This window comes from Pelotomaculum sp. FP, assembly GCF_004369245.1.
In the GTDB taxonomy this organism is placed as follows: Bacteria; Bacillota; Desulfotomaculia; order Desulfotomaculales; family Pelotomaculaceae; genus Pelotomaculum_C; species Pelotomaculum_C schinkii.
Genome location: NZ_QFGB01000008.1, coordinates 1 through 101765 on the forward strand (window position 1 = coordinate 1; position 101765 = coordinate 101765).

Below are 101765 nucleotides of genomic sequence, written 5' to 3' on the forward strand. Positions count from 1 at the left end.
CAGTCATCAGGGCGACCTCCTGGAAATTATTTATACTTGAATATTCCCTGATTCTGTCGACTTGAGGGTTTTCCCTTCTTTATTATTATCTATGAGTTACCTAATTCTGGTTAACCGAACACCTATGGATATTGCATTTCCTCATTTTTTGAATAAATCGGAATGTGTCCCTGTGCGGGTTGCCGTAAGTATGAGTAAACTTTCATTTATTTCATAAATCAGCAGCCAGTCCGGCAGAATATGGCATTCCCGGAAACCAATATAGTTTCCTGTTAGTGCATGGTCGAGATGTTTTTTGTCAAGTGGCTTTTCTTCCAAAAGCATTTGCAAGATTTCTTCCAGCAAATCCATCTTGTATCCACGCTTTTTCGCTAATTTATAGTCCTTGCGAAATTGTGCGGTTGTTTTTAATGTCAACATTCGCTGTCAAGATCTTCGAACAGTTCACGCGCTGAAGCATAGCTTTTCGCCGAGACTTTTCCGCTGGCAATGTCCCTTGCTTCCTGCATGGCTGTCTCTGTTACAGCATTAAAACGGGGCTGCTTCATTTCAAAAGGTAAGCCGCCCACCATTAAGGACTGACGCAGAAAAATATTTATTGCATCGGTAATGGTAATACCAAAGCTGGCAAAAAGCTGTTCTGCCCACGCCTTTGTTTCCGGGTCAATACGAATGTTGATGTTTGCTGTTTTTGCCATTAGCTCACCTCCTTGCATTTATTATTATATCCCATTGTACGCACATTATCAATACAATGTGAAACTTTTTTAATAAAATATGTGCAATTGTGGTCAGTTGGGGGCTGCCTTGACATTGGACAGTGGTATATAATACCCGCCTAACTTCCGGCTGTCCAATGTCAAGGGGACCCCCTTTATTCCTGTGCGGTCGAGCGGTCGAATCTGACCGGTATAGAAAGGGACGGTTCTTATGTGCTTCTTTAGTCCGACTTTTAAATACAAAATAACCGTATGCAATAACACTATTCTTTTAATATCATACCTTTCTTGCCTCTCCCCTATCACTGCTAGAAAAATAATAAATAGCTGGAACTTCTATCGCAGAAATTAAAGCACAAGAGAACCGTCCCTTTGCTAAGAGATTATCCCTGACGCTGGTACCTTACCTACCGCTAGAAGGCCGCCGACATTGGAGCGTGGCCGGAGGACATGATCACAAAGCACAGTCCGTTATTAAAAAGATGTAAACAGAGAAATTTTTGCAGGAATATTTGGCGTAAAAGGTAAAGTATACAAAAGGAGGGCTGGAAAATGGTGAGAATCATTTGGATAATGCTAAAAGAAATTGAGAAGTGGGAAGTTGAATGGCTAAAACAGGAATCTATTGGTGCTTTATTCATAGCTAGGCTAGGATCGCTAGCTTGTGTTACATTAGTGGCTTATTTTTTGACAACATTACTAGTGGCGTTAGCTATCTCAATAGGTAGTCATTCTAATTCTTTCATAGTCAGCCTTAATTACAACTATATGTGGGCACCGCCCTTATTGATTCTTTGTCCTTTAATAATCCCACTATTAACAAATTGGTTTAACAAAGGTTTTCGATATTCTACGATCATTGCTAATTTTTTTGATATGGTTATTCTGGTTAAATTTGATGTAACAAGTTTGAGTTTTATGTTCGAGCTTATGGGGGTTCATATCTTACATCGTGGGGAATATTTATTTAACTCTGTACGCTGCTGGAGCTTTTATTGATAAAGAAACTTTAGTGAAGTTTGTTGAAGAGAATAAAATCTCTTTATTATCGATTATTGGACTAGTTCATATAGTAATTTACTTAACAATAAGAGTATTAATTCTACCGGAAGAAGAGGTGATGCAACAGTTAGTTAAATATAGAAGAGAATTTTGGATTTGGATGGGCACATTAGTATTCACACTGAGCTACATAACTATTAAGCTATTTTCTCCTTTCAATCCTATTGAATTTATTTATCTAACATTTGTTCTATTGATAGCTCTCGTTAGAATCATTGATGTTTATAAGAAGTTAAGCTGTGTAGTTGAGAAGATTAAAGTATCGGAAAACCCCGGTCTATAACAACCGAAGGCTCCACTTTAACCGATAACTTCTAGCAATTCTTTTTATGGAAGGATACAAGCCCTACCCTTCCACAAAGGTCCGGTCTTTTAATGAAACATCGTTTCTGCCTCAGCCATCAACGATTTAACTTCCTCAACAGCCCGTAAGGCTTCATCTATCTTTATAAGAGATTTTGCTACGAGGATAAAAATCGAACCTCCCGACCAATATTTGAATAAGGAGCAAGAAAATGAAAATAAAGCACCCGGAAATTGGTGTATGCGGACTTTCCTGCAGACTCTGCCCAAGATATCATACCGATACCAAGAGCAAGTGCCATGGGTGCAAAAGTCAAGCCAGAATAGCTGTAGGCTGTCCTTTTATTACCTGTGCAGTTAAGAAAAAAGTAGGGTCTTAATAACGTTACTCAACGTGAGCAATGATACCGTCATGGATTCCTGGGCTTCCCAAGTGCCAGGATGGTCAACTTAGAACCATTATCCCTGACTTTGTAAACATAGCCACGTTCCAATAGGTAACGCATGGCATTCTGCACTGTGGTATGACTGCTGATTGCACACCAATCTGCTGCAAATCTCCAGGAAAAAGGCGCCCCAACCTGCTCCGGGTTATAAAACGTTCTCAAAGCTAAGAGCAGAATAAACCCCTTGTAGAGCTTCTTAACCGATTCCGGGGCATCTTCCGGTAATTTGTGGGCAAACATGGACGGTGTTTTTACCGGCGGCAGCATTAATTATTTTCTGTACTTTGTCGGAAGCGGGAGCCTGATGACTCACAATATAATTTCCCGGCATTTTGACCTCATCTGCATAAGATAAACGAATACCTTTTTCGGTAAGAATATCCTCCAGCATACCTAATGGGTTCGCTCTGGTTCCTCCGGAATTTGTTATTGCAAAGCAATAGGTTTCTGGAAATATAGCAAGTTTTTCAATAAATCGTTTTACTAATCTGGGCAACCCATTATAGAAAACAGGAAATACGAAACCAATAGATTCACCAGGCCCACCTACAGGTTCACTCGGCATCTGTGCAGCCATTGACTTGATTGTGCAATATCCCAATTCTTTTGCAATTTTAGTAGTAATTTCCAGCGAATTGCCTGTTGCAGAAAAATAAAAAATTGTAAAACCCATATATACCCCTCTCATTAATTTTTTATTTATAGAAGAGCTTTCTGAGTTCATTAAAGTAACCATCAAGTTTTGCAATAATCTTGTCATAATCCAATTCATTGATTTCTAAGTTTCGAATATCCTCCAGCATCTGATTCGTAAAACCAATATTCACCCAAAAAATAAGCTGTTTGCACCTTTCAATGTCAAGATCTTCTCTGAATTTAGATTCATCAATTGAACCAAACATTGTCTCGTAGCATAATGATTGTTTCCCTTTATGTCTTTCTTCCAGTTCCTTATTGATTTCATCAGACTTGGTGGCGGTAATCTTATTGAATTCAAAAATCCAGGGATGCTGTTGCAGCAACTCAAGCTGGAGAAGATATGACTGCCGCAGCCTTTCAAAAATATCTTTTTCATTAAAATTCATTAAATCAAAATATTCTTTATTAATCATGTCCGAGCAGTAATCATAAAGGAATAGAAAAAGGTCTTTTTTGCTATTTACATAATGGAACATTAACCCCTTTGAAATCCCAGACTCTTTTGCAATTACATTTGTTGACGCTTCATCAAATCCCTTCGTGGCAAATTCCTTTAACGCTGCGTTTAAAATAGCATTTCGTCTTTTGGATTCCAGATTTAATATTTTTGAAAGCATGATATCACCTTCATATTAATATACTCAATTTTTATCTATCAGGTTAATTATATTATAGACTTATTTATCTAAAAGGTCAAAGGCATCGGAATTTTTCATCCCGATGCCTTTGGATTTTCCTCTCCCCAATACCAGAACTATACTCTCAACGTGTTTTGTTTGCCGGAACATGTCCACGGACTTGATTCCCTTAAACATAAAGCCAGTATCAATGAAATGATTCAAATGATACTGGTTTTATTCAAATGCATCTATGGAAAACGGGCTTCCTGAAATTGCTTTCAAAAAGCCCGTAAACCCTTCTAATAACGTTCATAGGGACATTTTGTGAACAATGCCTATGAACAAAGCCTATGTATGAGGCGGACGGCGAAAGTCGTCCGCCTTATGCGTTTTATGCAATGTTTTCCTCTGTGTTTTCTATGACCGGCTCCACGCTGTCCATCACGCCCACATCGCGATAGACAATACGGATGCTCTGCTCTGCGGTGCGGGAGTATTTTTCACCGCGTTCCCCAACCTCGATGCGGCTAATGAACAGCCTTAAAATTTCCGGCGTCAGCTCGCGGATTTCCGTATACCGCTTGGCCTTTTCAATGAAGGCTTCCACATTGGAGCACTAAAGTCTTTCCACAGTCGGCGCAGTACACCAGTCCCGAGAACATATTCGGCTCGTCCATTTGCTTCGGCATCCGCTTTTTGTGCTTGCGGACGTCCTGCACAATGTCCCACAGCTCCTGCGAAATGAGCGGCTCATGAGTATTCTCCACCAGAATCTGCTCCAACTCCGGGTGCCGGATGAGCTTTTTGTTCTTGAATGGTCTTTTCGACATTCTTGAAACCGCTTTTCGGAATAATTCAAAAAATACTCAGAATATGGTTGACAACTGTAACCTATTGGAATACAATAGGGTTACAATAGTAACCTATATTGAGGTGAGTATGATGGCGGAAAAGAATGAAATAAACTTATCGAGCAGTGAATGGGTGATCATGGAGTGCCTTTGGGATAAGGCTCCCCTGACGGTAACACAAATTGCAAAGGCCATGGAACGCGAAACCGGCTGGGCTAAGAGTACAACCAAAACTCTTATCAGCCGCATGGAGACAAAGGGATATCTGCACTATGAAGAAGGCGGCAAGGCTCGGCGGTATTACCCTACCGTTGAGCGCTCGGAAGTAATCCTGGCGGAAACCGAGAGCTTTCTCAGTCGGCTTTATAACGGCAGTTTGGGTATGATGGTGAACACGCTCGCTCACCAAAATAATCTTTCTCAGAGAGAAATCAAAGAGCTACGGGCAATTCTTGATAAGATGGAAGGGGTGTAATAAAATGCTTGAAACCATTATTACTTCTTCCGTATTAATAGCGATTCTTATCCTGTTGCGCTATTTCTTCAAAGGGAAAATCAATTTACGGCTGCAATATGCCCTATGGTTGTTGGTTGCTGTCAGGCTGCTTATACCTTTTTCCGTATTTAATAGCCCGTTTAGTGTATTGAATATCGCCCCAATAAGCAGCCAGACGGAACGAATTGAAAGCCCTGCCGTGTTGACGCTGCCCGAATCCGCCAGCCTGACTGACGGTAACATGAATGAGGGAATAACGGGTACTGCGAATGATTCAGTACCACCCCGTTATTTCGTGCAAAATGATTCGACTAGCGCTAATATTATCTCGCACCAAAAAGCTTCGTTGAAAGATATCTTACATAATGTATGGCTCATTGGAGCTATTGCCGTGGGGCTTTGGTTTATACTGCAAAACATATGGTTCTATACGAGGTTGAGAAAAACACGGGAAACTGCGGAAATACCGAACAGTCGGCTTCCGGTATACCTGTCCCGCTATGTTAAATCACCTTGTCTGTTCGGTTTCCGTCCGGCAATATATATTCATCCCGATAGTCTGACTGACGACGAAGTTCTGAAATACATTTTGGCGCATGAAGAAACGCACTACCGGCATGGCGACCATCTTTGGTCTTACCTGCGCTGCGTTTGCCTTGCGCTTCATTGGTTCAATCCTCTCATATGGTGGGCGGCCGTGCTCTCCCGAAGGGACTGTGAAATCGCCTGCGACGAAGGTACTTTAAAGCGTATCGGTGATGAGCATCGCAAGGCCTACGGCAATACGCTGATCAATATGATTGAACACCGGGCAAAACCATCCGATCTGCTCTGCAGCGCCACTACGATGACATCGGGTAAATCGGGAATCAAAGAACGGATAACGATGATTGCAAAAAAACCGAAAATGCTGTTGCCGACGCTACTTGTCATGATTCTCATTTTGGCCGCTGCCGTGGGATGCACATTTACGGGAGCCAACGGGAACTCCGCGAAAGATGTGGCCCTGTATGAACGTGCCGGAATGACCATCGCCATACCGAATGAGTATGAAGACCAATTGCTCATTGATCCGGTTGAATACAATGATGAAACCACACTTATACGCGTATATCAGAAATCGACTTATGAAAAATATGAAGGGATGGGATTCCTTTTCAGCATTGTCCGTTACACCGAAGCTCAGCATGAGCAGTTTTTGAGCTCTGATGGCAGCGGACAGATCTTCTTCGCGAAGGATGAAACGTCATATTATGGGTTTTTCTTTGCGACCGATGTGCAGGCTCCGGACGACTATGAGGCGTTTTCCAAGCTTTTCTCAGCCGTCGGCGATTACGTCAAGAGCGATATGATAACTCGAAACGGACTGACCCCTTACAGCGACGACGAATTCTTCAACAGAAACTATACCTACGACAGCGGGCATATTTTCCTCAGTTACTACCCTTACTACGCATATAACGGCAGTAAGGAAGAAGTATGGACGCTAATCCTCTCCCAGCCTGTGAAACAGGGGGATACCGGCATATGGTGCGTGGAGCGCTGGAAGGATCAAAACGGCAATATCTATACATATTTCCCTGATGAGAACGGAACGCCTTCCACAAAATACTATGCCGAACGGCAGGCTGAATGCGATTCAGGCAGCGATATGTCCTGGCTTGATCCGAAGCAGGTGGCGCTTGCGTTTGTTAAGAGAGTATTTGACCATGCCCCGGCGACTTTGGACAGTCTTTTGATATCCGACAATCCTGCTTCGCCAGCCGATTTATTTGCCGCGTCCACAGGAAATATACGCGACTATATGCCTGATCTGCTGGCAGGCAACGACGTCAGCGGCTACGACCTGTTGCCTTGTCTGGAGAGCTTTACGCATAGCACATGGTTAGAGCTGGATGAAGCTTACGGGCGAGATTGGTGGAATCCGCTGTGGGTTGCTCTGCGCGACGCAGCGATCAGCGATAGGCCGGCCGACAGCGACGATCAATCTCTGCGTGACTATTATATAGGCAAAGCTTATCTTGTATCCGACGGCGCCTATGCCGAGGGCTTAGCCGATATCGTGCTGCTGCAGTGGGACAATAACAGCGTCTTGTATAGCGCCTGTCTGAACGGACGTTTTTCCGCGGAGGAGGCGACCTCTCTGCGACGCTCTCTGACTTATTCAATCAGCTACGACGAGAGCACGTTCGGCCTGTTTATACCCGGCAGCGAGCGCAGCATATATCTTAACGCATATCCGGTCGATTTCCCGTTCGGCTGCGACCTTACTGAGAAAAGCCGGGAGACTCACCGGGCCGAGAGCTTCGGACAGGTCACGGTAGTGAAGAGCGACGGCCTGCAGGTAACGTACCTGAACCCCGCCGAGGGCGTGTATACTGTGATCACCCTTCGCGCAGACAAGGAATACTATACCGCGGCAGGCGTCACGATTGGCGATAATGAAGAATTCCTTTTGGCACACTGGCCCGATAAACTCAAAAAGCTGGACGGGATCAGCTACGACGACGAGGCTTGGTTTGGCAGCGGATATGATCATGCCTATGCCTATACGCCGCAAGAAAGCACCATAAGTGTGGTATACCTCATAAAGGACGGCATGGTTTCCGGTATAGAAATCATAAACGGCTTGGACGGAGCTATGTATTAACATAAATTGTTATTTGCATTAGAATTTGTGAATATTCGTGACGTTCACTGAGGTGACAATACCTTTAGAAACAATAACTTAAAGAAATCAGACATCTACCCACATAATTGTGAATGGATGTCTGATTTTCTTGTTGCCCCGTACCGGTTACCCCCTCGGTTCAGTAGTTGACCTGTGGGTGATAACTCTTCTATTTACTGGTCAAAATGGACTTGCATCTATTTCAACCTAAAATTCTGGTGCGCCCGGAGAGACTCGAACTCCCGACACGCGGTTTAGGAAACCGCTGCTCTATCCACCTGAGCTACGGGCGCATGCGTAGCAATAAGTATTCTACAACCCCCAAGTTCGTTTGTCAAGGTTTAAAAGGTTTACAATTCTAAACAAACTTCTCCTCTCCCCATACCTAACAGCTTCTGTACACCTTCAAAAAAGGATCTTTTCTTTGTGAGTAGGCTATATCTGTCAAACATTAGCATATGCATCGATATCCTACCTGTTTGTGTCGAAGCAAGTTGAAATTTATGGAAAATTTATAAATTACAATTAAAGGAATTGCATTGATTTTATTGAAATATTTTGTATAAGCAATTGATATTTTAAGACATAAAAGATCTGGGGTTAATAATGTTTAATTTTGTATTGTTTCTTATGCAAGGCATTCCCGAGAGCATAGGATTAGCCGCGCTGAGCCTGGCGTTGACCGGTATCCCGTTGCGCTGGGGGCGTGTCCTGGCAATAGGAATTGTTATGACTCTAATAATCTATCTGATCAGATTACTTCCCGTTACTTTTGGTTTGCACACAGTCGCTGCAATACTGCTGTATATATCGTTCATCATCAAGATTACCAACGTACCGGCAACAAGGGTTTTTATCGCTGTCTTTACCAGCTTCGCTATCCTGATTGCACTTGAAGTGGCAATCTTTGAAGCATTTCTGTTCTTTAGCAACATGGAGCCGGAGGAGGTCATTTCAAATAAACTACTATGGTTAGGACTGGGGATGCCTCAAGCTTTCATATTGATATTTCTTGCCATTGTTGCTGCAAGATTAAAACGGCCTGCAGGCGCCGTATTCAAGCAGTGAACAGCCTTATACCGGTTTGGCCGGAAATAAAGACAGCGACCAAAAAGCGTCCCAGCCTTCAGTCTAATCTAATCATTTGCCGTTGGAAATTAATTCATAAATATTCAACAAAGCCATCCGCTGGGATATGGGAAATCAATTAAAACATCGTATCTTGTAGAAATGATCGAAATTACAAAATAAAGATATGAGGGCAAAAATGATAGAATTCGGACTATTTCTTCTGCAGGGCATCCCTGAAATGGTAGGGTTAATAGGGCTAAGCCTTGCACTGGCCGGTGTTACACAGCGCTGGGGCCGCATCCTGTTAGCGGGAACACTGCTGGCAATATTAATTTTCTTAATCAGATTACTTCCCATCCCCTTCGGTTTACATTCAGTGGCAGGACTGTTGCTGCTGACGGTGTTAATCATCAAAACCACCAGCGTCCCCCCTTCACGGGTTTTTGTAGCGGTTTTTGCCAGCTTCGCCATCATAATTCTGCTTGAACTAGCAGTCCACGAAATGTTCTTCTTCATAACGAAGCTAAATCCGTATGAGGTTATCGCCAACTACCCTCTTTGGATAAAACTGGGGATGCCTCAGGCTATCCTGTTGGTTGTATTCGCTTTACTTGTTGCAAGGTTTAAACAGCCTCAAAAGGGGGCCTGGAAGGTTTGAGCCGCCTTGTTTTCAGCCGAAGCTGGGCCAGGTATCTGGCCGCCAATTCCAACCTGTCCCAGGATAAGGAACTTATCATTACTTACGCTATTGAGGTGCTGGTGATTAACCTGATTAATGTGCTCCTCACCCTGCTCCTGGGCCTGTTGCTGGGCGTCCTGCCCGTCACCGCCGCATGTCTGGCCTCGGTGTTCCTGTTCAGGCATACAGCCGGAGGAGCCCATTCAAAATCACCCTGGCGCTGCGCAATGATAACGGTTATAATATTCCCCACCCTAGCGTTTATAGCCACTTTTTTATCACAGTTTAACCGTATTTCTGGCGATGTTATATCAGCCCTGGCTGTTTTAACCGGATTTACGGCAGTCCTAGTTCTGGCCCCGGTGGACAACCCGGCAGCGCCAATTATCTCACCGGTCAGAAAAAAACGGTTAAAGATCCTGTCCCTTATGGCGGTCATTCTTATCGCTACAGCCATAATAATCCTCGGGCAGGTCGGCTGGGAACAGGCTCTCGCGTTTCGTAACGGCCTCTCTTTAAGCCTCCTGTGGATAAGCTTCGTCCTCAGTAAAACTGGACACCGTGCCATTAATTTTATAGATGGAATTAACTTAACACAAAGGAGGTGAAAAAGTTGAAAAAGTATAAGACCCTTTTCTTTCTAGCCGCTGTTTCGCTATTAACCTTTCTGGCAAGTATAGCTTCAGCATCTGCTTGCATAGGATCCCATTACCAGCCTGAAGTACCAAAATCACTAAGAAAATAGTGTTCCGGGAGGTGAAATTCTCACCTCCCTTCCTCATCAAATGCTGCTCTGTGGGAGGGACCTGTCTTGAAAGCTGATAACGAAATACTGGACAGACAAAAAGAACTATATGAGCATACGACAGTTACCCACATGTTGTGTATCATCATATTGGCTTCAGCACTGACATTATGCAAAAAATTTTATATACCCGGTGATATTTACCCTATAATCAACATACGTTCTTTTGCGCTTGTCTCCTTTTTAGGGCTTGGGATTATTTTTTTATTAAGGTCGAAAGACACCATACCATTTGAGACCAATAAGTCCTTATCACCTATAGAATTAGGCTACGTAAGTTTCCCGTTGCTAATCTCATCCATAACCCTTATTATGGCCGGCGACAGCCTTGACTCGATAGAAATCATTCTCCTCTTACCGGTACTGATCACGGCCTCGATTATGGGCAAAAGGGCCGGGCTGGTTATGGCTACGGTTTGCGCCTTGTTGCTTTTTGTGTATGAGCTCAGCATGAAAAAACCTTTACAGGTGATCTTCGAGTCCAACCTCATAGTAATCAGTATGATGTACGTGGTAGGCTGGTTTGTCGGCGGTATCATCAACATCGAATCCGAACACCGGGCCCATTTAAAAACCAGTTTGAATTCTGTTAAAGAAGAGATAGCCAGGCGGGAAAAGGTTGAAGAACAACTCCGCAAATTAACCGGCGCCGTTGAACAAGGTCCCAGTATCGTGGTGATAACCGACACCTTCGGGAATATTGAATATGTGAACAAGAAATTCACTCAGGTAACGGGATACCTGCTCGAAGAAACAATTGGAAGAAATATCAGCGAAATCGCAGGGACTCCATCAGAGCCGTCCCAGCAAAACTGGGGCAATGTTGATTCATGCCGGGAATGGCATGAAGAGCTGGAAAACAGAAAGAAAAACGGGGATTATTATTGGGAGTCGGTCTCGATATGCCCTTTTCGCAACCATGAAGGCATCATCACTCACTTCCTTCGAATTTCCGAGGACATAACCGAGTCCAAGCGCATGGAGAAGGAAATGGCGCGCTTAGACCGCCTCAACCTGGTAGGTGAAATGGCGGCGGGGCTGGGCCATGAAATCCGCAACCCGATGACCTCGGTGCGAGGCTTTCTGCAGTTGCTCTCAGGCAAGAAAGACTGTTTACTCTACAAGGGTTATTTCGATTTGATGATTGACGAGCTGGACCGGGCCAACTCAATCATCACTGAATATCTCACCATGGCCAAGGACAAGGCCATTGTCTTAGAATTAAAAAGCCTGAACTCAATAATAGCAGCTATGCAGCCACTATTATCCTCTGACGCGACTAAATCTGAAAAAACAGTTTACTTTGATCTGCAGGAGATGCCGGCCCTGCTGCTGGACGAAAAAGAGATTAGGCAGCTCATATTGAATCTCGTCCGCAACGGTCTTGAAGCGATGCGCCCCGGCGGAGCCCTGACCATTAAAACATACCTTGAGGACACAGAGGCCGTGCTTTCCGTGCAGGACCAGGGAAGCGGCATCAGCCCGGAAGTATTGGAGAAAATAGGAACGCCCTTTTTCACCACCAAGGACACCGGGACAGGTTTGGGGCTGGCGGTATGTTACAGCATTGCAGCCCGGCACAACGCCTGCTTAAAAGTTGCAACCAGCCCTGGTGGAACAACTTTTTATGTCAGGTTTAAGCTTATATAATATTTCTATAAAAATCGCTTGCCTTCACTTTTATGGCGCGCCCGTAAAGATTCTCCCTCTACTTCTGCCTTAGTCAAATACAACCCCAGACCCCACGCCTGGATACACCAGCAAGCACTAAAACAAGCAGCTTAACCTTAAAAGAACTATTATGAATTATTTTATTTCTAAATGATATAGACTTTTAATGTATTCCACAACTTCATCCTCATCTTTCAAATATTGATCTATACACGATGAAAGGTGAAATGAACTATTAATATTTTCATTAATGCCAAGCCCGATTACAGGCTTCTGTTTTAAATAACAATATGTCAGTTCAAAAATAGTTCCTGGTGATTCCAATATGTGATCTGTATTAACTATGATTATATCTGATTCGCTTAAGTAGAATACGTTTTGTTTAAGATTAGACAAATTAGTATACAACATGTTTTGTTTAAGATTTGTGCAAGCATTAAAACATTTAACATCCAGCATATTCAACTTCTCGGTTAAGCTTATTCTCCACTTTAAACACTCATTAAATTTATTATTTCTTATATACCAACTAATTGCACCCGCAAGATATACTAACATTTAATATCTCCTTATCCCTGATATACTGCAGCCACCGACACAGCTCCGTCTCATTTATCATCTACATATTCAGCACAAATACTACAATTTTTATCTTAGTTAACCATCCCCCTTTATTATATATCTATGTTCTTTATTTGAGGAATAGCTAACCGCGAAATAGCAGTTTATTTTTTCGGCGATTATTCCCACATGGAATTATTTAGACAAAGCCCCGCTTTTCAGCGAGCAAAAAAAACACCTGCCCGCTTCCCCTTTCCCCATAATCCGTAAGCGTAGTCAACCATCAACTCAACCTCTTTACCGGTTTCGTCTAATAAGAAAAGCACCCTCTGGAGGGTGCTAAATACTATATGGGTAATTTATAGCCGTACTTAAAATAAAGCCAGAAGCAGCCAACCACAATCAAAGCCATAAAGAGAAATTTGATTATTCCTTTAAATATCCTGACAACAATAAATAATATGAATAACGGTACGATCACGTATAAAAGTGATGTTAAGTCCAATAAGAACCCCTCCTATTCTTTTCAGTTAGAGATTTCGACAGGGGGGCAGTATTCCCTTTATATAAAAATCAAGAAAAATTAAACATGGAGAAAAGGCTATCCCCGCAAATTTCCCGTGTTCAATCTCCGCCAGAGCATCCTGGTGACTGGGAGGACGTTGCCGCGTACTTTTTTTATTTAATTTACAGAAAGGTTTTTCAAAAGCATCTATTGAACAGTTTTATCAAGGCATTTAAAAAGGAGTCTCAAATCTTGCCGGATCAAAAACACCAGGAAGCCAATAAATCATTACTAAAAAAAATAGGCATTGCCCTTGTTATTCTCTCATGTGTCCTATACGGAGGACTTTTTATTGTTCCATTTATTCCTTGTTCTGTGGCAACAAAAGCAATCATCTCAACCTCGCTGGTGATTTCCGGCGAAGCATCATTTTGGATAGGTGGAATTATTCTTGGCAAAGAGTTGGTTTCCAAATTTAGATACTATTTTAATCCTATGAACTGGTTTAAGAAAAAGGGCAGCTAATCTTTATTGTTCTCAACTCTTACAGCCTTTTGACCGGTAAACTGCTCCCACCTGTTTATGATGCCATCATAACCGCTCAGCGCAACATCAAAGTCGCCGTCATCCAGCTCAACCAGGAGCTCCTTCAGCAGTTCATCATTATCTCAGCCAGCTCAGCGATACGGTATTTGCAACTAGGTCCGCTCACTCTTCGGCCTCTAGCTTTGCAACCAATATCGACAATATTAGACAAAGGAATACCTCCTTTTCTGTGGAAGAATGTTATTGAGGATAATTATACCAGGAAAGGAGGTTTAGTAGTTTATGGGAAAAGGAAGTAATCCAAAACGCTCGGCTGATTCACAAATAAACCATAACAACATGGTTAGATATATTGCTAATGATTTAGTTTCCAAAGGATATGGCGTACTCGCCGACCATATTAATTGGCCAAAAGGTTCCCCCGGTAAAATTAACGGTTATATACCAGATTTAACTGTTACAAATACTGATAGCTTTATTATATTTGAGATCGAGACATGCTCAACTTATAGTGATGATCATACCAGGGAACAACTTACTGCCTTTGATAAAAAGGGGGGTACATATATCATCATTCCATCTGCGTGTTCTATGGGTAATATAAACTATGATCCTGTGGAAGAGGTAAAACAAAATCTTAAAAACTGGGGATTATTTTCAGTAAGGGTAGGAACTTGCGATCCTTTTACGGGAAAAATAAATTACAATGTTTAGTTTAATTGATGTAATGATAAGGCCGACCATTGGGACGGCTCTTGTTTTCTAACTGACCCCTTCACTTATTGTTTGCTTTCGTACAACCAGCGCGATCTTTTTTTCAGCCCTTTGGACAAAATGTTGCACGGCCTCCTGCTTATGTGGTCAGCCTTCCGTACCGTACCGTTTTTATTTCACCTCACACAGATTTCCGGGGCTGGAACTTTAGCACAGCCTCTCCATGTTGTAGTTGCTCAATTTCCTCTGCCCGCCTCAGGATTCCGTCAATCAACCGCTCCAACAGTTTCATCCAACACCTGCCTTTCCGCGTCACTACCCCCTCAAACGAACTACTTGCAGCTTTCATCGCCGCTCCCATACGAAAATCTCCGTCTGCGGCCGCTCCATGTCAACCTCGGGCGCCAATAACAAAACCCCGCAATCACTTGCGGGGCTTTACTTTTCTATGGCGCGCCTGGGAAGATTCGAACCCCCGACCTTCTGATCCGTAGTCAGAAACATGGCCTTTTGCAGGTTAGGACAATGTTGGTCAAGTGCTTGTCCTATAAGGGTTTGTCCACTTTTACGTTGGTCATCTTTGGTTGCTTTTTGGGGATAATTTGCATTGACTATCCCCAAATTATCCCCAGCACAAGTACCGCAAATCAAGGTAAAACAATACGTCCTGCTTTATTATTTAAAGTGCCCGACTTTGATCTTCCCGTAGCCAAAACTTGATATACATTGATATCCTAGTTAAATAATCTAATAAGGTTTGCCTTACACGTTGTATCAACTAATGCTCGTTCATTCCTAGTTAAACCGTTATCATATATTTCTTTTAACTTGGCAAGGTTTTGCCCCGAGCTTTTTATAAAAGGTAATAACTCCTCAATAGACATTAAATCCTTTTTCTGTTTCATCCCCTGCAGGCGTTTATTATTAATCACTAATTTATGTAAAACATATGCCTCTGGCAGAGGTACCAGCAGCTGATACAATCGAATAAATAAAGTAGTAGTCCATTGAATCAAAATATCTAGATGCCGAAGCCCAGCAGCTTTTATTCCAAGCCCTTCTACGGTATAAGGCTCAATCTGGCCCTGGCCCATATCTCGAACTAAAAACTCGACCTCAAGAGGACCTTCAAAATTTGAAAATTTAATAAGCCCATCATTGCGCTGCTGAGTCATAAAACCATGACGTTCCATTACATCGCATAATGGTACTTTCTTGGCTGGGCGCCTTATGTTTGGGATTAGAAAATCAAGGTCAATTGTACGGATGTTTGGCTGGAAGCCGCTAAAATAATTAGATTCAGCATAAATATACTCAACCCAGCTCCCAATCAAAATTAGATCCGGTAAAACCCCTTGTGAATCCAGTATCCTAATGGTTTCCCAAAAAACCGCTTCTTGTTTTTCGTTCATTTGTGTTTAAGCGCTTTCTCTAAAATCCTACAATCTCTTTTTACTTCGCGTAGATTTTTCATAAGTTTTTTATGCTGCTCTAACTTAAACTGTAACTCATTTAATTCTTCCTCAGATAATTTGTTTAAATATTTGGAGACCATTTTCCCGTCTTTCCGATAATCCAGATAGGGATACATACGACCACGAATATTTTTAAAGCGGATGTTTCCTTTGGGCATGCTCGCTAATTTCTCTTTATAGGATTGCTCCATAGACTTGAGCCGCTCATAATGGTCTTCCAAAACCCCGCGAATCATTATAATCCCTCCTGTCGTTAACCTGCAACTTGGCAATATTTTAACCATTGCAGGTTAATAATATTCTACTCTGTGGTGCTTTTTTTTGCAAGAAAAAAATTAACCTGCAAGTAGTTATTATTTAAAATATTGTAGGTTAATTATACTAAAATGGTACATATAAAGCTACCCTATTAATACATCGACGTCATTCCCAGGGCTTGTACAAACAAAAAGAGCACATCCCTGGTCCTAATGCAATCCCCCCTAGCGCTGGTTAAAGATTATTTTGAGCTTTTCTCTCTTCCTCCAGGTCTACTGTCATGCTTGCTGGGTTTTCGAATGATTTACTACCGACCGGCTACCTTAAATACTCCCTGAACTGCTCCGGGTTAATGTAGTAGCTCCATTTCTTCCGCTTCACAGCTACCCCAAATGGGAACTTGCCTTGTTGCAGTGCTATCCGTAAAAACTGTGGGTTTACACCCATAATAGCGGCGGCCTTCGGTAGCGGCATGCGCTTACCTCCCGGTATTTCCTGACTCACAGGGTCAGTCTCCCACTTTAGCCGGTTGCTGAGGTCTCTCCCCCGGTTATCTGTTTTTCATACCACTCATAAAACTGTTTTTTTGGCACCCGTATCCTTTTCCCTAACTTGAATACTGGGAATAGTCCATCCTTTGCATATTGGTAAGCCCTACTTACTCCAATTCCTAATATTTCTGCTACTTCAGGTACCGACATATGGAGGTTGCTTTTAGGTGTTTTAAACATTTACTTCACCTGCCTTTGTTGATGAGGTTACTACTGTCACCATTGCGGAACTTTTGAAATTTTTTGTAGTTTTGTCACCACCTTTTTGTTTTAAGAATGTGCCACATCGGAAAGCTTTGTTGAGGAGGCGACATTTTGTCGTGCCCTCTGGTTGTTTCCGTGCTTAATCCCCCAGTATTCTTTTAAAAACTTTGCCCTCTCGCCTTTTTAATTGGGTCGCCATCGCCCTGGCGGCGTTCTTTATGGAGCCAGCCCCACCGCAGCGGGACCAGCTCCAACCCCTGGCCTTAATTTATATTTGCTACCGCTACAGGCTCAGGAAACCAGTGCTTACTTTTAAAGGATGCTAGAGTCATGGCGCCCTCCTCTGTGATTGTGATTACTAAGACTCTCCCACATCTTGGGCATTTAATTGACATTTCCATCCTGCCTATTAAGGAGTAATAAAATATCATCCTATTGCATTTGGGGCAGCGGTATTTTTTTTCTTTTAAATTCTCTGCCATAAAATCAGCCTCCCCTATCCAACGAGCTTTTCAACCGGCACACCTAATTCCTTCGCAAGCCGAGCCAGAAGACGAATAGCTTTATACTCACCACTTTCAACACGTCCAAGGTGGCGAGGAGTAATAAGCACTCTGTTAGCAAGTTCTTGCCGGCTTATACCTTTCTCAATTCGTAACTGCTTAACTGGCGACATCGAGCATACCCTCCCCGGTGAAAAATTGCTTCAGGCTTGTCCCATCCTGCAGGCCGGCCAGGTAAAATTCCTGCTCTACGATACTAATAAGCGTCGAGTGAAGGCCCTCCAGGTGTTCGATAAGTTCTGGGCTAGTGCCATACCTCAAAATATCATACAGGTGGCAGCACTCATCAAAAACGGAACTGAACTCCGGTTTATTTGCGACAGCCTGTCCAATCTCATCACAGCGGTTATCAATAATCTGTTTGCATATGGGATTTAACATATGAATTGGCCTCCTCGAATTTTAATTATAAAGAGGTGTGTCTATTTCCACCAACACGGGCAACTCTTTAATGTCCTTTGATATTGTTTGCATACCGTACATAAACCCCATTTTAAAGACTTCTGCAAATGAAAGTCTTTCCACCTCTTCAGCTGCTTCAATGGCTTCTCTAGCGAATTCGATAATAGTCATCCTTTCGGTTTCTTCCATTTTTATTTCATCGAGAAAATCAGCTATTCTATTGAATTTTTTAGCATAGTCATCCCAGAAGTGTTTAAAAGATGGGTGCTCAGCAATAGGGAACTTAAGACCCATGGTTTTAATAACTGCCAACGTATCAAGCTTGTGTTTAGGCATAAAAATACCTCCTTAGGTTTTTTCCATAATTCTCTCAACAGGGGACAATAATATACCCTGTTTTTGGAAAATGGCTTGATTTCCACCATGAGGAGGTTATAATAAAAAAGATAGCCTCTCATGGGGCACTCATTAGGAAGTCCGGATCTCTTGGCGGGGAGCGGGCTTCCTTTAATTTTTAACTTCCTTTGACTTTAACCACTCAACTACTACTTGTTTATCAAACCTGACTAAACGTCCCTGTTTGATAAAAGGCAAGCCTTCTTTTCGCCATCGCTCTGTTGTGCGTCTACTAATTTTTAACCATTCACAAAGCTCGCCTATGGTAATAAAATCCCCTTCCATATATCACCACCCTTTGCTATTTAATGATATTTTATATACCACTATACGACATGTCAATATGTATTACCATAATTATCTATAATTTTAGGCAAAAAAAACGAGCCCGGAGGCCCTTAAAATTATTTTAGCATCTCACTTAGTACTTTTGCTGCTAGGTCTTTCAACTGTTCCCATCCCCATTTAGTGGCATTTTGGCTTATTACTTTAACTTTTTCTACTCCCGTTAGCGTTCTATCTATTTGGAGTTTTTGTTCAACAAAATCAATACCCTGCCTTGTCATTTTTATATCTCCAACATTTACATGTAATGGAATATGACTATTGCCACCTCGAATTATCGTAGCACCGTTTATCATCTGTTCATTTTGTAATTTATCAATAGCAATTCTAAAAATCTTATTATCCAAATCAAGGTTTTTAAAACTTATTTCCCTTTCCATATCTGGTAAATCTTTTTGATATTCAGTATATATAGCAAGTAAAACCTTTTGTTTTGCATCTAGTTCCATTATGCAACCTCCTAACTTCTTGATAGACTTCGACAAGAAGGGAAACTTATCCTTGACAAATATTCCGACAGGATATGACAGAGAGGGGTAGACAGCCTGGTAACCCACTGCCCATGCTCATAACGATCACCAATCAGCGCAAAATTGCGCTAACCGGTTTTGTCCTCAGGTTTGAGGGATAAAGGTCGGATACCGCAACCGACCTTTCCATGCGGATTTTAATTCCGGACATCTCAGGATAAGGGTTGTGTTTAATACAAACCCCTAGTGGAATCAAATTGATTCGCCCATCAGTTTGTCAACTCGGCCGACAAGTGGGCTTAGTGAAGAATTTAGACAGCGCAATTTTACGCCGCCAAATTTTGATTTAACAGGATTGCTGCCGGTATACTCGGATGTCACATCCAACTTTCCTAACCTTGACCTTTGGCAAAGGCCTGTTCTCAAAACCGACCTGCCCTGATTCTGGAGCCCGGAGTTATGAGCTGGTTTTACTTACTCCATTTTTGGATCAATCTAATCTCCGACAGTCCAATAGAGTTTTCCGAGTTTAAATCGGTACCCCCCCAACCCGTTACTGCTTTTATCTCCCCAAAATTGAGGGGACCGCCACTCTAATTTATCGAAGAAGGATGTCTTTTATGTTTTACGAGTAATTTTTTCAGGTGAAACACAATTCGACATTATTCCCGAAGGTAAAATATTGGCGATTCCAGAAGTCCCTCATTAATAGGGAGGTGGTAGCTTTGAAGAAATATTGGATTATCCCTTTTGTAATTCTAATTGCATTGGTTGGGGCCTGGTTTTTTCGGTGGGAAAAGGGGCCTACTCAAACCAAAGACGGGTTAACGGTTATTTATTTACGTGACCGCTGGACATGTCAGTCATGGGTTAAGTTTTATGGTGTAAGCGGAGGGCGATTATACAGCGGCGAAATGAGGCCTGTTGTTTCACCAAATGATATAGCAAATAGAAAACTTAAAATTTTAAACAGTTCAGAGACAACCCAAAGGAAATTAGATTTAAATAAGCAAATAGATGATTATAATAAAGAAAAATCGCAACATCACTTTGCGCACTTGACATATTTTGAACTAGTCAAGAAGAATAAGGAATTAGCTGATATGAAAAATGGCAATAGGTTCTCTTTTTTGCTCCCAATCGACGAAATTTCGCGACATCAAGAATATGAGCAGGGAATTTCAGAAAACATTATTTACGAACAAGACTTATGGATAGATGCCAATGAGAAATATAACAAAGCAAAATCCGAACTAGCTAATCAACCCAAAAATGCAGAGGAAAGAGCTGAATCCGAACTAAGAACCTGGGCCTGGCAGGTACGTAAAATTGCTACAGGGATATGGGCAGGTCTATTATTGCTAACCATACTCATAACCGTCATATTGCTAAAGCAGGACAAAAAAACCACCTAAACAAAACACCAGGAGCGGACGGCAGGTAAGTTATAGTGGCTATGTATTGGTTTGCCTGTAACTCGGGAAATAGCTCATCTATTTTGTCATGAGCGGCCTGACGTAATTTAGAATTAGTCTCGAGCTCTCTTATGAAGTGGTGGGTCATAGCATGGAAGAAAGGCAAATCCCAAGAAATCACAAAGTCTTCCTTCTCCCGTTCTATTGGTTGTTCTGCATGGTAGATGAATATCGCATCCACAAAAAACGAACGGCCCTGGTTATCCTCTTGCTCATCGAAGTCCCGCCGGATTCTCTCCATCCTTTTAATATTGCAGTTAATCAACTGTGCAAAATCGTGGTCAGAGGCACCGCTTGCTTCATATATCGGCAAAATATCTAACAGAAATTCTCCAGACGTAACAAGTTGGTTCTCATAATCACTACAAAGAGAATCCAGGTCTTCAATTATTTCTTCTAGCTCCGCTATCAGGTACTGGTTTTTAAACACTTTTGCCTTCTCAGCAGCCAGGTCATCCTTCATGCTACGACGCAAAGCCGATATTGAATTTTGCTTACTCAAAGTAAACCGTATTAGACGTCTCAGCCTTACGAGATGGTTAGCCATTTTCTTTTTAATTTCTGTACCAGTAAATGCCGCGGTTTGTCCGCCCATTGTAGCTCCTCCTTTGGTGCATGATTACTATATCGATCAGCGCGCCTCTTTGCTGGTATGCTTGCAGTTCCGTTCCATAGCCTGACGAGCCCGGAGAATACCCTTGCCACGCTTAATACCCTTTGCAAAAAGATCGGGATCCTGCTGTAATAGACGGTTTAACTCGTCCGGCAGTAGAAATAATGTACATTTAGGCAGCTTGATTTCAATGAATTTCATATCCCGTCTCCACTTGTTTTTTTGCAAACCAATTCATGTTGTTTATCAACACTCATTATTGTAGTCCTCTTGATATGTAGTAATTATTTGAGATAAAACCCCCTCAAAAAGAGCCGCTGCCTCTCGCACCTCGTTGATATCTCTTTTGTGGAACACTTCAGTATATCTATCGCCTATAGCGTTTAGTTTCTCAATTAAATCTGGCCTTTGTCTGTTACACCATGGGAGCGCGCCGGCAGGGTATACCACCCTCATCCTATCCAGCATTTCCTGCCAAATGTTTAAAGCTTGTCCACCATCCCAGGTATCCGCTTGAGAGAGTTTCAACTGCCGTAATAGCGGAATAGCTTGGGGGTTAATTTTCCCGGGGAAACATACCTTAGCGCCATTAACCGTAATGCCATAATCCGCTAACTGCTTAATTAGTTCAGAGCGGGAAGTCATTTAGATCCACCTCCTGGCCGGCAAATTCATTCAAAATACTTTCTAGATTATCTCTGCTCACACCGTTCACACTGTTCACACTTGCCAGTTTTCCGCGCCGTTGCTGGATTTCTGCGTTCACACTTCCGTTCACACTTGCATCACACTCGTTCACACTTCCTTCATTTTCGTTAGTGTGAACACTGTTACCAGTGTGATGGCTGTGAAGAGTGTGAACACTGTGAAGAGAAAACTCATTATTTTCTTTATTACTAAATCCTTGTTGAGATATGTAATACTTACCGTAACCAACTTTATTAATTAAACCTTCATCTAATAGAGCTTCAATAGTTTTTCTAACGTTAGGGCCTTTGCGCCCAACTACTTCAGCGATTTCTTTTGGCGACATGGCTTCCTTAGCTTTTCTTAAAACCTCTAATATATCTCTGCGCTCTTGGCTCAAACGGTATTCTGCCGCATCACCTAAAATGGCCCATGTACCTATTGTCTGGTCAAAATTCAAAGCTAACTCCTGTTCCTCAACATCACGACCCGTGATATAAAGGCTCGCCCCTGATGCTCCTCGTTCCCGCTTTAATATGAGGATGCCGTCAGCAGCGCCGCTTATGCCGGTACTGCCGCTAATAGTCTCAAGAGGATCATCGCTTCCCATCTTGCGAAGGTGGTGAACAAGTAACACACTAACCCCGTAACTATCTGCAAGACGCTTCAGGCCATCCAATGCACCATAGTCCTCCTGGTATATAGACCCGCTTGAACTAATTTTCCCTCGTATCTTGCCAAAGGTATCAATCACCACCAGCTTACAGTTAGGGTGTACTGTCAGCCATTTATCCAGCAGTTCCAGACCACCCTGATCAAGTTTCTTCCACTCGGTGAAAATATGGAATCCTACCGGTGCTTGTCCATTCTGCAGGATCTTCTCCAATCGCCCTTTAAGTCGCCTTGGTGTATCCTCCAAAGCAAGATATAATACCTCAGAACGTTCAACCTTTTTACAACCCAGTGCCCACCCTCCAGCTGCAACAGCGGAGGCAATGGCTAAGCATAACCATGATTTGCCCATTTTTGGCCGGCCGCATAGAAGGCTTAATCCTTCACAGAGTAGCCCAGGTATCAACCATCGTGGCTCTGGAAACTCCGTCTCCATGATCCCTTGAGCAGTATAGCCAATAGGAAGGTTGTCCTTCTCCTGCCCGGACTCTTGCAGTCTAAATTCCTGTGTCCGTTCTACCAATACCAGCAATTCTTCCTTAGTACCCCCGGAACCTAACCAATCTGAGACATCGCCTTTTTCCGGTAAATCGGGTAATTCAACGAGCTTCACATGGCAACCCCTGCCAACTAATTGAATAGCAACCTTATGGGCATGTTCCCGGCCCGGTTCATCGTTGTCCGGAAGGATCACCACTTCAGAGCCAGAGGGAAAATACTCACTATGAGCTTCATTCCACTTACCTGCGCCCCCATGGTTCGTGGTTGCGACCAATCCCTTGACTAACAGATTATCAACGTCTTTCTCGCCTTCAACGATAAAAACCGTTTCTCCCCGCTCCAAGGCCGCCAGTAGTTCCGGTAATCGATAAGGGAGCGGTTTCACACCTTGCATATTCCATAACCACCCGCCCCGACCTTTAGGCCGCCGTTGCCGGAAGCTTTTCGGGCTCAGCCGAACAACCTGGTAAGCCAAATTACCTTTAGTGTCTTTGTAGTTGTACTCTTCTACAATATCCATCGTTGATTTCCTCGCCGGCTCATCTAAAAACAGATCGCTAACTTTAAGCCCCAGAGCAGTAACAATATCTTCGACACTGCATCCAGCATGACAATGTAAAAGAATTTTTCCGTCTTTAACGCTATGCGAAAGACTACGCTGCTTATCATCATGAGCCGGGCAAAGTGCTGTTTTGCCGCGGACGCCTTGAAGTTTAGATAGAAAATCTTCGTAGGTCATTATTGCTACCTCGTTACTGAGAGAAAAAATTCCTGCAGCCCTTCATGTACACCCCTGTATAACGCCCGACCCTCCGTCCAACGAAATACAGCGGCCAATGCTGTGAAAGGGTCAGCTCCGCTTTCGAGCGTAACGGCAATTAGACGGATCGAGTCATCAAGGGATTCCTGGGGGATAAATGTAAGTGCTTCAAAAATAATGTCAATCACTATCGTAACTTCCTCAACGTACCATATCCCGCTTTATCATCATCATTACTAATACTTGCGGTTTCCTGCGAGGCCATCCATGCGTCAAGTGTCTCTCTTCTGCAAAGGATTCGATTTCCAACTTTCAGGTGTGGAATCCGTTTTGCCTTAACTCCCTCTAGAAATTTCCAGTAGGAGCAGCCAATATAGGCGGCGCTGTCCCTTGCATTCATCGTTGCACGCGGCAGAACTGGCCTAATAGCGTTTAGGGCATCTTCTTTAAGCTGTTCCCCTATTCTGGTCATCTTTACTGAGCCTCCTTGATCGGGTAATCCTGAGCTAGTTGGTCCAGGGGAGTATTTAACACTTTCGATAGCTTTTGTAGGACCATCAATGATGGTCTTGCCTTCCTATTTTCTAAACGGCTAAGTGTCGTTATAGCAATCCCTGTAGCGCTGGATACCTCATTCTGCCGTAATCCCGCTTTTATCCGTGCGAGTTTTAAAGCTGTTGGACGCATTTTCTAAACCTCCCATTGCAATTTCTTACTTATCATGGTAAACTTTTTATGTACCACTGATAAGTACATAAAAAAGGTCACATTAGGTTTGGAGGCTATATTATGCGGCCAGATTCGCCAAAAGAAGAAGAGTTCTTACCCCTTCAAACAACATCATGGTATCATTCAAAATACACGTTAAAAGAAAATAATGGCATTGTGTATTTGGTTGCTGAAGGAGGAACTAAACCGGAGCCCTATCAGCCCCTTGAAGCACAACCACCTAAAAAAAACAACCGAAATAGTCAGCCGTACTACCCTGAGGAATGGAATTGCTTACCGCACATCAACCTAGCAAGACTCGATTTAAACAACCAGAATGATATTCTTGATTTTGTTAATCGTTGGGGATTACTTGGGTTATGGGAGGTTAAAGATTACAGGTATTGGTCATTTTGGCCTTATGAGAGGTTTATAATGATTCACAAAGACAACCCAGTAGTAAAAACATTTTCTTACCATTATATAAACCCTGATTTTATGGATGGACGGAGTAGGTCCCATCACCAGCGCTACAGGGAACCGTTGGACGCTTTCATCAAGGCTGCCCAAGAGTACCAAAATTGTATAACTCTTCTCGAAGGGGATGCAGATGATAAAAGCGATGCTCAGGACCTACTTAACAAATATATTTCGGATTGTCATCCAACTGCATGGTATATAACAGAGCCAAAAGAACAGTGGACTAGCCACTGGCAAAGCCCTTCTTTGCTTCACACCTGCTACCTAATCCGTTGGATGGACCTAATATCCCTAAGGGATTATAAACGCTGTAAACATAAAACTTGCCGGAAAATCTTCATAGCAGAAAGACCAAACGAAAGATATTGTTCTTTTAGATGTAAAGAGAATTCAAAGAGATTAAGAAATTATCATAAATAAAGGAGGTATAACTCATGGCCGGCAAAGGCTCAATTGAAAAACGGGGAGCCAACACCTGGCGGCTTATTGCCAGCTGCGGAATGAAGGGCGATCAACAAATTAAGAAAACGAAAACCGTTACTGTAAAGGTTTCCTGTGAACAAAAATCATGTAAGAATTGCACCCGAATAGCACGCTGCCAGGCGCGGCGGGAAGCAGAAAAGTTGTTGGCTGAATTCGTGCTTGAGATCGAAAAAGGCCTGTTTCTTGAATCCAGCAAGCTTACCTTTTCTAATTTCGTGGATCGCTGGATAAAAGATTATGCTGAATCTAACTTAGCACCAAAAACATTATCAAGCTACCAAGATATGCTCAGGAAATTTATCCTCCCTGCTTTTGGCCATCTAAAACTTGAACAGATTAAGCCTGCACATTTAATAGAATTTTACGCAAACCTACAAGAGGATGGCATAAGGCTTGACGGCAAGCAAGGTGGTCTTTCTGAAAAAACCATATCTTACACACACCGGATTATTTCAAGTGTCCTTCAAGACGCCGTTCAATGGCAAGTTATCGCCTCAAATCCCGCCAGCAGGGTAAAGCCGCCAAAGGTCACAAAGAAACAGACCGCCTGCTATGATGAAGAACAAACAGCTGCTTTGATGGAAGCGATTGAAAATGAAGGATTAAAGTACAAGGTAATAATACTCCTGGCAGTATTTACCGGCCTGCGGCGTGGTGAATTAATGGGCTTGGAATGGCAAGATATAGATTTCAACAAGGGCACGCTACTAGTAAGGCAAGCCAGTCAATACCTTCCCGACAAGGGTACATTCACAAAAGCCCCTAAAAACGAAAGCTCAGTACGGTTAATGGCACTCCCTGCATCGATTATGACTCTACTAAAACAGTACAAGGTAAATCAGGCTGAAGAACGATTAAAGGTGGGAGATTTATGGCGTGGGACAGGAGTACTAAGTAATTTTACTGAATTGCTTGATTCTGTCACGTCTAAAGATGTGTCTGCAGCACAACTTCTCAAAATCCTACGTAGCCAGGACGGAATCATTGAAAAATGGGAAGATAATCTCCAGGCTATAGCTGTCCGGATAAATAACGAAGAGATTATTCAGGAGCTTTGCAAGTTTGGAGAGAAAGCTGCTCCTGAGATAGCCGCCCTAAACACCTTATCCGATATGCAGTTAAAAGAGTTCATATCTTTGTGGAAAAGCAAAAAATCAAGCGGGGGCAGGTTATTTGTAACCTGGGACGGACAACCCATGCACCCGGATACTATCAGTAAATGGTTCCCGAAATTTCTAAAAAGACACGAGCTCCCCCCGCTCCCTTTCCACGGCCTTCGTCATACGGCGGCCACAATGTTGATTAACCAGGGACTGCCAGCCAAAAGTATAAGCGGACGCATGGGTCACGCCGATATAGGAACAACCTATAATATTTATGGCCACTACTTAAAGAGCGCCGATAAGGAAGCAGCAGACCGGCTGGAGAAGGTCTACCAAAACATGAAGGGCAACGTAAATTAAGAAACAAAACAGGACAGGTTTTAGCGCCTGTCCTTAGTGTTTTATTGGTTACTTTTTGGTTACTTAGGATACCGTTTTTATAAGACTATCCCCAAATTATCCCCAAGAGTATAAAAAAGCTTCCGGAGGAAACCCCGGAAGCCTTGTTTTTACTGGCGCGCCTGGGAAGATTCGAACCCCCGACCTTCTGATCCGTAGTCAGACGCTCTATCCAGCTGAGCTACAGGCGCATAATTGACCACCTCGTTTGCGGTGGCAAGTTATATTGTAACAAAATCGGGATTGCTCGTCAAGTCGCTGTTGCCTGGCATGTTATTCCCGGCATGTTGGTTATAACCCCAGCGCTGCCAGGCGTCTGTAGGCAAAACTTAACAATTTAAAAATAATCCGGTTCAGCTCTTTTTTCAAGCCTTTTTAATAAACTGTTAAAAACTCTCCCGGCAGGTGTGCAAATGCAAACCCTGGCTCACTGTTTTAAGCCCGATGCCTCAATCATTATACCCTGTAAAAATGAAGGCGACAACGTCAAAATGACCGTGGATTCGTTAATGGCTGCCCTGCCTTCCAGCGAAACCGAAATTATAGTTGTTGACGACTTGTCCCAGGACGATTGCTGCCGTTTTCTGCAAGCAGACTCCCGTTACGCCAAAATCCAATATATCTCCTTGCCCGGCCTTGGCGCGGCGCAGGCCAGGAATTATGGCGCTGCTGCAGCAAAAGGGGAATACCTTGTCTTTTGCGACGCCCATATCACCGTTCAGGAAGGATGGCTGGCAAGCCTTCTTAACACCTTTAACCGCCCGGGCGTAGACGCCGTTTCCCCGGCTATAGGCTCTATAGCCAACCCTGACGCAGTGGGATATGGCCAGACCTGGAATGCCCGTCTGGAAACAGCCTGGCTTCCAGTCCCTGCCCGGATGGAGACAACCAGGGCGCCCCTCCTGCCCGGCGGGTGTCTGGCCGTGCATTCCAGTGTATTTCAACAAGTGGGCGGTTTTGACCGCGGCTTTATCGTTTGGGGTCACGAGGACGTCGAGCTGTCACTGAAACTGTGGCTCTTTGGTTACGGGCTTTACATCAACCCCGCAGTCAAAATCCTTCACCTCTTCCGCCAAAAACATCCTTACCGGGTAACTTTTGATTACGTGCACTACAACCTTTTACGCATGGCCTATTCCCACTTCAATAACAACCGTGTTGATAAGGTCATAGCATTGGTAAAACCGTACGGAAAATCCGAAAGAATCATCAGAAATGTTTTAAAAAGCGGTGTTTTAGATCAGCGCCAGGATTATTATAAACGCCGCCAACGTGACGACGACTGGTTTATGTCCGAGTTTCAAATACCTTTTTGAAAAGAGAGCATCATAGTGCATTCTCCCCAACTTGGGCATCATTGGACAGAAAAGCCCTCTCCCAAATATCCACATAAGACCCTGTTGCCCACTCAGCCATAATAACGGTTTCGCCTTCCCTCATTTCAATTTCCCCCATGGGTAAGCTGTCTAACTTTTCGTCTCTTATTCCGTAGATATACAGTTTGTTTTTCGTTTCAATAATAGCTATATCCTTATTCGGCGAAGTAAAGGCATCCAAAGCGTTCGGAACCCTATCTTTAATATTCTGCCAGCTGAGATATAACGTATCGTAAAGAATCAAATTGGCGGGCGGAATGATGTTGATAGGAAATTCCCTCGTTTCGGCCATGCCGTTACTTTGATAATTTATCCTTCCCTGAAGATACCAGTGTCCGTTTTTTCGTGTCAGCCCAAAATTCTCCTCGTCCGCAACTTCATTGAGCAAAGTAACACCTTCATCACGCAATGACCGAAGCGCTTGTTCCCTGGCGCTGCGATAAGCTGTTAAGCCCCTGGCTCCCAACAGATCTGAAACCTTGACACCGATCTGAGACGACAATTTGTCAACCGGCAATACCTGCAGAATACTTATGCCGGTGGTAATATTTTCTATGGCAATATAATCATTTCCTATATAATCAATGGCTATTGCGGTATTCCTTTTTTGCGCTTGTTTTAAAGAGGTTCCCCTTGACACTCTTTGCGTTGCCGAATCCTTCACCGCTGTATCGCGCGCGAATAATTCCGCTGTCCCATTCTTCAGATCGCTGCGTACCTGAAGCTCCCAGAAACCGCTATTACGCGGGAAAAAAATATTGTTCCTGGTCAGAACCGGACGGAGCTTTTTATCGTCCGAAGCAACCCAAAGGGTTTCATAGGTATAACCATTATCCGATGGTATTTTCAGTCCTATAAAAATACCGGAGGTCCCTATATTGCTTTCATTGTTTGTATCACGAATATTCGTGTCCGCAACCGGCAGGGGGCTGTCCGCCTGATCAGATATTTTCCGAAGCAGCAGTGCTTTATTTTGTACAAAAGCTATAACCGTTGCATCATCGATTTTCATAAATTCGCCCAGGAAATTTAAATTTGCATATAGCGTAACGACGTCGACTTCCTTATTCATAGACACAAGATAGTTGTTAAGTGCAATATATCTGGTCATCAAATAATCGGTTGAATTCACCTTCTTTATTTTATAGGAGGGTTTGTTCCAGACATAACCGCCTAATACCGCAAGTTCCCTGGTAAACTGGGCAGTACCACCCTCTGCCGGAAGGTTTGCCTCGCCGGCGTATCCTTCGGGAGCCAAATTTTGAGTCACCGTCCATTTCCCTTCCAATGGACAAACCTTATAGACCGGCGGAACAATCTTTCCTGCTGCCGTCCACGAAGGATTTGCGCAGCCGCCCAGCAAGAGAAGGGAAAACAATGCCAGTAAAAGTTTATACGTATTAAGCATCCGGACGCTCCCCTTTGGGCAAGGTTATCACCACATCCGTTCCTTTATTAAGCTCGCTGCTGATTTCCAGCTTTCCGCCCATCAGGTTAACAATCTCCTCGCAAATCGAAAGCCCGATCCCGTTTTTGGAATGTGAGCTTTTTCCTTTATAAAACTTTTCTTTGACCATGGGCAGTTCATCTGCAGCTATCCCGCAGCCGTTATCGGATATGGTAAATTTAAAACCTTCTTCTTGGACTTCCGCTTTAAAATGGACATAACCTCCCGGATGATTAAAATTAAAGGCATTATCCAGAATATTAATAAACAACTGTTTAAGACGATTTGCATCCGAATAAATATTCGGCATGTTTTCAGGATAATCAACGGTAAAATCAATATTTTCCCGCACTGCCCGCGGGGTCAATTGTTTACGCAAATGTTCAAATAGATTCACCAGGTTCACGTCTTCAGCGTTGAGTTTGATGCGGCCGGAAACAAACTTGGAAAAATCCAGAAGTTCTTCGACCATCTGCGTAAGCCGTTCACTCTCTTTGGAAATAATATTAAGGCCATCGTTGAGCATCTCTTTCTGCTGAAAGCTTTCACTTTGTAAAGTAATCGCCCAGCCCTTAATGGATGTCAATGGCGTACGCAGTTCATGAGACACGGATGATATAAAGTCATTTTTGAGCTGTTCCTTTTTCACAATTTCATCAGCCAAGTAATTCAATGTATCAGAAAGCTTGCCGATTTCATCATCGCGCGTTTTCCTGCTCTTTATTTGAAAGTTGCCTGCCGCCATTCTTTGCGCCACGGTGGTAACTTCCTGTAAGGGTACTGTGATGGTATTGGCTAAAAAAACGCTGATCGAACCCACGATGAGGATTACAAACAGACCGATTAAGATAAAGATTTCCTCCGTTTTGACAATATCCTGGTCAACGGCACTCAAAGAGGCGATGAACCGTAAAGCGCCTACGATTTGATTGTCTGATTTGAGCGGATTGGCGACTGCCATGACTTTTTGCCCGTTTAAATAGCCGACCCATACACCCGTTTTGCCGGTTAAAGCTTCCTCAATATCGTTACCCTTCATTTCCTGTGCAATGCTGCCCTGGGAATCCATTACAATATTGCCGTTCTTGTCAACAATCTGCACTTCGGCATTACTCTGGTTCCAAAATGCATCCACATTATAAAGCACATTGTCTTGAAGGGATGTATCCGAAAAATACTTTGTATACATCTCCGTGCAAATTTTTATCTGATTGCTGAGACTGCCTTCAAGACTGCTGTAATAGTTCTGGCGAACGATGTAAATAAGCAGCATTTCCAGAATCGCAACCGTGAAAATAATAACTATCATAAAATTGGCAGTTAACCTTACTCTGATTCCTTTCATTAAGTGCTCCTGTCAGGTTCCGCCTGCAATCGATACCCGGAGCCCCAAACCGTTTTTATATAGTCAGGCGCAGACGGATTATTTTCAAGCTTTTCCCTCAGCCTTCTGATATGTACATCCAAAGTTTTCGTATCCCCAAAATAGTCTTCTCCCCAGACGGCATTCAATATTTCATTTCGTTTAAGCGCCTTCCCCTGGTTTTCCATAAACATCTTCAGTAATGCAAATTCTGTCGGCGTTAATTCAATTTTCACACCCTTTTTTAAAAATTTATTGGCAATAACATCTAAACATAAATCCCCACATTGAAGAACATTTTTACTAACCTTAAAGTATGTCCTGCGCCTTAGCATGGCCTTGATTCGCGCTATCAGCTCAAAGGGGTTAAACGGTTTGACCAAATAATCGTCCGCACCCAATTCAAGACCAAGGATTTTATCTGTGTCCTGCCCCTTTGCCGTCAGCATGATCACCAATGTTTCGGGCATCATTTCTCGAATCTGCTGACAGACTTCGAAACCGCTGATCCCCGGAAGCATCAGATCCAGTACGGTAACGTCGGGCATAAAGCTTCTCAGCATCGTGAGGGCTTTCTCCCCAGTCTCCGCTTCTCCCACTTCATATCCGACCGCGCTCAGGTTAAGGGTGATAAAACGCCTGATCGATTCCTCATCTTCAACAACTAGAATTTTTATTTTTGGATCATGCATCGGATTTCTCCATTCTATTTAACTGGGCAATTAAATATTTAAAATACTGCTGGAAAACATATAATTATTCTATGGGAAAAGTAGCTGCCATTAACTCTAGAAACTCAATATGGGATTCGTAAGCAGGTTGTCCGGCTTCGTAAATCTTATAAATCGCTTATGGAGCGAAAGCGCCCGAAACAAGCGCCGCATAAGCTTGAATTCCTGCCTGTTTAAGGTGAACCCCATCCGGGTAAAAATAGTCGTTATGGCCGCTGCTTGCCGAATGCCAATCCACCAGTTTTATTTCTGGATGGGCGGCCGCAGCCTGGGCTAAGATCTGATTGACCACACTTTCCCACGGTTTCGGAACACGGGTATTCACTATCACGATCCGCCTCTCCTGTCCAAGCAAATTCAGTATATCCATAAACTGGTCCTGTGTAAATGCTCCATTTGCCCCCAGCTCGATAACAACCGTCTTCCCCAAAAGACCCTGTTCTTTCAGGTTTCCTATTACCTTCGGCGCCTGATACATCTGTCGGCCGATTTCCGCATCCACGATAATGTCCGGGAAAAGCTTCTTAAGTTCGAGTTCGATATCAATCATGACCGAATCTCCAATAATAGTGACGCCTTTACCTGTAAACACATCTTTTTTATCTGCTCCCAAAGTCTCTTCCCCGGCGACGGATTTCTTCCCGGCTCCATTTTCCCCACTTTCTCGTGGTTCTGTTTCTTCGGGCTTTGTTTGTTCCGGTTCACTAATAATCTCCGATTTTATATCCGTTTGTTTCGCCTGGCTTATCATCGCACATCCGCTTACCGCAAGAATAAATATACTAAAAAATAATACGATGCCTGCTGAAGTAACCTTTCTAGGAACTCCCAATGACTTTTGCCACCACTTTAAATGGTATAACAACCCCTGCAAAAACTCTTTCCATTTGCCGCGGCGAATCGGGTCCTCTATGAAGAACCAGGAGAACGCCGCCAGGGAAATGCTCAAGGCCGTCTGTCCAAGCGCAAGCTGAATATTCACTCCCCCCGTATTGACGGTCGGGCTTGTCAACACGATGACAGGGTAGTGCCACAGATAGATTCCATATGAACAGACACCCAGCGACCGCAAGGGTTTCATGCCAAAAATCCTGCCGAGCCGGCTGGCCGGATGGGCCAATACTGCCACTATAACGGCCGAGGCGACAGAAAAAAGCAAGAGTCCGCCGTAATATAAGAATGTTTGATATTGATTGCTTTTCCAAATCATCCACAACACAGCCAAAAGCGCTGCTCCTCCGACGACATCGAGCGCAATACGACCTCTGGGAGACAGATCGTCAGACAGCTTTCGGCTAGGCCATATGATTGCAAGTACAGCGCCAATAAGCAAAGAAAAAGCACGGGTATCGGTTCCATAGTAGACCCGGCTGGGATCCAAACCGGGCGTATAAACAATTGCCATCGCGGCAGCTGAAGTTATAACCAGAGCTAGCATTAGCCCAGCTAAGCGGCCTCGCTGTGGAATATAGTGTAACCCCAGCCCCAAGAGCAAAGGCCAAACCAGATAAAACTGTTCTTCCACAGCTAAAGACCACAGGTGTCCTAAAGGCGAAGGCAATCCAAAGCTGGCAAAGTAAGAAACCTTTTGAAAGGTTAGCAGCCAGTTGCTTGAATAGAACATTGCAGCCAGAACATCATCCCATAGGGATGACAGTCGGATCGGATCGAATAAAGAAATCCAGACAATAACCCCTGCCAGCGTTACAAACAGGGCGGGTAACAAGCGCCGTGCCCGGCCCAACCAGAAATCTTTCAGGTTTACGCCTGCTGAAGGCTTCCATTTGGCAACTAAAATGTCGGTGATAAGATAACCGGACAGCACAAAGAAGATGCATACGCCCAGGAACCCTCCCTGAGCCCAAGTCAGGTTTTGATGGTAAGCAATCACCGCCATTACGGACAAGGCCCGCAGCCCATCCAGTCCTGGCATATAACGTCTTGAGTGAAGTGGAGCCTGTTCATAATGCTCCGCAAACCCAAGCTTTCCATTCCATTCCATCTGTTGATTTCACGCTCCGTACCACAGTAATTCAAAATCCTTCGACGCCTTTTGGATAGTCCAGGTATGCCCTTTTTCTTCACAATACCAATTTTTTCGAGTAATTACTTTACAAAATGCTTAAAAATTCTTACGAAAAAGTTATATTTGGTAAATATATTTCAAATGATTGTTCATTGCTTCATCATTAACTGTATTAAAATATGAAATATAATTAGGCTGGAGTACGGCGTTAAGAGAGTATCCTCTTTATTTTGCCAGAAAAAAACGCCTGCCGACTGGACTTTGTCGACAGGCTGAAGCCCAGTATTACTGGCCTTTCTATGTAATTCAACCGTATCAAAATATGAGTACAAATTTCGGTGAATATAGACGCTAGTGTCCGGTTTTAAGTTTTGCTAAGTGCTTGAATACAATTTGCATAGAAATTCCTATTTTCATTCAAGTCCCTTCTGATTACTCCACCAACAAAAAACACACCTTGCGGTGTGTTTTTTTCTTGGCGGAGAGTGAGGGATTCGAACCCTCGATACAGGTTATGCCCGTATACTCGCTTAGCAGGCGAGCGCCTTCAACCTACTCGGCCAACTCTCCATAAAAATACTATTCAACTCCGGCCGTTTTAAACCGGCAGGACTTAAGCGTCTGGCGGAGGGGGTGGGATTCGAACCCACGGGACCCGTGAAGATCCAACGGTTTTCAAGACCGCCTCCTTCAACCGCTCGGACACCCCTCCCCGGCAGCCCAACGGACTCCGTTTTACGTATGATTTTAGGGCAAGATTAAGTTTAACATAGAACAAATGCTGTGTCAATAAACCCTGCCGGTCTCTAGTGCCGGTGAAATCTTCAAAGTCAGCCAATCCGGGCCATACCGCCCATATAGGGCCGTAGCGCCTCAGGAATGATAACCGTCCCGTCTGCCTCCTGGTAATTTTCCAAAATGGCTGCAACCGTACGGCCGACTGCCAGTCCGGAGCCGTTTAAAGTATGCGCCAGTTCAACCTTGCCTTTGGCATTCCGGAAACGGATGCCGGCACGACGGGCCTGGAAGTCCTCAAAATTACTGCAGGAGGAAATTTCCTTGTACGCCTGGTAGCTGGGCAGCCAGACCTCGATATCGTAGGTTTTCGCAGATGAGAAGCCCATATCTCCGGTGCATAACAATATAACCCGGTAAGGAAGGCCCAGGAGCTGTAAAACTTTCTCGGCGTTTTGAGTAAGTTTTTCCAGTTCGTTGTAGGAGTCTTCCGGCCTGCAGAACTTCACCAATTCAACCTTGTTGAACTGGTGCAGGCGGATCAACCCGCGGGTATCACGGCCGGCGGCCCCTGCCTCCGCCCGGAAACAAGCGCTGTAAGCGCAGTGCAAGATGGGCAGCTTCTCCCCGTCCAGGATCTCATTGCGGTACAGGTTGGTAACCGGCACCTCAGCGGTTGGTATGAGGTAGTAGTCGGAGCCTTCGATTTTGAACATATCCTCGGCAAACTTGGGCAGTTGTCCCGTTCCCACCATACTGTCACGGTTGACTATAAATGGCGGAAATATTTCTTCGTAATGGTGTTCGGTGGTATGCAGGTCCAGCATAAAGTTGAACACTGCCCGCTCCAGCCTGGCTCCCAATCCCTTATAAAAGACAAACCGGGCGCCTGCGACCTTGCTTCCCCGCTCGAAATCGATGATATCCAGAGCTTCGCCTAAATCCCAGTGCGGCTTGGGTTGAAATGTATAACTGCGGGGCTCTCCCCAGGTACGCATAACCGGGTTGTCGGCCTCGCTGGTCCCGGTGGGAACCGACTCATGAGGCATATTGGGAATATCCAAAAGGATGTTTTGCAGCCTTTCTTCCAAGGCTTTAACCTCTTCATCCTTCTCTTTAATCTCTCTGGAAAGCTCCCGCATTTCCAGGACCATATCCGGCGCGTTTTGGCCCGTTTTTTTTAGCTTCCCGATTTCCTCTGAGACGGTGTTGCGCCGGTTTTTCATTTGCTCAACCATAAAAAGCTTCTCGCGGCGTTGCTCATCAAGTTTTAAAAACTCATCAAGGGTCACCGCGGAGCCACGCCTGACCAGTGCTTCCTGCACAATTTGCGGGTTATTGCGGACAAATCTCATGTCAAGCATTAGGATTACCCCCATTGAAGATTAACAAAATATGCCTATTCAATATCACAATATTATACTATAACGGTTGTCTTTTGTAAAACGAACGGGTCTTGGCTTTGAGGGAGGCATCGGTATCGTAATCCTGGCAATCATCCTCGACCGTCTCACCCGTGCCCTTGTCAAGGGCAGGGATCAAATCAACAGCGGTTCCCTCTCTTAACTTAATAATTGAGGCGCCCTCTTGGGGGCGCCTCAATTATTACTGCTGGAATTTTAGATACTTACGTTTCTAACACTCAGCACTCCGTCGATTTTGGCGATTTCAGGCATTGTTTCATCAGGAACCGGCGCGTCAACATTTAGAAGCATCACTGCTTTACCGCCGATTATTTTCCGGCCAACCTGCATTCCGGAAATATTTATATTGTGAGCGCCAATCAAGTTGCACACCGGACCGATAATCCTCGGCTTATCGATGTGGGGAACATAGAGCATGTGGCCTTCCGGTATGGCATCAACATGATAACCGTCAACTGAGACAATACGGGGGTCAACCTTGCCAAAATTGGTCCCGGCCACTGAAATTTCTTCCCTGTCAGAGACAGCTTTAACGGTAATCAGGTTGGCATAGTCGCCTTCCCCCGTGGCTTGCTGCTGGACAACGTTAATGCCACGGTTTCTGGCCAGGATAGGAGCATTGACAAAGTTCACCTTCACCTGGAGGATCGTGTCCAGGAAGCCCTTTATTAAAGTAGTTGTTATGGGGGCAACTTCCTGGTTGGCCAGGTCACCGCTGTAGGTTACCTCAACCTTGCTTACGCGCCCGTCAATCAACTGGGCGCAAAACTTCCCCATTTTCTCGGCCAGGTTGAGGTAGGGCTTGACTGTGGCCATCACCTTGGGGCTCATGGACGGGATATTTACAGCATTTTTAACAAACTCCCCATGCAACGCTGCAATTAGCTCTTGAGATACATCACAGGCCACGCATAGTTGGGCCTCCGAAGTGGAAGCGCCCAGGTGCGGCGTAGCAATGAAGTTGTTGAACGCAAAAAGCGGGCTATCGGTATTTGGTTCCTTCTCAAACACATCAAGCGCGGCGCCAGCCACTTTCCCTGTTTGCATGGCTTCATAAAGCGCCTCCTCATCAACTACGCCGCCCCTGGCACAGTTGATAACACGCACACCCGGCTTCATCAGGCTAAAGGCCTTTTCCCCTAAAATGTATTTAGAATCTTTGGTTAAGGGAATGTGGCAGGTTATGAAATCTGCCATCTTTAGGATTTCGTCCAGTGGCAGCAGCTGGGCGCCGAGCATTTGAGCCTTTTCTTCAGTAAGATATGGATCATAGGCTACAACTTTCATTTCCAGACCCTGGGCCCGCTTGGCCACAGCTGCCCCGATCCGGCCCAGGCCGATTATGCCCAGCACCTTATCCCGCAGTTCAACTCCCATGAAAGATTTTTTATCCCACTTGCCGGAACGAAGGGTATTGCTGGCCTGGGGAATGTTGCGCGCCAGAGACATCATCATCGCTATGGTATGCTCCGCCGCGGCAATGGTGTTGCCGTCAGGGGCGTTGACCACCAATACACCCTTGTCGGTGGCTGCCGCCACATCAATATTGTCCACTCCTACACCGGCCCGGCCGACCACCTTAAGTTTAGAAGCTTGCTCCAAAACCCGGGCAGTCACCTTGGTGGCGCTCCTGACAATCATCCCGTCATAATCTGCGATGATATCGACCAGTTCGTCCTCGGTGAGCTTGTTGCGGACATCCACTTCAATATCGGATTCCGCTCTCAGCGCGGCTAAACCTTCTTCTTCAACCCCGTCAAGCACCAGTACCTTCATTGCTATACCCTCCCTAAAAATACTTCTTGCGCAGCCGCTATCCCCGCTCCAAGCTGTACGGGATAACCAGCCTCGGCCAGCGCCATTTCCAGTGCGCTTACGGCAATTATCACGTCCATTTTATCTGCAAAGCCCATGTGGGCGATGCGTATGATTTTCCCTTTTACCTCGCCCTGTCCGCCGGCAAAAATTACCCCATATTTATTTTTAATAATTTTTCTGAGGTCGTCGGCGGCAATTCCCTCCGGCCCCCATACCGCGGTCAAGGCATTGGAGGCGTAGCGTTCTTCCGCCAGGAGCCGTAAGCCCAGGGCCTTGACGGCGGCGCGAGTGGCACGGGCCAGCAGGGCATGGCGCGTATAGACATTGTCCAGCCCTTCCGCTTCCATCATTTCAAGTGCCGCTTCCAGCCCATAGAACAGGGTCACATTGGGGGTGTAAGCGGTATTCCACTTATCCAGGACTTTTTTGAAGGCCGGGATACTGAAGTAAAACCTGGGAGCTTTATTGTTGTTAACCACACCCCAGGCCTTGTCGCTGACGCTGACCATGGCCAGTCCCGGCGGCAGCATGAATGCCTTTTGAGATGCCGTGCAAAGCATGTCAATGCCCCACTCGTCCACCTTGATCTCGATTGCTCCAACCCCGCTGACTCCGTCCACCAGGAGTAATGCAGGTGTCCTGGCTACCAGGGCGCCGATGCCGGCGATATCGTTGCATACACCAGTGGAGGTCTCGTTCTGGGTCGCCAGCACCACTTTAACATCAGGATTCTGACGCAGCTTTTCTTCGACCACCGAGAGGTCCACATCTTTGCCGTAACCAAAATTAACCTCTATAAGCTCGGCGCCATAAGCCCTGGCAATATTGGCAAAGCGTTCCCCGAAATTACCGGTGATCAAGGCCAGGACCTTGTCTCTGGCGCTTACTGTATTGGCGATGGCTGTTTCCAGCGCGCCTGTCCCGGAATTGGTTATTACAAAGATATCATTTTGGGTCTGAAAAACCCTTTTCAGCTTTTCAACAATCCGCTTGTGCATCCGGGCAAATTCATCGGTACGGTGCCCGCCTACCGGCCTGGACATGGCGGCATACACGGACGGGGGAACAGGCGTAGGACCCGGCATCATCAGGTATTGTTTGTCTTGCACTTGTAAAAAACTCTCCCTTCTTAACCAAAACAAAATTTTACAGTATGCATTGCGCTCATAAAATAATGAACCTCTCGTCCCCTTAAATTAATAGGGACGAGAGGTTTCTCCCGCGGTGCCACCCTTTTTGACCGGAATCCTCCGGTCCTCTTGAGCATGTTCTAACGGGAACTACCGTGCCTGCCTACTTCTGCTTTCAGCAAGCCCCCTCCAGGGAGCCAATTTCATCTGCGCCGCTCCTGCCGGTTTACAGCCACCACCGGCTCTCTGAGAGGATTTACGACGGATTACTCTACCCTTTCACCGGGTTTATAGTGGGAACAATCCCCTATAATTAAATAAACTTGTTTAAAATATTACTACACATGACAGCAATATGCAATAGGGATACAAAATAACAATATATTCTCAATATTTACATACATGATAATACCTTATGCTAAATGCAATTTTCCAGAAAATAACGGTGCACCCGCAAGTCGCCGGTCAATTCCGGGTGAAAACGGCTTTACAGGAATCACCGGGGCACTGCCCAGCAAGCCGCCGTATTCGACGTAATCGCCCACTTTTTTACCCACCGCGGGAATCATCCGTACAGCGGTGGTTTTTTTGTTAATCATGCCTATGGCTGCTTCATCTGCAATAATCGCGGCGATTGTCTCTGCCGGTGTATCACCTGGTACGGCGATCATATCCAACCCGACCGAGCATACACAAGTCATAGCCTCAAGCTTTTCCAGAGTAAGAGCGCCAGCCTCGGCGGCACGGATCATGCCGGCGTCTTCGCTAAGAGGAATGAAAGCCCCTGAAAGGCCTCCAACGTAGGATGAGGCCATGGCGCCGCCTTTTTTAACAGCGTCATTCAAGAGGGCCAGCGCGGCCGTGGTCCCGTGCGTACCGCATATTTCAATGCCCATTGCTTCCAGGATCTCGGCAACGCTGTCCCCGATCGCCGGGGTGGGAGCCAGCGATATGTCGACAATGCCAAAGGGAACCCCAAGTCTTTCTGCGGCGGTTCGCCCTACCAACTCACCCATCCTGGTAATCTTGAAAGCGGTTTTCTTGATAGTTTCGGCCAGCACTCCAAAGTCTGCTCCCTTAACAGTTTCAACCGCCTTTTTTACTACACCGGGACCGCTTACACCGACGTTGATGACGCACTCCGGCTCGCCGATACCGTGAAAGGCCCCCGCCATAAAAGGGTTGTCCTCCGGCACATTGGCAAAAACAACCAGCTTGGCGCATCCCAGCCCGTCCCGGTCAGCCGTAAGCTCTGCGGTTTTTTTTATAACCTGGCCCATGCGGTATACCGCGTCCATATTTATTCCGGCATGAGTTGTCGCCACATTTACGGAGGAGCAAACCCTGGTTGTGACGTCCAGCGCTTCAGGGATACTGTCGATCAGGCGGTGGTCGGCTCCGGTAAACCCTTTATGCACCAGCGCGGAATAGCCGCCGATAAAATTGACCCCGACAGCGGCGGCAGCATCGTCCATGGTCCTGGCGAAGTCAACCATATCACCCTTTACGCTGCTTTCGGCGACCAGGGCCATGGGTGTCACCGAGATCCTCTTGTTGACAATGGGCAGGCCGTATTCGCGCTCTATCTGCTCCCCGGTTTTGACCAGTTGGCCGGCCAGTCTCGTGATTTTGTCATAAATTTTGGTCCTCGTCTGGCGGGAGTCCGGTCCGGCACAGTCCCGCAGACTGATACCCATGGTAATCGTGCGGATATCAAGGTTTTCCTCCTGCACCATCTTGATAGTTTCCATTATCTCCTGTAAGGTGAGCATCTTATTCCCCCCCGGCTAAATCCTGTGCATGAATTTGAAGACATCTTCGTGCTGAGCATCGATCCTCACACCCAGTTCAAGTCCCTTTGCGGCCAATCTTTCCTTTAAGGTGCTCAAGTCCACAGGGCTGCCGGACATATCCGCAACCATGACCATCACCAGAAATTCCTGCAAAATGGTCTGGCTGATGTCCAGAATATTAATGCCGTTTGACGCGAGTACCTGGGCCACTCCGGCGATAATGCCCACGCAGTCCGGCCCCACGACGGTAACTATGACCCGGTTCCCCTTTGATTCAGTCTTCTTAAGCTCCGCAAGCATCATAGTTCTCCCCTTTAACAAAAAAATTAAAGCTGGCGGCCAGCTTTGCTTACGCATATAGAGTATGCGATATTCCCACGAAATATGGGGAAATATAAAATAATCTTAACCTTGGCTGATCTAAAAGTCAAACCTTTTTACGGGCGCCTGACGCAGGCTTATTATGCAAAAGCTGCAAGTTGGGTAGTGTGTGAAGACGTGGATAATTGCAACACTGGAGTTTGAAAGCTTCAAAGTTCCAGCCCTCGAAGAAACCTACCGCCGCTTGTACTCCGGCCTCGAATAACGCATCCTTTTCCTTGTTGATGGTGTCAAAATCAGTAGTCTTAATCCCAAGCGAGGGTATTGAAATGGTGCGGAGGCTGCTTTTGAGGTTCGACTCATGGATTTTGTCATGAGCTTCCAGCATAGTTGAAAGTATGGCTTTGAAAAGGTCGAAGGGGTTGTTGATGCGCGAGGGTTCGGTTTGATCTTCCTCCACAATTTTAAAGCCAAAAGTCGGCCAGGCGGGGACATCATCGTCGTCGAATACCCAGACTGGAAAATTGCTGAGTACTCCACCATCAATTAAATAGTTTAGTTTCTGTCTATTTTTCAAACTGCTGGAAACAATGCGGCAGGGTTCAAAAAAGAAGGGAAGTGAGGAACTCATCCTTACTGCCTTGCATACTTCCATGCTGTCAGGATCAATACCGTAGTCTATGAAATCGTAGGGCAGCCTTAACAGCTTGCGCCTGGTGACATCTGTGGCGGTAACAACAAGTTTGTAGTGGCGGATAGGATCGCTGTCATACTCTTTCTGGACAAGGTCTTTAAATGTGACAATCCCTTTTGCGGCCAATAATCCCCGGATCAGGCTTTCCAGGTGATTTCCCACGTAAAGACCGTGCTTGAACCACAGGTTAAGCGCATGACCGATAATGGGTATTCGTCCCACCCAGTCAACATCCTTTAAGTATCTGAAATCAAGTTTCCAGATCTGCTCTTTAATTTCAAGCGCCGAATACCCCGCCGCAACCAGGGCTGCGATGATTGCGCCGGCAGAAGAGCCAGCCACGTTTACCCACTGGTAACCCCGCCTCTCGGCTTCAAAAAGAGCGCCTAGCATACCGAAGGCTTTAACGCCGCCACCTTCAAAAATTGCATCAGCCTTTTTCTTCAAAATTATCACCCCCTCCGAAAAATATTATTGAGCCGTGTTGAAAAAGGTGACAATTATATTTAACTTACTTTAATCGGGCTAATGCTTGTGTTTTATTGTTGACAGAACACGTGTTCTGATGTAGTATGATAACAAACATATGTACGACAAGGGGGCGTCTTGATGGATAGAGTTATGAGAATTAAAGAAGAGTATGCGTGTTATACGGACTTCGTGTTGATCGACCGGTTATTGGATTGGTTGGAGAGGGAGGACGGGGAGCTGGAGATATTGGCGGGTTTCTGGCTTTGCCTGGCTGCTGTGACCTACTTTGCCGCACATCTGGTCCGGGCTTTCATGAGGTGATAGTTGCCGCAACAATAAAATAAAAAGCCCCCCGAACCCGGAAGCCTTGATTTTAATTGGTGCGGCAGAAAGGACTTGAACCTTCACATCCTTACGGACACAAGAACCTGAATCTTGCGCGTCTGCCAATTCCGCCACTGCCGCATGTAGAGCTGTGAATTTTTGAAGTAAGTATTTCTGAATATTTACTTGGGGAGGTTTATAATTTATTTAAAAGTTTCTTGAATTTCTTCAATCCAGACTTTGCCTTCCAACCCGTCAGTTGATTTGTTAATTTTTTCCAACACAATCTTATATCCATCGACTTCACAAATTTCTGTGCACTCAAAATTATCTTTAACCCAGGAAAATTCCTTGTTAATCTCTTCACTTTTTTTTTGAAATAAATCATCGGTATCTTTAGCTACTTTAAATTCACCTTTTTGAGCATATTCGCAAAGCCAATAGAGTTTCATCGTTCACTCTCCTTTTTTAAGGTAATTGTACCATAATTTTGATTGGGCGTAAATTTTAAATATCGGCAATATTAGAGGGTGACAACAAAAAGGCTAGAACCCTGTGTAAGTGTTCTAACCCTGAAAAAAATATTGGTGCGGCAGAAAGGACTTGAACCTTCACACCCTTACGGGCACAAGAACCTGAATCTTGCGCGTCTGCCAATTCCGCCACTGCCGCATACAATTAAATTTATTCCGGCGAAAACCGCATAGATACTATAGCATAATTATTAATGACCTGTCAACAGCCATGAAGTCTGTAAATTAAGGGATTTGACTTTAACCTGTGTCATTAATTCACTTTAAAACGGCGCATTTCATTTGCCGTTCAGGGGCAACCTTTAACTTAAAGAAAGGGAGGCGCTTATGGGCAAAAGGGTGAAAGGTGTTTTAAAGGGATGTAAAGTCCCGTCGACTGCAACAATGGGCTATAAGGAAACATGGGATATGGGCAAGGCGGCCAACTCCAAGAAAAGGTGGAAGTTGACCCCCCCTGACAGGCCCAGCGTATAAAAATTTAGCATATCAAAACGGGGTTTGGCTATCCGGTCGAGCCCTGTTTGATTTTATGCTATTAATATTTGTTAACATATCGACAGCAACTGGACTATTTGACGTTTTCCGGATATGATAACCTTGGCCTCCCAAATTTGCTCCCGGAGCGTGTGTACCATGGACAGGGAAGAAGATTACTATGGGCTTGAAGATGGCTATGCAGAGGAAAATACTGACGGTGAAGAAAATACTGCCGGCCGGCCGGCTCTTTTTAGGTTTGCTGCACTAATAACGCTTTTGGCTTTTATCGGTCTTGTTGCTGCCACATCCCTCCAGTCATTCGGGAACGCTCCGTTAGCTGAGCTAATTACCGAATCGCTTCACCTGAAAAAAGATATAGATAATGAAATGATGCAGGCTGTGGTGCAGGTCCAGGTGGTGGCACGTAAAAATGGTTCCTCTATCACAGTGGAGCAGAAGCGCGGTACTGGGTTTAATATCAACCCGCAGGGGGTAATTGTCACCAATCACCACGTGGTTGAGGACGCGCTAAACGTGGTGGTGGAATTCCCTGACGGCAGAGTTTTCAAAGCCGTTAACTGGTCCGGCAGGTCGGAATATGACCTGGCGGTAATAAACCTCGACGGCGCCGAGTTGCCGGTGGTTGCCCTGGATGCACGGTGCGCGCCCCAGCCAGGTGACAGGATCAGGGTAGTTGGCAACCCGCTTTCACTCAACAATATTGTTGTTGAAGGCACGGTGCAAGAGTACCTGATTGTTAGGGGCAAAGCAGAGCAGGTATTCACCATTGACGCCCCTATTTATGCGGGAAACAGCGGAAGCCCGGTCTACAACCGGAACGGTCAAGTGGTCGGGGTGGTCTTTGGCACTATGCATCGTACCGAGAACGGTAAGGAGAAGGTTATAGGCCTGGCTATTCCAATTATTGAGGTGTTGAGCTTAACCGGTTAGTTACCAGGTGAAACCTCTACCTTTTACCTCTACCGTTTCGGTGATATAGATGAAAGCCTTTTTATCAATTGAATGCACGATTTCTTTGACCCTGGGGATTTCATAATGACTGACGACACAGCTAATCACTAGCTTTGGTTGTCCTGAATATGCTCCCTGACCCTCCAGGTAGGTTACCCCCCGGCGCATTTCATGCATGATGCGGTCAGCAATTTCAGAGCTTTTATCTGAGATGATCATGACTGACTTGTTGTGGTTAAACCCTTCTATAACCGTGTCGATAACTTTCCCCCCAACCCACATGCTGATGGCGGTATACATGGCAATCTTCAGGTCGAAAAAATACAGTGAGGGGAGCAACACCGCGATGTTGCAATAGAAGGAAGTAGCCCCAACGGAAATGTTCTTCTTTTTTTTCGCGATCATAGATATGATATCGGTTCCTCCGGTGGAGGCTCCATATTTTAATACGATGCCGCTGCCCAGACCTGTGACAATGCCGGAGAAAAGGGAGGCCAGGAACAGGTCAAGCCCGTATACAGGTATGTATGGTCTGGATAGAGGCAGGACGAGAATGAGCACGATTGTTCCTGCGGCGCTGTAAATGATAAACTTGTGGTCAAGTTCCTTCAGACCCCAGATAAAAATAGGTAGATTTATGAGAAAAATACCAAGGTAGACAGGAAAGCCGGTAAGATAATTGATCATCAGGGACAGGCCCGACACTCCCCCCGACAGCAGCCCGTAGGGGATAATAAAGGCGTTGATCGAAATTGCAATTAAGGCGGCGCCGGTGGCAATGCCCGCCAGCCTTATTGAGACTTTTTTCCCGGCTCTGCTGAGCCTGGCCAGTTTTACCCTTGTTTTTCTCTTCATGGGTGAAATTATAGCACCATCCTCTAACTCAATCAATTAATTATAAAATATTATGGCCATCTCCTTTAACCCCGATCGGGCAGCCACGAGCCCTTTTTAAGGTCCTACATAACTTGGGCCTTTTGTACTATTTACTTGCACTATTAAAAAATATATAAATAAGGTTGCAAAATCTTTCGTATAAAGGAATGATTAATCCAGAGTTTATCGAATATCTATCGAAAAGGTAAAGAGGTCCGACTAATGTTAGACATTAATGCACTCGACCGGATTCTCAATCAAATATTTAAGGATACGCTGGATGCGCTTGATCGCAGGAAAATTCAGGTATACAATGTCTTGGAAAACTCACGCCTGGAGTTTGCCAGGCTGACAGAAGAGTTAACCAGGGTTAAAAAGGAACTTTTGGAAGTTCGGGCGCAGGTGGATGATTTATCCTATAAAGGGAAAAAAGCCACTCTGCGTTTGATGGAAATTAAGAAAAATTTTAACAAGTATACCGACGAGGTTATTAAAAACGTTTATGACCATACTTATAACCTCCAATTGGAAATATTCAAGCTGGGTGAGAAAGAAAAGGCTTTAGAGCAGCAATGCGCTCAAATTGAAAAGAGCTTGCAACAGTTTCGGGAGACTGTAGCGCGGGCTGAAAAAATAATCGCTCAGGTCGGTGTTGTTTACAGTTTTCTGGGTAGTGGGCTGAATGACCTCAGTTCGAAAATTGGCGAGTACCGGCAAGCGCAGCACCTTGCCCTGAGCATCATCAAAGCCCAGGAAGAAGAACGTAAGCGGCTGGCGCGGGAAATTCACGACAGCCCGGCTCAATCCATGGCCAATATTGTAATGAGGGCGGAGTATTGCCTGAAACTTCTGGACCTGGACCCGGCTAAAGTCAGGGAAGAGCTGGTCGCTTTACAGGAACTGGTCCGCATGAGCCTCATGGACGTCAGAAAAATCATTTTTGACTTAAGGCCCATGGTCTTGGACGACCTGGGGTTGGTTCCCGCTATAAAAAGATACCTCAGCGACTGCAGGCTGCAGAACGAACACCCAATAGAATTTCTTTTCTTTGGGCAGCCGAGACGACTGGACACTTCTGTCGAGGTAGCTTTGTTCAGAATTGTGCAGGAAGCGGTAACCAACATTAGAAAGCATGCCCAGGCTAACAATGCTCTGGTTAAGGTAGAAGTGCTTGAGAACAAGATAAATATACATATCAAGGATGACGGTCTCGGCTTTGAGCAGGATAAGGTGATGGTAGAGCGGTCCGCTGAGGGATACGGTCTGGTTGGCATAAGGGAGAGAGTGCAGCTTTTAAAAGGAGAGATGAGTATCACCTCTTCTCCCGGTAATGGTACGGCATTATGTGTTTCGGTCCCTACAGACTATTAATGCTTGTCATAACTTCGTTATTTGGGGGGAAACCGGTTCTATGGAGAAAGTAAAGGTGTTGATCGTCGACGATCATGCTCTGGTTAGAGAAGGGTTAACCAAAATTTTATCGACCGAAGAGGTCATCAAAGTTGTGGGTGAGGCCGAAAATGGCGCTCAGGCCGTTGAACAGGCTTTCCGAATGCAGCCGGACGTGATTCTGATGGATATCAATATGCCGGTTACCAACGGAATTGAAGCTACCCGGGCGATTAAAAATGAGAAACCTGAGATCGGTATAATTGCCTTGACTATCCATGACCAGGAGGAATACCTTTTTGAATTGATCAAGGCGGGAGTGTCCGGCTATATTTTAAAAGATATCAGCCCCAGCGTTTTAATCCAAACCATTCTGGGGGTGGCCAGAGGAGAGTCATTTATCACTCCGTCCATGACGGCCAAAATGTTTAATGAATATGCCCGGCTGTCATCTCAAAACCAACTTGGGACCTCGTCAGAGAGACTGACCAGGCGTGAATTCGACGTGTTGAGACTGGTTGCGCACGGGGAAAACAACCGTGCCATTGCCAAGAAATTATTTATCAGCGAGAAAACAGTAAAGAACCACTTGACCAACATATTTCAAAAACTGGGGGTAGAGGACCGGACCCAGGCAGCCATCCATGCAGTCAAAAACAGACTGGTCAAAATCTGATTCCAATCAAAACCACATTGCCAGGAATCCAGCCCGTGAAAAAACGCGGGTTTTTTTGTGTTGGTGAAATTATAGGACCTATATCCCATAAAAAGCCGGTTAATGTCGTTAATAAAATGAGACTGGAGAATCATGTCATAAAGACAAGCAGGTAGTAAAATTATTTCAACAAGCCAGCAGGGAAAGGGTGGATATAAATGAAGAGCCTGGTCAGAAAATTTTCTAAGGAAGAGGCCGGCCAGGGGTTGGCGGAATACGCATTTATCTTGATGCTGGTGGCGATGGTGGCCATAGCGGCTCTAAAAACGATGTCTAGTGGAATCATCAATGCTTTTAGCGACACTACTGAGAATTTCAATTAGTTGGGCATAAGAGCTATAAAAAAAACCAAAAAAGAAAGGTGGTGTAAATAATGACCAATATCTTAAAAACACTGATTGTTGAGGAAAAAGGTCAGGGGATGGCGGAATATGGTTTGATACTTGCACTTATTGCGGTTGTTGTTATTGGCGCCCTGCAGCTTATGGGTACTACCATTAGCGACAAATTTGGAGAAGTCAATGGCGGTCTAACCGGCACTGAAACCAGCACTGACTAATCAGAAGTTACAAAAATGCTTATTGAAATTACAGTAAATGGCCCTACTTGAGCTTCCTTGAGTAGGGCCGCACTCTAAAAACCAAGGACAACAAACATGTTGAGTGATGTTATTTTGTTTAGTGTATTGGCAATCTGCCTTTATACAGATGTTTCCTATAGAAAGATTTATAATTTTGTTCTTCTGCCCGCCTTCATTGCAGCCGTCATATACCATCTCCTGACCGGCGGGTTGGGCCAGAGCTGGTGGGCGGTACAGGGTTTTATACTGGGAATTGCCCTGCTGGTTATACCTTTCACGATGGGCGGCATAGGTGCGGGAGACGTTAAGCTTCTTGGTATTATCGGAGTTTTAAAGGGACCTGATTTTGTGGTTGTGGCTTTTCTCGCAAGCGCCATTGTGGGTGGGATTATGTCGGCAGTTTATTTGATAAAGCAGAAAAAAATACGGACTACCCTGGAGAAAATAGGATATAACGCATATTTACTGGCTATGGGAGCACCACGAATAAGGGGGAAGGTTTCTATCGACGACAGTCAGACAGCGGTTACCATCCCTTATGGAGCGGCTATTGCCGCATACTTCACGAGGTGATCTTGATGCATTTTATTAGGAAGCTGATTAAAAACAAACAAGGGCAGGCACTGGTGGAGCTGGCGCTGGTACTTCCCATTTTACTCATGTTGGTCATGGGCACAGTTGAATTTGGAAGGATATTTCATTCCTATCTGCTCATAACAAACGCTACCAGGGAGGGCGCCCGTGCCGGTATAGTGGGTTTGGACGATACTGCCATTAAGACAAAGGTCAAGGAGGTTTCTGTTTCACTGGGCCTAACGGACTCTCAAATTTCAATTGAGCCTGGCCAAAGCTCCAGGGTAAGGGGTGTTCCACTGACGGTCCGGGTCAATTATTCCATAGGCCTGATAACGCCAATCGTGGACGCAGTCGTTCCCAACCCATTCCCTCTAACAGCCTCAACAACGATGAGGATAGAGTGAAGACGGAGGTGAATATGAAAAGTTTAATAAAATTTTTCAGGCATTTTACCAGTGACCAACGGGGAATGGCCCTGATTTTGGTAGCTGCCGGCATGGCGGCTTTTACCGGCTTCATGGCTCTGGTAACTGATATCGGACTGCTTGCGCTTAACAAGCAAAGACTGGTCAACGCTGTGGATGCTGCTGTCTTGGCCGGAGTCCATGAACTGCCGGTCAACCCGGAACAGGCCAGGGTGGTAGCTGTAAACTATGCTTTGCAAAATGGCGTCAGTCCGGTGGATACATTGGTGGGGACCTACCTGGGCCGCTCTAACACAAAACTAACAGTAGCCGCCACAAGACAGGTGGATTTTATCTTTGCTCGGCTCCTGGGTTTCAATTCAGGCGCCGTAAGCGCCTCGGCAACAGCCGGCCTTTCAGGTGTCAGCGCCTTGAACGGGGCGGCTCCACTGGCAATATCCGAAAGACCTTTTGAATTCGGTGTCTCCTATACTTTGAAGGTAGGAGCGAACAGTGATGACCCACCGCTGGGCCCGGGGACTTTCGGAGCTCTTTCCCTGGGGGGAAGCGGAGCGTCAAATTACGAAGATAATCTGAAGTATGGTTATAAAGGTACACTCCACGTGGGCGATGTGGTTAACACGGAAACGGGAAATATGTCTAACCCAACCATGCGTGCTGTTGACTACCGGCTGGGACTCTGCACTCATTACCCGGCCTGCACTCCTACCCATTTTGACCCGGGGTGTCCTAGGATACTTCTTATACCTGTCTATAGAGAAAACTATGAAGCTAACGGGCAGATAAAGAATATTACCATATCAGGATTTGCTGCTTTTCTGGTAGACCACGTGGCCGGGCAGGGAACAGAGAGCAATATTTATGGCTCTTTTATCAGGTTGGTGGCTGATGGAGAGACCTCTTCCGGGCAAGCTGACTACGGTTTGCTGGGCGCCAAACTAATTGAATAAACAAGGCGGTAGATAACAGTGAAAAACAAGATCATTTTAATCCTGGCCGTCGCCGTCGGTCTGGCCGCAGCCGGCGGCATCTATACATTTTTGGATGGACTTAAAAAGACTTACGTGGTAAACGGAGATTTTGTAAAAGTAGTAACTGCCCGCCAGCGTATTCCAGCGAGGACACAGGTTACGGCTCAGATGCTTGAATTGACAGAAATCCCCGCCAGGTATATTAACGAGCGGGCAGCGGTTGACACCAATGAGGTCATCGGTAAAATCGTGAAGTCGGACATCTTGTCCGGGGAGCAGGTCTTAAGGGATAAACTGGCCAAGGACAAGGAATACTCCGACGGACTTTCCTTTGTGATCCAACCCGGCAAACGGGCCGTTACTGTGGCGGTGAACCAGGTCTCCGGTATTGCAGGACTAATTAAACAGGGCGACCGGGTGGATGTATTTGGGACCTTCGACGTGCAGGGGCAGAATCAGGAAAAAGCCAGTTTCACCAGCCTCTTGATCCAGAACGTGGATGTACTCAGTGTCGACCAGTCAGCCATCCAGGACGCAGCCGGCGGTCAGGACGCAAAAAAGGCTAGCGCGAGCGAGCATACTATAACCCTGCAGGTGACGCCGGAACAGGCCCAACCCCTGATCCTTTGTTCGGAAAAAGGCACGATCAGGTTAAGCCTTCGCCAGGCTACCGACCAGAATATCATTACACTGCCGTCAATCAGGACGAACCAACTGGTGCACTAAAGGAGGTCAATCGCGTGAGCCAGACCAGCGTACTCGTTGTTGACGATATCGCCAATGTCCGTGAAGATATCAAGCGGTTGCTTTACTTTGAGGAGGACATCACGGTTGTCGGAGAAGCGGGCGACGGGGAAGAAGCCCTCAGAATGGCTGAAAATCTCAAACCTGACGTAGTTCTGATGGATATTAACATGCCGGGCATGGACGGGATCATGGCTTCTGAGAAAATATCCAACCAGATACCCGAGACTGCTATTGTCATTATTTCCATTCAGGGGGAACCGGAGTACCTGAGAAAGGCCATGGCTGCGGGAGCCAGAGACTACCTGGTTAAACCTTTCAGCTGTAACGAACTGGCTGAGACCATACGTCGCGCCAACAACAGCTATAAAATCAGACCCAGGCGTTCTTTATCGCCGCCCGTTGCAACAGCGCCGCCGGAAGCGGAACCACCGGATAAGAGGATAATTGCTGTTTTCTCGAGTAAAGGTGGTGTAGGAAAGAGCACGGTTTCCTGCAATATGGCGGTTAGCCTGGCCCAGGAGACCCAAAAGAGGGTGGCGCTGGTGGATTTAGATCTTCAGGGCGGTGATGACGCAGTGATGTTGAACCTTTCCCCCAAGGGTACTATTGCTGAAATGGTGCAGGAAGAGGAGCAGTTGGAATACTCCCTGCTTAACAGTTATTTGGCGCCGCATATGTCCGGAGTCAAGGTGCTCCCGGCTCCCTTCCGGCCGGAGCAGGCTGAATTGATTACAGCTGCCCACGTGGCTGAGATCCTCACCCTGTTAAAGGCCAATCACGATTACATCGTTATTGATACGTCACCGCTCTTTAACGATTTGAATTTAAACGCCCTGGAAATGGCCGATGACATACTATTAATCTTCACCCGTGACCTTCCGGCCATTAAGCACGTTAAAACTGACCTCGAGGTTCTGGAAACGCTGAACCAGTCACACAAAGTCAAGCTGGTTCTGAACAAGTCCACCCAGGACTATGGAATCAAGATTGCAGATTTGCAAAAACACATGAATGCTTCACCTGCAGCCATATTGCCTTTTGATGAGAAAACCGTCCTATCTTCAATAAATAAGGGACACCCGTTTGTCCTGACCAGCGCTAACAGCAGGATTGCCCAGAGTATCAAGGAACTGGCCGCAGAATTTGAAACAGCCACGGCAATTGCTCAAGATAAAGCAGTTAAAAAATCTCTTTTTAATAAAATTTTTAGTATCTAAACCATTCATCTTAAGAAAGGGAAGAGCAAATGTCACTTTTGGCCAGAATCGAAAAACAAAAAGTTGCTCAAACAGAAATAAAAGGGAACTCATTAAAGAAATTACCTTTGGTAAAGAAAGACCCTTATGAGAGCCTGAAGACATCCATTCATAAGAGGATTATCGAAGATTTAAAGGACTTAGCGGCTCCCGACAGTGAAAAAACGCAGGAGGATTTGGCCAGGAGAATTGAGGGAATGGTCTTAGCACAGCTGGAAGCTGAAGAAAACAGTATACCCCGCCTGGATCGTTTGCGCATCGCCAAGGAAATCTCTGACGATGCTATCGCTTTTGGCCCGATTACTTCACTTTTAAATGACCCGGAAGTAACAGAGATTATGGTCAACGGCCCGGACAAAATATATGTGGAGAAAGAAGGAAAGATAGAATTAACCGACCTGTTTTTCCGCAATAGCGGACATGTCATGCATATTATTGAAAAAATCGTAAGCCCTTTGGGCAGGCGGATTGACGAAAGTATGCCGATGGTCGATGCCCGCTTGCCGGACGGTTCCAGGGTCAACGCCATCATCCCCCCGCTTAGTTTAAAAGGGCCTGCCATCACCATTCGTAAATTCTTCAAGGATCCTTTGACTATCGATAACCTGATCGATTTTGGTACGATTACCTCACAAATTGCAGGTTTCCTTGAGGCTTGTGTTAAATCCAGGCTAAATATACTTGTTTCGGGGGGGACAGGCAGTGGTAAAACCACCACGCTCAATGTATTATCTTCATTTATTCCCAATGATGAGAGAATTGTAACGATCGAGGACGCGGCGGAACTTCAATTAAGGCAGGAACATGTGATTACGCTGGAAAGCCGCCCGCCCAATATTGAAGGCAAGGGAGCTATAACCATCCGTGATCTGGTGCGCAATGCTCTCCGCATGCGCCCGGACCGTATTGTTGTCGGGGAAGTCCGCAGCGGTGAAGCGCTGGATATGCTTCAAGCCATGAACACCGGTCACGACGGTTCGTTAACCACCGGCCACGCCAATACGCCGCGGGACATGCTCTCAAGACTTGAGACAATGGTTTTGATGGCCGGTATGGAGCTGCCGGTTAAGGCCATCAGAGAACAAATTTCCTCTGCTGTTGATTTGATTATCCAGCAGAGCCGGATGAAGGACGGGTCGCGTAAAATCACTCACCTTACTGAAGTGCAGGGAATGGAAGGAGATATTATTGTATTGCAGGATATTTATCTCTATAAGCAGGAAGGCATCGATCCTGAAGGCAAAATTCAGGGACGGTTCATTGCCACAGGAATCAGGCCAAAGTTCATCAATAAGCTGGAAGCACACGGGATTAACATACCCTTTGAGGCCTTTGATCCATCTATACTGTAATAAATGACGGGAGGTCATTAAAGTGTCTCTTACGACCATCTTTGGCCTGGTTTTTCTTTCTATGCTGCTTTTTTTTCTGGGTTTTAAACAACTGAAGGCAGGGGAGCAGGAACAAATAGCCCTGCGGATGCACAGGGTCATCGGTGACCGGATGAAAGTGATGGTGGAAAAGGTTAAAGCAAAGAGGAGCGCCGGGGGGGGCCACAGGTTACTGGAACTGACAGGCAGGTTGTTTATTGCCAGCAAGCTTAGTAATAAGTTTGAGGGAGAATTGAACAAAGCGGATATTCCGTTAAAGGGAGAAGAATTTATGGGGCTGATGCTGATCCTTGTTGTTGCCGGTGGACTGTTGGCCACTCTTGCCACCAAGAACCCGGTGTTTGGGATTTTTGCAGCTGTCCTTGGCGGTTACCTGCCCTTATTCGGACTCCGCAGAGCCAAGTTGAAGAGGCTTACCAAGTTCAACGGGCAGATTGGGGATGCCCTGGTGATTATGGCCAATGCGATGCGCTCGGGGTTCAGTTTTCTGCAAGCTATGGATATGGTGCGCAAAGAACTGCCCAGTCCGATATCCAAGGACTTTGGCGCTGCCCTCCAGGAAATGAATTGGGGCACTCCGACTGAGGAGGCGTTGCTCAATATGGCAGCCAAGACCAACAGCGAAGACCTTGAACTGGTGATCACAGCCGTCATGATTCAGCGTCAGGTAGGGGGGAACCTGGCCGAAGTGCTTGACAGTATTGCTTCTACGATCAGGGAGAGAGTACGGATTCAAGGTGAAATAAAGACATTGACCGCTCAGGGACGTGTCTCCGGCTTGATTATTGGTCTTCTTCCCATTTTTTTAACGGCGGCAATATATTTTATCAGTCCTGAATACATAAAGGTCCTGTTTGTCAATAAAGTAGGTTTACTATTGGTTTTTCTTGCTGTACTGTCACAGGTTTTAGGGCTGACTATTATCAGCAAGATCGTCAATATTCCGGCTTAAGGAGGGAATTCTTTTTTGCTGGTATTAATCATCGCAGCTGTCTTTTGTGAAACCATACTACTTACCCTATTGTTACATAGCTTTACATGTAAGGGCCGCCGGGAGATTGAACAGAGGGTTGTTGAAGTGGTCAGCCGCAAGGCGCCAACAGTAAGAGACCTGGAGTTAAAGGCGCCCTTTTATCGACGGGCTGTCAAACCCATACTGGTTAAGATGTCTTTATGGATGACAAAAGCCTTGCCGGCTGAAAAAGAGGTTCAACTTGCCCATAAGTTAGTCAAGGCCAACCTAAATGAAGCCATCGCGCCCAGAGAGCTCCTGGTGGTCAAATATCTGGCTGCTATCGGCGTCGCCGCTCTGTTGTGGATGTTCTCCGGTATGCTGGGTAAAAGCTTTATACAGACAGTGATTATGGGTGCTGCCGGCCTGGGACTGGGCTGGTATATGCCGGATTTTTATATTAATAATAAGGGCTCAACACGCGTGCGGGAAATTGAAAAATCCTTGCCGGATGTTCTGGACCTGCTTACTGTAAGCGTGGAAGCCGGTCTGGGATTCGACGGGGCATTGATGAAGGTTGTGGAGAAAACTAAAAACGCCCTGTCTCATGAGTTTACGTTGATGTTGAAGGAAATAAAGATGGGTAAACCAAGGATTGAAGCTATGAGAGATATGTCCACCCGGGTTGGTGTAGATGATTTGTCGACTTTCACCGGATCGATTATTATGGCCGACCAGTTGGGGGTGAGTATAGGGAATATTCTACGCCTGCAGTCCGACCAGATCCGGCAGAAACGCCGTCAGCGGGTTGAAGAAATGGCCATGAAGGCTCCCGTAAAAATGTTGATCCCCATGGTGCTGTTTATTTTTCCGGCTATTTTTGTAGTTTTGTTGGGGCCTGCGGCCATTAAGATCGCCAATACCTTTTAAAGAAACGTATCAAGAGGTAAAAATAATGCAGTTAATGAATATAACTAACGGGGCAGTATTGGCTGAGGTTATTCGGGTAGCCGGTGATTTTAAAACAAGGCTGAAGGGCCTGATCGGCAGGACCGGCTTAAAAGATGATGAGGCTTTAATCATACAACCATGCAGCTCAGTCCACACATGTTTTATGAGTTTCACTATTGATGTAGTTTTTTTGAGTAGCGAGTTATATATTCTACGCACGATGGAGCACATGCGGCCCTACAGGTTCAGTCCCATCATAGCCGGTTCCCGCATGGTTGTTGAGCTGCCGGCCGGGAGACTTGCCGCTACCTCGACAGGAGTGGGGCACCAGTTGAAACTATTAGTCAAGGAGGCGTTATAATGAAAAAGCCTAAAATCGGCAAAAGCAACGCTCGTATGACCCGCTTATCGATAACTACCAAGATAGCCGTAGCCTTCAGCTTGCTCATAATGTTTCTTGTGTCGGTGGTGGCCGCATCAATAGTCCTAAAAAATCAGGCGCTCTTTAAAGCTGAGTTTCAAGAGAAAGGGTGGAGCATCGTCTATACCGCCCTTCCCTACTTCTCCAGCTACATGCAAAGCAACAACCTGGATTATATGAATAACATTGTTAAAGCTATCGGCAAGTACCAGGATATAAGTTATGTTGCGGTCCTGGACGAGTGGGGAAAAGTGCTCGTTCATACTGATGACAAGCAGGTCGGAACATGGTTTGGTGATGAAGATACTAAAAGCGTCATGGCTGAAAAATCCGATATCTTGAAGCTGCATTCAGACGATTCCGGCAAACCTTACCTGATGGACTTTTATGCTCCAATTAAGACTGCCGGAGGCGGCACTATAGGTTATTTCCGTTTGGGTGTAAGCCTCGCCGGCCTTACTATGCAGACCAGGCAAACGACCATAAATATTATTCTGATCTGCCTGGCTGCAATTATTGCCGGCATTTTTCTGTCCCAGCTTATAACCAAGAGAACTCTCAAAAAGCCCTTGCTGGATTTGACCGCTGCCACCGAAAAGCTGGCTATTGGAGACTTTTCCTATAAGGTCAATATTTACAGCCAGGATGAGTTGGGTGATTTGGCCAGGTCTTTCAACACCATGACCGTTCACCTGTCCAACCTGGTCCATTCGGTGAAATCCAGCGTGATAGACATCAATAAATCCGCTGAGCAAATTATCGGCCAGCTCCAAACTTCCGGCCGGACCAACAACAAGTTATCTCAGACCTTCGATTTATTAAAACAGGGAACAGAGGAGCAGGTGGCCATTTTAAAGCAATCTTCTTCCCTGGCGGAGCAGTTGTCTGAGCAGTCCAAAAACGCCATGGACGGGATCCTGCAAATATTAAGTGAAGTAAAAAAGACAGTTCAAGTGAGCGAAAAAGGGGTCAATGACATCTCCAGGGTCGGTGACAACATTCAGCAATCAGGCCGGTCTCTTGCCGGCACCCGGAACTTAATCAGGCAGGTGGATGAGAAAGCCCGGCAGTTTTCTCAAACCATCGCCGATTTTTCTGAGCTGCTCAAAAAAACCAACTCCTGCACTGTTCAGGTGGCGCTGGAGGCGGCCCGTTCGGGAAATGAGGAACTTGCTCGCGCTGCGGAGACCCTGCATGCCATCTCCGAGGAATCTGCGCAGCGGGTTAGCCAAATGTCCAGTGAGCTGGCTGATGTTGATAATACCTGGTCGGCTGCGGAAAAAGCCATGGATTCAAACATAAAAAGCCTCTCGGAAGGACAGGAGGCGGTCACTGAAGCTGGGGATTCTCTGGGAAAAGTAATGAGGTCTCTTCTGCAGAGCAAGGACTTTATCGAGGCTGTGGCTTCCTCAGCCCAACAGCAATCGGCCAACATTGAAGACATCATCCGGAGCCAGAGCGGTATCATTAACGGCTTGCTGAAATCAATCAAAAAAAGCTCCGGCGCCGGGAGCGATACCAAAGTTCAGATGGAGAACCTGCACGACATAGATTCCCTGACTAAAAAGTTGATCCGCATGGTTGACCGGCTCAATGTGCTGTCGCTGCAGTTTAAAACTCAATAATAAGGGTGATATTTACATAATATAACATGGATGAGAAAAAGGGAGATATTTTTTATCATAGGTCTTAATGGTTATAAAAATCAATTTTTCATAGAAGGAATTATGAAGTTAATGTCTAAATATTAAGCCGACATTTTAAGCCTTTTTTAAACAAATAATATTGAATGGGAAATGTTTTAGAAGTGAAAGTTATCGAACCAAAGGAAATGAAAGGAGGTCGCCCAACATGAGTGACAGCTTTTTCCAAAATTTAATTGATAATATCCCGTTATTAGTCAAAGTGTTAAACCACAACGGAACAGGCGCATTTTTTAATAAAGGTTGGTTGGAATTCACCGGCTGCACGTTAGAGCAGGAAATTGGAAGCGGGTGGTCGGATGGCCTGCATCCTGAAGACATTAAGGGTTATCTGAAAGCTGTTGAAGAAGCTTGTGGCAACCGCCAAAGCAACCGCTATGAATATCGCCTGCGGCGGGCGGACGGTGTGTACCGCTGGATTTTGGAAGAGGGTAAGCCGGTTACTTCACCCGGGGGAGGATTTGAGAGTTATATTTGTTCGGGCCTGGACATTACTGAACAAAAGCAGGCGCAGGAAAAAATTAGTAATAACTACTTTGATCAATTTACCGGGCTCCCCAACCGCCGCTTTTTTGACGATTACCTGAGGCGGGAATGGGGACGGGCAGCCCGCACCGTAAGATCACTTACCCTGGTGATGTGCGGCGCCGGCCACAACAGTCAGAAAGACAACAAATACCTTAAGCTGCTGGGAAGCGCAATTAACAAAGAGCTGAACCGCCCAGGAGACTTCCTGGCCCTTTACAGCGACGAAAAGTTTGTGGCTATTTTACCGGAAACAGACGCCCAAGGAGCGGCTGTGGTAGTGGATAGAATTCGGACAAGAGTTAAGACCCTGGAGCCCGGACACAGCCTTCCGGACATCGGGTTGATCAGCGCAGTCCCCACCATAGACGTTTCTACTGCTGCTGAACTGGTTGAACTGGCGGAGCAGGCTATGCAGCAGGAGAAGAAACAAAAGAAATAAAGTATATTGTTCATATGATTAACAAAATTTTAAAAGTATCACTTCCTTAGATCTGGTTAAAATAATTAAAACCGGATTAAAGGAGGTGCGCTGATGCCGGAAGGTATTAACTGTAAAATTGAAGAGTGCCATCACAACGATACCGGTAAGTGTCTTGCAGATAATATTGAGGTCAGGTCAAGTGTCGATAATAAGATTTGCAACATGTCTGAGAATACCTGTTGCGAAACTTTCAAACCCAAAATGTCTTAACTCAAAAAATTAACCCATCTGTTAAAAAGATGGGTTAATTGCTCTTTGCCCACAAGAAAAGCACAACGGCAAGCGCTCCTTCTTCCGGAAGCCTTGCCGTTTCTCCTTTTTCTGGTGGGCCATGAAGGACTCGAACCTTCAACCTGACGATTAAGAGTCGCCTGCTCTACCAATTGAGCTAATGGCCCATAAGTTTATTTTTGTGTTATTTTGGCTGGGGCGGCTGGATTCGAACCAACGAAATGCCGGAGTCAGAGTCCGGTGCCTTACCGCTTGGCGACGCCCCAATCATAATTTGGATGGTCGGGATGGAGGGATTTGAACCCCCGGCCTCTTGCTCCCAAGGCAAGCGCGCTAGCCAAACTGCGCTACATCCCGTAAAACTGATACAAAAATTATTATAACCAAAAATAATGTGTGCGTCAAGATATATAAAAAAATGTCCAGCTTACGCTGGACGGGGAGAGATAGAACTCACCAAAGCGGAGTAATAATAGTATTCTCAGGCTCATTTGAAAATATACTATAGTACTGTGAAAAATAGTTTAACCGATTTCAATACAATTTCAATGCTCTGTTTATCCGTTAAGACCAATTTCATAGCCATCTTAGGAATGAAATACTATAAAAGAATAATGTTTTGCCGGCGTTTTTGGACATGAAGTGATGAGCAGTTTTATTATGTTTTTGTGGTGGCTAAAGAGATTCTAATTGATTATTGGTGAGGAACCATGATACCATTATGCACGAGTATGTCTTCTTCAATTGGTATTGATTTGGTTGGCGTCCCTGATTTTTGTTAATATTTTACTTCATAATAGTCTAAATCTGCATGATAAAGGGTCTTGCTTACCAGATTTAAGTCTCCCGCCTGCAGTAGAAGGAATATTATATTTCTGTGTAGAAAAAAGTTTTTAATAACCAAAACACCAGGGTTGATCGAAAAGCTATAAAAAAAGCACATTAAAAATGCCAACCAGTAACCGGAGACATTCTCATACTTGCAGTATGGTCAAGCGTAATTAGCCTTTTCCTTTTTCCCTTATAAAAAATTTCTCTGCCGGAATTATTAGCCGAAAGCGTGAAAGGGGAAGTGAAATGACAGAACAGGTAAATTTCGAGCAGATCTACGACGGTTGCATTGAGCCCGGCAGAGAGCCCAAGAAATTATTCCAGTCCGTTTATGACGGCGCTATTACTGCATTAAGCTATGCGGAAAACCTGCTCGGCAAAGCCATCAGCCAGTATGGCGCCGAACATCCGGTTGGGTACCCGGATACGGCTTATTACCTCCCGGTCATTGCCTGCATGAGCGGTGAGCGGGTTACCACTTTAGGTGAACTGCCCCCGATTCTGAACCGGATGAGAGCGAGGGTAAAGGAAGAAAGAACCTTTCAAAACATGCTCCTATGGGGTGAGTCAACCTGGTACGCCGCCGAGATAATCGAAGCGCTGCGCTACCTTGAGCACACTCCTGAAAAACCGCTGCATGTACCGCCGTGGACCGGGTTTGTTGGGGATCCGGTCGTCCGCCAGTACGGCCTTAAGATGGTTGACTGGACGATCCCGGGTGAGGCAGTTATTATCGGCCGGGCCAGAACCTCCAAGGACGCCAAAATGATTGTGGACAGCCTGATGGCCAAAGGCATGATGCTGTTTTTGTGTGACGAGATCATTGAACAGTTACTCGAAGAAAACGTGAAGATGGGGGCGGAGTTTATCTCCTATCCCGTCGGTAAATTTACGCAGGTAGTCCACGCCGCCAACTATGCCCTGCGCGCCGGTATGATGTTCGGCGGTGTCCCGCTAGGGCAGAGGGAAGCGCAGCGGGACTACCAGCGCCGTCGCATCATGGCTTTTGTCCTCTACCTGGGTGAGCGGGACGTGGTCAAGGATGCCGCCTGTGCCGGAGCAATATTTGCTGGTTACCCCGTCATTACCGATCAGCCACTGGCTGATGACGAGCAGATAAAGGACTGGTTTATCTCAGAGCCCGACTACAAGAAAATAGTCCAGGTTGCACTGGAAACCAGGGGTATTCAGATCACCTCCATTGATATCGACGCTCCCATAACGATCGGACCGGCTTTTGAGGGCGAGAGCATCCGCAGGAAAGATATGCACTGTGAGTTTGGCGGGCAGCGGACCTCGGGTTTTGAGCTGGTGAAGATGGCAGGTGCGGATAAGATTGAGGACGGCAAGGTAAACATAATCGGTCCGGATATCGACACAGTAGAGACAGGCGCAAGCCTGCCCATCGGCATCTTGGTAGAAGTATGCGGCCGTAAGATGCAGGAGGACTTTGAGCCCGTGCTGGAACGGCGCATCCATTATTACGTCAACTACGGCGAAGGTATCTGGCACGTGGCCCAGCGGGATATCACCTGGGTACGGATTAGCAAAGAAGCTTACAATAAGGGCTTTCGTCTCAAGCACCTGGGGAATATCCTTTATGCCAAGTTTAAATCCGAGTTCCCTTCCATTGTTGACCGGGTTCAGGTTACGATTATTACGGATGAGGCTGCGGTGCTTAAAATGCGGGAGGAAGCGAGAGGGTACTACCAGAAAAGGGACGACCGCTTGCGGCAACTGCGGGATGAGACGGTAGACACTTTTTACTCCTGCACCCTCTGCCAGTCCTTCGCGCCGACCCACGTCTGCATGGTATCTCCCCAGCGTGTAGGACTGTGCGGCGCGGTAAGTTGGCTGGATGCCAAGGCCTCTTATGAGATAAACCCGCACGGTCCAAACCAACCTGTTCCCAAGGAGGGGATTATTGACGAAGTCAAAGGGCAGTGGCAGTCATTCAACGAATTTATCTTTCAAAACTCTCAGCAAACAGTGACGGCAGTCAACTTTTACACCGTCATGGAATACCCGATGACCTCCTGCGGCTGCTTTGAGTGTATTCTGGCCTTGGTCCCTGAATGCAATGGTTTTATGGTGGTCAGCCGGGAGTACGTCGGCATGACCCCAAGCGGCATGACCTTCTCAAATCTGGCCGGAGCCATTGGCGGAGGCGCCCAGATGCCTGGCTTCATGGGTATCGGCAGGTCGTATCTGTCCTCACCTAAGTTTATCCAGGCTGACGGTGGACTGGCAAAGTTGATTTGGATGCCCAAAGACCTCAAGGAAGACTTAAGAGAAAGGCTGGCGGAGGCAGCTGAGGCGGCAGGCCTGGGCCGTGACTTCGTTGACAGTATCGCAGATGAGACGATTGGAGCCGGCGGAGAAGAAATACTGCCCTTCCTGGAGGAAAAAGGCCACCCGGCACTGACCATGGAACCGCTCTTTTAGTTGATTTTTAAACCTTTATGCTTTATGCGGCGCTGGCAGAAAGATGAAAACATAGCGATGTTGGTGCGATTCCGATCGCACTTGCGCTGCAAGAAGTTTAAATAATTTGTACTAGCCTTATTTTATACTGTAAGTTCATGTGTGATGAATGATTCATCCCCATTTGTTTGTGTTCGGGATGTTTTTTGGGGGTAGGTTTTAATGATAGAAAGGGGATCAGGGTGAATGGCATTAACAGGTTTAGAAATATTTAAGCAATTGCCCAAGACCAACTGCAAGGACTGCGGCCAGGCCACCTGTCTGGCTTTTGCCATGGCGCTTGCCACAGGGAAGACAAGCCTTGATCAATGTCCTCACGTGAGTGATGCCGCCAGGGAAGTCCTTGATTCAGCTTCGGCCCCGCCGGTTGCTTTAGTTAAGATCGGCGTGGGTGAAAAACAGGTGGCGCTGGGCAACGAAACCGTTCTTTTCCGGCATGACAAGCGCTTTGAAAATCCTTGCGCTATTGCCGTTTCTGTAAGTGACATGCTTAGCGAGATTGAGGTTTATGACAGAGTGGCCGCGATAAACGGGCTGGTTTTTGACCGGGTCGGGCAGTTGCATGGTGTCAACATGGTGGCCGTGGTCAACAGCTCCGAAGATGCCGATAGATTTGCGCTTGTTGTACAGACAGTTGCCGCCGCCAGTGAATTACCACTGGCTCTGCTTAGCGATGATCCTAACGCTATTGAAAAGGCATTAGCCATAGTGTCAGCTAAAAAGCCATTAGTCGGTCCGGCCAACCTGGCCAATTACGAAGCGATGACCGCACTGGCCAAAATGTATGAAGCACCCTTGCTAGTAAGGGGAAGCGACCTCAATGAACTGGCTTCCTTGGTGGAAAAGGTAGCCGCTCTGGGCTGGAAACAACTTATTCTGGATTCCGGCGCTCGTTCTGTGAGCAGGGTGCTGGCCGACCAGACACAGATCAGGCGTCAGGCCCTGAAGAGATTCAGGCCTTTCGGCTATCCCACTATTGCCTTTGCCGCCAATGCTGATTCCATGCAGGCCGTGCTCGACGCCGGTGTCTATATTTCCAAGTATGCCGGTATTGTTGTGGTTGACAGCATCGATCGCGCTGATATCCTGTCACTGGTCACACTACGCCTGAATATTTATACCGACCCGCAAAAGCCAATTGCAGTGGAATCAAAAGTTTACGAGATTTTAACCCCGGGTCCTGACTCGCCGGTATATATCACGACAAACTTTTCTCTGACCTATTTTTGCGTGGCGGGTGATATAGAAGCGTCGAGAATGCCGGGTTACCTCCTGCCGGTGGATACGGACGGTGTTTCGGTCCTCACCGGGTGGGCCGCCGGGAAGTTTACGGCTGAAAAAATCACCGAAATGCTGAATAGCTGCGGTATAGCCGACCGGGTATCGCACCGCAAACTGGTGTTGCCCGGGGGAGTGGCGGTAATCAGCGGCAGGCTGGAGGAATTATCAGGCTGGGAAGTCATGGTGGGCCCCAGTGAATCAGCCGGCATACCGGCTTTCATAAAGCAGCGCTGGGGGGCATAATCTACTTATCAAAGGTTTTTCATGAAAGGGATTAATCTTATTTATGGCTGATTACCATGTACGCATCCTGCCGGATAACAAGCTGATCACATTAAGCGACGAGCAAAACTTACTAAAGGCCATGACTGCCGCAGGTATACCACTTCAAGCATCCTGTGGCGGCAGGGGGACCTGTGGTCAGTGCAGGGTGATTATAAAAGAAGGACAGGTGTGTTCAACAGACGCCGGAACAATAAGCCAAGAGGAACAACGCCAGGGATATGTCCTGGCCTGCCAGTCCCGGCCGGCTAGTGACCTGGTTGTAGAAGTTCCGGCCGGTACAAAACTCGGTGAACACCGGGTGCTCCTTGGGGAGGAGCAGGAAGCCCGGGATGCACGGCACGGTGAAGATGCAGAAGCTTTTGTCCTGTACGGTGATAACAGTTTTCCTGCTGTTGAACTGCCTGTCTACAGAAAAATAAGGCTTAAAATACCTCAACCAACCCTGGACGACCCTGCGGACGATTGGGGCAGGCTGACCAGGGCTACCCGGGGAGAGACCGGTATCGAACGGCTTAGCGTTTCCCTGAATGTGTTGCGCGACTTACCTGGTGTTTTAAGAGACGCCGGTTGGGATGTGTCGGTTGCCCTTGCGGAAAAGGATACCTGGCAGGGTGTGGAAATCGCCGGGGTTGAACCTTTTTCCAGCGGGCGGAAATACTATGGTCTTGCCGTTGATATTGGGACCACGACCGTTGCCGCTGAATTGGTTGATTTGGAAACCGGTCGCACCGGGGGCGCCAGGGGTACCTTTAACCGCCAGTCCGTTTACGGTGACGACGTCATTTCCCGGATTATCCATGCCGAAGAGAACCCGGGCGGATTGGAAGAATTGCAGAAGGCCATTTTAGAGACGGTAAATGATTTAATCAAAGATCTGGCCGGGGGGCTTGGGATCGGACAAGCCGATATACGCGCGGCGGTGTGCGCCGGCAACACGACGATGACCCACCTTTTTCTCGGGATCGACCCTGCCTATATCCGGTTGGAGCCCTATACCCCGGCAGTTAATAATATCCCGGCCGTACAGGCCGGCCAGGCGGGACTGCACATCCATCCCCAGGCCAGGATACGCTTTATTCCCGGCACGGCCAGTTACGTCGGCGGTGATATCACGGCCGGAGTGCTTGCGACCGGTATGTCGGAGACGGATATCTTGACTCTTTTTATTGATATCGGCACCAACGGTGAGATGGTGCTGGGCAACAACGAATGGCTGATCTCCTGCGCCTGTTCGGCCGGCCCGGCTTTTGAGGGCGGGGGGCTAAGGTACGGGATGCGGGCGATGGATGGCGCAATTGAAAATGTACGAATCGCGGCAGACGGCTCAACAGTCCAGTACAGCACTATTGGTGGTGGTGCTCCCCTGGGTATCTGTGGCACCGGTCTGATTGATTGTGTAGCCTGGCTTTACCGGTCAGGAGTGATCGATCGTGGCGGTTCCTTTGCTCCACATACTTCCAGTCCCCGCGTTCGTGATGCCTGCGGGGGAAAGGAGTTTGTCCTGGCCTGGTCCGGAGAAGCCGGAGGGGGGGCCGACATCAGCATATCCGAAGCTGAAATAAAATATATCCTTCGCTCCAAAGCTGCTGTCTATGCGGGAATACGCAGCATGCTGCAGATGGTAGGTTTGCCGTTTGAAGCAATCGAACGGGTGTTTATCGCGGGGGGATTCGGCCGCTATATTAATATCAGGGAAGCAATCAACATCGGGCTGCTGCCTGATATCCCCGTCCAAAAATACGCCTACATCGGCAATAGTTCACTAAAAGGGGCCAGGCTGTCCCTGCTCTCAAAATCAGCCCGGGATGCCGCTGAAAAGATAGCGGGGAAGATTACCTACCTTGAGCTCAGCGCCGGCAACACTTTTATGGAGGAATTTGTCTCGGCTCTTTTTATACCGCACACGGATTTGGAGCTGTTTCCCACGGCAGCGCGACGATAATCACTATCCTAAAAATGTAGGTGCGAATTCATTCGCACAAAAGTTAATTGAGATACCCAAGTTCGGCGCTGACGCCCCGTGTGCGATTAAAATCGCACCTGGTATTTTCATGATACGTGGCGCCGCGATAGCGGTGTGTGGAACTACTTTGAAATGAGGTGGGCGGAGATGGCCCTGCAGATAGCTGTCGCCGGGAAAGGCGGGACCGGAAAGACAACTTTTGCCTCACTGGCCGTAAGGCAATTGACTCTGAACGGGATGAAGCCGGTACTGGCGGTGGATGCAGATGCCAACGCCAACCTGAACGAGGCGCTCGGTATTGAAATAGAAGAAACCATATCCGACATACTGGCGGGCTTAAAAAACGGGACGGAACCCATGCCTGCCGGGATGACCAAGGACCAGTATGTGGAATACAAAATCTACCGGTCCCTGGCCGAAGGCGAGGACGTGGACCTGCTTTCCATGGGCGGACCGGAAGGTCCGGGCTGTTACTGCTACGCCAATAATATTCTACGCAAATGTATGGAGAGCCTGTCCCGGAATTATGCAGCTGTGGTAGCCGACAACGAGGCAGGGTTGGAACACCTGAGCCGTCGCACCACCCAGGATGTCGATTTTCTTTTTGTGATCAGCGACGCCAGCGTCAGGGGGATACGTTCCGCCAAGAGGGTCAAACATCTGGTTGACTCTATAAGTCTTAAAATGAAAGAAATATTCCTGGTGGTTACCAAAGTCCAGGAAGGTTCGCTGGAAGCCCTGCGCGGAGAAATTGAGGATACAGGCATGGCGCTAATCGGTACAATTCCGCTTGATCCGCTGATTGTTGAATATGATCTGCATGGTAAGCCCCTGGTTGACCTGCCGGATGACACGCCTGCAGTGAAAGCCGTCCAACAGATATTAAGCAAGGCTGGCATAACATAACTGTTGCACAGCTCCTGATTCATAAATGTCTGCTATGAAAATACACCCAGAAGCGCCGCTCGCGGCATTAAAATATCCTGCTATTCAAAAAGCATCTAACCTATTGGGTTAATACCCCATTTGCTGAGGTTGAAAGGAGCATTAAATTATGGCGGTTGCGATTGTGAAGGAACGCTGGACCGGGCAGGTTGCCGAAATGAACATGGGTCTGGAGCCAAACGCTCTCAAGGTTGGAGGGGAAAGCACACTACCCTTTCTCCCCTTTGAGGGAGGTTGTCCAAATAAGCCGGTTGTTGGTTTGGAAGTATTGGATATGGAGCCGGAAGAATGGCCGGAGACGCTGAAGATTCAATACGGCGATGCGCTCACTGATCCGGCAGCTTGGGCCCGCAAGTGTGTTGACTTTGGGGCCGACCTGATTTGTCTGAGACTTATCAGCGCTCACCCGGACCAAAAAGATACCTCTCCGGAAGCGGCCGCCGCAACTGCGCGGGCTGTGGCTGAGGCTGTGAACGTTCCTCTTGTGGTATTAGGCTGCGGCATGGAAGAAAAGGACGCTGGTTTGCTGGCGGCTGTTGCTGAAGCGCTGGCCGGGAGAAATGTGTTAATCGGTTGCGCCACGCCCAATAACTATAAAACCATTACCGCCTCCTGCATGGTACATGGCCATAACATCATCGCCTCTTCACCGCTGGATATAAACCTGGCCAAGCAGTTGAACATCTTGATTAATGAAATGAACCTGCCCCTAAATCGCATCGCTATCGACCCTCTGGTGGGTCCCCTCGGCTATGGTCTTGAGTATGCCTATTCGATCATGGAGCGGGCGCGGATCGGCGCCCTGACCGGGGATAAAATGCTGTCCATGCCGGTGATCTGCTTTATCGGGTCTGAAACCTGGAAGACTAAAGAAGCCAAAACGGAAGATAATCAGGAATGGGGTGAGCAGGCGCGCCGTGCAGTCCTTTGGGAATCGCTTACAGCGGTCAGTTTTGTCCAGGCCGGTGGCTCCGTATTAATCCTTCGTCACCCGGAATCGCTTAAACAGTGTAAGACTCACATTGCCGCCATGACCGGGGCAACAAAATGATAATCGTATCAAACGTGGTTGCGGATTCATTCGCACAAGGGGGGTTGTAAATATTATGGAATTAATCGGTGAACGCATTAACGGAATGTTTAAGGACATCAAAGAAGCAATATTAAATAAAGACGCAGCTGTCATTCAATACTGGGCAAAGCGGCAGGAAGAAAAAGGAGCCCATTGGCTGGATATTAACACCGGCCCCACCGTTTCCCCGGAAGAGCAGCCTGCAGTAATGACATGGCTGGTCCAGACTGCCCAAGCGGCAAGTACACTGCCTTGCTGCTTGGACTCAACCAGTCCCGCAGCCATTGAAGCCGGGTTAAAAGTACACCGCGGCCAGGCCTTAATCAACTCAACCAGCGCTGAACAGAGCAAGATGGACATTTATTTCCCGATGGCGGTTCAGTATGGAGCCAGGCTGATCGGGCTGGCTATGAACGAGGCGGGTGTACCGAAGGACGCGGCGGCACGCGCCGCCCTGGCTATGGAGCTTGTGGTAAATGCCGATATGCACGGGTTGGCGATGGAAGATCTCTATATTGACCCGCTGGTTCTGCCGGCTAACGTTGCTCAGGATCACGGCCCGGAAGTAATTGAGGCCATCCGCCAAATTAAGATGCTGGCCAGCCCGTCGCCCAAGACAGTTATTGGTCTATCCAATGTATCCCAACGGTGCAACGAGCGCCGCCTCTTGAACCGGACTTATATGGTGATGTGCATAACCGCAGGCCTTGATTCGGCAATAGTGGATATGGAAGACGACCTTCTGGTTGACGCGGCGGCCGCCACCGAAATATTGCTCAACAGAAGCATTTATTGCGACGCGTTTTTAAAAACATTCAGGCAGCGCTAGAGATCCTGCAGCAAAGCAACAACCGTTGTTAGTCATTTTAAAGTTGGGCCAGGTGGATTCTGCCTGTAACAAAACATTGAGACGGCCTGTATCTTGTGGCAATAATGCCGGAAGCAGGCCGTCTTTTATTTATCGTAATGGAAAAGGTCATGTTAACTGGTTCTCGAAAAGCCTCATGCGTAGTGGGCTTAATGCATTAGCTTATACCATGTTTGCCGATGTAAGCGACCAGGTCGACTACACGGCATGAGTAACCCCACTCATTATCATACCAGGCAATCACCTTGGCCAGTTTGCCGTCGATGACCATAGTAGATAGACCGTCTACAATCGAGGAGTAAGGATTGCCGTTATAGTCCTTGGAGACCAGAGGCAGGTTGCTGTAGGACAGGATGCCTTTTAGTTCCCCTTCAGCGGCTGCCTTCAGGGCGCTGTTGATAGCTTCCACTGAAGCCTCCCGCTCCAACTCGGCTACCAGGTCTACCACTGAGACGTTGGGTGTGGGTACTCGCATCGATAGGCCGTTTAGCCTGCCTTTAAGCTCCGGTATAACCAGGGCCACCGCTTTCGCGGCGCCGGTGGTGGTAGGGATTATCGACATGGCCGCCGCCCTTGCCCTGCGCAGGTCTTTATGAGGCAAATCGAGGATTTGCTGGTCGTTGGTATAAGAGTGAATGGTTGTCATCAGGCCTCGCACGATGCCAAACTCCCGGTGCAAAATTTTAGCGACCGGCGCCAGGCCATTGGTGGTGCAGGAGGCGTTGGAGATCACCTGGTGCTTGGAGGGGTCATACATATTCTCGTTGACACCCATTACGATGGTGATATCCTCATTTTTTGCCGGGGCGCTGATTACTACCTTCCTGGCCTTGCCGTTCAGGTGTTTGGATGCAGTTTCCCGGTTGGTAAAACGCCCGCTTGATTCTACAACAACCTCCACCCCGTAGTCCCCCCAGGGGATGGTACCCGGGTCCGGGAGAGCGAAGGCCTTGATCTCCTTTCCGTTGACCCTGAATTCCCTTTCCTCATTAGCATAGATATCAGCGTCAAGAATGCCGTGCACGGAATCAAACTGCAGCAAGTGCGCCAGTGTGCAAGCATTAGTCAGGTCGTTAACCGCTACAATATCAATATCATCCCTTTGCATAGCGGCGCGGAATACATTTCTGCCAATTCGCCCGAAGCCGTTAATACCAACTTTAACTGCCATTTTATGGTCCCCCTTATGGTTTCTATTTCGTGACATAGTGTTGTTTTCACCCTTAGATTACCCACAGGTATTTCGTAATACTCATATAAGGCAGCCCAGCCACACTGAAAAAAATTATGCAGAATATGGAGCAATTCCCCTGTAAAAATGTAGGTGTGACTTCGTTCGCACAAATGTGTGATTAGCACACAATTTTAGCGCTGGCGCGCCGGGTGTGATTGAAATCACACCCACATAGATCAAGCCTTATTTTATGCCTGCGCCGCGATAGCGGCAGGGGGGACATTCTTTGAGAATAAAGAACCACCTACAAATGAAGTCCCATAACAAACAAAAAACCGCTTCTTCAGCAGAAGCGGTCGATGGCTTACGCCCCGAGGCTTACGACCCGAAAGGAATGCAGGATATACTCACGACTCACGCCCCACGACTCATTTCACAGTCCAATAAGCAGCGGCACCAGCAACGGGACCATGGCTGACAGGGTGGTGCCGTTAACCAGGGCGATTACAGCTGTATCAGCGTCGGTTGTCCTGGCAATCAAGGGCAGGGTTGTATCCATGGTAGTAGCGCCGCCGGGGGCTACAGCCGCCAGGTTGCCGATTCTGGCAGCCACGATAGGGATAATTACAAAAGATATCAATTCCCGCATGATGTTGGTCATAAAAGCCAGCGCACCGGTTTCGACGCTGTATATTTTTGATAGAATAACGCCGGACAGGCTGTACCAGCCAAAACCGGCCCCCACAGCGGAGGCTTCTTTGATTGGCATACCAAGAAAAAAACCAGCAGCAACGGCTCCGCCCAGGCTGCCAACTGCCACCAGGACGGGCACCAGCATAATTCGCCACCCCATGCAACGGAGGCGCAGCCAGGCTTCCTTCTGGCTGCCCAATTCAATGCCGATGCCTACCAGCATGAAGCAGAGCGCGCCAGTGGTAAGGGCTTCCAGGTGTGTAGTCAGGTTGGGGGGGAGCGCCGCACCCAATAGGCCACCTAAAACTATACATATAAGGACTAGTATGGTCAACGTTTTCCACCTGTCCCCGCAGCGCCTTCTTGGGGTGCTCTACGCAGGTTTTTTTGAATAAACTTGCTGGCCAGATGGACCAGCAGGACGCTCCCAATAATGCTGAAGGCTGCAATAATAAGGGCTTCCTTACCCATTTCACCTATCCCGGACAGTACCTCTTTATTGGAGCCCAACTGAGCTCCCATCACCATAAGTAAAAAAAATAGACCAATCAGGGTTATGAAATTAGCTCTTTTAATTTTTTCCGGGGAATTTCGCCAAGCAAAGCCGATTATAATTCCAAAGGTCAGAGACAGCAGGATTGTGGTCATCAGCCAGGCTCCTTTGTAAATACTATAAGTGGGTAAGTATACAAAAGCAACGAGGCAAGAGAAGCGGAAAGCAGCTTAATTGCCTGAAAAAATAAGGTGGTAGCAACCCCATAACCGAGCAAACTCAGTATCGCAAGCTGTTTTAAATCAGCAGGACTTACAGCAGCCGGCTTCTTTAACAAAACAATAATCAACCAGATCACGGCACTGGCCAGAATAAAGCGTATAGACAGCATAGCGGGGGTTGAGACTCCGCCGTTGTATGCAAGCTTGGCAAGAATAGCTGTTGTGCTGAAGCATAGTGCTGATAGGGCTACCAGCAACGAGCCAAGCTTAATTCTTTATCAAACGTGTCTTTCTACAGTATTTTACTCAAGAAGGCCCTGGTCCGTTCATTACGGGGGTTGCCAAATATTTGTTCGGGTGTGCCTTCCTCAACAATCTTTCCCTCATCCATGAAGAGTACGCGATCACCGACTTCACGGGCAAAACCCATTTCGTGCGTTACCACGACCATGGTCATACCTTCACGGGCGAGGTTCTTCATTACAGCCAGGACCTCGCCGACCATTTCGGGATCCAGCGCGGAAGTGGGCTCGTCAAATAACATCACCTTGGGCTTCATGGCCAGCGCTCTGGCGATGGCCACCCGCTGGAGCTGTCCCCCGGATAGTTGATCGGGGTAAACGTCAGCCTTGTCTCTCAAACCAACCTTGGCAAGCAAGCTGTGCCCGATCTCATTGGCTTCACTCCTGGACATCCGCCGGACCTGGACAGGCGCGAGGGTTATATTTTCCAGAGCTGTTTTATGTGGAAACAGATTGAAGCGCTGGAAAACCATGCCCATTTCCTGTCTGAGAATATTAATATTGGTTTCCTTGGCCGTAATTGATATTCCTTCAATAAAAATTTCTCCTGAGGTCGGTTCCTCCAGTAAATTCAGGCAGCGCAGGAAGGTGCTTTTGCCTGAGCCGCTCGGTCCTATGACCACAACGACTTCCTGTTCCGCCACATGACAATCTATGCCTCTTAAAACCTCAAGCTTATCAAAATACTTGTGCAGATTGTTAACGACGATCATCGCCAGCCTTGAGCCTCCTTTCCATGTAGTCAACCAGGCGCGAGATGGCGAAAGTCATGATCAGGTATATAAACGCCACTGTAAGCCAGATATGAAAGGGCTTATAGGTCTGGGCAATAATTAACTGGCCGCGGCGCGCCATTTCTTCAAAGCCTATAACAGAAAGGAGAGAAGTGTCTTTTAACATGGCGATAAACTCATTGCCCAGCGGCGGGATAATCCTTTTGAAAGCCTGAGGCAGAATGACAAAACGCATGGCCTGTATGTGGGTCATACCCAGAGAGCGGGCCGCCTCCATCTGGCCGCGCTCGATGGACTGGACCCCGGCCCGGAAGATTTCGGCAATGTAGGCGCCGCTGTTTAAGCTGGTAGATATAATCGCGGCGGGAAAAGGGTTGATATGAGTGCTCTCCCAGATCTGAGCGATATGAAATGTGTCCATCATAAAGTTCTGGAATGACCCGAGAAGCTGGGGAAGTCCGAAATAAACCATGAAAATTTGCACCAGGAGCGGGGTCCCGCGAAAAAAATCGACATAACAAGTGGCCAGCAGGCGGACGACGCGCTTTTTGGAAAGGCGCGCCAGGCCGGCAAAAAGGCCGAGAATGAAGCCTAAAGATATAGCGATTAAGGTTATTTCCAGGGTATGTAGGGCGCCTTCCAGAATGATTGGGAGGGAATTCCAGATTAATTCCAAGGGTAGTTCCACCTTTCAAACCGCCTGACAGGAAATATGCGTAACACTATCGATGCTACGCACATTTCCTTGACGAACAGAATTTGATTTTGAAGCTACTGGAGTAATTCCTGGGGCGGCTCCTCACCGAACCACTTCATGTAGAGTTCCTTGTATTTGCCGTTATTCTTGAGCTCTTTCAGACCGTGGTTAATCTTGTTGAGGAGGTCTGTTTTCCCCTTGGGCAAGGCAATGCCGTAGTCTTCGGAGGTAAGGCGTTCGCCCACAATTTTAACATCAGCGTTACCCTGTTTGATGAAGTACTGCGTGACCGGGTAATCGTTGATTACCGCAGTAACCCCACCGTTTTTAAGCTCCATAAAGGTCTGGTCGGAGTTGGTAAAGGAGCGTACCGTGGCCCCGGCAACTTTCTTTGCTTCCTTTTCGCCGGTGGTACCGCTTTGCACTGCGATAGTCTTACCTTTTAAGTCGTCTAAGCTTTTAACAGTATCGTTTTTAGACTGTACTGCTATACTGAGTCCTGATTTGTAATAGGGATCGGAAAAATCGATGGATTTCTTACGCTCTTCATCTATGGACATGGAAGAGATGGCGACATCGATCTGGTTGGCAACAAGGCCGGCAATCAGACCGTCAAAGGGCATGCTGCGGAAGTCTACTTCAAGATTTTCAACTGCGGCGATTTCGTTAATAAGGTCGACATCAAAACCGACATAGTTACCTTTCTCGTCTGCAAATTCGAGAGGAGCAAAGGTAGTGTCCGAACCGACAATGATCTTTTGCTTAGCAGCCGGTTGTTGAGTTGAGGCGTCCTTTTTTTCGTTGTCCTGCGAGCCGCCGCAACCGGTTGCCAGCGCGGCGAGCATGAGCACGGTAACCGTCAGGACCAGCCATTTTAATGATTTCAAAAACCATACCTCCTTCTTTTTACACAAAAATATTACGGGAACCTTTTATACGGCACCTCCTTCGGCAATATCCAAAAAATTTCACTTTTATTTTTTCGCCTTTCAACATAAAACTCCTTCTATGCACACAATCTAACACGCCAAATTTACATACAAAAAAGAATGACCAAAATGAACATATTGAAATCAGACACCAGCTTTTATTGACACAGTGTAATTGCGGTGTTATGAATTTAGAGCAGGATGTATAAAAAAGGAACAATATATAATGATTAAGAAGCAGTTTAAGGCAGACTTGGCGCTACTATTCGTGGCCCTGGTCTGGGGCGTCAGTTTCACAGTTATTAAAGACGCGCTGGCTGGTATTGGTCCGTACTATTTTAATGTATTACGCTTTTCTGCAGCCTTTATTTTCCTGGCGGCGAGCTTCTGGAAGCGCTTCAGGAAAGTCGATCGTAAGACCCTGTCGGCAGGCCTTTTGATTGGATTATTTCTTTTTGCCGGTTACGCCTTTCAGACGGTGGGGCTTAAATATACCAGCGCTTCCAAGGCTGGTTTTATCACCGGGATGGCAGTAGTGCTGGTACCGTTGGTGTCCGCCGGTTTAACACGCCGCCTGCCCGGTGTGATTCCCCTAGCGGGCGTTGCCAGCGCCGCAATTGGGCTGGCCGGGCTGTCTCTGGATAATAGTTTGAATATAGACTATGGCGACGGGCTGGTTTTTTTATGCGCTGTATCCTACGCCCTGCATATTATCCTGGTGGGACACTACGCTCCAAGGCATGACCCGGTTGTCCTGACCATCATCCAGGTGGGTGTGGTGGCGGCAGCCAGCTTGGGGTGCGCGGCTTTCCTGGAGGAAATGCCGGCTTCATTTTCCGGGGAGGTATGGGTAGCCTTGCTTGTTACAGCCTTGCCTGCTACTGCGTTTGCTTTCCTGATCCAGAACAGTGTGCAGCGTTTTACCTCTCCCACCCATACGGCCATTATCTTTACCATGGAGCCGGTTTTTGCGGCAGCCTGCGCCTGGCTTCTGGGCGGTGAGATCCTTACTCTCCGGCAGTGGGCGGGAAGCTTGTTAATCCTGGTTGGTATGCTGGTAACAGAGCTTAAAAGCGCTCCTGGGGAGCCCGGCCGGCTTCCCCGGACCGCAGAGGGTGAGGCCGGTCAATAAGCCTCTGAAGCTTAACAAGCAGGAATATCTACTGGTTGTACGTCAGGAATGACAGAGTGGTTCCACATGCCGCTATGGTGGCGCCAGCATCGGGTCAAAATTTGGCCATGTGGGCATATGCAAGAAGTTTAATTGTGTTTGTCGATCGGGAGCAGCTTGCCGCCAAATTGTTGCCAATTTTAAACTCATAATTACCAAACCATTGCTCTAAATGAAGGGATTTTAGCTTTATTAGTATATCCTCTTGCGTAAAATAGCGTAACACAATTTCCGGATAAGAGAGATAATCGCGAATTTTCAGTTTAATATTACATACATTATATAAAATATGAACTAAATAAGGATAACTATTGAAATATTTTTCTGACATTGTATACTTTATTCAATATCCAAAAAGCGCTAGAGGTGATTGATCAAATGCACTACCCCCTTAAAAAGCAGTTCGAGGAGAATAGGATGATGACAAGCTCGTACCCGAGAAGCTTGAGAGATTCTTTTACAGTGCACGCGCCCTTTAACCAGCAGGTCCAGGCAGCTCGGATGATCGTAGACCCGTTGTTGTGGGAACTAAGAGAGATGGCCAGCCGGGATGAGAAAACAACCTGTTACGGCAGCGCCAGTTTTATCTCCAAGGTTAGGAACCGTAGCGCCAAAAACACATTTATTTTGGATGGCAAATACCTGGGTGTCGACCAGCACGGGATCCCGCTTGCCAGGGAAAAAGAGCTGGCTTCCAAGGTTTTGGAATACTTAAAAACACAAGAGGTTATTAGCCTGGAGCGACAGATGGGCCGTCATCCCCACTTCAATCTCAATTGCCGTCTTTACATTACCAAAAGGTATGCCCGTATCCCTTATATGTGGCGCAATATGCTGTTCGAGCCCAATCCAGTCAAGTCGGAGCCTGATCTCACAACAATTTTTGTTCCGGAGTGGCCGGAACGGGTTGTTTTTGTACACCCGGAAGCAGGTGTAACCTTTATCCTCGGTACTGACTACATGGGAGAGGTTAAAAAATCCTTTTTAAGAATGGCGTTGTACATTTGGAAAAAAAAGGGAGGAATCGGTTTTCACGCCGGCAGCAAGGTGCTTAGGGTTAAAAAGCCAAATGGCAAACTTGAGGATGTCGGCTTTATTATGTTCGGCCTGAGCGGAACCGGCAAGACCACCCTGACCATCCACGACCATGGTCTTACAGGTGAGGAAAAGGTTATCATTCGCCAGGATGACATGGTGATGATGGACGAAACAGGCTACTGCTACGGAACTGAGAATGGTTTCTATATTAAAACCGAAGGACTGGATCCCTCTCAAAAGGTTCTATACGATGCGGCTACTTCCTCCAATGCCATATTGGAGAATGTCAAAGTTTTGGATGACGGGACTGTTCTTTTTGACAATGCGGACCTGACATCAAACGGCAGGGGCGTAATCCTGCGCGAGGAGGTTGCCGGCACTGACGATAGAATTGACCTGGATAAAGCAAACAGGATAGTTTTTATCACCAGGCGTGACGATATAATCCCCCCGGTGGCCAAATTAACTGCTGAACAGGCCGCCGCCTATTTCATGCTGGGCGAGTCGATCGAAACTTCGGCCGGTGATCCCACCCGCGCCGGCGAGTCAAAGCGTGAGGTGGGAACAAACCCCTTTATGATTGGCAAAGAGTCGGAAGAGGGGAACAGGCTCTTGGATATCCTGAGGAAGAATCCGGATATCGAGTGCTACCTGCTAAACACCGGAAGTGTTGGGGTTGGTGGAAATAAAAATGGAAAAAAAATTACAATCAAGGTGTCGACAACGATCATGACGGAGTTGGCCAGGGGCAATATCAAATGGGGTTACGACCCCGACTGGAAGTACCTGATCCCGCTTGAAGTTCCGGGGATAGAGATCAGTGAATACAATCCAGCTGCCTATTTCAGCCCTGCGGAACTAAAGGACCGGGTTGCCAAACTGCGCAGCGAGCGTACTGAGTGGCTCAATAAGTACCCCGGCCTGCGGGACGAAATCATCAAAACCATTCTGTAGGATTTTTAGCTCGGAAATAATTATGATTTATCGCCCTGTTTAGGGAAAACAGGGCTTTTTTGTTTTTGAGGACAGAGATATTATATATTATAAAAACCTTTGGTCTTTCATGTAGGAGTTGATATTTATGGCTTTATGGGGGGCTCAAAAAGAGGTAGCGCAATTCCGCCTGGGTTTAATGCAGGGCCTCTCAATATTTCTCGGTTATCTCCCGGCCGCGGTAGCTTTTGGAGTACTTGGCGCATCTACCGGACTTTCGTATTTTCAGGTTGCTGCGATGTCGGCCTGGGTGTACGCCGGGGCCAGCCAGTTTATGGGCTTGAATCTGCTCCAAAGCGGGGTGAGCGTACCTGAGATAATCCTGGCGACATTCGTCCTGAATTTGCGCCACGTTTTAATGAGCACTGTCCTATCGAAAAGAATACAGGGAAACAGGGCGCTAAAGGGTCTTCTCTCCTTTGGGATAACCGATGAGACCTTTGTGCTTACCACCATTGGCAGTTCTGTCGGAACAGGGTCGGAAGAAACCGTGAGAGAAATTACAGCTGCACGCTTTGCGGGGGTGGCTGTGATCGCATACAGCGGCTGGGTTACCGGTACTGTTTTCGGGACAGTATTTGCCGACATCCTGCCGCAGATAGCAATGAAAAGCATGGGTATATCAATATATGCAATGTTTATTGCCTTGCTGGTCCCGTCCATGAAAAAATCGGGCAGGGTTGCTATGATATCCTTGCTGGGAGGCGCCCTTAACTGGATATTATTAAGTGAGCTCAAATTATCCACCGGCTGGAGTGTCGTTGCGGCGACCATGCTGGCATCCGCCTGCGGCGCGTTGTGTTACAAGGAGGGAAAATAGTGAAAATTTACCTGTTGATAGCCGGTATGGCCCTGGTCACATATATACCAAGGCTGCTTCCGATGGTACTTCCCGAGAGGCTGCAGTTTCCTATTTGGCTGGACCGTTGGCTGCAATATGTGCCTTATGCGGCACTGGGGGCTTTAATCTTTCCTGGCGTATTGGCATCTGTTGACGGCCGGCAACCCTGGCTGGGGTTGTTGGGAGGATTTACAGCAGGGCTCCTGGCGCTGGCTGGATTAAACATATTGATTGTACTGGCCGGCGCCATAGCTGTAGTAGCTGTTGCGTTATCAATTATCTAAGCCAAAAGGGGCTCGGTTTATCTGCAGGAATAGAATTTTTTTTGCTGAATATTAGGGGTAGTTGAAAGGAGTTGTTTTATGAATGCAATTGCGTTTATCCCTATAGCAGCTTTGTATGTGTTCTTGTCGGTAGCAGTGTGGCGGTTTATGAGGGCACATGAGTCAATTGCCGAATCAATCAGGATGATAGCTGAAAATATAAAGAAGGAGCCGTAAGGCTTTTCTATATTGTCTATTGTATGTTTTATTATGCCGGAACTGATTTGGAGCCCTCCACGAAAATAAAAAACACAGGGAGTATGGATTGTTTTATAATATAGACATCCCTTTAAAGAGGAGTGGCAAGGGTTATGAAGCGTGGTATTTTAATGGACTTTGATGATACCCTGGTGGAAACCACGGTCTATTTCAACCAGGCAAAAAGTTGGTTTGCCACGCTAATGGCTGGAATGGGTTTTCCCGCTGAGAAGGCTTTGTCCACCTTAAACGAGTATGATATTAAAAACGTGCAGTTGAGCGGGGGATTTTTTAAGGACTGCTTTCCACGTGCGTTGGTGAGACTTATGAGTATTGCTGTCGCGTTTATGGCACAAATTACTGCAGCAAAACGCGGCAGGAAATTGAAGACCTGGGCTGGTGGGTGTACCGGCAGCCAGTCCGGCCAATCCAGGGCGCTGAAGACGTTTTGACGCAGCTGTCCGGGAGGTACCCGCTTCTTCTCGCCACCAAAGGGGAACCTGCAGTGCAAAACCTGAGAGTTGAGCAGAGCGGGCTGGCTCGCTGGTTTGACAAGGTCTATGTCCTGAACGAGAAAAACGCTGCAGCTTATACCTCAATTGCCCTCGAGCAGAAAATCAAGCCGCCGCTGTCCTGGGTGGTGGGCAACAGCATGAAGTCAGACATAAACCCGGCGCTGCAGGCAGGCTTTAACTGTATCTTCATTCACCATCCCCACACCTGGGACTTTGAGGATGAGGAACCTCTGGGCGGTCACATCAGTGTCGACAGCCTGACCAGTATACTTGAGTTCATAACTTAAAGATGCGTTAAATTTCTATGAGGCATGCTCGAATAATTTTAAACCCGCAATTTTAGTCGTAAGCTGTAGGTAGTAGGGCGCAGGTGGATCCTGCATTCCCAAATTTAAGCCTGCATTTCAGCTTGGGGGTAAATAGATGCGCGACTATCATGTTCACCCCGGTTATTCAATTGACGCGGAACCTTCCGGTATTGATGAATACTGCAGGAAGGCTATCGATATTGGGCTTAGTGAAATCTGTTTCACCACTCACCTGGAAGTTGACCCGCAGCGCAAGCAGCTGGACTGGTTTGTCCGCATCGCCCAAGGCATAGTACCAATGGACGACCTGATATGGCTTGACGTGTATTTCCAAGATATCGAGGACGCGAGGCGGAAGTGGTCGGCACACGGCCTGAAGGTTAGGGCAGGAATCGAAGTGGGGTACGACCTGGGGCAGGAAAAAGCTATTGAGCGGGTAGTCAGGGGCTACCCTTTTGATTTTGTGATGGGCTCTGTCCACTGCCTGGAACATCTGGCCATATCTTCAAAGAAGGAAAGCCGCCTGTATTTCCCTGGCAGGCAAATGCTAACGGGGGTAGGGGAGTACTTTAGGCTCCTGTCAGAGGCGGTAAGCTCCGGCCTGTTTGACTGTATCGGGCACCTGGATCTTTATCGCCGTCATGGCCGGCATTATTGGGGGCCGGAGATTTCGCGCGCCCACGAGGAGTTTGCGGAACCGGTCCTCAAAACTATAGCAGCAAGGGGCATGAGCCTGGAGGTTAATACCTCCGGTTTGCGCCGTGGACTCAACGATTTCCATCCTTCCATGGATATCCTTGAACTGGCTGTGGATTCAGGTGTCAGGCTATTTACGTTGGGCTCCGACGCCCATCGCCTGGCGGAACTCGGGATGGGTTTGGATAGCGCACTGGAATTACTGGCCGGCTATGGTATCGAACCCGTTTCCTACCTCTTGCGGCAGCCGGTTTAAGGGGCGGAAAAAGGTGGACAAAACCACCCCCTTACCATAAAATAAAATTAGGAAAACCAGGAGGCAAACCCCATGACTCAGAGAAGCGGGAAAATAGTAAAATGTGACCAGGAAGGCAATATCACCGCTACTTTTGGAGCTGACCTCCTGCTTGAGGGCTCAACGTCAATTCCCAACATCCTTCTAAAAATTTACTCAAGTATTGGTATCTCCGATTACCAGATGATGCTCTTAATCCAGCTGATCAGACTGCACGTGGAGGAAAAGGAGCTTTTTCCGTCCCCCGAAAAGCTGGCTGAATGCATGGAATCTGATCCAGCCAGGATTAGGAGGGAACTGGCTGGTTTGCTCGAAAAAGATATCATCTCGGTCAGCCGGTTCTATGACGGCACCCGCAACCTTATTGTGGAGGGGTATGATTTTGAACCCCTATTCTTAAGGGTCTCGGATATCTGGGCAGGCTTGCGCGCCCAGGAGATTGAGGAATCTGAAAAGCTGATTAAAAGTTCGGCCGGTTTAGGTGACAGCCGGTTTGATGTCCATACCGTCGACCTTATTTCCTTATTTGAGAATGAATTTGGACGGCTTCTCTCCCCCATAGAAGTTGAGCAAATCGACCAGTGGGCAAGTGAAATGGAGCCATTGCTTGTTGTTGAGGCGCTGAAAAGGGCGGTTCTGGGGGGTAAACACAACTTCAAATATATTAACACCATCTTGATAGAATGGAAAAAGAACAATGTCAGGACGCTGGAGGAAATATCCCGCTACGAGCAGGATTTTCAAAAACGGCGCTCCAGGCAAAAAAGCACAAATACCGGGACAAGCCCGGGTGGCGCGGACAATAATAACGATGCCAGGAAAAAGGCTTTCATCCGGACTCTTTATATCTAAAACATGACTTTTCTTAACAATATTTAAGGGATGCAGGTGATTGGGTGGGCTGCCAGCTGTGCGGTGACCGTGGCGTAATTATAATGGAGGAAGGGGCTATACCCTGCCGGTGCATGAAAGAAAAGGCAGCAGCAAAACTGTTAAAGGACTCCAGACTGCCTGTTAATCTTCAAAAATGCACATTCGAAAACTTCAAATTCAAATATTACGCTAAAAACTGTCTCGATCTGGTCAATGGGATATCTTACTATGAACTGGCTAAACATGCTTTTGAAGCGGCTCAAGGTTTTGTCAAAAGATTTTCGGCTGATCCCGGAGCCGACGGACTGCTATTTACAGGGCAGGTGGGAAGCGGTAAAACATTTCTGGCCTGTTGTATCGCCAATACCCTGCTGAAAGAAGGAAACTCAATTCTTTTTGCTGTGGTGCCTGACCTGCTGGATCAAATACGTTCGACCTATGACACGGGAAGAAATACTGAGGACCTTACCGAGTTTGACCTGTTGGATACGGCCAGGCAGGTGCCGCTCCTGATTTTGGACGACCTGGGGGCTCATAATTACACGGAGTGGACCAGAAATAAAATCTATTCAATTATCAATTACCGCCTCAACCACCGTCTTCCGGTCATCGTAACCACCAATATCAGCCCCGAGGACCTGGAAGGCTATCTGGGAGAAAGGACTACTTCACGCTTGCTGGAGATGTGCAAGCCCTACCGGTTTTTGGTGGATATGGACATACGCGCTATACAGCGCAAAGAAAAAGGTTATTAAAACCTGTAAAATATGAAAAAGAACAACGCGGACAGGTGCCCCGCCGAGGGGAGAATAGGGAAGACCGGGGAAATGGAAACTGGTTCCAAAAAGGTCCAGATCTAAGGAGCCGGCGCGGTCCCGCAACTGTAACCGGGAGAGTACGCCGCACTTTTGTCACTGGGTTAACCGGGAAGACGCGGCAACAAAGACCGGAAGCCAGGAGACCTGCCTGTCTGCTGCTCACCGCAGGCTTCGCTGGAAAGCCAGGGGTTTTTTTGACGCATATGAAAAGCCCCGTCTAGTTGACCGGGCTTTTATCATTTCTCCGGCTTGGTGCGGCCAACGGAGCTTTTGTCGCAAGGAATTTTAGTTCTTCGGCCGCATGGAGGAAGCTGTTATGAATGAACTGTTATGAATGAATTGGAAATATCCATGCTGAAGACCGGAATTACCACCGGCGCGTCAGCTGCAGCGGCGGCGCGTGCGGCGGCATTGCTGCTGTTGCGGGGTGAAACCAACAAAAATATTACCATTGTGAACCCTGAAGGAAACCTGCTTGAGGTTCCTGTTGAGAGTTTGGAACTGGACGGCTCCTGTGCCAGGGCTGTTGTAATCAAGCAGGGGGGGGATGATCCCGATGTAACCAGCGGCCTGCCTGTGGTAGCTGAAGTCGCTGTCTGTGCTGGCGGCGTTCATATCATGGGGGGACGAGGTGTCGGGGTTGTTACCAGGCCAGGCTTGCAGGCGCCGGTAGGCAGTCCCGCCATAAATCCCGTTCCGCGTAAAATGATTGTGGATGCCCTGGACGACCTTATTAGGCCAGGCTCGGGCGTAGAGGTTACTATTTCAGTCCCCGGGGGCGAGGAGGTGGCTCTCAAGACCCTTAACCCGCGTTTGGGGATTGTTGGAGGTATTTCCATCCTGGGCACCACCGGCATTGTCAGGCCGATGTCTGAAGAAGCTTTTAAAAAATCACTCGCTCCACAGGTTGACCTGGCTGTGGCCGCCGGCTACCGGAAGGTCGTCCTCACCCCGGGCCGGATTGGCTTCCGGACGGCGGTCGAACGGTATGGATTGCCTCGCGAAGCTGTGGTTGAAATGAGTAATTTTGTGGGCTACATGCTGGATGTCTGTGTCGACCGGGGCATTGAAGCAGTTTTATTATGGGGTCACCATGGGAAATTAGTAAAAGTCGCAGCCGGCATCTTTCATACCCACAACAGGTTGGCCGACGGGAGGATGGAGACCCTTGCCGCCTTCGCAGGTCTTTACGGGGCGCCGGCCGGTCTAATCAGCAAAATTATGGCAGCGGGTTCTGCTGAAGAAGCGTTGGGTTTGCTTAAAGAGAGCGGCTTCGCCGGAATATTCAATGCTATTGCGGCCAGGGCCAGTACCAGGGCCGAGGCTTATACCCGCACCCGGTTGAAAGCTGGTACGGTACTGCTGGGGTTGGATGGAACGATACTGGGTATGGACGAGTCAACTCGTTTAATTGGAAGGGAAATGGGATGGCAAAAATTGCTGTAGTAGGGGTTGGACCCGGTGGCAAGGAACATCTGACTCCGGCAGCCATACGGGCGGTCGCTGAGGCGGATGTCCTGGTGGGCGGGGAGCGCAGCCTGGCCCTTTTCAGCGGTCAACCGGGCGAAATTTTCACTATTAAAAACAATCTGCAGGAAATGATTGAGTATATCCGGGAGAGAATGGACGAGAAAAAAATTGCGGTAATAGCTTCGGGTGATCCCGGCATGTACGGTATCCTGCAGTACCTGAGGCGGCATTTTACCCCTGCCCAGCTGCAGGTCATCCCGGGTATCAGTTCGGTACAGTATGCTTGCGCCCGGCTGGCAGTTTCCTGGCACGACGCCGTTGTGGTCAGTACCCATGGACGGGACCGGACCGTACTGGCAGAGACCGTGGCAGGCAATAGCAAGGTAGTTGTCCTGGCCGGACCGGAGGAACCACCGCCGGTTCTGGCAAGTGTCCTGGTAAACGCCGGCATGAAAGACAAAACTGCTTATGTCTGCGCCGAACTTTCGTACCCTGCCGAAGAAATTAATGCCTTTACCATCCTTGATCTTGCCCGATGGGAAGGCCAGTGGGATAAAAGAAATTATGTTATGGTGATTTTGGATGAACAGCCGATGGATTTACCGGACACCGGGAATAAGCGATGAGCTTTTTGTGCGCGGCAACGTCCCCATGACCAAAGAGGAAGTACGGGTGATCACCCTGGCCAAGGCCAGGTTGGCGCCCAATCATGTCGTGTGGGATATTGGAGCAGGAACAGGGTCTTTGTCAGTTGAAGCCGCCTTGCAGGCCACCGGTGGTTTTGTTTACGCCGTGGAGCGCAGTCCGGCAGGGATTCACTTGATTCAAAGCAATATGAAGGCTTTTGGATTGGATAACTTGAAAATCATTGAAGGTGTCGCGCCGGAAGCCCTGGACGAGCTGCCGGACCCTGACCGTGTTTTTGTAGGCGGCAGCGGGGGACATTTGACCGGCATATTAGAAAGTGTTTACCAGAGACTTCTACCAGGGGGCAGGATTATTGTAAACACGATTACTCTGGAAACCGCGGCTCACGCTTTAGAACTACTGCAACAGTTCTATGGCGATGTCGACGCGGTGCAAATCAGCGTCGCCAGGGTAGTGAAAGCCGGCGCCAGCCACCTCCTTAAGGGTATGAATCCGGTTACGGTTCTTTCAGCGGAGAAGAGGGCTAATTACTGATAATAGATCTCAATAAAGTAGTCTTTCAAGATCTGACACGGCCTTAAATACCTGAAAAAGACCAAACATTCTTATAAAATACCCCGGTGTAGGCGCCATTTTAATCGCACACGGCGTGTCGGCGCCGCACTTGGACATCTTAAATGGGGCTTTTGTGCGAATGAATTCGCACCTATATTTGAGCGACATTGTAGCGGCCGAAAGGTTTCAAGGTAGTTGTTTATTCGTACAAAAAGGGGGGGTTGATATGATTTATTTTATCGGAGCAGGCCCAGGGGATCCGGAGCTGATTACAGTAAAAGGAGCAAGACTCTTGGCTGAAGCCGAAGTGGTCATATATACCGGTTCCCTGGTTAACCCGGCCTTACTCGATTACTGTAAAGAGGGGGCCGAGATACATAACAGCGCAGGTATGTCCCTGAAAGAAATTATAGACACTATGGTTGAAGCGCACGCCAAAGGTAAAAGGGTGGCCAGGGTCCATACCGGCGATCCTGCCCTGTTCGGCGCGATCCAGGAGCAGATGGACGAATTGCGCCGGGACGGCATACCCTTTTCCGTAATACCGGGGGTTAGTTCCTTCCTTGCTGCCGCAGCGGCTATCCCTCATGAGCTAACCTTGCCGGGTGTAACCCAGACGGTAATCCTGACCAGGGCTGAAGGACGGACACCTGTGCCAGCTGGAGAAACGCTGTCTTCCCTGGCCGGGCACGGCGCAACCATGTGTATCTTTTTAAGCGTGCATATGATGGCGGAAGTGGTCAAGGCGCTTAAATCAGGGGGGTATACACCGGACACACCGGTTATTGTGGTAGAGCGGGCATCCTGGCCTGAACAGCGGGTCATTCACGGTACCATTGAAGATATTGAGCAAAAGGTGATGGAAGCAGGGGTCAACAGGACCGCCCAAATCATGGTGGGCAAGGCTTTCGGGGCGAATTACGAGCCTTCCAGGCTTTATGACACAAGCTTCGACCATACCTTCAGAGGGCCGGCACAGTGAAAATAGGGGTAGTGGCCGTGACCAGGCAAGGCGCCGCGACTGCCTTAAGGGTTTCAACTGCGCTCTCGGAACTGCCGGGGGCAGAGGTTGACATACTGGCGCCGGCCAGATTCGCTGCTAGTTTTCCAGGCTCACGCCCATACAAGCAGCCCCTGCGTCAACTGTGCAGTGAAATATTCCAACAGTACAGTTGCCTGGTTATGGTTATGGCCATGGGTATCGTTTTCAGAACCATGGCGCCTTGCCTTGGCAACAAAAGGACAGACCCCGCGGTTGTTGTAATGGACGAAATGGGGCAGTTCGCCATCAGTGCTCTTTCCGGCCACGTGGGAGGAGCGAACGACATGGCCCGTTATATCCAGAGCAAGCTGGGTGCGCTGGCGGTAATCACCACGGCTACTGATGTGCAAGGACTACCTGCGGTGGATCTTTTGGCGCGTGACTACAACCTTGCTGTTGAACCTCTACATCATCTGAAAACTGTCAGTGCGGCCATGGTTAACGGGGAGGATGTCCATTTTTATATTGACGACGCATCAAAAATAACAGAGATTATAAAATTTCACCCCAAACCCATAGATAATTACCTGCAGGCGCCAAAGAAAGGCATTATTGTTTTTATTACCAGCAGGTTAATCGCCGGTCTTCCATCTGAATCGCTGTTTTTGCGACCGCGACACCTGGTGGTGGGACTGGGATGCCGCACGGGTATCAGCGCTGCGGCAGTCAAGGAAGCTGTGGAACAAGCCCTGGTCCTGGCGGACCGCAGCCTTGCTTCGGTGCGCCTGCTGGCTACTATTGATTTGAGGTCGGGAGAAGCAGGACTGGTTCAGGCTGCGTATGAAATGGGATTGCCCCTTGTTTCCTTCAGCAGGTTAGAAATAGCAGGTGTTTTTGACGTAAAAGGCAGGGACCTTTCTTATTCCCAATTTGTTCAGGACAGGATAGGAGTTGGTGGAGTTTGCGAGCCAGTGGCCCTATTGGCCGCCCCGGCGGCCAGGTTGATTTTGCGCAAGAGAGCGTTCAACGGGGTAACGGTAGCGATTGTCGAGGAAGACTGGCCGTAGTTGGTATTGGTCCGGGCGAAACCGGCCAGATGAGCGGCCGTGCCCTTGAAGCTCTGGAACAGGCCGAGGTGGTGGTGGGTTATAAGGCGTACATTGAGCTCATCTTTGGTCTGCTGCTGGAGAAAGAAGTCGTGAGCAGCGGCATGACCAAGGAGGTGGAGCGTTGCAGCCTTGCCATTAATAGAGCGCTGGAAGGCAAAAAAGTTGCTCTTGTATCCAGCGGCGACCCGGGTGTTTACGGCATGGCGGGGCTGGTACTGGAGCTTCTGGAACAGAAGGGCGCAGTGGAATCTCTTGACCTGGAGATTATCCCCGGCATAACCGCGGCAACTTTCGCCGCCGCCTGTCTCGGAGCGCCGCTGATGCACGATTTTGTGGTAATCAGCTTAAGTGATCTGCTAACGCCCTGGGAAATCATAGAGAAGCGCTTGGAGCACGCCTGCCGGGGCGACTTTGTTGTTGTCCTGTACAACCCGTCCAGTCGTAAGCGGACGGAGCAGATCCATAAGGCCAGAGAAATAATGCTTGAGTATAAAAAACCGGCAACCCCGGTGGGGATTGTACGCAACGTCGCCAGGAAAGATGAGGTAAGCGTGATCACCGACCTGGAGCGTATGGTGAATTACTCCATTGACATGTTTACCACCATCATTATTGGAAATAGCCAGACCCGCCGGGTCGGCAGGTTTTTAGTCACACCAAGGGGCTACCGGCTATGATCCTGGTACTGGCAGGCACGTCTGACGGCAGATTGATCGTGCAAACCCTTGCTGAAAAAGGAAAAGAGGTCCTGGCCTGTGCCGCCACACCTTATGGGGCGGCGTTGCTTGAGGGGTGCGGCGCGGCTGAGGTAAGCGGCCGCCGTTTGAGTGGGGAGGAAATCGGCCGGTTGATTGATGATAAAAATGTGGACTTGCTGGTGGATGCCACCCATCCCTACGCTCAAGAAATCTCATCGCTGGCTTTAAAGGTGTGCAGAGAGAAGAATATCCGTTACATACGTTACCAGCGGCCCCCCTCCAGAGTCCTGGAGAGCCCCCTGCTCCATTATGCCGGCAGTTATGAAAGCGCTGCTCAAAAAGCTGCGGCGCTGGGCAGGGTAATATTTCTGGCTACAGGCAGCAAAACACTCGGTATATTTGTAGCAGAGGCGCAGAGGAGAGGCTGCAGGGTGATTGTGAGGCTTTTGCCTGACCCGAAAGAATTGGATAAGTGTTTCCAACTAGGCCTCACTCCGGCCGATGTGGTTGCCATGCAGGGGCCGTTCAGCCAGGAGCTCAACGCAGCCTTATTGCGCCATTACAAAGCTGAGGTTTTGGTTACCAAAGACGGCGGGACCCCCGGCGGGATGGAGGAAAAGCTCAACGCGGCGCTGGAAACCGGTATCCCGGTAGTTATTGTGGAACGGCCGGACGTACTTTCCGGAGCAGTGGGCAGCGTCGGGGACTTAATGAAGATGATTGACTAAGAATGCATAGGAAGTGATTGGGGCATGACAACTGCTGTGATATTACTCAGCCATGGCAGCCGGGCCGTTGATGCAAGGACGGTGCTTGAGGCATACCGAATGATGCTGGAAAAATCCTGTAGCTACGATTTTGTTGCGACAGCTTCGCTCCAGTTCAACCAGCCGGATCTCCCCGCTACCGTGGAGGAGATGATAAAAAAAGGCGCCCAAAGAATCGTGGTTGCGCCTTTATTTCTTTACCAGGGAAGACACGTCCAGGATGATATTCCTGAAATTGTCCAGAGAGAAAGAGAGAAGTATCCGGAGGTAGAACTGGTGTTGGCAAGTAATATCGGCGCTGATGAAAGGGTAGCCCAGGTTATAATGGACCGAATCAGGGAGGTCTGCTAAATGATGGTTCTTAGTGAGCCCAAGGCGATTGAACAAAAGAGTATGGAAATTATTGAGGAGAACCTGCCCGGCCTGGCCAGGCTGCCTGTAGGAGAGCGGGAGATTATCAAGAGGATCGTCCACACCACGGGGGATGTTTCTATTGCCGGTCTAATCACCATCCATCCTGAGGCGGTAGAAGCGGGCCTGAAGGCTATCAGGAACGGGAGAATAATTGCCACTGATATCAACATGCTCAAAGTGGGAATTAATTCAGGTCGTTTGCGCTCATTTGGCATTGACGTTGTGTGCTACATCAGCGACCCGGATGTTGCACGAGAAGCTAAAGACAGAGGACTTACCAGGGCCATGGTGGCCATGGAGCGCGCGGCGCGAGAGGCGAAAAGGGGGATTATAGCCATCGGCAACGCCCCTACCGCCCTCTTTACCCTGTGCCGCATGATCCAAAAAGGCGAAGCGGCCCCGGCTCTGGTTGTAGGAACCACGGTGGGATTTGTAGGGGCCAGCGAGTCTAAAGAGACATTATTGAAACTGGCTATACCATATATAACCCTGCCCGGTACACGAGGCGGCAGCGCCATTGCCGCAGCAGCGGTTAACGCCCTGCTTGCGCTGGCTTAATATAACTCGTTAACGAAAAAGTACCCGTGGAGGGTATTTTTTTTGGCAATTCTGTTCATAATTCTTTATCATGGATAAAAATAAATGTATATTAAGTCTTTGGCTGGCAAAAATACCTTTTGGAGTCGGGAAAGGAGGAAAAATGAGTAAACTGGTTCCCAGGACTATGGTCATGACGGCTGCGTTAATCATAACGGCCCTTATGATCGGAAGCGTGGCGGCCTCAGCCAACGAGGCTTCCCAGAACACAAATACTCAATCTTCGTTAAAAACCGGTTCCGTTGAGGTAAGCTACACAGTTCAAGAGGGAGATAATCTTAGTTTAATCGCCTATAAACATCAGGTCGCAGTACGTGAATTGATGAGGGCCAATAACCTCAGTGACAGCCTGATCAGGCCAGGGGATGTACTGCAAATTCCCGAAGGGCTATCTTATGAGGGGCGTTTGTCTCGCGGGGTTGTGCCAAGGGAGGAATTGATGCTTCTAGCCAGGTTAATTCACGCTGAAGCACGAGGTGAAAGCTTTGAGGGCCAGGTGGCTGTCGGCGCCGTTATCCTGAACAGGATCAGCAGTCCGTATTTTCCAAAAACAATACCGGAAGTGATTATGCAAAAAAACAATAGGGTTTACCAGTTTTCACCGGTAGAAGATGGTTCAATCAACCTGGAACCTGACGAAAAAGCCTTCAAGGCAGCTGAGCAGGCTCTCTCGGGGAAAGACCCAACAGGTGGCGCGCTGTTTTTTTACAATCCAGATATCAGTAGGGATAGCTGGATCCTGACCCTGCCGGTCGTAACCAAAATCGGCAACCATGTTTTTGCAACCTGCACATAAATGGAGGCGGCCGTTAACTGGTCGCCTCTGTCGCTATATGGTCGAAACTCAATCCTTTAACCTGGACATTTACAGATTTAACCTGCAGCCCGGTCATGTCTTCCACGCTCTGTTTAATCTTATGCTGTATTTGAATTGCCACTTCTGGGAGGTTCAGCCCGAAAAAGATTACAGGAGAAACGTCAACAGTGACAAGCCCTTCATGCTCCACAACAACCCCGATTTTACCCGCGCTTCTGACGCCCTTGACTGATGTGGCGGCGTACCCCGCGATGGCGCTCAGGGCGCTGTTGGCGATGGTCAGCCGGCCGTTATAGGTGAAAGTAGGCCTGACCATTGACTGTTCGAGCCAGTCTTTTCTTCCGGAGGCGCCGCCTTTTTTACGCATAAAAACTTTGAGAGGGTCGACCAGGGTATTGGGAAAACTTTTTTTAACCTCCAGGGTAGGAGCAGGAATGACATGTTTACTGTAGCAGGTCCGCAAGTATTTGGCTTTCCTGATTTCCTTTTCGCTGGCGACTTCTTCGATTTTAATAATACGGCAGGGGAGTGGCAGTCCCAGTCTTGAGGCAATACGTTCCACCATACCTATAGAAGTACCCAGGACCAGAAGCCTGTTCAGGTCAAGCTCGCCAAGGGACTCTTTCATAATTTCCGCCTGTCTGTCATCCATGAACAGAGCTGACCTGATGGCCGATATCCGGGTGGGTTGTTGTTTAGCCGATTTTCCGGCGAGGATACGGTTGCCCTGAATTAAAAGGCCGTCGTCAATAATGGCTTGGGCGTCAATCTGGTGGGCAAGGTTAACCGCGCGGTGGCTTTTCCCTGTACCGCTTGGTCCGACTAGAGCGTAAACTTCCAATAAATACACCTACTTTAAAAAAAGACTAATTTCCTTTTGATGATAGCATATTCATCTTGTATTCAATAGTCAAGGTAAACGTGACACTAAAGTGTCAGCATTTCAACCTTTGATGGTTGTATTATGTGAGTGCGAATTATTCGCACAGCTATAGAGGAATGCTGTATATATGGTTTAAATCTCCAAAGGGTATCCAACTAGTGTTTTTAGAATTAGGGACAAGGTGACTAATACAATGAAAGCAAAAATAACGTTGTTGATGTTACTTATCTCCACCACCATGGTATTGGCCGGTTGCTCTGCCCGGTCCTTTATTGACGCAGACTTTCCGGTACCTTCAAAAATTCTGGATGCCAATGGCACAACAATCACTACCGTTAGTGAGGAAAATCGCGTTCCGGTATCTCTCGACAACATCTCTCCCTATATGCAGCAGGCTATCGTGGCCATTGAAGACGCCAGGTTCTACCAGCACCACGGGATCGACCCGGTTGGCCTGGCCAGAGCCCTGTGGAGAAATATTAAAGAGCGCAGTATCGTTGAAGGGGGCAGCACCATATCGCAGCAACTGGTCAAAAACCTTTACCTGGAACCGGAGCGGACCGCAGGGCGTAAACTGGAGGAAATTTTCCTCACCATCCAGCTGGAAAGAAAACACACCAAAAAAGAAATTCTGGAAATGTACTTAAACCAGATTTACTTTGGGCAAGGCGCTTACGGGGTGGAAGCAGCCGCCAGGACTTATTTCAATAAGCCGGCCAAAGACCTGGGACTCGCTGAAAGCGCGATGCTGGCGGGAGTCCCCAGGGCTCCCAGTATATATGCGCCCTCCCAGAACTTCGAGGGGGCCAAAGCGCGCCAGACCACTGTTCTCAACAGGATGGTAGAACTTGGAATGCTCAGCCGGGAGCAGGCCCAGGAGGCCAGTGGGCAGTTTTTGCAGCCATCCAAGTCGCCTGTTTCTGTAAGGAAGGCCCCTTACTTTTCCAATGAGATCATGAACTATATTGAGAAGAATTATCCCAACGGGTTGGAAAGATTATATTCAGGTGGTTTGTTAATTTATACCACGCTGGATTTAAATATGCAGGAGTCTGCAGAAAAAGCCGTTTCTCAGGGGCTTAAGGGACGCGACCAGGAACTTGACGGAGCGTTGGTGGCAATCGATCCAAAAACCGGTCAGGTGAAGGCCATGGTAGGCGGTAAAGACTATGCCAGGTCCCAATTCAACCGGGCCGTAGCCAGGTTTCAACCGGGATCGGCCTTCAAGCCGTTTCTCTACGCCGCTGCTATCGACAGTGGATATACAGCAGGCAGCACCATCATCTGTGAACCCGTCAGTTTTCTCCAGACCGGCGGCGCCAGATACGAGCCTGAAGACTACCAGGGAGGCTACCACAACCGTCCGTTTACCCTAAAAGAAGCGCTGTATACCTCTGATAATGTGGTGGCTGTTAGGCTGAACGAGCAGGTAGGGGCTGCCAAGGTGGCTAATTATGCCCGGCGAATGGGTATAGAATCACCGCTGCGGCCAGTACTCTCGCTGCCTCTGGGAACTTCAGAGGTGACCCCGCTTGAACTGGCCAGGGCTTACGGTCCGCTGGCCAATAAAGGTATTAAAGCGGAGCCTTACTTCATACAAAAAATAACTGATAGAAACGGGCGGGTACTGGAGGAACACAGGCCGAAATTGGAGCAATCCCTTGATGAGAAAACCGCTTACATTGTCACTGATATGCTTACAGCGGTATTAAAACCGGGTGGCACAGCGTCTAATATTTCCTCCGCTGTAGGACGGCCGGCGGCGGGTAAGACGGGGACCACGGAGAACCTCAAGGAAGCCTGGTTTGTTGGCTATACACCGGACCTTGTGGCTGCCGTTTATATCGGTTACGATGACAAAAATAAAGAGGTGGGACAAACCGGCGCTCAGATAGCCGCTCCCATCTGGGCCAGCTTTGCTGAGGCAGCCTTGAAGGATGTTCCAGCCTCAGATTTTACCATGCCGGCTGGTGTTATGAAGGTCACTATATGTGCCGAAGACGGGCTGCTGGCAGGTCCGTTCAACACCAGGGTGATCGACGCGGCTTTCATCCAGGGTACTGAACCTGCCGCGGTATGCCCGGGAAGCGGTGGAGGGGTAATATCCCCGGACAGCACCAGACAAGGATACCTTGGACCGAGGAGCTTTTCCTTGCCCGGCCTGGACAGGGTTGTTCCTAAAAACCTCTTTGAAACCTTTAACCGCAGTAAAAAAAGTCCCCCTTAAAAAAGGATGACTTAAATGTAATGGTGTATTACCAAAGATCTATTAACTGCATTATAGTAGCTTTTTTTTGCGAAAATAAATATAGACTACAATAGCCAGGGGAAACATAAAAGCCATAAAGAGTGCCCAGGCGATGGACTCCGAGAGCACCCTTCCCCGCCGGCGTGTGTCCCAAAAGACCAATACGGCTGAGCCGCCGAAAAGGGCTAGTAAAAAATAATTGGCTATCAGAGAAAATGTACTGGGTTCACCTGTCAACAAAAATCACTCCTTATATTTGGCATGTTGCCAGGTCTAAATATCAGGTGCGATATTTAATAACCCTGGCGGGGGCGCCGCAGGCCACGGCATATGCAGGAATATCACGGGTTACCACGCTGTTGGCCCCGATTACCGCTCCGTCTCCAACAGTCGTCCCCCGCAAAATCGCACAGCCCCTCCCAATCCAGACATCACTGCCAATTTTGATGGGAAGCGCGTTTAAATCCTGGTCACGGATGGGGAGCCCGTTTTTTTCAAAGCTGTGGTTTGCGTCGATGACACTGACAAACTCGGCCAGCATGGTATTATCACCGATGGATATGCCGGTATCACTGGACAACACACAGTTCCTTCCAATGTATATCCTATTGCCCAGCGTAATACTGCCTGTGTCGGTTACTACAAATGAAACCCCCGGCGCAAAAAGGCATTCGTCTCCAATAACAACACGGTGACAAAGGGGTACATCAAACATCCCTTCAAAAACAGTGTTGCGTCCAACGGATTGCAGCAGCCGGCCGGCCATAAAAGTATAGTAGCCCGTCATTAAGAACCGGAGTAACTTGTATATCAACTTGATCATGGTAACACTCCCAAGAAGACAGACCTAAATTTAATTCGACACGAATGCTGGGATAACCTTTAATTATTGAAAGACAACAGCTGTTCCCAAGAGAGCTTTTCTCCTTGACTTTTTGGGCCGACTATGGGAAAATATATTTTGTCAGTCCGCTAGGTTAGCTTCGGGACGTAGCTCAGTTTGGTAGAGCGCACGGTTCGGGACCGTGAGGTCGCACGTTCAAGTCGTGTCGTCCCGACCAAATACTTTACAGGAAACCCGCAAAGCCTTATATTAGGGGCTTGCGGGTTTTCATATTGACACTGGATTGCCAACCCTATATGCTGTTTATAGATGCTGGAGGAGGGAATATCGTTGAAAAATAATCTTGAAATTGGTGAAGTTGTTTATCAAAAAACCAAATATGGCATGGTGAAGAGCAAAATTGTCAAGATAATCAATGAAAATTATGCAATTATTGATAAGGGTTACGGGGAACAAAAAGTTAGAGTTGATCAATTAATAAAAGAACAAGATGATATGTCAGCAAAAGAACAAGAAATATTAAGCAAATTGCAAAAAGAATTTATGGGAATGTAAAAATAAATGATAACCTGATGATTGGAATTTAAATAAGAAAACCCGCAAACCCTTATATCACAAGGATTTACGGGTTTTCTTATTGAGATGGTACGAAAAGGAAATCAAGGCAGCTAAATTACTTCGAATGAATCACCCATTTTTTGCCTGCAGCATATAATTGATAGTAAGTATGCTAAATTATAGATTTTTGAGGCTTGGCGAAAGGGGTAAATATTCATGTTGTCAAATGAAGAGTTCGTAATACAATCATTGGACATACACTTATTCTTTTTGAGAATTATGAAGGAGCATGCCTTCTTTTTGGAAGGAGGCTTTACTCCCGTGAATTCTGATTTGGCCCGTCAGGCCGATACTTTTAAGAAAAAGTACGAGGCCTTGTTAACAGAGGCGGTAACCCTAACCGGCGGATGTATCAGCCCCGGTGTAGCCTCTTCAGGAGAAGTAGTTACCGATTTTACACTTAATGCTGAGAGGGCAACAGAGTTTTACACCGGCATATCTATTGACACCAACATTACCAGGGCGGAGCTTTCCCTTACTAAGCGGGTAACGCAGTTGAATTTACAAACGCTGGTACAACGTGTCGCTGATTTAAATCAGCGGGCAATTGCTGTGACTCAAAGCTTAATAAATTTTAAGACTATAGTCCTGGACAGTATTTTAGCTTGCAAGATGTTCACATTCAACTACCCGCTATTAATTGACCACATTCGCCGGGAAGCTATATTGTTTGTCGAACTGCTCACCAGACTGCAAAATAGGGTGATGGTAGATATTATCGGATTTGCAGTTGAACAGGAGTCCTTTTGGAATAGAATTATGGCAGAACATGCTAAATTTATCAGGGGGCTTTTAGATCCCACCGAAGAGGTCTTGTTCCAAACAGCCAATAACTTTGGTAAAGAATTTGATTTGCTTACTGCTGAAGCGATGGCCTTGCACAGTCAGATTAACCTTTTTCCGCAGGTTACGCAGAAAAGCCTGAAGGAAACTATTGGGATAAGGGATTTCAAGAGGCAAGGCACAGAGGGTATTCTTGCCTGCAGAATAAGGTCTATTATATTGCCTTTATTAGCTGACCATACCCTCAGAGAAGCCAATCATTATCTACGTTTATTAAGGATTTTTAGTATGAGTGCTTGAGTTAAGTCCCGCTACTGCATTGTAACAATACCAAGATCCTTAACATAATATGTTGCGTAAGTGTCATTTGGAAAAGGAGGTGTGTTAATAAATGGCAGAATTTGTTGAAATGCAGACAGGATTTGGTAATCCAGCGTTTATCTTCTTTCTTATTTTTATACTGTTAGTATTTGGTGTCGGTTGCTGCTTCTTCATCTAACAACATCCTTGTACTATCGGCTATTTTTAGCACCCTAAATATTTTTCACTCCCAGGCAGAGCGTATCCTGATCAGGTAGAATTATGTGACCTGTTCAGGGTACGCTTATTCTTTGACGGCTATCATTGCCGTTCGCATGTATAGAAAAGAGCCGCCAGCTAAATAACCGCCGGCGGCTCTTCTAGGGGTTGATGGCGAGACCCCTGACGCTATTAGCTTTAGATGCAACCCCCGCCGCCAAAGGCCCAGAAACCTACACCAAAGACCAAAAGGATAAAGATTAAGAAGAAAATGAACGCCGCGTTACCAAATCCTGCCTGCTCAATTTTAACATCTGCCATACTTTATGCCTCCTTGATAATTTTATCTTAATATATGTTTATAAATTAGATATTGTCACAAAACAGGGAATTTATCATTCGGCATAAAGAAATGATATTTAATGGTAAAGGTTTGTCTGGATTATCAATGTGTATGCGGCAGCTGTTTCCAGTGGTGGACAATTTGTGATATAATACCATTATTGTTTTAGCAGCTATGAAAAGAAGCTAGGAGGGGTTCTTTGTGAATCTTCTTATTATGGGGCCTCCGGGTGCGGGAAAAGGCACTCAGGCGGAAGTGTTGGCGAGGGAACTTAATATAACCAATATCTCTACCGGCGATATGTTTCGCGCTGCCATCAAGGAAGGCACTGAGATGGGCAGGAAAGCGAAGGAGTACATGGATATGGGCGAGCTTGTACCGGATTCTGTAGTGGTGGGAATTATAAAGGATCGCCTTTCTCAAGCGGACTGTGCCAGGGGATTTTTGTTGGACGGTTTTCCCCGCACTGTAGTGCAGGCCGAAGCGCTGGAAGAAACACTCAAGACAATGGGACGAACGCTTGACGGGGTAATCAACATCTTTGTACCACGTGAAAAAATAGTAGATCGTTTGACCGGCCGGCGTATTTGCCGTGACTGCGGCGCCAGTTACCACGTGCAATATAATCCACCAGCAAAAGATGATGTATGCGACGCATGTGGCGGCGAGTTGTATCAACGTAGTGATGACAATGAAACTGTTGTAAACAACCGTCTGGATATATATGAATCCAAAACCCAGCCTCTTATTGATTATTACGCCAAGAGAAATCTGCTGAAAAGCGTCAACGGAGACCAGGATATTAAAAAAGTGTTGGGTGATATCTTAACCATTCTGGACAAGTAACAGTTTAGAGATAATAACATAATATTGCCAGTGAAAAATTCATCTCCCCCGGCATATAGATTAGTATATTAAGAAGGGGGGGGTTCTAGAGGTTAGGGCTACTATCTCCTGGTTTAAACCAGCAGGCACGGTTTCTTGATGTATAATTCCGATTTCGGGAATTTATGGTTTCAATATAAATACTTTCAAACGATTGGCGAATATCAGGGCGATAAATCAATTCGCCTGTTTTTTTTGCTAGTTTAAATTTTATTTATTTTTTATTTTGTTTTAAAAACGAGTCTGTTGAATAAAAGTAAATCCGGAAATGCTTTAAAAGTAATATTTATTTTGTTGACCAAATTATTTTTATTAAGTTAAGATCATTTGTAATATAGAAAGATATTTAAGGAGGTGTTTTTTTATGGAGAAAAGAGACCTGGTTATTATTGGCGGCGGACCTGCAGGCCTCTCCGCTGGAATATACTCAGCTAGGGCCGCGCTCAATACATTGCTGCTGGAGAGGGGCGTCCCAGGGGGTATGGTGGTAAGCACCCAAAATATTGAGAATTATCCTGGCTTTCCAGGTATAGGCGGGCCCGAGCTTATGATCCAGATGGAGAAACAGGCCCGCGGCTTCGGACTGGAGATAATGTCCTCAAATGTTGAGAAGATTGAACCTTCATCCAAGGAAATTACTGTGATTACTGATAAAGGGCCAATCAAAACCGGAGCCCTGATAATTGCCACTGGAGCTCAGCCGCAACTGCTCAATGTAAAGGGAGAGGCTGAATATACCGGACGGGGTGTTTCCTACTGCGCTACCTGCGACGGCGCTTTTTTCCGTGGTAAAAAAGTCGCCGTGGTCGGTGGGGGAGACGCCGCAGTTGAGGAAGCCATTTATCTAACCAAATTTGCGGAAAAAGTTTACGTCATCCACAGGCGCGGTGAGTTGAGAGCTACCAAAATAGTCCAGCAACGGGCTTTCATGAACCCTAAGATTGAATTTGTCTGGCACAGTGTGGTTGATGAAATCAATGGTACAGATACGGTTGAGGCTGCGCTGCTCAGAGATGTCCGTAACAATTTCAGGTCGAGGCTTTCGGCTGATGGTGTTTTTATATATATTGGCTACCAGCCTAATGCCGACCTTGTTAAAGACATCGTCAAAGTGGACGACAAAGGCTATATCATAACCGATGAAAACATGCTGACATCTCAACCGGGTATATACGCAGCCGGGGATGTGCGGCAAAAACTATTACGTCAGGTTGTAACAGCTGTTGCTGACGGAGCTATAGCAGCTGTAGCAGCAGAAAAATACCTGCAAGCGCAAAGGTAAAGAAAAACTCAGATTATATATGACATAACAATGTATAAATCATTTTAATATCGAGTAGTTCAGAATCAAGCTGTGATTCGTGCATAAAAATCTTTTTATAAAAAGCAACAGGTGTTTTTTTTAGAAGGGAATTTAATCACAAGTGAAGAAATAATATACTAAAGTTTCTTACTATTCTGACCTATTATAATTTAGGAGGTGCACTCTTGGAAGATTTACTTAATAGGTTCCGGGCAGGCGAGCACCGGGCGCTGGCTAGGGTGATTTCAATTGTAGAGAACGAGATGCCTCAAAAGGACGAGCTTATTAAGCAAATATACCAGCAGACAGGTCGAAGCTATATTCTGGGGGTAACCGGCTCACCTGGCGCAGGTAAAAGTTCTCTGGTGGACCTCCTTGTTAAAGAAATAAGAAAAAGGAATGAAAATGTCGGGATTATAGCGGTGGATCCCACCAGCCCCTTTACCGGCGGGGCCATTCTGGGAGACCGTATACGTATGAACGCGCATGCTTTGGACGAAGGGGTTTTTATTCGCAGTATGGGCACCAGAGGCAGCCTTGGTGGGGTGACCAAGACCACCAAGGAAATAGTTAAAGTCATGGACGCCTTTGGGATGGATTGGATCATCATTGAAACTGTGGGTGTAGGTCAGGCTGAACTGGACATTATGTATATAGCAGACACTACCATAGTCGTTCTGACTCCCGGGGCAGGGGACAGTATACAGACTATGAAGGCTGGTATTATGGAGATCGCCGATGTGTTTGCCGTAAATAAATGCGATATGCCGGGCGCTGACAGAGTTGTTGCAGAAGTGGATATGATGCTGGATTTTCGTGACGATCACGTAAAATGGCGGCCACCCGTAGTGCAAACATCTACCATGAATATTGTTGGTATCACTGAACTTTTATCAGCTATTGAAAGACACCGCGGCTATCTCCTCGACAAGGGGATCTTTGATGTTAGAAGAAACGAGCGTGCAAAAAATGAAACGCTTGACATAGTAAGCCAACAATGGGAAAGGTTGGTTAGAAAGCAGGTAAATCAGCCCGGGCAGGTAAAACGGCTTCTTGAAAAAGTCGCTGCACGGGAAGTTGACCCATATACCGCTTCGGTGCAAATTTTGGATTTGGTTATGCAACAGGTGGTTGGACAGGCGACGCCGGCCCGGTAATAAGATCTGCTATCTATAGCCCTACCAAATAAGGGGCTATTTTTTTATTATAATATTTTGGAAACGCAGTGAAATCTTTGCTTATTTTGGGTATAATCAAGAAAAAACTTAAGGAGTGAAAAAATGAAGGTAACGTTCTTGGGACATGCGGGATTCCTTGTGGAGGGGAGCGCGACCATAGTAATTGACCCGTTTCTGACCGGCAACCCTGTTGCAGCAGTAAAACCCGAAGAAATCAGGGCTGACCTGGTACTGGTAACACATGGCCACGGCGACCACCTGGGTAATGCCGTGGCCATCGCCAAACAATCCGGTGGTACGCTGGTTTCCGTGTTTGAGATGGCAACTTATGCCGGACGTAAGGGGGCGTTATCGCACGGAATGCATATTGGAGGCAGCCATACCTTTAATGGAGTAAAAATAAAGCTGACGCCGGCATGGCACGGGACAGGTTTCGGCGAAGGACCCATGGAATATCTGGGTACACCATGCGGATTTTTGATTAATATGGACGGCAGAACCATTTACCATTCCGGTGATACCGGCTTATTCGGTGACATGGAACTAATCGGTCGCCTGCATCCGGCTGACCTGGCCTTACTGCCTATCGGCGATAATTTCACGATGGGGCCGGAGGATGCATTAGAAGCAGTAAAGATGCTTAAGCCCAAAATGGTCGTTCCCATGCATTACAATACCTGGCCTCTAATCAAACAGGACCCGTTGAAATTTAAAGCGGAGGTGGAGTCTGCTACAGTAAGTATGGTTACGGTGCTTGCCCCGGGCGAAAACTTTGAGCTTCTTTAAAAATATTAACGCAACAAAAAAGAAACTGTACCTTATTATTACCATTAACACCAGTCTACACCAGTCTACTAAATGATGGTCTGATTAATCCTGGACCCGTGATTAATCAGACCGTCCACTTGTTAAAAACTTTACTACTATTCTTCCCAGACCTTAACTTCTTTCATTTTATCGCCTGGTTTAATTTTATCTACGTATTCCATTCCCTCTACCACCTGGCCAAAAACGGTGTGGACCCCGTCAAGGTGGGGGAATGAGTCGTAGCATATAAAAAATTGGCTGCCGCCCGTATCTTTTCCTGCGTGCGCCATCGATAAGGCTCCCTTAACATGCTTATGGGGGTTGCCGGCAGTTTCACATTTTATTCTGTAACCTGGTCCGCCTGTCCCATTACCTTTAGGGCAGCCTCCCTGGGCAACAAAACCCGGTATTACCCGGTGAAAATTCAAACCGTTATAAAATCCGGAATTTGCGAGTTTCTCGAAATTTGCAACCGTTCCCGGCGCAGCTTTATCAAAAAACTCTATAATCACTTTATTACCGTTCTCTAACTCAATACTGCCTTTTTTCATGGGCGATCCTCCTTTAATACCTTGACGGTAAGTCCTATTCTACCATAATAATGAAAGTAATGCAAAAATGCGTCGAGAATCAACTAAGTTCGTGTAATTTTTTTATCTAATCGAAAGATTGCCACTTGACCGCAGATTGTAGAAGTGATAGAATAACAACTGTTCGCGCCGCAAGGCGCGAATCCGGCCAGAAAATACCAGTTGACACGGGGCCGGCAGAAATGATAGGATAATATTTGCGTCGCGCTAAAGGGCGACACGGTCTTTGAAAACTAAACAGTGGATGGATGGAAAAAAGGACGTCAGACGTCGGACGTCAGACGTCAGGATTAGGGTAAGGCTTAAGGGTTTTAAGAAGCCCAAGAGAAGTGCCCGGATACTGACGACTGCTGCCTGACGACAGACGACCGAATTACATGACTCTCGTCAAAGAACGAGCAGTATTCCAAACAGACGTAAGGCGAAGAAGTAAGGCGGAGGAAGAAAGGAAACTCAAAGGTTCCAAAGACCCAAGAGGAATACCTTGGACCCTACGACTTACGACCTACGGCTTGCGACTAAATTAACGAGCGAGATCAAATTTTTCAGATATAAATGGAGAGTTTGATCCTGGCTCAGGACGAACGCTGGCGGCGTGCTTAACACATGCAAGTCGAACGGAAGTTTGAGAGGAAGCTTGCGAATCTCAAACTTTAGTGGCGGACGGGTGAGTAACGCGTGGATAACCTGCCTTAATGACCGGGATAACGCCGGGAAACTGGCGCTAATACCGGATACGCTCACCCAGAACACATGTTTGGGTGAGGAAAGGAGCAATCCGCATTAAGATGGGTCCGCGTCCCATTAGCTAGTTGGAGGTGTAAGAGACCCCCAAGGCGACGATGGGTAGCCGGCCTGAGAGGGTGGACGGCCA

Annotated in this window: 114 protein-coding genes, 10 tRNA genes, 1 rRNA gene, 1 riboswitch and 1 other annotated feature; of the genes, 67 read left to right on the forward strand and 58 right to left on the reverse strand. The window is 47.1% G+C overall.

Features of this window, described 5'->3' with window-relative positions:
* Window positions 1-141: 141 nt before the first annotated feature.
* Both Psfp_RS04670 and Psfp_RS04675 read right to left on the reverse strand, forming a co-directional pair.
* Complete coding sequence (locus tag Psfp_RS04670) at window positions 142-420, reverse strand: type II toxin-antitoxin system YafQ family toxin (RefSeq protein WP_134217396.1); 279 nt, start codon at window positions 418-420, stop codon at window positions 142-144.
* Complete coding sequence (locus tag Psfp_RS04675) at window positions 414-698, reverse strand: type II toxin-antitoxin system RelB/DinJ family antitoxin (protein WP_134217397.1); 285 nt, start codon at window positions 696-698, stop codon at window positions 414-416. The genes Psfp_RS04670 and Psfp_RS04675 overlap by 7 nt, the downstream gene beginning before the upstream one ends.
* A 573-nt stretch (window positions 699-1271) precedes the next feature.
* Here Psfp_RS04675 and Psfp_RS04680 point away from each other — a divergent pair.
* Complete coding sequence (locus tag Psfp_RS04680; RefSeq protein ID WP_134217398.1) at window positions 1272-1718, forward strand: hypothetical protein; 447 nt, start codon at window positions 1272-1274, stop codon at window positions 1716-1718.
* A 1008-nt stretch (window positions 1719-2726) separates the two neighbouring features.
* On the opposite strand, the gene Psfp_RS04685 is transcribed toward Psfp_RS04680, so the two are convergent.
* The 4 genes from Psfp_RS04685 to Psfp_RS04700 all read right to left on the reverse strand — a co-directional run bounded on the left by Psfp_RS04685 (window position 2727) and on the right by Psfp_RS04700 (window position 4679).
* Window positions 2727-3290, reverse strand: a complete 564-nt coding sequence (locus tag Psfp_RS04685; RefSeq protein WP_192895276.1) for an EFR1 family ferrodoxin — start codon at window positions 3288-3290, stop codon at window positions 2727-2729.
* Entirely contained in the window at window positions 3226-3846 is a 621-nt protein-coding gene (locus Psfp_RS04690; protein WP_134217400.1) for a TetR/AcrR family transcriptional regulator, read from the reverse strand. Before Psfp_RS04690 ends, Psfp_RS04685 begins: the two co-directional genes overlap by 65 nt.
* A 394-nt stretch (window positions 3847-4240) precedes the next feature.
* Window positions 4241-4456, reverse strand: coding sequence for a DUF4368 domain-containing protein (locus Psfp_RS04695; protein ID WP_134217401.1), 216 nt, complete (start codon window positions 4454-4456; stop codon window positions 4241-4243).
* Entirely contained in the window at window positions 4440-4679 is a 240-nt protein-coding gene (locus tag Psfp_RS04700) for a recombinase family protein (protein ID WP_134217402.1), read from the reverse strand. Before Psfp_RS04700 ends, Psfp_RS04695 begins: the two co-directional genes overlap by 17 nt.
* A gap of 43 nt (window positions 4680-4722) precedes the next feature.
* On the opposite strand from Psfp_RS04700, the gene Psfp_RS04705 reads away from it, so the two are divergent.
* Together Psfp_RS04705 and Psfp_RS04710 are read left to right on the forward strand one after the other, a co-directional pair.
* A complete protein-coding gene (locus Psfp_RS04705; RefSeq protein ID WP_192895271.1) occupies window positions 4723-5175 on the forward strand; it encodes a BlaI/MecI/CopY family transcriptional regulator in 453 nt (150 codons plus the stop codon).
* Between the two features lie 4 nt (window positions 5176-5179).
* On the forward strand, window positions 5180-7846 hold the full coding sequence (locus tag Psfp_RS04710) for a M56 family metallopeptidase (RefSeq protein ID WP_134217404.1): 2667 nt from the start codon (window positions 5180-5182) through the stop codon (window positions 7844-7846).
* Window positions 7847-8083: 237 nt separating this feature from the next.
* On the opposite strand, the gene Psfp_RS04715 is transcribed toward Psfp_RS04710, so the two are convergent.
* Window positions 8084-8160, reverse strand: a tRNA-Arg gene (locus Psfp_RS04715).
* 313 nt (window positions 8161-8473) lie between these two features.
* Here Psfp_RS04715 and Psfp_RS04720 point away from each other — a divergent pair.
* From Psfp_RS04720 to Psfp_RS04740, 5 genes are all read left to right on the forward strand, one after another.
* The gene (locus tag Psfp_RS04720) at window positions 8474-8935 is read left to right on the forward strand and encodes a hypothetical protein (protein WP_134217405.1); all 462 of its coding nucleotides are present in this window, start codon (window positions 8474-8476) and stop codon (window positions 8933-8935) included.
* A 199-nt stretch (window positions 8936-9134) separates the two neighbouring features.
* Window positions 9135-9596, forward strand: coding sequence for a hypothetical protein (locus Psfp_RS04725; RefSeq protein ID WP_134217406.1), 462 nt, complete (start codon window positions 9135-9137; stop codon window positions 9594-9596).
* On the forward strand, window positions 9593-10225 hold the full coding sequence (locus Psfp_RS04730; RefSeq protein ID WP_134217407.1) for an accessory gene regulator B family protein: 633 nt from the start codon (window positions 9593-9595) through the stop codon (window positions 10223-10225). Before Psfp_RS04725 ends, Psfp_RS04730 begins: the two co-directional genes overlap by 4 nt.
* Window positions 10222-10362 carry a cyclic lactone autoinducer peptide gene (locus Psfp_RS04735; protein ID WP_345789067.1) on the forward strand — a complete coding sequence of 47 codons (141 nt, stop codon included), beginning with the start codon at window positions 10222-10224 and terminating at the stop codon, window positions 10360-10362. The genes Psfp_RS04730 and Psfp_RS04735 overlap by 4 nt, the downstream gene beginning before the upstream one ends.
* Window positions 10363-10428: 66 nt before the next feature.
* A complete protein-coding gene (locus Psfp_RS04740) occupies window positions 10429-12072 on the forward strand; it encodes an ATP-binding protein (RefSeq protein ID WP_243120485.1) in 1644 nt (547 codons plus the stop codon).
* Between the two features lie 156 nt (window positions 12073-12228).
* Here Psfp_RS04740 and Psfp_RS04745 read toward each other — a convergent pair whose 3' ends face one another.
* On the reverse strand, window positions 12229-12651 hold the full coding sequence (locus Psfp_RS04745; protein ID WP_134217409.1) for a leucine-rich repeat protein: 423 nt from the start codon (window positions 12649-12651) through the stop codon (window positions 12229-12231).
* A 592-nt stretch (window positions 12652-13243) separates the two neighbouring features.
* Between Psfp_RS04745 and Psfp_RS04750 the strand changes: the two genes are divergently transcribed.
* On the forward strand, window positions 13244-13684 hold the full coding sequence (locus Psfp_RS04750) for a transporter suffix domain-containing protein (RefSeq protein ID WP_134217410.1): 441 nt from the start codon (window positions 13244-13246) through the stop codon (window positions 13682-13684).
* 303 nt (window positions 13685-13987) lie between these two features.
* Window positions 13988-14419 carry a hypothetical protein gene (locus Psfp_RS04755; protein ID WP_134217411.1) on the forward strand — a complete coding sequence of 144 codons (432 nt, stop codon included), beginning with the start codon at window positions 13988-13990 and terminating at the stop codon, window positions 14417-14419.
* 734 nt (window positions 14420-15153) lie between these two features.
* Here the strand turns inward: Psfp_RS04755 and Psfp_RS04760 are convergent.
* The 10 genes from Psfp_RS04760 to Psfp_RS04800 form a co-directional block, all read right to left on the reverse strand.
* On the reverse strand, window positions 15154-15831 hold the full coding sequence (locus tag Psfp_RS04760; RefSeq protein WP_134217412.1) for a GSU2403 family nucleotidyltransferase fold protein: 678 nt from the start codon (window positions 15829-15831) through the stop codon (window positions 15154-15156).
* Complete coding sequence (locus Psfp_RS04765) at window positions 15828-16130, reverse strand: hypothetical protein (RefSeq protein ID WP_134217413.1); 303 nt, start codon at window positions 16128-16130, stop codon at window positions 15828-15830. Before Psfp_RS04765 ends, Psfp_RS04760 begins: the two co-directional genes overlap by 4 nt.
* A gap of 340 nt (window positions 16131-16470) precedes the next feature.
* Entirely contained in the window at window positions 16471-16626 is a 156-nt protein-coding gene (locus tag Psfp_RS21500) for a hypothetical protein (RefSeq protein ID WP_190240143.1), read from the reverse strand.
* Between the two features lie 47 nt (window positions 16627-16673).
* Window positions 16674-16883: a helix-turn-helix domain-containing protein gene (locus Psfp_RS04770; RefSeq protein WP_134217414.1), complete on the reverse strand. Its 210-nt coding sequence runs from the start codon at window positions 16881-16883 to the stop codon at window positions 16674-16676.
* A gap of 287 nt (window positions 16884-17170) precedes the next feature.
* Window positions 17171-17389, reverse strand: coding sequence for a hypothetical protein (locus Psfp_RS04775; protein WP_134217415.1), 219 nt, complete (start codon window positions 17387-17389; stop codon window positions 17171-17173).
* A gap of 14 nt (window positions 17390-17403) precedes the next feature.
* Window positions 17404-17583: a helix-turn-helix transcriptional regulator gene (locus tag Psfp_RS04780; RefSeq protein WP_134217416.1), complete on the reverse strand. Its 180-nt coding sequence runs from the start codon at window positions 17581-17583 to the stop codon at window positions 17404-17406.
* Window positions 17570-17851: a hypothetical protein gene (locus Psfp_RS04785; protein WP_134217417.1), complete on the reverse strand. Its 282-nt coding sequence runs from the start codon at window positions 17849-17851 to the stop codon at window positions 17570-17572. The genes Psfp_RS04780 and Psfp_RS04785 overlap by 14 nt, the downstream gene beginning before the upstream one ends.
* 21 nt (window positions 17852-17872) lie before the next feature.
* A complete protein-coding gene (locus Psfp_RS04790; RefSeq protein ID WP_134217418.1) occupies window positions 17873-18208 on the reverse strand; it encodes a hypothetical protein in 336 nt (111 codons plus the stop codon).
* 171 nt (window positions 18209-18379) lie between these two features.
* Complete coding sequence (locus tag Psfp_RS04795; RefSeq protein WP_134217419.1) at window positions 18380-18553, reverse strand: helix-turn-helix domain-containing protein; 174 nt, start codon at window positions 18551-18553, stop codon at window positions 18380-18382.
* A gap of 119 nt (window positions 18554-18672) precedes the next feature.
* Entirely contained in the window at window positions 18673-19062 is a 390-nt protein-coding gene (locus Psfp_RS04800; protein ID WP_134217420.1) for a YjcQ family protein, read from the reverse strand.
* A gap of 746 nt (window positions 19063-19808) precedes the next feature.
* On the opposite strand from Psfp_RS04800, the gene Psfp_RS04805 reads away from it, so the two are divergent.
* A complete protein-coding gene (locus Psfp_RS04805; protein ID WP_134217421.1) occupies window positions 19809-20498 on the forward strand; it encodes a hypothetical protein in 690 nt (229 codons plus the stop codon).
* Here the strand turns inward: Psfp_RS04805 and Psfp_RS04810 are convergent.
* The 7 genes from Psfp_RS04810 to Psfp_RS04840 are packed head-to-tail and all read right to left on the reverse strand — an operon-like array spanning window position 20464 to window position 24478.
* Window positions 20464-21153: a hypothetical protein gene (locus Psfp_RS04810; RefSeq protein WP_134217422.1), complete on the reverse strand. Its 690-nt coding sequence runs from the start codon at window positions 21151-21153 to the stop codon at window positions 20464-20466. The two genes, Psfp_RS04805 and Psfp_RS04810, sit on opposite strands and share 35 nt — an antisense overlap.
* A gap of 36 nt (window positions 21154-21189) precedes the next feature.
* Entirely contained in the window at window positions 21190-21372 is a 183-nt protein-coding gene (locus tag Psfp_RS04815; protein WP_134217423.1) for a hypothetical protein, read from the reverse strand.
* Window positions 21373-21417: 45 nt separating this feature from the next.
* On the reverse strand, window positions 21418-21816 hold the full coding sequence (locus Psfp_RS04820) for a hypothetical protein (RefSeq protein ID WP_134217424.1): 399 nt from the start codon (window positions 21814-21816) through the stop codon (window positions 21418-21420).
* Window positions 21800-23770: an AAA family ATPase gene (locus Psfp_RS04825; protein WP_134217425.1), complete on the reverse strand. Its 1971-nt coding sequence runs from the start codon at window positions 23768-23770 to the stop codon at window positions 21800-21802. The genes Psfp_RS04820 and Psfp_RS04825 overlap by 17 nt, the downstream gene beginning before the upstream one ends.
* Window positions 23771-23775: 5 nt before the next feature.
* Window positions 23776-23979: a hypothetical protein gene (locus Psfp_RS04830; protein WP_134217426.1), complete on the reverse strand. Its 204-nt coding sequence runs from the start codon at window positions 23977-23979 to the stop codon at window positions 23776-23778.
* Window positions 23979-24263 (reverse strand): excisionase family DNA-binding protein, encoded by a 285-nt coding sequence (locus Psfp_RS04835; RefSeq protein ID WP_134217427.1) that lies wholly within the window; start codon window positions 24261-24263, stop codon window positions 23979-23981. The genes Psfp_RS04830 and Psfp_RS04835 overlap by 1 nt, the downstream gene beginning before the upstream one ends.
* A gap of 2 nt (window positions 24264-24265) precedes the next feature.
* Window positions 24266-24478 carry a helix-turn-helix transcriptional regulator gene (locus Psfp_RS04840; RefSeq protein ID WP_134217428.1) on the reverse strand — a complete coding sequence of 71 codons (213 nt, stop codon included), beginning with the start codon at window positions 24476-24478 and terminating at the stop codon, window positions 24266-24268.
* A 102-nt stretch (window positions 24479-24580) separates the two neighbouring features.
* On the opposite strand from Psfp_RS04840, the gene Psfp_RS04845 reads away from it, so the two are divergent.
* On the forward strand, window positions 24581-25399 hold the full coding sequence (locus tag Psfp_RS04845) for a hypothetical protein (protein ID WP_134217429.1): 819 nt from the start codon (window positions 24581-24583) through the stop codon (window positions 25397-25399).
* 80 nt (window positions 25400-25479) lie between these two features.
* A complete protein-coding gene (locus Psfp_RS04850) occupies window positions 25480-26925 on the forward strand; it encodes a site-specific integrase (protein ID WP_192895272.1) in 1446 nt (481 codons plus the stop codon).
* Window positions 26926-27078: 153 nt separating this feature from the next.
* Here the strand turns inward: Psfp_RS04850 and Psfp_RS04855 are convergent.
* Window positions 27079-27155, reverse strand: a tRNA-Arg gene (locus Psfp_RS04855).
* Between the two features lie 222 nt (window positions 27156-27377).
* Between Psfp_RS04855 and Psfp_RS04860 the strand changes: the two genes are divergently transcribed.
* Window positions 27378-28280 (forward strand): glycosyltransferase, encoded by a 903-nt coding sequence (locus Psfp_RS04860; RefSeq protein ID WP_134217431.1) that lies wholly within the window; start codon window positions 27378-27380, stop codon window positions 28278-28280.
* Window positions 28281-28290: 10 nt separating this feature from the next.
* Here the strand turns inward: Psfp_RS04860 and Psfp_RS04865 are convergent, their stop codons facing one another.
* From Psfp_RS04865 to Psfp_RS04925, 13 genes are all read right to left on the reverse strand, one after another.
* Window positions 28291-29748: a hypothetical protein gene (locus Psfp_RS04865; protein WP_134217432.1), complete on the reverse strand. Its 1458-nt coding sequence runs from the start codon at window positions 29746-29748 to the stop codon at window positions 28291-28293.
* A complete protein-coding gene (locus Psfp_RS04870; protein WP_134217433.1) occupies window positions 29741-31132 on the reverse strand; it encodes a HAMP domain-containing sensor histidine kinase in 1392 nt (463 codons plus the stop codon). The genes Psfp_RS04865 and Psfp_RS04870 overlap by 8 nt, the downstream gene beginning before the upstream one ends.
* Window positions 31132-31842 (reverse strand): response regulator transcription factor, encoded by a 711-nt coding sequence (locus Psfp_RS04875; protein ID WP_134217434.1) that lies wholly within the window; start codon window positions 31840-31842, stop codon window positions 31132-31134. The genes Psfp_RS04870 and Psfp_RS04875 overlap by 1 nt, the downstream gene beginning before the upstream one ends.
* A 157-nt stretch (window positions 31843-31999) precedes the next feature.
* Entirely contained in the window at window positions 32000-33814 is a 1815-nt protein-coding gene (locus Psfp_RS04880) for an acyltransferase family protein (RefSeq protein WP_134217497.1), read from the reverse strand.
* A 569-nt stretch (window positions 33815-34383) separates the two neighbouring features.
* Window positions 34384-34477, reverse strand: a tRNA-Ser gene (locus Psfp_RS04885).
* A 52-nt stretch (window positions 34478-34529) separates the two neighbouring features.
* Window positions 34530-34619: transfer RNA gene (locus Psfp_RS04890), tRNA-Ser, on the reverse strand.
* Window positions 34620-34737: 118 nt separating this feature from the next.
* Window positions 34738-36006: a serine--tRNA ligase gene (gene serS / locus Psfp_RS04895; protein ID WP_134217435.1), complete on the reverse strand. Its 1269-nt coding sequence runs from the start codon at window positions 36004-36006 to the stop codon at window positions 34738-34740.
* Window positions 36007-36064: 58 nt separating this feature from the next.
* Window positions 36065-36244 carry a hypothetical protein gene (locus Psfp_RS21505; protein WP_134217436.1) on the reverse strand — a complete coding sequence of 60 codons (180 nt, stop codon included), beginning with the start codon at window positions 36242-36244 and terminating at the stop codon, window positions 36065-36067.
* A gap of 17 nt (window positions 36245-36261) precedes the next feature.
* Complete coding sequence (gene serA / locus Psfp_RS04905) at window positions 36262-37842, reverse strand: phosphoglycerate dehydrogenase (RefSeq protein WP_134217437.1); 1581 nt, start codon at window positions 37840-37842, stop codon at window positions 36262-36264.
* A 2-nt stretch (window positions 37843-37844) separates the two neighbouring features.
* Complete coding sequence (locus Psfp_RS04910) at window positions 37845-38993, reverse strand: alanine--glyoxylate aminotransferase family protein (protein ID WP_190240167.1); 1149 nt, start codon at window positions 38991-38993, stop codon at window positions 37845-37847.
* Window positions 38994-39082: 89 nt separating this feature from the next.
* Window positions 39083-39306, reverse strand: a binding site (T-box leader).
* A 121-nt stretch (window positions 39307-39427) separates the two neighbouring features.
* Window positions 39428-40786: a PFL family protein gene (locus Psfp_RS04915; RefSeq protein ID WP_134217438.1), complete on the reverse strand. Its 1359-nt coding sequence runs from the start codon at window positions 40784-40786 to the stop codon at window positions 39428-39430.
* Window positions 40787-40801: 15 nt separating this feature from the next.
* Complete coding sequence (locus Psfp_RS04920) at window positions 40802-41107, reverse strand: ACT domain-containing protein (protein ID WP_134217499.1); 306 nt, start codon at window positions 41105-41107, stop codon at window positions 40802-40804.
* A 127-nt stretch (window positions 41108-41234) separates the two neighbouring features.
* Window positions 41235-42269 (reverse strand): patatin-like phospholipase family protein, encoded by a 1035-nt coding sequence (locus tag Psfp_RS04925; RefSeq protein ID WP_134217439.1) that lies wholly within the window; start codon window positions 42267-42269, stop codon window positions 41235-41237.
* Between the two features lie 162 nt (window positions 42270-42431).
* Between Psfp_RS04925 and Psfp_RS04930 the strand changes: the two genes are divergently transcribed.
* On the forward strand, window positions 42432-42614 hold the full coding sequence (locus Psfp_RS04930; protein ID WP_134217440.1) for a hypothetical protein: 183 nt from the start codon (window positions 42432-42434) through the stop codon (window positions 42612-42614).
* A 57-nt stretch (window positions 42615-42671) separates the two neighbouring features.
* Here the strand turns inward: Psfp_RS04930 and Psfp_RS04935 are convergent.
* From Psfp_RS04935 to Psfp_RS04945, 3 genes are all read right to left on the reverse strand, one after another.
* A tRNA-Leu gene (locus Psfp_RS04935) sits at window positions 42672-42758 on the reverse strand.
* A 62-nt stretch (window positions 42759-42820) separates the two neighbouring features.
* On the reverse strand, window positions 42821-43069 hold the full coding sequence (locus Psfp_RS04940; protein ID WP_134217441.1) for a hypothetical protein: 249 nt from the start codon (window positions 43067-43069) through the stop codon (window positions 42821-42823).
* 133 nt (window positions 43070-43202) lie between these two features.
* Window positions 43203-43289, reverse strand: a tRNA-Leu gene (locus tag Psfp_RS04945).
* A gap of 188 nt (window positions 43290-43477) precedes the next feature.
* Between Psfp_RS04945 and Psfp_RS21510 the strand changes: the two genes are divergently transcribed.
* On the forward strand, window positions 43478-43624 hold the full coding sequence (locus Psfp_RS21510; RefSeq protein ID WP_190239045.1) for a hypothetical protein: 147 nt from the start codon (window positions 43478-43480) through the stop codon (window positions 43622-43624).
* A 159-nt stretch (window positions 43625-43783) separates the two neighbouring features.
* The gene (locus tag Psfp_RS04950; RefSeq protein WP_190239044.1) at window positions 43784-44578 is read left to right on the forward strand and encodes a trypsin-like peptidase domain-containing protein; all 795 of its coding nucleotides are present in this window, start codon (window positions 43784-43786) and stop codon (window positions 44576-44578) included.
* Here Psfp_RS04950 and Psfp_RS04955 read toward each other — a convergent pair whose 3' ends face one another.
* Window positions 44579-45454, reverse strand: a complete 876-nt coding sequence (locus Psfp_RS04955) for a YitT family protein (RefSeq protein WP_134217443.1) — start codon at window positions 45452-45454, stop codon at window positions 44579-44581.
* Between the two features lie 243 nt (window positions 45455-45697).
* Between Psfp_RS04955 and Psfp_RS04960 the strand changes: the two genes are divergently transcribed.
* The 16 genes from Psfp_RS04960 to Psfp_RS05035 all read left to right on the forward strand — a co-directional run bounded on the left by Psfp_RS04960 (window position 45698) and on the right by Psfp_RS05035 (window position 58771).
* Entirely contained in the window at window positions 45698-46846 is a 1149-nt protein-coding gene (locus Psfp_RS04960; RefSeq protein WP_134217444.1) for a sensor histidine kinase, read from the forward strand.
* A gap of 40 nt (window positions 46847-46886) precedes the next feature.
* On the forward strand, window positions 46887-47540 hold the full coding sequence (locus Psfp_RS04965; protein WP_134217445.1) for a response regulator transcription factor: 654 nt from the start codon (window positions 46887-46889) through the stop codon (window positions 47538-47540).
* 197 nt (window positions 47541-47737) lie between these two features.
* Window positions 47738-47902, forward strand: coding sequence for a Flp family type IVb pilin (locus Psfp_RS04970; protein WP_134217446.1), 165 nt, complete (start codon window positions 47738-47740; stop codon window positions 47900-47902).
* 50 nt (window positions 47903-47952) lie between these two features.
* Complete coding sequence (locus tag Psfp_RS04975; RefSeq protein ID WP_134217447.1) at window positions 47953-48138, forward strand: Flp family type IVb pilin; 186 nt, start codon at window positions 47953-47955, stop codon at window positions 48136-48138.
* Window positions 48139-48234: 96 nt separating this feature from the next.
* The gene (locus Psfp_RS04980; protein ID WP_134217448.1) at window positions 48235-48732 is read left to right on the forward strand and encodes an A24 family peptidase; all 498 of its coding nucleotides are present in this window, start codon (window positions 48235-48237) and stop codon (window positions 48730-48732) included.
* A gap of 5 nt (window positions 48733-48737) precedes the next feature.
* Window positions 48738-49139, forward strand: a complete 402-nt coding sequence (locus Psfp_RS04985; protein WP_134217449.1) for a TadE family protein — start codon at window positions 48738-48740, stop codon at window positions 49137-49139.
* 14 nt (window positions 49140-49153) lie between these two features.
* Entirely contained in the window at window positions 49154-50110 is a 957-nt protein-coding gene (locus Psfp_RS04990) for a TadE/TadG family type IV pilus assembly protein (RefSeq protein WP_134217450.1), read from the forward strand.
* An 18-nt stretch (window positions 50111-50128) separates the two neighbouring features.
* Window positions 50129-50857 carry a Flp pilus assembly protein CpaB gene (gene cpaB, locus Psfp_RS04995; protein WP_192895273.1) on the forward strand — a complete coding sequence of 243 codons (729 nt, stop codon included), beginning with the start codon at window positions 50129-50131 and terminating at the stop codon, window positions 50855-50857.
* A gap of 14 nt (window positions 50858-50871) precedes the next feature.
* Window positions 50872-52095, forward strand: coding sequence for a response regulator (locus Psfp_RS05000; protein WP_134217452.1), 1224 nt, complete (start codon window positions 50872-50874; stop codon window positions 52093-52095).
* Between the two features lie 29 nt (window positions 52096-52124).
* Complete coding sequence (locus Psfp_RS05005; RefSeq protein WP_134217453.1) at window positions 52125-53486, forward strand: CpaF family protein; 1362 nt, start codon at window positions 52125-52127, stop codon at window positions 53484-53486.
* A gap of 22 nt (window positions 53487-53508) precedes the next feature.
* Window positions 53509-54477 carry a type II secretion system F family protein gene (locus Psfp_RS05010; RefSeq protein ID WP_134217454.1) on the forward strand — a complete coding sequence of 323 codons (969 nt, stop codon included), beginning with the start codon at window positions 53509-53511 and terminating at the stop codon, window positions 54475-54477.
* A gap of 15 nt (window positions 54478-54492) precedes the next feature.
* Window positions 54493-55407: a type II secretion system F family protein gene (locus Psfp_RS05015; RefSeq protein WP_134217455.1), complete on the forward strand. Its 915-nt coding sequence runs from the start codon at window positions 54493-54495 to the stop codon at window positions 55405-55407.
* 25 nt (window positions 55408-55432) lie between these two features.
* The gene (locus Psfp_RS05020) at window positions 55433-55789 is read left to right on the forward strand and encodes a DUF192 domain-containing protein (protein ID WP_134217456.1); all 357 of its coding nucleotides are present in this window, start codon (window positions 55433-55435) and stop codon (window positions 55787-55789) included.
* Window positions 55789-57474, forward strand: coding sequence for a methyl-accepting chemotaxis protein (locus Psfp_RS05025; RefSeq protein WP_134217457.1), 1686 nt, complete (start codon window positions 55789-55791; stop codon window positions 57472-57474). Before Psfp_RS05020 ends, Psfp_RS05025 begins: the two co-directional genes overlap by 1 nt.
* 226 nt (window positions 57475-57700) lie before the next feature.
* Window positions 57701-58519 carry a diguanylate cyclase gene (locus tag Psfp_RS05030; protein ID WP_134217458.1) on the forward strand — a complete coding sequence of 273 codons (819 nt, stop codon included), beginning with the start codon at window positions 57701-57703 and terminating at the stop codon, window positions 58517-58519.
* A 93-nt stretch (window positions 58520-58612) separates the two neighbouring features.
* Window positions 58613-58771 carry a DUF1540 domain-containing protein gene (locus Psfp_RS05035; protein ID WP_134217459.1) on the forward strand — a complete coding sequence of 53 codons (159 nt, stop codon included), beginning with the start codon at window positions 58613-58615 and terminating at the stop codon, window positions 58769-58771.
* A 112-nt stretch (window positions 58772-58883) separates the two neighbouring features.
* On the opposite strand, the gene Psfp_RS05040 is transcribed toward Psfp_RS05035, so the two are convergent.
* The 3 genes from Psfp_RS05040 to Psfp_RS05050 all read right to left on the reverse strand — a co-directional run bounded on the left by Psfp_RS05040 (window position 58884) and on the right by Psfp_RS05050 (window position 59149).
* Window positions 58884-58959: transfer RNA gene (locus tag Psfp_RS05040), tRNA-Lys, on the reverse strand.
* A gap of 23 nt (window positions 58960-58982) precedes the next feature.
* Window positions 58983-59058: transfer RNA gene (locus Psfp_RS05045), tRNA-Gln, on the reverse strand.
* Between the two features lie 13 nt (window positions 59059-59071).
* Window positions 59072-59149: transfer RNA gene (locus tag Psfp_RS05050), tRNA-Pro, on the reverse strand.
* A gap of 720 nt (window positions 59150-59869) precedes the next feature.
* On the opposite strand from Psfp_RS05050, the gene acsB reads away from it, so the two are divergent.
* The 6 genes from acsB (at window position 59870) to Psfp_RS05080 (ending at window position 68482) form a co-directional block, all read left to right on the forward strand.
* Window positions 59870-62068: an acetyl-CoA decarbonylase/synthase complex subunit alpha/beta gene (gene acsB / locus Psfp_RS05055; RefSeq protein WP_134217460.1), complete on the forward strand. Its 2199-nt coding sequence runs from the start codon at window positions 59870-59872 to the stop codon at window positions 62066-62068.
* Between the two features lie 225 nt (window positions 62069-62293).
* Window positions 62294-63631, forward strand: coding sequence for an acetyl-CoA decarbonylase/synthase complex subunit gamma (gene acsC, locus Psfp_RS05060; protein ID WP_134217461.1), 1338 nt, complete (start codon window positions 62294-62296; stop codon window positions 63629-63631).
* Between the two features lie 43 nt (window positions 63632-63674).
* Entirely contained in the window at window positions 63675-65615 is a 1941-nt protein-coding gene (locus Psfp_RS05065; RefSeq protein WP_134217462.1) for an ASKHA domain-containing protein, read from the forward strand.
* 168 nt (window positions 65616-65783) lie between these two features.
* Window positions 65784-66542, forward strand: a complete 759-nt coding sequence (locus Psfp_RS05070; protein ID WP_134217463.1) for an AAA family ATPase — start codon at window positions 65784-65786, stop codon at window positions 66540-66542.
* Between the two features lie 148 nt (window positions 66543-66690).
* The gene (locus Psfp_RS05075; protein ID WP_134217464.1) at window positions 66691-67632 is read left to right on the forward strand and encodes an acetyl-CoA decarbonylase/synthase complex subunit delta; all 942 of its coding nucleotides are present in this window, start codon (window positions 66691-66693) and stop codon (window positions 67630-67632) included.
* A 55-nt stretch (window positions 67633-67687) separates the two neighbouring features.
* Window positions 67688-68482 (forward strand): methyltetrahydrofolate cobalamin methyltransferase, encoded by a 795-nt coding sequence (locus tag Psfp_RS05080; RefSeq protein ID WP_134217465.1) that lies wholly within the window; start codon window positions 67688-67690, stop codon window positions 68480-68482.
* A gap of 196 nt (window positions 68483-68678) precedes the next feature.
* Here Psfp_RS05080 and gap read toward each other — a convergent pair whose 3' ends face one another.
* The 7 genes from gap to Psfp_RS05115 form a co-directional block, all read right to left on the reverse strand.
* The gene (gap, locus tag Psfp_RS05085; RefSeq protein ID WP_134217466.1) at window positions 68679-69692 is read right to left on the reverse strand and encodes a type I glyceraldehyde-3-phosphate dehydrogenase; all 1014 of its coding nucleotides are present in this window, start codon (window positions 69690-69692) and stop codon (window positions 68679-68681) included.
* 436 nt (window positions 69693-70128) lie between these two features.
* On the reverse strand, window positions 70129-70722 hold the full coding sequence (locus tag Psfp_RS05090; protein WP_134217467.1) for a lysine exporter LysO family protein: 594 nt from the start codon (window positions 70720-70722) through the stop codon (window positions 70129-70131).
* Complete coding sequence (locus Psfp_RS05095; RefSeq protein WP_134217468.1) at window positions 70719-71036, reverse strand: LysO family transporter; 318 nt, start codon at window positions 71034-71036, stop codon at window positions 70719-70721. Before Psfp_RS05095 ends, Psfp_RS05090 begins: the two co-directional genes overlap by 4 nt.
* Window positions 71036-71359 carry an EamA family transporter gene (locus tag Psfp_RS05100; RefSeq protein WP_192895274.1) on the reverse strand — a complete coding sequence of 108 codons (324 nt, stop codon included), beginning with the start codon at window positions 71357-71359 and terminating at the stop codon, window positions 71036-71038. The genes Psfp_RS05095 and Psfp_RS05100 overlap by 1 nt, the downstream gene beginning before the upstream one ends.
* 35 nt (window positions 71360-71394) lie before the next feature.
* A complete protein-coding gene (locus Psfp_RS05105) occupies window positions 71395-72117 on the reverse strand; it encodes an amino acid ABC transporter ATP-binding protein (RefSeq protein ID WP_134217469.1) in 723 nt (240 codons plus the stop codon).
* Window positions 72104-72826: an amino acid ABC transporter permease gene (locus Psfp_RS05110; protein ID WP_205079466.1), complete on the reverse strand. Its 723-nt coding sequence runs from the start codon at window positions 72824-72826 to the stop codon at window positions 72104-72106. Before Psfp_RS05110 ends, Psfp_RS05105 begins: the two co-directional genes overlap by 14 nt.
* 83 nt (window positions 72827-72909) lie before the next feature.
* A complete protein-coding gene (locus Psfp_RS05115; protein WP_243120487.1) occupies window positions 72910-73722 on the reverse strand; it encodes a basic amino acid ABC transporter substrate-binding protein in 813 nt (270 codons plus the stop codon).
* 268 nt (window positions 73723-73990) lie between these two features.
* On the opposite strand from Psfp_RS05115, the gene Psfp_RS05120 reads away from it, so the two are divergent.
* The 19 genes from Psfp_RS05120 (at window position 73991) to Psfp_RS05205 (ending at window position 89869) form a co-directional block, all read left to right on the forward strand.
* Window positions 73991-74896, forward strand: a complete 906-nt coding sequence (locus tag Psfp_RS05120; protein ID WP_134217471.1) for a DMT family transporter — start codon at window positions 73991-73993, stop codon at window positions 74894-74896.
* Between the two features lie 456 nt (window positions 74897-75352).
* A complete protein-coding gene (locus Psfp_RS05125) occupies window positions 75353-76927 on the forward strand; it encodes a phosphoenolpyruvate carboxykinase (ATP) (RefSeq protein ID WP_243120488.1) in 1575 nt (524 codons plus the stop codon).
* A 127-nt stretch (window positions 76928-77054) separates the two neighbouring features.
* Window positions 77055-77786: an AzlC family ABC transporter permease gene (locus tag Psfp_RS05130; protein ID WP_134217472.1), complete on the forward strand. Its 732-nt coding sequence runs from the start codon at window positions 77055-77057 to the stop codon at window positions 77784-77786.
* Window positions 77786-78091: an AzlD domain-containing protein gene (locus tag Psfp_RS05135; RefSeq protein ID WP_134217473.1), complete on the forward strand. Its 306-nt coding sequence runs from the start codon at window positions 77786-77788 to the stop codon at window positions 78089-78091. Before Psfp_RS05130 ends, Psfp_RS05135 begins: the two co-directional genes overlap by 1 nt.
* Window positions 78092-78441: 350 nt before the next feature.
* Entirely contained in the window at window positions 78442-78780 is a 339-nt protein-coding gene (locus tag Psfp_RS21515; RefSeq protein ID WP_190239016.1) for a hypothetical protein, read from the forward strand.
* A complete protein-coding gene (locus Psfp_RS05140; RefSeq protein ID WP_243120489.1) occupies window positions 78777-79130 on the forward strand; it encodes a hypothetical protein in 354 nt (117 codons plus the stop codon). Before Psfp_RS21515 ends, Psfp_RS05140 begins: the two co-directional genes overlap by 4 nt.
* A 136-nt stretch (window positions 79131-79266) precedes the next feature.
* Complete coding sequence (locus tag Psfp_RS05145; RefSeq protein WP_134217475.1) at window positions 79267-80103, forward strand: histidinol-phosphatase; 837 nt, start codon at window positions 79267-79269, stop codon at window positions 80101-80103.
* 72 nt (window positions 80104-80175) lie between these two features.
* Window positions 80176-80994 carry a DnaD domain protein gene (locus Psfp_RS05150; protein WP_134217476.1) on the forward strand — a complete coding sequence of 273 codons (819 nt, stop codon included), beginning with the start codon at window positions 80176-80178 and terminating at the stop codon, window positions 80992-80994.
* 83 nt (window positions 80995-81077) lie between these two features.
* Window positions 81078-81770 (forward strand): ATP-binding protein, encoded by a 693-nt coding sequence (locus tag Psfp_RS05155; RefSeq protein ID WP_134217503.1) that lies wholly within the window; start codon window positions 81078-81080, stop codon window positions 81768-81770.
* A 16-nt stretch (window positions 81771-81786) separates the two neighbouring features.
* A riboswitch (cobalamin riboswitch) is annotated at window positions 81787-82000 on the forward strand.
* A 163-nt stretch (window positions 82001-82163) separates the two neighbouring features.
* Complete coding sequence (cbiD, locus tag Psfp_RS05160) at window positions 82164-83279, forward strand: cobalt-precorrin-5B (C(1))-methyltransferase CbiD (protein ID WP_134217477.1); 1116 nt, start codon at window positions 82164-82166, stop codon at window positions 83277-83279.
* Window positions 83261-83929, forward strand: coding sequence for a precorrin-6y C5,15-methyltransferase (decarboxylating) subunit CbiE (cbiE, locus tag Psfp_RS05165; RefSeq protein WP_134217478.1), 669 nt, complete (start codon window positions 83261-83263; stop codon window positions 83927-83929). Before cbiD ends, cbiE begins: the two co-directional genes overlap by 19 nt.
* Window positions 83886-84485 carry a precorrin-6Y C5,15-methyltransferase (decarboxylating) subunit CbiT gene (cbiT, locus tag Psfp_RS05170; protein WP_134217479.1) on the forward strand — a complete coding sequence of 200 codons (600 nt, stop codon included), beginning with the start codon at window positions 83886-83888 and terminating at the stop codon, window positions 84483-84485. The genes cbiE and cbiT overlap by 44 nt, the downstream gene beginning before the upstream one ends.
* A 247-nt stretch (window positions 84486-84732) precedes the next feature.
* Entirely contained in the window at window positions 84733-85488 is a 756-nt protein-coding gene (gene cobM / locus Psfp_RS05175; RefSeq protein WP_134217480.1) for a precorrin-4 C(11)-methyltransferase, read from the forward strand.
* On the forward strand, window positions 85485-86555 hold the full coding sequence (locus tag Psfp_RS05180; RefSeq protein ID WP_134217481.1) for a cobalamin biosynthesis protein: 1071 nt from the start codon (window positions 85485-85487) through the stop codon (window positions 86553-86555). The genes cobM and Psfp_RS05180 overlap by 4 nt, the downstream gene beginning before the upstream one ends.
* 29 nt (window positions 86556-86584) lie before the next feature.
* On the forward strand, window positions 86585-87274 hold the full coding sequence (gene cobJ / locus Psfp_RS05185; protein ID WP_134217504.1) for a precorrin-3B C(17)-methyltransferase: 690 nt from the start codon (window positions 86585-86587) through the stop codon (window positions 87272-87274).
* Entirely contained in the window at window positions 87271-88023 is a 753-nt protein-coding gene (gene cobK, locus Psfp_RS05190) for a precorrin-6A reductase (protein ID WP_134217482.1), read from the forward strand. Before cobJ ends, cobK begins: the two co-directional genes overlap by 4 nt.
* 24 nt (window positions 88024-88047) lie before the next feature.
* Window positions 88048-88413 carry a CbiX/SirB N-terminal domain-containing protein gene (locus Psfp_RS05195; RefSeq protein ID WP_134217483.1) on the forward strand — a complete coding sequence of 122 codons (366 nt, stop codon included), beginning with the start codon at window positions 88048-88050 and terminating at the stop codon, window positions 88411-88413.
* Window positions 88414-89034 carry a precorrin-8X methylmutase gene (locus Psfp_RS05200; protein WP_134217484.1) on the forward strand — a complete coding sequence of 207 codons (621 nt, stop codon included), beginning with the start codon at window positions 88414-88416 and terminating at the stop codon, window positions 89032-89034. It begins immediately after the preceding gene.
* Window positions 89035-89176: 142 nt separating this feature from the next.
* On the forward strand, window positions 89177-89869 hold the full coding sequence (locus tag Psfp_RS05205) for a cell wall hydrolase (protein ID WP_134217485.1): 693 nt from the start codon (window positions 89177-89179) through the stop codon (window positions 89867-89869).
* Between the two features lie 13 nt (window positions 89870-89882).
* Here Psfp_RS05205 and Psfp_RS05210 read toward each other — a convergent pair whose 3' ends face one another.
* Window positions 89883-90731, reverse strand: coding sequence for an Asp23/Gls24 family envelope stress response protein (locus Psfp_RS05210; protein WP_134217486.1), 849 nt, complete (start codon window positions 90729-90731; stop codon window positions 89883-89885).
* 235 nt (window positions 90732-90966) lie between these two features.
* On the opposite strand from Psfp_RS05210, the gene Psfp_RS05215 reads away from it, so the two are divergent.
* The gene (locus Psfp_RS05215) at window positions 90967-93000 is read left to right on the forward strand and encodes a penicillin-binding protein 1A (protein ID WP_134217487.1); all 2034 of its coding nucleotides are present in this window, start codon (window positions 90967-90969) and stop codon (window positions 92998-93000) included.
* Window positions 93001-93051: 51 nt separating this feature from the next.
* Here Psfp_RS05215 and Psfp_RS05220 read toward each other — a convergent pair whose 3' ends face one another.
* Together Psfp_RS05220 and Psfp_RS05225 are read right to left on the reverse strand one after the other, a co-directional pair.
* A complete protein-coding gene (locus Psfp_RS05220; protein WP_134217488.1) occupies window positions 93052-93261 on the reverse strand; it encodes a hypothetical protein in 210 nt (69 codons plus the stop codon).
* Between the two features lie 40 nt (window positions 93262-93301).
* The gene (locus Psfp_RS05225) at window positions 93302-93844 is read right to left on the reverse strand and encodes an acyltransferase (RefSeq protein WP_134217489.1); all 543 of its coding nucleotides are present in this window, start codon (window positions 93842-93844) and stop codon (window positions 93302-93304) included.
* Window positions 93845-94005: 161 nt separating this feature from the next.
* Here Psfp_RS05225 and Psfp_RS05230 point away from each other — a divergent pair.
* The 3 genes from Psfp_RS05230 to Psfp_RS05240 all read left to right on the forward strand — a co-directional run bounded on the left by Psfp_RS05230 (window position 94006) and on the right by Psfp_RS05240 (window position 95566).
* A tRNA-Pro gene (locus tag Psfp_RS05230) sits at window positions 94006-94082 on the forward strand.
* Between the two features lie 113 nt (window positions 94083-94195).
* Window positions 94196-94420: a hypothetical protein gene (locus tag Psfp_RS05235; RefSeq protein WP_134217490.1), complete on the forward strand. Its 225-nt coding sequence runs from the start codon at window positions 94196-94198 to the stop codon at window positions 94418-94420.
* Between the two features lie 219 nt (window positions 94421-94639).
* Window positions 94640-95566: a DUF2935 domain-containing protein gene (locus Psfp_RS05240; protein WP_134217491.1), complete on the forward strand. Its 927-nt coding sequence runs from the start codon at window positions 94640-94642 to the stop codon at window positions 95564-95566.
* 417 nt (window positions 95567-95983) lie between these two features.
* Here the strand turns inward: Psfp_RS05240 and Psfp_RS22445 are convergent, their stop codons facing one another.
* Window positions 95984-96106: a hypothetical protein gene (locus tag Psfp_RS22445; RefSeq protein ID WP_282432414.1), complete on the reverse strand. Its 123-nt coding sequence runs from the start codon at window positions 96104-96106 to the stop codon at window positions 95984-95986.
* Between the two features lie 223 nt (window positions 96107-96329).
* Between Psfp_RS22445 and Psfp_RS05245 the strand changes: the two genes are divergently transcribed.
* The 4 genes from Psfp_RS05245 to Psfp_RS05260 all read left to right on the forward strand — a co-directional run bounded on the left by Psfp_RS05245 (window position 96330) and on the right by Psfp_RS05260 (window position 100280).
* On the forward strand, window positions 96330-96974 hold the full coding sequence (locus Psfp_RS05245; RefSeq protein WP_134217492.1) for an adenylate kinase: 645 nt from the start codon (window positions 96330-96332) through the stop codon (window positions 96972-96974).
* 403 nt (window positions 96975-97377) lie between these two features.
* Window positions 97378-98295, forward strand: a complete 918-nt coding sequence (trxB, locus tag Psfp_RS05250; RefSeq protein WP_134217493.1) for a thioredoxin-disulfide reductase — start codon at window positions 97378-97380, stop codon at window positions 98293-98295.
* Between the two features lie 206 nt (window positions 98296-98501).
* Window positions 98502-99473 (forward strand): methylmalonyl Co-A mutase-associated GTPase MeaB, encoded by a 972-nt coding sequence (meaB, locus tag Psfp_RS05255; RefSeq protein ID WP_243120490.1) that lies wholly within the window; start codon window positions 98502-98504, stop codon window positions 99471-99473.
* A 123-nt stretch (window positions 99474-99596) separates the two neighbouring features.
* Window positions 99597-100280, forward strand: coding sequence for a metal-dependent hydrolase (locus tag Psfp_RS05260; RefSeq protein ID WP_134217494.1), 684 nt, complete (start codon window positions 99597-99599; stop codon window positions 100278-100280).
* A gap of 137 nt (window positions 100281-100417) precedes the next feature.
* On the opposite strand, the gene Psfp_RS05265 is transcribed toward Psfp_RS05260, so the two are convergent.
* Window positions 100418-100852, reverse strand: a complete 435-nt coding sequence (locus Psfp_RS05265) for a peptidylprolyl isomerase (RefSeq protein ID WP_134217495.1) — start codon at window positions 100850-100852, stop codon at window positions 100418-100420.
* Between the two features lie 591 nt (window positions 100853-101443).
* Between Psfp_RS05265 and Psfp_RS05270 the strand changes: the two genes are divergently transcribed.
* A 16S ribosomal RNA gene (locus tag Psfp_RS05270) occupies window positions 101444-101765 on the forward strand; the annotation flags it as partial.

Excerpts from the sequence above, each read along its gene's own strand:
- Psfp_RS04795 (WP_134217419.1), bottom strand. The coding sequence starts at position 18,553 with ATGGAAGGGGATTTTATTACCATAGGCGAGCTTTGTGAATGGTTAAAA.
- Psfp_RS05095 (WP_134217468.1), bottom strand. The coding sequence starts at position 71,036 with ATGACCACAATCCTGCTGTCTCTGACCTTTGGAATTATAATCGGCTTT.
- Psfp_RS05225 (WP_134217489.1), bottom strand. The coding sequence starts at position 93,844 with ATGATCAAGTTGATATACAAGTTACTCCGGTTCTTAATGACGGGCTAC.
- Psfp_RS04955 (WP_134217443.1), bottom strand. The coding sequence starts at position 45,454 with ATGAAGAGAAAAACAAGGGTAAAACTGGCCAGGCTCAGCAGAGCCGGG.
- Psfp_RS04800 (WP_134217420.1), bottom strand. The coding sequence starts at position 19,062 with ATGGAACTAGATGCAAAACAAAAGGTTTTACTTGCTATATATACTGAA.
- Psfp_RS04815 (WP_134217423.1), bottom strand. The coding sequence starts at position 21,372 with ATGAAATTCATTGAAATCAAGCTGCCTAAATGTACATTATTTCTACTG.
- Psfp_RS04990 (WP_134217450.1), top strand. The coding sequence starts at position 49,154 with ATGAAAAGTTTAATAAAATTTTTCAGGCATTTTACCAGTGACCAACGG.
- Psfp_RS04690 (WP_134217400.1), bottom strand. The coding sequence starts at position 3,846 with ATGCTTTCAAAAATATTAAATCTGGAATCCAAAAGACGAAATGCTATT.
- Psfp_RS05205 (WP_134217485.1), top strand. The coding sequence starts at position 89,177 with ATGAGTAAACTGGTTCCCAGGACTATGGTCATGACGGCTGCGTTAATC.
- acsB (WP_134217460.1), top strand. The coding sequence starts at position 59,870 with ATGACAGAACAGGTAAATTTCGAGCAGATCTACGACGGTTGCATTGAG.
- Psfp_RS04775 (WP_134217415.1), bottom strand. The coding sequence starts at position 17,389 with ATGGCAGAGAATTTAAAAGAAAAAAAATACCGCTGCCCCAAATGCAAT.
- Psfp_RS04710 (WP_134217404.1), top strand. The coding sequence starts at position 5,180 with ATGCTTGAAACCATTATTACTTCTTCCGTATTAATAGCGATTCTTATC.
- cobK (WP_134217482.1), top strand. The coding sequence starts at position 87,271 with ATGATCCTGGTACTGGCAGGCACGTCTGACGGCAGATTGATCGTGCAA.
- cobM (WP_134217480.1), top strand. The coding sequence starts at position 84,733 with ATGATTTATTTTATCGGAGCAGGCCCAGGGGATCCGGAGCTGATTACA.
- Psfp_RS04870 (WP_134217433.1), bottom strand. The coding sequence starts at position 31,132 with ATGAAAGGAATCAGAGTAAGGTTAACTGCCAATTTTATGATAGTTATT.
- Psfp_RS04675 (WP_134217397.1), bottom strand. The coding sequence starts at position 698 with ATGGCAAAAACAGCAAACATCAACATTCGTATTGACCCGGAAACAAAG.
- Psfp_RS04880 (WP_134217497.1), bottom strand. The coding sequence starts at position 33,814 with ATGCCAGGACTGGATGGGCTGCGGGCCTTGTCCGTAATGGCGGTGATT.
- Psfp_RS04965 (WP_134217445.1), top strand. The coding sequence starts at position 46,887 with ATGGAGAAAGTAAAGGTGTTGATCGTCGACGATCATGCTCTGGTTAGA.
- Psfp_RS04850 (WP_192895272.1), top strand. The coding sequence starts at position 25,480 with ATGAAGGGCGATCAACAAATTAAGAAAACGAAAACCGTTACTGTAAAG.
- Psfp_RS04960 (WP_134217444.1), top strand. The coding sequence starts at position 45,698 with ATGTTAGACATTAATGCACTCGACCGGATTCTCAATCAAATATTTAAG.
- Psfp_RS05145 (WP_134217475.1), top strand. The coding sequence starts at position 79,267 with ATGCGCGACTATCATGTTCACCCCGGTTATTCAATTGACGCGGAACCT.
- Psfp_RS21510 (WP_190239045.1), top strand. The coding sequence starts at position 43,478 with ATGGGCAAAAGGGTGAAAGGTGTTTTAAAGGGATGTAAAGTCCCGTCG.
- Psfp_RS05155 (WP_134217503.1), top strand. The coding sequence starts at position 81,078 with ATGGAGGAAGGGGCTATACCCTGCCGGTGCATGAAAGAAAAGGCAGCA.
- cbiT (WP_134217479.1), top strand. The coding sequence starts at position 83,886 with ATGAACAGCCGATGGATTTACCGGACACCGGGAATAAGCGATGAGCTT.
- Psfp_RS04975 (WP_134217447.1), top strand. The coding sequence starts at position 47,953 with ATGACCAATATCTTAAAAACACTGATTGTTGAGGAAAAAGGTCAGGGG.
- Psfp_RS05215 (WP_134217487.1), top strand. The coding sequence starts at position 90,967 with ATGAAAGCAAAAATAACGTTGTTGATGTTACTTATCTCCACCACCATG.
- Psfp_RS05020 (WP_134217456.1), top strand. The coding sequence starts at position 55,433 with ATGCAGTTAATGAATATAACTAACGGGGCAGTATTGGCTGAGGTTATT.
- Psfp_RS05005 (WP_134217453.1), top strand. The coding sequence starts at position 52,125 with ATGTCACTTTTGGCCAGAATCGAAAAACAAAAAGTTGCTCAAACAGAA.
- Psfp_RS04755 (WP_134217411.1), top strand. The coding sequence starts at position 13,988 with ATGGGAAAAGGAAGTAATCCAAAACGCTCGGCTGATTCACAAATAAAC.
- Psfp_RS04725 (WP_134217406.1), top strand. The coding sequence starts at position 9,135 with ATGATAGAATTCGGACTATTTCTTCTGCAGGGCATCCCTGAAATGGTA.
- Psfp_RS04765 (WP_134217413.1), bottom strand. The coding sequence starts at position 16,130 with ATGATTCGCGGGGTTTTGGAAGACCATTATGAGCGGCTCAAGTCTATG.
- Psfp_RS04940 (WP_134217441.1), bottom strand. The coding sequence starts at position 43,069 with ATGAAACTCTATTGGCTTTGCGAATATGCTCAAAAAGGTGAATTTAAA.
- Psfp_RS04785 (WP_134217417.1), bottom strand. The coding sequence starts at position 17,851 with ATGTTAAATCCCATATGCAAACAGATTATTGATAACCGCTGTGATGAG.
- Psfp_RS04865 (WP_134217432.1), bottom strand. The coding sequence starts at position 29,748 with ATGCTTAATACGTATAAACTTTTACTGGCATTGTTTTCCCTTCTCTTG.
- serS (WP_134217435.1), bottom strand. The coding sequence starts at position 36,006 with ATGCTTGACATGAGATTTGTCCGCAATAACCCGCAAATTGTGCAGGAA.
- Psfp_RS04700 (WP_134217402.1), bottom strand. The coding sequence starts at position 4,679 with ATGTCGAAAAGACCATTCAAGAACAAAAAGCTCATCCGGCACCCGGAG.
- Psfp_RS04745 (WP_134217409.1), bottom strand. The coding sequence starts at position 12,651 with ATGTTAGTATATCTTGCGGGTGCAATTAGTTGGTATATAAGAAATAAT.
- Psfp_RS05080 (WP_134217465.1), top strand. The coding sequence starts at position 67,688 with ATGGAATTAATCGGTGAACGCATTAACGGAATGTTTAAGGACATCAAA.
- Psfp_RS05030 (WP_134217458.1), top strand. The coding sequence starts at position 57,701 with ATGAGTGACAGCTTTTTCCAAAATTTAATTGATAATATCCCGTTATTA.
- Psfp_RS04770 (WP_134217414.1), bottom strand. The coding sequence starts at position 16,883 with ATGTTTAAAACACCTAAAAGCAACCTCCATATGTCGGTACCTGAAGTA.
- Psfp_RS04845 (WP_134217429.1), top strand. The coding sequence starts at position 24,581 with ATGCGGCCAGATTCGCCAAAAGAAGAAGAGTTCTTACCCCTTCAAACA.
- Psfp_RS05105 (WP_134217469.1), bottom strand. The coding sequence starts at position 72,117 with ATGATCGTCGTTAACAATCTGCACAAGTATTTTGATAAGCTTGAGGTT.
- trxB (WP_134217493.1), top strand. The coding sequence starts at position 97,378 with ATGGAGAAAAGAGACCTGGTTATTATTGGCGGCGGACCTGCAGGCCTC.
- Psfp_RS04985 (WP_134217449.1), top strand. The coding sequence starts at position 48,738 with ATGCATTTTATTAGGAAGCTGATTAAAAACAAACAAGGGCAGGCACTG.
- Psfp_RS05200 (WP_134217484.1), top strand. The coding sequence starts at position 88,414 with ATGATGGTTCTTAGTGAGCCCAAGGCGATTGAACAAAAGAGTATGGAA.
- Psfp_RS05125 (WP_243120488.1), top strand. The coding sequence starts at position 75,353 with ATGATGACAAGCTCGTACCCGAGAAGCTTGAGAGATTCTTTTACAGTG.
- Psfp_RS04930 (WP_134217440.1), top strand. The coding sequence starts at position 42,432 with ATGGATAGAGTTATGAGAATTAAAGAAGAGTATGCGTGTTATACGGAC.
- Psfp_RS04720 (WP_134217405.1), top strand. The coding sequence starts at position 8,474 with ATGTTTAATTTTGTATTGTTTCTTATGCAAGGCATTCCCGAGAGCATA.
- Psfp_RS04860 (WP_134217431.1), top strand. The coding sequence starts at position 27,378 with ATGCAAACCCTGGCTCACTGTTTTAAGCCCGATGCCTCAATCATTATA.
- cbiD (WP_134217477.1), top strand. The coding sequence starts at position 82,164 with ATGAATGAATTGGAAATATCCATGCTGAAGACCGGAATTACCACCGGC.
- Psfp_RS21515 (WP_190239016.1), top strand. The coding sequence starts at position 78,442 with ATGAAGCGTGGTATTTTAATGGACTTTGATGATACCCTGGTGGAAACC.
- Psfp_RS05120 (WP_134217471.1), top strand. The coding sequence starts at position 73,991 with ATGATTAAGAAGCAGTTTAAGGCAGACTTGGCGCTACTATTCGTGGCC.
- Psfp_RS04705 (WP_192895271.1), top strand. The coding sequence starts at position 4,723 with ATGGTTGACAACTGTAACCTATTGGAATACAATAGGGTTACAATAGTA.
- Psfp_RS05150 (WP_134217476.1), top strand. The coding sequence starts at position 80,176 with ATGACTCAGAGAAGCGGGAAAATAGTAAAATGTGACCAGGAAGGCAAT.
- Psfp_RS05195 (WP_134217483.1), top strand. The coding sequence starts at position 88,048 with ATGACAACTGCTGTGATATTACTCAGCCATGGCAGCCGGGCCGTTGAT.
- Psfp_RS04820 (WP_134217424.1), bottom strand. The coding sequence starts at position 21,816 with ATGACTTCCCGCTCTGAACTAATTAAGCAGTTAGCGGATTATGGCATT.
- Psfp_RS04790 (WP_134217418.1), bottom strand. The coding sequence starts at position 18,208 with ATGCCTAAACACAAGCTTGATACGTTGGCAGTTATTAAAACCATGGGT.
- Psfp_RS05075 (WP_134217464.1), top strand. The coding sequence starts at position 66,691 with ATGGCGGTTGCGATTGTGAAGGAACGCTGGACCGGGCAGGTTGCCGAA.
- Psfp_RS04750 (WP_134217410.1), top strand. The coding sequence starts at position 13,244 with ATGGAGAAAAGGCTATCCCCGCAAATTTCCCGTGTTCAATCTCCGCCA.
- Psfp_RS04760 (WP_134217412.1), bottom strand. The coding sequence starts at position 15,831 with ATGAACGAAAAACAAGAAGCGGTTTTTTGGGAAACCATTAGGATACTG.
- Psfp_RS05065 (WP_134217462.1), top strand. The coding sequence starts at position 63,675 with ATGGCTGATTACCATGTACGCATCCTGCCGGATAACAAGCTGATCACA.
- Psfp_RS05260 (WP_134217494.1), top strand. The coding sequence starts at position 99,597 with ATGAAGGTAACGTTCTTGGGACATGCGGGATTCCTTGTGGAGGGGAGC.
- serA (WP_134217437.1), bottom strand. The coding sequence starts at position 37,842 with ATGAAGGTACTGGTGCTTGACGGGGTTGAAGAAGAAGGTTTAGCCGCG.
- acsC (WP_134217461.1), top strand. The coding sequence starts at position 62,294 with ATGGCATTAACAGGTTTAGAAATATTTAAGCAATTGCCCAAGACCAAC.
- Psfp_RS04810 (WP_134217422.1), bottom strand. The coding sequence starts at position 21,153 with ATGGGCGGACAAACCGCGGCATTTACTGGTACAGAAATTAAAAAGAAA.
- Psfp_RS04980 (WP_134217448.1), top strand. The coding sequence starts at position 48,235 with ATGTTGAGTGATGTTATTTTGTTTAGTGTATTGGCAATCTGCCTTTAT.
- cbiE (WP_134217478.1), top strand. The coding sequence starts at position 83,261 with ATGGCAAAAATTGCTGTAGTAGGGGTTGGACCCGGTGGCAAGGAACAT.
- Psfp_RS04685 (WP_192895276.1), bottom strand. The coding sequence starts at position 3,290 with ATGACAAGATTATTGCAAAACTTGATGGTTACTTTAATGAACTCAGAA.
- cobJ (WP_134217504.1), top strand. The coding sequence starts at position 86,585 with ATGAGCGGCCGTGCCCTTGAAGCTCTGGAACAGGCCGAGGTGGTGGTG.
- Psfp_RS04780 (WP_134217416.1), bottom strand. The coding sequence starts at position 17,583 with ATGTCGCCAGTTAAGCAGTTACGAATTGAGAAAGGTATAAGCCGGCAA.
- Psfp_RS05070 (WP_134217463.1), top strand. The coding sequence starts at position 65,784 with ATGGCCCTGCAGATAGCTGTCGCCGGGAAAGGCGGGACCGGAAAGACA.
- Psfp_RS04825 (WP_134217425.1), bottom strand. The coding sequence starts at position 23,770 with ATGACCTACGAAGATTTTCTATCTAAACTTCAAGGCGTCCGCGGCAAA.
- Psfp_RS05025 (WP_134217457.1), top strand. The coding sequence starts at position 55,789 with ATGAAAAAGCCTAAAATCGGCAAAAGCAACGCTCGTATGACCCGCTTA.
- Psfp_RS04970 (WP_134217446.1), top strand. The coding sequence starts at position 47,738 with ATGAAGAGCCTGGTCAGAAAATTTTCTAAGGAAGAGGCCGGCCAGGGG.
- Psfp_RS04950 (WP_190239044.1), top strand. The coding sequence starts at position 43,784 with ATGGACAGGGAAGAAGATTACTATGGGCTTGAAGATGGCTATGCAGAG.
- Psfp_RS22445 (WP_282432414.1), bottom strand. The coding sequence starts at position 96,106 with ATGGCAGATGTTAAAATTGAGCAGGCAGGATTTGGTAACGCGGCGTTC.
- Psfp_RS05035 (WP_134217459.1), top strand. The coding sequence starts at position 58,613 with ATGCCGGAAGGTATTAACTGTAAAATTGAAGAGTGCCATCACAACGAT.
- Psfp_RS04920 (WP_134217499.1), bottom strand. The coding sequence starts at position 41,107 with ATGCTTGCGGAGCTTAAGAAGACTGAATCAAAGGGGAACCGGGTCATA.
- gap (WP_134217466.1), bottom strand. The coding sequence starts at position 69,692 with ATGGCAGTTAAAGTTGGTATTAACGGCTTCGGGCGAATTGGCAGAAAT.
- Psfp_RS04835 (WP_134217427.1), bottom strand. The coding sequence starts at position 24,263 with ATGACCAGAATAGGGGAACAGCTTAAAGAAGATGCCCTAAACGCTATT.
- Psfp_RS04670 (WP_134217396.1), bottom strand. The coding sequence starts at position 420 with ATGTTGACATTAAAAACAACCGCACAATTTCGCAAGGACTATAAATTA.
- Psfp_RS05265 (WP_134217495.1), bottom strand. The coding sequence starts at position 100,852 with ATGAAAAAAGGCAGTATTGAGTTAGAGAACGGTAATAAAGTGATTATA.
- Psfp_RS04915 (WP_134217438.1), bottom strand. The coding sequence starts at position 40,786 with ATGCTCACCTTACAGGAGATAATGGAAACTATCAAGATGGTGCAGGAG.
- Psfp_RS21500 (WP_190240143.1), bottom strand. The coding sequence starts at position 16,626 with ATGCCGCTACCGAAGGCCGCCGCTATTATGGGTGTAAACCCACAGTTT.
- Psfp_RS04680 (WP_134217398.1), top strand. The coding sequence starts at position 1,272 with ATGGTGAGAATCATTTGGATAATGCTAAAAGAAATTGAGAAGTGGGAA.
- Psfp_RS04840 (WP_134217428.1), bottom strand. The coding sequence starts at position 24,478 with ATGCGTCCAACAGCTTTAAAACTCGCACGGATAAAAGCGGGATTACGG.
- Psfp_RS05240 (WP_134217491.1), top strand. The coding sequence starts at position 94,640 with ATGTTGTCAAATGAAGAGTTCGTAATACAATCATTGGACATACACTTA.
- Psfp_RS04875 (WP_134217434.1), bottom strand. The coding sequence starts at position 31,842 with ATGCATGATCCAAAAATAAAAATTCTAGTTGTTGAAGATGAGGAATCG.
- Psfp_RS05130 (WP_134217472.1), top strand. The coding sequence starts at position 77,055 with ATGGCTTTATGGGGGGCTCAAAAAGAGGTAGCGCAATTCCGCCTGGGT.